Genomic DNA, 110195 nt, shown 5'->3' with positions numbered 1-110195 from the left:
GTCGAGGGCGACGACGCGGGTCTCCCCCTCCCCGTAGACCTTGTTCAGGCCGGTGGCGCGGGCGGCCGCCCGGCCGGTGCGGACGGCGGTTGCGGGCATCGTCACGGGGAAACTCCTGCGGGGACGGATTCGGATGATCGGGTTCCGTTCAATCCTCCCAATCCGCGCAGGTCGGAAGTGTCGCCCCGGGGTACGGAGGCCCCCCGCCGTCCCGGCGGGACGGCGGGGAGCGCTCTCCTCCTCAGGTATGACACCGACCCCTGAGGGCGCCGGGCCCCGAGACCATCGGGCCGGGGCCGGACCTCGGAGCGGGCTTCCCGGTCACTCGATCGCGACGCCCCAGTGCACCGCGAGGCCGGCCAGCCCGCCCGCCACCGCCTTCCCGGACGGCGCGAACGTCCAGGCACCGCCGCGCCGTTGGAACGAGCCGACCAGCATCGCGGTCTCCGGCATGCCGCCCGTCGCCGCCGCCCAGCGCTCCGGCCCGGCGGTGTGCGGCCCGTACGAGCCGGCGAGGGCCAGCCCGTGCACATAGCCGAGCGGTACGGCGGGCGGCTCCTCCTCCTCGGTCGAGACCGCGACCACCACCTCGTCCGCCCCGGCCGGCAGCCGCTCCGGATCCAGCGTCAGTTCGGCCGCCCGGACCGGCTCGCCGGGCACCGAGCGGGTGGGGTGGAGGCGCACGGCGCCGTCCGGGTCCTGCGGGTTGTTGAAGAACACGAAGTGCTCGTCGCTGACCACCCTCCCGCTCGCGCAGACGAAGGCGGAGACGTCCAGCTCCACCGCGTCCCCGCCGGCCGTCCGGCTCTGCCAGGACAGCCGCACGGTGGTGGCGGCCTCCGCGGCCTCGGCGGCCTCGGCGGCGGCGCCCGCCGCGGCGGCCCGCCGGGGAGCGGCGGAGCCCCCGCCGCCGAGCCGCCCGCGCAGGCCCTGCTCCGCCAGCAGCTCGACCAGCTCCGGCCCGCTCACCAGCGTCAGCGGCTTGTTGTGGATGTACTCGTAGGAGCCCGGCCCGAACCCGGCCGTGGTCACCAGGATGCCCTTGATGGCGCCGTGGTGGCGCACCGTCGAGTCCAGGTCGCGGACGGCGGTGGGGGAGACCGTCGAGCGGTACCGCTTGGCCTGGATGACGATCCGTCCGCCGGTCACCGGATCGAGGTCCTCCGCGACCACGTCCACCCCGGCGTCGCCGCTGCGGGCGGTGGTCATCACCCGGAACCCGCGCAGCCGGAACAGCTCGGCGATCAGCTCCTCGAACTCGATCGGGTCCATCTCGAAGAGGTCCGGCTCCTCCTCGCCGCCCTGCCCGGCCACACTGCCGCCGACCGTCTCCGGCAGCCGGTCCGGCCGCACCTCGTCCAGCCGCTCGGGCCGCGCCGACAGCTTGCCGCCGAGCCCCTGGAAGCACTCCACGGCCGCCACCCGGTCGAGCGCCAGCCCCGCGAACTCGGCCCGGTCCACCGTCACCGTGGACAGGAACCGCTCCGCCTCCCGGCCGGTCGCCGGGTCGATCCCGCGGACGAAGCCGTTCAGCACCACCGAGGCCAGCAGCCCGTCGCCGTCCGCCCGGAACAGCTCGGTCACCACCCGCAGCGCGCTCTGCGCCAGCACCTCCTTGTACAGCGCCTTGCGCTCGGTGGCAGGGCGGGCCACCTCGGCCTCCCGGTCGTCCGCCTTCACGTAGCGCACCCGCGCGCTCGACGGCACCACGTCCGCGCCCGGCAGCTCCCAGTTGACCACCAGCTGGCGGGTGGACGCCTCCCAGGCCGCGACCAGCCGGTGCGGGAAGCCCTCCGGCCAGCCCGCCGATCCGTACAGCACGGCGCTGAAGTACTCCTGCACCGCCTCCGCCTCGCCGGACCGCAGCCGCTGCAGCAACTCCCGGGTGCCGGCGGCCCGTTCCTCGTCCTGCCGGCGGTGCTGGGCCACCCACTCCAGGTACTGGCCGTGGTACTCGGCCAGCCGGCGCTGCCGGTCCGCCTCCGCGGCCTGCGCCGCGTACCAGTCCTGCTCGAACCGGGCCCGGGCCTGCGCCACGTACTGCTCGTACTGCTGCCACACCCCCGGGTTGCGCGCCTGCACCGGGTCCGGCGGCGGCACCTGGTAGCGCGCCTGGTCCGGCATCGGCACCGGCTCGCCGAGCCGGCCCGGCTCGAACGGCGGCAGCGTGCGCGGCGCCAGCAGCGCCTGCGGGCTGAACGCCGGCCGGCCCAGCCCGGCGGCCAGCAGCCCGCGCAACTCCTCGACCCGGCCGTCCAGTTCGGCCGTCCGCCGGGCCGCCTCGGCCTCCCGCGACTGCTGGTACGCCCGCAGCGCCTCGCGCTCGCCCCGCGCCGCCGCCCGCTGGGCCTCCCGGGCCTCGCGCTCGCGCCGCCGCTCCTCGGCCGCCTGGGCGCGCCAGCGGGCCTCCTCCCGGCGCTGCTGCTGCCGCTGCGCCTCCGCCCAGACCGCCAGCACCCCGTTGTTCCGCCGCCCCGCCACCGTCCACCCCTTCGCTCCGCACCCGACCGGCGCGGCGCCGGCCTCCCGGCCGCGCCGCCCACCGCGCCCGCCACAATAGAACGTGGACGGGCGAACCGGCGAAGCGCCCTGTGACCTGCGGCGGCGTCAGGGGCGGGCCGCCGTCGGCCGGCCGTGCGGATCACCACCTCGCCGACCGGCTCCCGGTCCGCGAAGGCGCGGAAGGCCTGCGGTGCCTCGTCGAAGCCGAACGCGCGCCCGGCCGCCGGCCGCAGCCCGTGCGCCGCGGCCGCGCGCAGCGCCGTCTCCTGGCCGGCAGGCGGCTGTGCGGCTGTGCGGCGGTGTGCCCGGGCGCCTGGGCGGCCCGGCGCCGTCGCGCTCGTTCCGATGCCCCCGGGGGTATCTCTGCTACAGTCGAAATCAGATACCCCGGGGGGTAAACCGTCAGAGATCGTGAGAAGGAGCGACCACGTGTTCTTCGTCGACACCCTGGAGATCGAAGGCCTCGGCAACCGCAGCTACCTCACCGGCGGCCCCGGTGGGGCGGTCGCCGTCGACCCGCCGCGCGACATCGACCAGGTGATCGCCGCGGCAGCCAGGCGCGGCGTCCGCATCGCCTACGTGGCCGAGACCCACGTCCACAACGACTACGTCACCGGTGGACTGGAACTGGCCCGGATCACCGGTGCCCACTACCTCGTCCCCGCCGGGGCCGACGTCTCCTACCGGCGCGTGCTGGTCCACGACGGCGACGACTTCGACGTGGACCCGGCCGAGGGCCTGAGCCTGCGGGCCGTCGCCACCCCCGGCCACACCCCGCACCACACCGCCTACGTCCTCAGCGAGCAGGGCCGCGACGTCGCCGCCTTCACCGGCGGCTCCCTGCTGATCGGCACCGTCGGCCGCCCCGACCTGGTCGAGCCCCGGCTCACCGAGCGGCTCGCCCGCGCCCAGCACGCCTCGGCCCACCGCCTCGCCGACCAGCTGGCCGACGAAGTCCCCGTTCTGCCCACCCACGGCTTCGGCAGCTTCTGCTCCGCCGGCCAGGCCGACACCGACGCCACCACCGTCGGCGCCGAACGCCGCCGCAACGACGCGCTCGTCAAGGACGTCGACACCTTCGTCGCCGACCTGCTCGCCGGCCTCGACGACGTCCCCGCCTACTACGCCCACATGGGCCCGGTGAACAGCGCCGGGCCGGCCCCGGTCGACCTCACCCCGGCGAGCCCCGCCGACCCCGCCGAACTCGCCCGACGCCTCGCCGCCGGCGAGTGGGTCGTCGACCTGCGCGCCCGCACCGCCTTCGCCGCCGGGCACCTGGCCGGCTCCTTCAACTTCGAGGGCGACGGCAAGCTCGCCACCTACCTGGCCTGGCTGATCCCCTGGGGCAAGCCCGTCACCCTGCTCGCCGAGAGCCCCGAGCAGCTGGCCGCCGCCCAGCGCGAACTCGTCCGGGTCGGCATCGACCGCCCCGCCGCCGCGGCCACCGGCGACCCCGCCGGCTGGCTGCGCCCCGGCGAGCAGCTGCGCTCCTTCCGGCGCGCCACCTTCGCCGACCTGGCGAAGGCGCTGACGGAGGACGAGCCACCGCTGGTCCTCGACGTCCGCCGCGACGGCGAGCGGAGCGCCGCCCGGATCGAGGGCACCCTGCACATCCCGCTGCACCAGCTGCACCGCCGCAGCGGCGAACTGCCCGAGGGCGTGCTCTGGGTCCACTGCGCCGGCGGCATGCGCGCGGCCGTCGCCGCCTCACTGCTGGACGCCGCCGGGCGGCAGATCGTCGCCGTCGACGACGGCTTCGACGCGGCGGCGGCGGCCGGGCTGCCGATCACCGCCGGCGCCGAGGGCACGGCCGGCGCCTGAGCGGCCTGGACTGCCGGCACTGCCGGCACCCAGTGCACCCCACCCACTGCACCGCCTGTACCACCGCACCACCCGGAGTCACTGCCCATGCACCGCCCCGATGACCCCCGCTGTCACGCCTCCCGACCGCCCACCGTCCGACCCTGTACCGCCCGGCCCCATGTCGCCCGGCCCCACACCGTCCGACCGCCCGGGCGCACGGCCGGCCGAACAGTCACCTGGCGCCCGCGGCCCGGCACGGCCGGGCGAATATCCCACGTCGTACCCGCTGCCGTACCCCACGCCGTACCCGGCGGTGCTCCGCCCCGGCCGCGCAGCGCCACCCGCCCGCACCCCGCCCGCCCGCACCCCCGGCGGTGCACGTGATCACCCTGGTACTGGCCCTCGCCGCCGGGGCCGTGGTCGGGCTCGTACTCGGCGGCCTCGGCGGAGGAGGCGGCATCCTGGCCGTCCCCGCCCTGATCTACCTGCTCGGACTGAGCCCGGCCGCCGCCACCACCGCCGGGCTGATGATCGTCCTGGCCACCTCGGTCTCCGCGATCGTCGCCCACACCAGGGCCGGGAACATCCGCTGGCGCGTCGCGCTCGCCTTCGCCGCCGCCGGGCTGCTCCCCGCCGCCCTCGCCGGAGCCGCCGCCGCGCGGCTGCCACAGTCGCTGCTCACAGCGGCCTTCGCCCTGGTCGCGGCAGTGGCGGCGATCCGGATGCTGCGCCCGGCCCGGCAGCGGGAGGCCGCGACGGCCGGCCCGGCGCGGGCAGCCGCCACCGGCGCCGGGCTCGGCGCCGTCACCGGACTGCTCGGAGTGGGCGGCGGCTTCCTCGCGGTGCCGGCCCTGGTGACCGCGGTCGGCCTGTCGATGGAGGCCGCCGTCGGCACCAGCCTCCCGGTGATCGCCGTGAACGCCTCGGCCTCCCTCGCCACCCGCGGCGGCGCTGGCTCGGGCCTGGACTGGGCGGTGATCGCCCCCTTCACCGCCGCGGCCGTGCTCGGCGCCTGGGACGGCAAGCGGCTGGCGGCCCGCTTCTCCGGCTCCACCCTGCGGCGGGCCTTTGCAGCCCTGCTGCTCGCCGTCGCGGCGGTCATGGGTGTCGACGCCGTCCTCTGAGCCCCCGTACCCCCACCCCCTCTTCACCACGGAAGGAAGTCTGTTGTGCCCACCCCCACCGCACTCACCCCCGAGCAGGCCCACCCCCGGCTGTCCACCCTCACCGTCGTCGACGTCCGCACCCACGGCGAGTACGCGGCCGGCCACGTCCCCGGCGCGCTGAACGTCCCGCTCGACCAGCTCGGCCGGGCCCTGCCCGCGCTGCGTGAGGCCGCCGGGCGCGGCGGGCTGCTGGTGGTCTGCGCCTCGGGCGCCCGCTCCGGCCGGGCCTGCACCGACCTCGCCGCCGCCGGCATCCCGGCCGCCACGCTCGTCGGCGGCACGTCCGCCTGGGCCGCCGCCGGGCACGCCGTTGACCGCCCCGAGGGCGCACCCGCCAAGGCGCCCTGGCCGATGGATCGTCAGATTCGCTTCGCGGCGGGCGTCTTGGTGCTGGCCGGCCTGCTCGTCGACCTGGTCCTGCCCGGCGCGCGCTGGTTCTCGGCCGCGGTCGGCGCGGGCCTGCTGTTCTCCGCCGTCACCAACACCTGCGCGATGGGCGCGATGCTGTCGCGCCTCCCGCACAACCGTCCGCGCACCGGCCACCGCCACGACCTGGCCGCCACGCTGAACGCCCTCGCCACGGGGCGCTCCGAGCCGGCCCCGCACACCGGCTCGTGACCGGCCCGCGCGCCCCCGGATCAAGGCGGCTCAGCCCCTGGTGAGCGTACCGATACCCGTCTTCTGCCCGTAGCCGGAGACGAGTTCGTTCCCCCGCGGTTCGAGATCGATCTTGCTTCCCCGTAGGCAGCGGCGCCCCGGCCGGGTGGCCGGGGCGCCGTGGGGCTTGGTGCCGGGGTGTCAGCTCTGGGTGGTGCGGCGGCGGCTGATGGCGACGAGTGCGGCGCCGGCGGCGACGGCTGCGGCGGCGCCGCCGGCCTCCAGGCCGAGGCCGTCGTTGGCGCCGGTGGCGGCGAGCTGGCCGCTGGTGGCGGTGACGGTGGTGGTGCCGCTGGTGGCCGGGGCAGGGTTGGTGACCGGGTTGGAGACGGCGGTGACGACCGCGGCGGTCTGCGCGGTCTGGTTGGCGGTCTGCTGCTGGCCGCCGGTGGTGCCCTGGGTCTGGGCCTGGGTCTGGGGCTGCTGCTTGGCGGTCTTCGCCTGCTCGGCCTTGGCGGCGGCCGCGGCGGCCTCGTCCTCGGCGCGGGCGGTGTACTGGCCCTCCTTGAGGAACTTGACGACGTCCGCGTAGGTGCCGTCGAGCGCCTTGCCGGCCGCTGCCTTCACGGCCGGGCCGCCCCGGAACATGATCTGGGAGAGCTTGACCCGGTCGTCGTCCTGCCGGGCGCTCGGCATCTCGACCGTCAGGAAGCGGCGCATGTCGGCGGCGGTGCCCTTGAGGGCCTTCTCGGCGGTCTCGCGGACGCCGGGGCCGGTCTCCTTGTCGGCGAGGATGCGCTCGATCTCCGCGCGGTCGTTGTCCTCGGCGCGGGCGGTGTACTGACCCTCCTTCAGGAAGGACAGGATGTCCGCGTAGGTGCCCCTGAGCGCCGCGCCGGCGGCCTTCTGGACCGCCGGTCCGCCCGTCTCGGCGATCTGGGCGGTCAGGACGCGGTTGTCGTCCCGCCGCTGCTCCTCCAGCTCGACCTCAAGGAAGTGGCGCATGTCGGCGGCGGTGCCCTTGAGGGCCTTCTCGGCAGCCTCGCGGACGCCGGGGCCGGACTCCTTGTCGGCGAGGATCCGCTCGATCTCGGCGCGGTCGCTCTTCTCCTGTGCGGTGCCGTGGTCGTCGGCGGCGTCGGACGCGGTGTCGGGGCCGGTGACGCCGGTGGGCTGCGGGTTGTCGGCGGCGGAGGCCGGCGACTGGAGCAGAACGGGTGCCAGCACGGCAGCGGCGATGACCGCCGAGACCTTGGGCAGCTTCATGCGCGTAAACCTGCTTTATGAGGAGAGATCGTGAACGCGGGTCAGCATAGATCGTTTTCCATGGTTGTCATACCGACATTTCCTCGCGGCAGCGGGTCCGGTGGACACGACCTTCCCGGCGGTCGCGCACGCGTCGACCGGGTCGTCGTGCAGCGGCGCCCCGGCCGGATGGCCGGGGCGTCAAGGTGTTCTGTCGGGGTGTCAGCTCTGGGTGGTGCGGCGGCGGCTGATGGCGACGAGTGCGGCGCCGGCGGCGACGGCTGCGGCGGCGCCGCCGGCCTCCAGGCCGAGGCCGTCGTTGGCGCCGGTGGCGGCGAGCTGGCCGCTGGTGGCGGTGACGGTGGTGGTGCCGCTGGTGGCCGGGGCGGGGTTGGTGACCGGGTTGGAGACGGCGGTGACGACCGCGGCGGTCTGCGCGGTCTGGTTGGCGGTCTGCTGCTGGCCGCCGGTGGTGCCCTGGGTCTGGGCCTGGGTCTGGGGCTGCTGCTTGGCGGTCTTCGCCTGCTCGGCCTTGGCGGCGGCCGCGGCGGCCTCGTCCTCGGCGCGGGCGATGTACTGGCCCTCCTTCAGGAAGTACAGGATGTCCCCGTAGGTCCCGTCGAAGGCCTTGCCGCTGGCCTTGCGGACGGCAGGGCCGCCGGCCTCGCCGATCTGGGCGGCCAGGACGCGGTTGTCGTCCTGGCGCTGCTTCTCCAGCTCCACCTGGAGGAAGTGGCGGAAGTCGGCGGCGGTGCCCTTGAGGGCCTTCTCGGCTGCCTCGCGGACGCCGGGGCCGGTCTCCTTGTCGGCGAGGATGCGCTCGATCTCCGCGCGGTCGTTGTCCTCGGCGCGGGCGGTGTACTGGCCCTCCTTCAGGAACTTGACGACGTCCTCGTAGGTGCCGCTCATCGCCGTGTTGGCCGCTGCCCGCACGGCCGGGCCGCCCCGGGACAGGATCTGCATGAGCTTGACCCGGTCGTCGCCCTCCCGGACCCTTGGCATCTTGACCGTCAGGAAGTGGTGCATGTCGGTGGCGGTGCCCTTGAGGGCCTGCTCGGCTGCCTCGCGGACGCCGGGGCCGGTCTCCTTGTCGGCGAGGATGCGCTCGATCTCCGCGCGGTCGTTGTCCTCGGCGCGGGCGGTGAACTGGCCCTCCTTCAGGAAGGCCTCGCTCTCCGCATAGGTGCCCCTGAGAGCCTTCTCGCCCGCCTTCGTGACCGCCGGGCCGGCGCCGTCGAGGACCCGAGCGATGAGGACCCGGTTGTCGGTGTGACGTGCGGGCTCCAGTTCCACCTCCAGGAAGTGGCGCAGGTCGGCGGCGGTGCCCTTGAGGGCCTTCTCGCCGACCTCACGGACCTTGGACCAGCTCTCCGTGCCCGCGATGATCCGCTCGATCTCGGCGCGGTCGCTCTTCTCCTGTGCGGTGCCGTGGTCGTCGGCGGCGTCGGAGGCCGTGTCGGGGCCGGTGACGCCGGTGGGCTGCGAGTTGTCGGCGGCGGAGGCCGGCGACTGGAGCAGAACGGGTGCCAGCACGGCAGCGGCGATGACCGCCGAGACCTTGGGCAGCTTCATGCGCGTAAACCTGCTTCATGTGGAGCGATCGTGAACGCGGGTCAGCATAGATCGTTTGGCGCGGTTGTCATACCAACGACTTCTGTGACAGGCGGGCGCCACCCGGTGTACATCGACAGGACCACCCCCGGTCCTTCGCGGGAGCGATGTGCGGCCGGGGGCGCCGCAGGCAGCCTGATCCCATGACAGAGCAGACGACGCACCGAGCACCGGCGCCGGCCGGGCGCCGACACCGCTCCTTACCCGCACGGTTGCGGACCGCCGCCGTGGGCCTCTGCCTCACCGCGCTCTCGGCCGCCGCGCTGGCGCCCGGGCCCGCGCAGGCGGCCGGCCCCGAGGAGCTCCAGGAACGCGGCGGCTACACCGCGAAGATCCGGCGGACCGAGTACGGCGTCCCGCACATCCTGGCGCGCGACTTCGGCGGCCTCGGCTACGGGTACGGGTACGCGTTCGCGCAGGACAACCTGTGCCAGCTGGCCGACCACGTGCTGACGCTGCGCGGTGAGCGGTCCCGGTACTTCGGCCCCGCCGAGGCCTCGGCCGACGACCCCCACGTCGCCAACCTGGCCAGTGACACCTACTTCCAGGGCCTGAACCGGTCCGGCACCGTGCAGCGGCTGCTGGACCGGCCGGCCCCGCTGGGCCCGACGCCCGAGCTTCGCCGGATGGTCGAGGGCTACGCGGCCGGGTACAACCGCTACCTGCGCGACACGGGCGTCGGGAGGTTGCCCGACCCGACCTGCCGGGGCAAGGAGTGGGTCGGCCCGATCAGCGCCACGGACCTCTGGACGCTGCTGCTGGACCTGAACACCGCCGGCGGCGCGTCCGCGTACAAGGGCCAGATCGGCTCGGCCGCACCGCCGGGCACCCCACGGGCCGACGCCGCACCCGCCGGAACCCCCGCACCCGCCGGAACGCCCGAACCCGCGCCGCGCCCCGTGCGCCCCGCGGGCGAGGCCGCCGACCTGGGCAGCAACGGCTGGGCCCTCGGGCGCGACGCGACCCGCGACGGCCACGGCATGCTGCTCGCCAACCCGCACCTCAAGTGGGCCGGCAGCGACCGCTTCTACCAGGTCCACCTCACCGTCCCCGGCGTCCTGGACGTCGCCGGCGGGAGCATCTACGGCACCCCGATGGTCGAGATCGGCCACAGCCGGGACCTCGCCTGGACGCACACCACCAGCTACGCCGACCACGCCTCGCTCTACCGGCTGGAGCTCGCCCCCGGCGACCCGACCGGCTACCTGGTCGACGGCCGGCGCGAGCCGATGGGGCGGCAGAGCGTCCCGGTGACCGTCCGCGCCGCCGACGGCACGCTCTCCACCGTCACCGCCACGCTCTACACCTCCCGGTACGGGCCGGTGCTGGCCGACGGCTGGTCCGCCGAGCACGCCTACACCCTCCGCGACGCCAACGCCGGCAACCTGCGCTCGATGAACGAGTGGCTGGCGATGGGCCGCGCCCGCACCCTGGACCAGCTGAAGCAGGCCCAGCGCACCTACCAGGGCATCCCCTGGACGTACACCATCGCCACCGACGCCGGCGGCACGGCCTACTTCACCGACAGCTCCGCCGTCCCGCACCTCACCGACGAGCAGCGCACCGGGTGCACCGTCGAGGCCGACGAGCTCGGCGCCACGCTGGACGGCTCCACCACGGCCTGCGACTGGGGGAGCGACCCGGACGCGCTGGTGCCCGGCGTCTACGGCCCGGCCAACCAGCCGGCGCTGACCCGGACCGACTACGTCGCCAACTCGAACAACGGCCCCTACTACACCAACGCGGACGCACCGCTGGCCGGGCTCCCCGCCGTCTACAACAGCGGCAGCCGGCTCGGGTCGCGCGCGCAGCTGGGCCTGCGGATGATCGACGACCGCCGCACCGGCGCCGACGGGCTGGGCGGCCCGGGGTTCACCCTGCCCACGCTCCAGGCGACCGCGCTCGGCGACCGGGTGTACACGGCCGAGCTGAGCCGCGACGACGCTGTGGCGATGTGCCGGGCCCACCCCGCGCCGACCGCGACCGACGGCACCGCCGTGGACGTCCGCGCCGCCTGCGACGTGCTCGCCGCCTGGGACACCCGCGCCGACGCGGACAGCCGGGGCACGGTGCTCTGGCAGGCGTTCCAGCAGGCGCTGGGCCGCAGCGGCCGGCCCACCTGGTGGCGCGTGCCGTACGACCCGGCGCAGCCGCTCACCACCCCGCGCGGGATCGATGGCGAGAACCCGGCGGCCCGGCGCGCGCTCGCCGACGCGGTGCAGCAGCTGTCGGCCCGGGGCACCCCGCCGGACGCGCCGATCGGCCTGGTCCAGCGCTGGGCGGGCATCCCGCTGCCGGGCTGCTCCGGCGGGCTGGGCTGCTTCAACGTGCTCACCGCCGGCCCGGCGTCGGGCGCGGGCGGCGCCACCCGGCCGGCCGACCTCACGACGATCCCGCACGGCTCCAGCTTCATGATGGCCGTCGAGATGACGCCGCAGGGCCCGCGGAGCCGGACGCTGCTCACCTACGGGGAGTCCGCCGATCCCGCCTCGCCGCACTACACCGACCAGACCCGCCTCTTCGCCCGCAAGGCGTGGGTGACGGAGCGGTTCACCGAGGCCGAGATCAAGGCGGCACCGGGCCTCGCGGTGACCACCCTGGTCCGCTGACACCGTCGGACCCACCAAGGGTGCCGGGGCCACCCGCCCCGGCGCCCCGCCGGTGCGATCCCTTACACCCGCGGGGGCCGTCCCCGCAGCTCGACGGCGGTCCGTCCGGGGCAGCGGGTAACCTCGCTGGTTCGGACGGAGGGGCAGGCATGGGCACAGGGCAGCAGGCGGGCGGCGGGTGGATCTCCACCGGGCTGCAGTGGCGGGACGGGCGGCCGGTGCTCAGCGCCGTGCACGGGCGCCGGGTGCACGAGCGGGTGGCGGAGCCCGGCACCGCGGTCGGCTGGCTGCTGGGCGGGCCCCGCCGCTGCACCGGCGCCTGGCTGGCCGGCGCGACCGAGCGGACGCCCTGTCCGCACCACGCCGCGATCGAGCCCGACGGCGGCGCCGTCCAGTGCGCCGCCTGCCAGAGCGTGGACCGCGGCCTCGCGCTGGCCCGGGACCAGATCCTCGACGACGGGCGCACCTACCGCCTCTACCTCGCCTGGTTCGGCGACGGCCTGCTGAAGGTGGGCCTGACCGCCGAGCAGCGCGGCACCAGCCGGCTGCTCGAACAGGGCGCGCTGGCCTGGACGTTCGCCGCCCGTGGCGCGCTGCCCGCCGTCCGCCGGGCCGAACTCACGATCGCGGCCTCGGGGCTGGCCCGGGAGCGGTTCAACGCCCGGACGAAGCCGGACCACTGGTGGTCGCCCGGCGACGCGGCGCACCGCCGGACGCTACTGCTGGACGCCCGCACCGCGGCGCACCGGCTGCTGGCCGGACACGCGGTGGAGCTGCTGGCCGACCACCCGGTCACCGACCACGTCGCGCTGTTCGGCCTGGCCGACGGCGCCCCGGCCGCCTACGGGCGGATCGAGACGCTGGCCCCGGGCGCGGTGGTCGCCGGGACGCTGCGCCCCCCGATCGGCCGCCATCTGCTGCTCGACCAGCCGGACGGCGGTGAGCCGCTGCTGCTCGACACCCGGCTGCTGACCGGGTGGACGCTCACGCAGGCCGCCGGCCGTCCGGCGTCGGGGCTGGTCGTGCGCCCGCGGGCGCGTCCCGAGGTGCCGGACACCCAGGAGGCGCTGTTCTGAGGTCTGACGTCCGACGGCGCGCGGCCGCCCGCCGCCGCCCGGGCGGCAGTCCGGCGGTCGCCCGCCGGTCCGCCGCCCGGGCGGCCGGCGGTCGAACCGCTCAGGCCAGCTTGCCGCGCACCCCGCCCGGGCCCGACCGCGCGCGGCGCGACGCCGGGGGCCGGGACGGCCGGACGTCGCTGCGGGCGGGCGGCTCGGCCTCCGCCGCCCGCCGCGCCAGTGCGGCCCGGGCGGAGGCCAGCGCCACCCGCGCGAGCAGCGGGTCCTCCCGCAGGCCCGCCGCGCGCTTGGCCGCCTGGCAGTCCGCGCACCAGACGGGCGAGGCGGGCCCGTCCGGGTACACCATGCCCTCCGGCGGTAAGTAGTGGGCGCCGCACTCGACGCACTCGAAGACCATCCTCATCCGACGATCACCGTCCCGGATCCGTGGCACCGACCGCATGGCGACCAGAAGGTGTCGACCCTCGGCACCATGCTCCCTTCCTCGTCCAGCTCGACCGAGGCTTCGGTCTTCTGGGTCCCCCCGGACCCGCCACACCCGGTGCAGGCCTGAACCTCAGGCATATGACCCTCCTTGGCGCGGGGACCCACCGTAGCGCGAATTGCCGCGCCCGGCGCCGCTCCTGACGAACGACCACCCGTGTGGGGAGCGCACGCCGCACCGGCACGCGCCGCCCGTGCGACCTGGGCCGGTGCACGACGGGCCCCGGACACGCCGGTGGGCCCCTCCCGTCCGGAAGGGGCCCACGGTGAGCTGCCGGCACGAACTCCGGGCTCAGCCCAGGGAGCTGCGGAGGAACTCGCGGTTCATCGCCGCGATGCTCGGCAGCGGGATGCCCTTCGGGCAGGCGGTGGCGCACTCGCCGGTGTTGGTGCAGCCGCCGAAGCCCTCGGCGTCCATCGCGGCGACCATGTTCCGCACCCGGGACTTCCGCTCCGGTGCGCCCTGCGGCAGGACGTTGAGGTGGACCACCTTGGCGGAGGTGAACAGCATCGCCGAGCCGTTCGGGCAGGCGGCCACGCAGGCGCCGCAGCCGATGCACTCGGCGTGCTCGAAGGCCGTGTCGGCGGCCTCCTTGGGCACCGGGGTGGCGTGCGCGTCGGGCGCGCTGCCGGTCGGGGCGGTGATGTAGCCGCCGGAGCCGATGATCCGGTCGAACGCCGAACGGTCCACCACCAGGTCCTTGACCACCGGGAAGGCCGAGGCCCGCCACGGCTCGATGTCGATGGTGTCGCCGTCCTTGAAGTGCCGCATGTGCAGCTGGCAGGTGGTGGTCCGCTCGGGGCCGTGGGCCTGGCCGTTGATGACCATGCCGCAGGCGCCGCAGATGCCCTCGCGGCAGTCGTGGTCGAAGGCGACGGGCGTGTCGCCGCGGGTGATCAGCTCCTCGTTGAGGGTGTCGAGCATCTCCAGGAAGGACATGTCGGGGCTGATCCCGGAGACCTTGTAGGTGGTCATCGAGCCGGGTGCGTCCGGGCCCGCCTGGCGCCAGATGCGCAGGGTGAGGTTCATGCGTAGCTCCGCTGGGTGGGGTGGACGTGCTCGAAGTCGAGCTCTTCGCGGTGGAGGACCGGTGCCGTGCCGGTGCCGGTGAACTCCCAGGCGGCGGCGTAGCTGTAGTCCTCGTCGCGCCGGGCGGCCTCGCCGTCCGCGGTCTGGCTCTCGGTGCGGAAGTGGCCGCCGCAGGATTCGGCCCGGTGCAGGGCGTCCAGGCACATCAGCTCGGCCAGCTCGAAGTAGTCGACCAGCCGGTTGGCCTTCTCCAGTGACTGGTTGAGCTCCTGGCCGGTGCCGGGCACCTTGATCCGGCGCCAGAACTCGTCCCGCAGCTTCGGGATCCGGTCGAGGGCGCGGCGCAGGCCGGCCGCGTCGCGGGCCATCCCGCACTCGTCCCAGAGGAGTTCGCCCAGCTCGCGGTGGAATGAGTCGGGCGTGCGGTCGCCGTCGACCGCGAGGATGAGGTTGAGCCGGTCGGCCACCTCGGCCTCGGCGGCGGCGATCTCCCCGTGGTCCGCGGGGACGGCCGGCAGCGGGTTGCGGGCCAGGTAGTCGTTCAGGGTCGGCGGGAGGACGAAGTAGCCGTCGGCCAGGCCCTGCATCAGCGCGCTGGCGCCGAGCCGGTTGGCGCCGTGGTCGGAGAAGTTGGCCTCGCCGATCGCGAACAGGCCCGGCACCGTGGTCTGCAGGTCGTAGTCGACCCAGAGTCCGCCCATGGTGTAGTGGATCGCCGGGTAGATCCGCATCGGTACCCGGTACGGGTCCTCGGCGGTGATCCGCTCGTACATCTCGAACAGGTTGCCGTACTTGGCGGCGACGGCGTCGCGGCCCATCCGGCGGATCGCGTCGGCGAAGTCCAGGTAGACGCCCTGGCCGCCGGGGCCGACGCCGCGGCCCTCGTCGCAGACGTTCTTGGCGGCCCGGGAGGCGATGTCGCGCGGCACCAGGTTGCCGAAGGAGGGGTAGATCCGCTCCAGGTAGTAGTCCCGCTCGGCCTCGGGGATCTCGGCCGGCGGCCGGGTGTCGCCCTTGGCCTTGGGCACCCAGATCCGGCCGTCGTTGCGCAGCGACTCGCTCATCAGGGTGAGCTTGGACTGGTGCTCCCCGGACCGCGGGATGCAGGTCGGGTGGATCTGGGTGAAGCACGGGTTGGCGAAGTACGCGCCGCGCCGGTGCGCCCGCCAGACGGCGGTGGCGTTGGAGTTCTTGGCGTTGGTGGAGAGGTAGAAGACGTTGCCGTAGCCGCCGGTGGCGAGCACCACGGCGTCGGCGGTGTGGGTGGAGATCTCGCCGGTCACCAGGTCGCGGGCGACGATGCCGCGGGCCCGGCCGTCCACCACCAGCAGGTCGAGCATCTCGGTGCGCGGGTGCATCTCCACGTTGCCGGCGGCGATCTGCCGCGACAGCGCCTGGTAGGCGCCGAGCAGCAGCTGCTGGCCCGTCTGGCCGCGGGCGTAGAAGGTGCGGGAGACCTGCACGCCGCCGAAGGAGCGGGTGTCGAGCAGGCCGCCGTACTCGCGGGCGAACGGGACGCCCTGCGCCACGCACTGGTCGATGATCTCCACCGAGACCTGGGCGAGGCGGTGCACGTTGGACTCGCGGGCGCGGAAGTCGCCGCCCTTGACCGTGTCGTAGAAGAGCCGGCGGATCGAGTCGCCGTCGTTGCGGTAGTTCTTGGCCGCGTTGATGCCGCCCTGCGCGGCGATCGAGTGGGCGCGCCGCGGGGAGTCCTGGAAGCAGAACTGCACCACGTGGTAGCCCTGTTCGGCCAGCGTGGCGCCGGCCGCGCCGCCCGCCAGGCCGGTGCCGACCACGATCACGGTGTGCTTGCGCCGGTTGGCCGGGTTGACCAGCTTGGCCTCGAACCGCCGCTGGTCCCAGCGCTGTTCGATCGGCCCGGCGGGGGCCTTGGCGTCGGCGATCGGAGCGCCGACGCCGTACTCGGCGTAGGGGATCGCGGTGTTCACGGCGCTCTCGCCGCTCTGCGCGCCCGGGGTGTGCCCGGTGCTGTCGGTGCTCGACGGGTTCACGGTGTTCAACTCACCACTCCGGCCATCACGGCCACGGGGACGGACAGGAAGCCCACGGTCAGCACCAGGGCGAGGCCGTTGGCGGCCAGCTTCAGCGCCTTCTCCCGGCGGGCGTTGGAGGCGCCCAGGGTCTGTGCGGCGCTCCAGAACCCGTGCCGGACGTGCAGGCCGACGGCCAGCATCGCGACGACGTAGATCACGCAGCTGTACCAGTTCGAGAAGGAGGCCACGATGTTCTGGTACGGCTTGCCGTGCTCGGCGTTGGGGTTCACGGTGAGCGTGGTCAGGTCCAGGATGTGCCAGACGATGAACAGCCCCAGGATCACCCCGCCCCAGCGCATCGTCCGGGTCGCGTAGCTCGCCCGCCGCCGCTTGTGCACGTACTTGCTCGGCCGGGCCGCGATGTCGCGCCGGCTCAGCTGGTACGCGGACACGCCGTGCAGCACCACGGCGGCCAGCAGGCCGGCGCGGGCGATCCAGAGGAACCACTCGTACCGCAGGAACGGCTCGCCGAGGGTGCGAAGCCAGTGCGCGTAGCCGTTCAGCTCGTCCGGACCGAAGAAGATCTTCAGGTTGCCCAGCATGTGGGCGACCAGGTACAGCAGCATGACCAGTCCGCTGACGGCCATGACGGCCTTCTTGCCGACGGTCGACCGCCACAGCGTCACCAGTGTGGACGGGTGCCGGGCCGTCCGAGTCGCGGTTGTCATGGCAGCAACGGTAGGGACGGGCCGTCCAGTGCGTCCAAGACATGATGCGGCTCGCCGCCATAGCCGGCACCTATCGTCCACGCCTATCCTGGCCGGGTGCAGCTCCAGCAACTCCGCTACTTCGTCGCGGTCGCCGAGACCCGCCACTTCACCCGGGCCGCCGAGGCGGCGCACGTGGCCCAGCCCTCGCTCTCCCAGCAGATCCGCGCCCTGGAGCGCGAGTTGGGCGCCGAGCTGTTCCACCGCACCCGGGGCAACATCGCCCTCACCGACGCCGGCGACGCGCTGCTGCCGCTCGCCCGGCGCATCCTCGCCGACACCGAGAGCGCCCGGCTGGCCGTCCAGGAGACGGTCCAGCTGCGCCGCGGCCGGGTCCGGCTCGGGGCGCCGCCGAGCCTGTGCACCAGCCTGGTGCCGGACGTGCTGCGGGTCTTCCGGGACCGCTACCCGGGCGTGGCGCTGCTGGTCCGCGAGGGCGGCTCGCGCGACCTGGTCCGCACGCTGGCGGCGGGCGAGCTGGACCTCGCGCTGATCATCACACCGCCGAGCGGCGAGGCGGCGCCCGCGCTGGACGTGACCGAGCTGCTGCACGAGGAGCTGGTGCTGGTCTCCCGGTCCGCCGAGGGGCGCCGCCGCAAGGTCCGGGTGGCGGAGCTGCGCGGGCGGCCGCTGGTGATGTTCCGCGAGGGCTACGACGTCCGCGAGGCGACCCTGGAGGCCTGCCGGGCTGCCGGGTTCGAGCCGGAGTTCGCGGTGGAGGGCGGCGAGATGGACGCGGTGCTCGGCTTCGTCGGCGCCGGCCTCGGCCCGGCCGTGCTGCCGGGCATGGTGGCGGCCCGCTCCGGGCTGGCCGTCACCCCGTTCGCCGGGCCCGGTCTGGGGCGGAACATCGCCGTGGCGCACGGCCGCGAGGTGCCGCTCACCCGGGCCGCGGCCGCGCTGCGCGAGACCCTGCTGGCCCACCTGCGGGACGCCGCCCGGGACGGCGAGCTGCCGCCGGGCACCCGGCTGCTGCTGGCCTGAGCGGGGCGCCGGCTCCGCGCCGCCGGGGTCCGCCGGGCCTTGCCGCCGGGTCCGCCGCACCCGACTGTTCGCGCGATTGGTTGGCAGGGTGTGCGAAGCACCCGAATCGTGATCCGGAACCGCCACCGGCCCGGAACCCCGTGTTCACGGGCGTGCGTCCCGTGCAGTGACCGCGGTGCCGTATGGTGCGTCGCCGCAGTGCCGAGCAGAGCAGTCACGGGCGAGCAGGAAATCACGGGGAGTACGACGCGATGGGCGACGGGAAGCAGCTGGACGGCAGACCGGTCGGGGGCGACAGCGCCCCCGCGGGCGGCGCGCCGGAGATCGAGGACGAGCGCCCCTGGGAGCTCCCCGACTACCTCCACGAGCGGGAGCTCGGCGCCGGCGCCAGCGGCCGGGTCGTGCTCGCCCACCACCGGGAGACCGGCACCCCGGTCGCGATCAAGTACCTGCACGGCTCCGTCGGCACCTCCGGCCTGCGCGAGGAGGCCGAGGTCCTCGCGGCCGTCGACTCCCCGCACGTCACCCGGCTCTACGAGTACGTGGAGGGCGAGCGCGGCTCGGCCATCGTGATGGAGCTGGTGGACGGCATCGCGCTGCGCGACCTGCTCCGCGCCGAGGGCGCCACCACCCCGGAGGCCGCCCTGGTGGTCCTCAAGGGCTCGCTGCTGGGCCTGGCCGCCGCCCACGAGGCCGGGGTGGTGCACCGCGACTACAAGCCCGCCAACGTCCTGGTCGACACTGCGGGCACCTCCAAGCTGGTCGACTTCGGCATCGCGGTGGCGCGCGGGGAGGAGGGCGACGTCTCCGGCACGCCCGCCTACATGCCGCCCGAGCAGTGGGCGGGGCGGCCCGCCTCGCCCGCCGGCGACGTCTACGCCGCCACCGTCACCTTCTTCGAGTGCCTGACCGGCGCCCGCCCCTACGCCGGCACCACGATCGCCGAGCTCGCCGTCCAGCACACCGAGGCCCCGATCCCGGCCGAGCAGGCGCCGGACCCGGTCCGCCCGCTGATCCTCTCCGGCCTCGCCAAGGACCCGGCGGACCGCCCCGACAGCGCGGCCGCCCTGGTCGAGGAGCTGGAGGCCGTCGCGGCGGCCGCGTACGGGCCGGACTGGGAGGAGAAGGGCTGCCTCGACCTGGTCGCGCTGGTGGCCCTGCTCGCGCTGCTGCTGCCCGGTGCCGGCGGCGCCGCGGGCGGCACCACGCTGGCCCACACCGCCCTGGGCGGCGGGGGAGCGGTCGGCACCGAGGCGGCCGGCACCGTCCTCACGGCGGGCCTGGACGCCGCCGCCGAGGCCGGCACCGCTCCGGCGGCCCCGGTCCGCGAGACGCTGGTGCGCCGCGGGGCGCGGCTCGGCAGCCGCGGCAAGGCGCTGGTCGGGGTCGTGGCCGGCACCCTGACCCTGGCCACCCTGGCGGGCATGGCGATGGCGGGGGCCGCCGACGGCGGCGCCCACACGGTCACCGGCGGGGCGGCCCCCGAGGCCACCACCACGCTCGGCACGACCGACCCGACCGGCGGACCGTCGCCCGCGGCGAGCAGCGCCACCGACACCCCGTCCGCCTCGCCGTCCGCCTCGACGGACACGCCGTCGGCCTCCGGCAGCCCGAGCGCCACCGCCACGGCCGGCTCCCCGACGGCCGGACCCTCCGGCGCTTCGCCGACCGGTGGGGCACCGACCACCAAGGGCGCCCCGCCGGCCACCGGAGCCCCCGCGCCCGGGCAGCCGACCCCGCCGCCCGCCGGCCCGGCCTCGCCGCCCCCGACGGCCCCGCCCGCCGGTCCGGCCGCCCCCACGACCGTCGTCGCTCCGACGTCGGTCGTCACCCCCACGCCGACCCCGACCGTGGCGCCGGCCACCCTCGCGGTCAGCACGGTGAACCTGGACGCGCTGACCTGCAGCGGCCGTTGGAGCCTGAGCGCGACGGTCACGGTGGTCGCCCAGGGCACCGGCAGCGGGACGCTGACGCTGAGCTGGTTCCACACCTCCGGCGGACGGTCGGTCACCGTCGCGACCGACACGGTGGCGATCCAGGGCGGTCGCGCCACCGTCACCCGGGCGCACGACTTCGGCTCGGCCGACACCTTCCCGACCTGGGGCGTGCGGATCGGCACCAGCCCGGCGGCGGGCAAGCCGGGCAAGACGTCGGACACGGTCAACGCCTTCGTCTGCGACCCGCCCCGCTGAGCCCGCGCCCCTGAGCTTGAGCCGCTGAGCCCGAGCCCCTGAGCCCGAGCCCCTGTGCCGGTGCCGTCGAGTCGGCGCCGGCACGCCTCCCCCCGATCCGGTCCGTCACCGACCGGCCCCGAACCACTCGTCCCCACCCCGCTCTCCGGAGGAGCCATGCCCACGTCCCGCCCCGACTCCGCCGCGGCCCCGGCGCCCGAACCGGACCGGACCGTCCGGCTCGGCGCGGCCCCGGAGGGCGCCGAGCAGACCGTCCGGCTCGGGTCCGGTCCGGCGACGGAGGAACTGACGGTGCGCCTCACCGGAGCCCCGGAGGACGTCGAGCAGACGGCCCGGCTCGGCTCGGAGGCGGTGGAGGAGACCGTGCGGCTGGCCGGAGGCTCGGGAGCCGTCGAGGAGACGGTCCGGCTGGCCGGAGGCTCGGGAGCCGTCGAGGAGACCGTGCGGCTGGAGTCCGGTCCGGTGACGGGGGAGCGGACCGTCGAGCAGGCCCGGACGGCCGTGGCACCGGCCGCCGCCGGGCCGGACGCCGAGGCCACCGTCCGGCTCGACGCCGACGACCCCGGGAGCGCGACCTTCCTCGACCCCCGGGTCTGGGGCGGCGCCCCGGAGGCAGGGGAGACCGGCACTCTGGTGGACACCCGGACCGGCGGCAGGACGGTGCCCGCCCCGCCGGCGGCGAACGAGGAGGACGCGACCGGCACCGTGGAGAGCAGCGCCACCAACCCGACCGGCTCCTCGCCGACCGGCGGCACGAAGTCCACCGGTGACGCGCAGGAGGAACGTTCCTTCGCCCCCGGCGAGCTGCGGCGCTTCGGCCCCGGCGTCCCGCCGCAGGCCGCCGCCGTCTGGCACGGCGCCACCCTCCCGGACCAGCAGCAGCCGGAACGCCGCCGGGCGTCCCGGTGGCTGGTGCCGCTGGCGGTGCTGCTCGCCGTCCTGGCCCTGCTGGCCTTCCTGTTCTGGCGCTTCACCTCGCCCGCCCTGGCGGTCACCGGCGTCGGCGTGACCACCGACCCGGCCGGCCCCGGCTGCGGCGGCACGGCGGTGATCACGGCGGCGGTGGAGACCAACGGCGGCGCCGGTACCATCCGCTACCGCTGGCTGCGCAGCGACGGCACCACCTCCGACGAGATCCGCCAGGACGTCGAGTCCGGCGCCCGCAAGGCCGACCTGGTGCTGCGCTGGAGCTTCGAGGGCCGCGGCGAGCTCCAGGCCACCGCGACCCTGCAGATCCTCGCCCCGGACACCCGCACCGCAGCCACCTCCTTCCCCTACCGCTGTTCCTGAGCGGCGCGTACGGAGTGCTCGGGAGGCCCGCCTCCTCCCGGCCCCGGGGCGGTGAGGGGTTTCCACCGACTCGCGGACGGACGCGAACGGGCCCGGGGCTGCTGCCCCGGGCCCGTTCGCGTCGCCGGGGTGGGTCAGGCCGGGAGGACGGCCTCGATCGCGGCGATGACCTCGTCCGACTCCGGCTCGGTGCGCGGGCGGATCCGGGCGGCCACGGTGCCGTCCGGGGAGACGAGGAACTTCTCGAAGTTCCACGCGATGTCGCCCGCCTGGCCCTCGGCGTCGGCGGTGCGGGTCAGCACCTCGTAGAGCGGGTGCCGGTCGTCGCCGTTGACGTCCGTCTTCTCGAACAGCGGGAAGGAGACACCGTAGGTGGTGGAGCAGAAGGTCTGGATCTCCTCGGCGCTGCCCGGCTCCTGCCCGGCGAACTGGTTGGACGGGAAGCCCAGCACGGTGAAGCCGCGCGCGGCGTACCGCTCCTGGAGCCGCTCCAGGCCCGCGTACTGCGGGGTCAGGCCGCACTTGGAGGCGACGTTGACGATCAGCAGCGCCTTGCCCTTGTAGTCGCCCAGCGAGGCGGCCTCGCCGGAGAGGGTGCGCAGCGGGATGTCGTACAGGCTCACGGAGATGCCCTTCGTTCGGTCGGACGGGTCGGTATCGGAACAGGGGTGTGCGGAGCGCGCCGGGGCGCGACTCACCGTGGCGCACAACTCCCGAGTGCGCCGGTCTGTTCCCGATCGTCATTCGACCAGGTCAGGCGGTCTGCCAGGGCGAATGCCGACGGAGGTGTACGACCGGCCGGCGGCCGGGTTCGGACCGTACCCGAAGTGGGGAACCCGTCGTCCCGCGGCCGCGTCGACGGCTGCGGGACGACGGGCCGAGGGGGCTGGCGATGCGGGACCGGGAGCAGGACGGCACGGGATCGGAGAGCGGCGAGTGGGAGCTGCCGGAGTACCGCCACATCCGGGAGCTCGGCGCGGGCGCGGCCGGGCGGGTGGTGCTCGCGCACCACGACCCCACCGGCACACCGGTCGCGATCAAGTACCTGCACGACGCGGCGGGCGGAGCCGGGCTGCGCCGGGAGGCCGCCGTCCTGGCCCGGGTGGACTCGCCCTACGTGACCCGGCTCTACGAGTACGTGGAGAGCGGGCCGTACGCGGCGATCGTCATGGAGCTGATCGACGGCATCTCGCTGCGCGCGCTGCTCCGGGAGGAGGGGGCGACCACCCCGGAGGCGGCGCTGGTGGTGCTCAAGGGCTCCCTGCTGGGGCTGGCCGCCGCGCACGCGGTCGGGCTGGTCCACCGCGACTACAAGCCGGCCAACGTGCTCGTCGCGGCGAACGGCACCACCAAGCTGGTCGACTTCGGCATCGCCGTGCCGAGCGGCGACGACCGGGACATCTCCGGCACCCCGGCGTACCTGGCGCCCGAGCAGTGGACCGGCGCGCCGGCCTCGCCCGCCGCCGACGTCTACGCGGCGACCGTCACCTTCTTCGAGTGCCTGACCGGCGCGCGCCCGTACACCGGCGGGACGCTGGCGGAGCTGGCGGTCCAGCACCAGGAGTCGCCGGTGCCGGACGGGCTGGTCCCGGAGGCCGTCCGGTCGCTGGTCCGCGCCGGTCTGGCGAAGCGGCCGGGGGACCGGCCGGCCGGGGCGGCGGAGTTCGTCCGGCTGCTGGAGGCCGTGGCCACGGCCGGGTACGGCCGGCGCTGGGAGGAGCGCGGCCGGTCCGACCTCGCCGCGCTGGTCGCCCTGCTGGCCATGCTGCTGCCGTGGGGCGCGGCCGTCCCGCTGCCCGGGGGGACGACGGCGCTGGCGCACACCGAGCTCGTGGCCGCCCAGGGTGCCGCGGCGAGCCGGGGTGAGCACGTGCGCGGCGGCGGCTCCACGGCGACCAGGGCCGAGCACCCGCGCGGGGGCGCCTCCGCGAGCCGGACGGTGCGGCGGTTGGGGCTGCACGGGCGGGTCCGGGCCGAGCATCCGCGACGCCGGCGCGCCAGGGCGGTCGCCGGCGCGGTGGCGAGCACACTGGCCGTGGCCACGCTGGCCGCGGTGGCGGTCGCCGGAACCGGCGACCGCGGGGAGCGGACCGGGCTGGGCAGTCCGATGCCGCAGCTCACCACCACCCTGGGCCCGGTGGGCGGCGGTGGCGGGGAGACGACGGAGGCGCCGTCCGGCCCCACGACATCCGCCGCGTCCTCCGGCGGCCGGACGCCCACCGAGCCGGCGTCCTCCGCGAAGAGCGCGCCGCCGTCCCCGTTCGAGTCCCCGTCTCCGACTCCTTCGCCGACGTCGCAGCCGCCCCGGCCCTCGCCGTCGACGCCGCCGACCACCGGTACGACGTCGGGCCGCTCGCCGAGCCCGACTCCGAGCCGTCCGCCCGGCCCGCCGCCCACCCCGGGCACCACCACGTCGTCCACGGCCAGGCTCACGGACACGCCGCGGACCACCCCGCCGACCACCTCGTCGTCCCGCCCCGTCAGCCCCCCACCACCGCCGCCGCCGACCGTCACCACCCCGCCGCCGGTGACCCGGGTGGCCTCGCTGGGCATCGACTCGCTCAACTGCCAAGCCGGCCACTGGGGGACCCAGGCCACGATCACCGTCGTGACGTCCGGGCCGTCCGGGGCCACGCTCACCCTCTACTGGCAGCACCGCTCGGGCGCGAACAGCACGCCGGTGACCGTCGCCACCGAGACCGTGCGGCTCGGCACCGGCTCCACCACCCTCACGCGGTCCCACGAGTTCGGCGAGGACGGGGCGCGCCTGTGGGGTCTCCGGGTCGTCACCGATCCGAAGCCGGACAGCACGACGACGACGGGCTACCGGGAACTGAACGCCGTCAGCTGCCAGGAGCCGGGGTGATCCGCGCCCTGGTTCCTCCGGCTCGTCCCGCCGTCCGTTCGCCTTGCACGTCTCGGAGGTTCCCATGTCCCTGCCCCGACCGGAGCCCGGCCCCGGTTCCGACTCCGACCGGACCGCCCGGCTCGGCGGCGGCCCGCTGCCCGAGCGGACCGTCCCGCTCGGCCGCGCTGCGCCCGCCGCCGAGGAGGCCGAGTGCGCCACCTACCTCGACCCGACCGTCTGGGGCACCGCGACGGCGGGCACCGCACCGGCGCCGCCGCGTCACGAGCCGCCGCAGCCCGAGCCGCCACCGCATGAGCCACCGCCGTACGAGCCACCGCGGTACGAGGTGCACCGGTTCGGCCCCGGCGTGCCGCCGGTGGCAGCGGCGGTCTGGCACGGCCCGCCGTCCGAGCCGCCGCTGCCGCCCCGGCGGCGCCGGGGCGTCCGGTGGCTGCTCCCGGCGGCCGTCCTGATCGTCCTGCTCGCGTTCCTCCTGGTCCGCTGCCGGGCCGAACCGCCGCTGGCCCTGGGCGGCGTCACCGTCGCCGCCGAACCGGCGGGCGGCCCGCCGTGCGGCGGAACGGCCGTGATCACCGCGACGGTCGTCACCGACGGCCACGCCGGCACCATCCGCTACCGCTGGCTGCGCAGCGACGGCACGTCCTCCGGCGAGCTGGTGCAGCCGGTGCAGTCGGGCGAGCGCCGGGCGGACCTGGTGCTGCGGTGGAGCTTCGACGGCCGCGGCACGATGCAGGCGACCGCGACCGTGGACATCCTCGCGCCCCGGCACCTGGGTGCGGCCACCTCGTTCACCTACGCCTGCCAGGGCTGAGCCGCCGACCGGGGCTGACCCTGCCCGGGTGGAGCCACCGGCCGGGGCCGGGTGCCGACGGAACGGCCCCGGCGGGACAACGCGAACGGCCCCGGTGGCGCCGCGGACGCGGTGCCACCGGGGCGAGGGGGACGCTCGGGCTCAGACCTTGAGGGTCTTGATCGCCGTCGGGGCGTGCTCCGGCAGCGAGGCCAGCTCCTCGAACTCGGTCACGTTGCTCATGTCGACCGTCTTGCTCATCGAGATGTTGGTGACGCGCTCCAGGATGGCCTCGACCACGACCGGGACCTGGTGCTCGACGGCGAGCTTCTTGGCCTCCTCGAAGGCGGCACCGAGCTCGTTCGGGTCGGTGACCCGGATCGCCTTGACGCCCAGGCCCTCGGCGACCTTGACGTGGTCGACGCCGTAGACGCCGATCTCCGGTGTGTTGATGTTCTCGAACTCCAGGTTGACCTGGAAGTTGATGTCCAGGTTGACCTGGGCCTGGCGGATCAGGCCCAGGTAGGCGTTGTTGACCAGGACGTGGACGTACGGGACCTTGTGCTGGGCCGCGACCGCCAGCTCCTCGATCATGAACTGGAAGTCGTAGTCGCCCGAGAGCGCGACGATCGGGGTCTCCGGGTCGGCGGTGGCGGCGCCGATCGCGGCCGGGATGGTCCAGCCGAGCGGGCCGGCCTGGCCGCAGTTGATCCAGTGGCGCGGCTTGTAGACGTGCAGGAACTGCGCGGCGGCGATCTGCGAGAGGCCGATGGTGGTGACGTAGCGGGTCTCCGGGCCGAAGGCCTTGTTCATCTCCTCGTACACGCGCTGCGGCTTGATCGGGATGTTGTCGAAGTGCGTGCGCCGCTGCAGGGTGGCCTTGCGCTCCTGGGCGGCGGCGGCCCAGTCGCCGAAGTCGGGGAGCCGGCCCGCGGCCTTGAGCTCCTTGGCGACCGTGATGAAGAGCTCCAGCGCGGCCTTGGCGTCGGAGGCGACCCCGTAGTCCGGGGCGAAGATCTTGCCGATCTGGGTCGGCTCGATGTCGACGTGGACGAACGCGCGGCCCTTGGTGTAGGCCTCCATGTTGTACCCGGTGTGACGGTTGGCCCAGCGGTTGCCGATGCCCAGGACGAAGTCCGAGGCGAGGAAGGTCTCGTTGCCGTAGCGGTGCGAGGTCTGGACGCCGACCATGCCGGCGGCCAGCTCGTGGTCGTCCGGGATGGTGCCCCAGCCCATCAGGGTGGAGATGACCGGGACGCCGGTGAGCTCGGCGAACTCGACCAGCAGGTCGGAGGCGTCGGCGTTGATGATGCCGCCGCCGGCGACGATCAGCGGACGCTCGGACTCCAGCAGGAAGCCGATGGCCTTCTCGATCTGGGCCCGGGTCGCGGACGGCTTGTAGACCGGCAGCGGCTCGTAGGTCTCCGGGTCGAACTCGATCTCGGTCAGCTGGACGTCGATCGGCAGGTCGATGAGGACCGGGCCGGGACGGCCGGAGCGCATCAGGTGGAAGGCCTGCTGGAAGACGCCGGGGACCTGCGCGGCCTCCAGGACGGTGGTGGCGGCCTTGGTGACCGGCTTGGCGATCGAGGCGATGTCGACGGCCTGGAAGTCCTCCTTGTGGAGCTTCGAGACCGGTGCCTGGCCGGTGATGCAGAGGATCGGGATGGAGTCCGCGATCGCCGAGTACAGGCCGGTGATCATGTCGGTGCCGGCGGGGCCGGACGTACCGATGCAGACACCGATGTTGCCCGCCTTGGCGCGGGTGTAGCCCTCGGCCATGTGCGAGGCGCCCTCGACGTGGCGGGCGAGCGTGTGCTTGATGCCGCCGACGTTCTTGAGCTCACGGTAGAAGGGGTTGATCGCCGCGCCGGGCACGCCGAACGCTTGCTCAACACCCTCGCGCTTGAGGATCTCCACGGCCGCGGCGGCGGCGGTCATACGAGGCATCGGGTTTCTCCTGCGTCGGCCCGCTGTGGGTCGGAGGGCTCATCTCCAGAATTCCACCATACGGAAGAACGGTTTCTGTATGCGGAAACAAGGTACGGCGGGGTCTGTCGGGGCGTCAAGGGGACTTTCAACGGAATGTAGAAGGCGGCCGGCTGCGGGGAACCCGCAGGTCGCGGGCGTGGGGCGGGGCGCAGGCGGGGCGCGGGGGTGGGGGTCCCGGCGTGCGCGGCTCGGCCGTTCGGCCAGGCTGTCACGGGGGCTGCGGTCGATCCATCGCCCGTTCCTCCAGTCCGGCGCGCCCGGGCGGGGGTGGTGCTCGTCCCTTCCTGCAAAGGCCCCGTCCGCCGGCCGGGCGGGCTCCTGTTCGTGGTTGGGCAAAGCCCGGGTGGGGGGGCGTCGCTCTTCGGATGTGCGTGTGGTGGACGAACGTGCGTACCCGCCCGAAGGGCCGATCCGGGCCCGGACGTGGGGGCGCCGTGTCATCGGGGTGGAGGAACGGTGGGCGAGGTTGGCGCCGCCGGGGCTCCTGGGTACCGTCGGTGGCACGCCGGGCCCGTCATGGTTCCCATGTTCAACTCGGGCCGCGGCTGGGGGGTTTGGGATCGACCGGGGAGCGGGGGAGCTCCGGCCGTCGAGTCCCCGCCTGGTCGTACCGCCGGGTCACCCGGCCCGGTCGTTCCGTCCGAATCTCTCCGCACGTGCGCCGCGCTGCCCGCCCGCCGCCTGCCGTGCGGCGGCCCGTCGCCCGCCTCAGTGATCCGCCTCCGCTCCCGCTTCGCGTCCGCCCCGTCGGCGGCCGCGCGGAAGGACGTACCCATGGCCCGTACCGTCCGCTCGCTCTCCGCCGCCCGCCCCCTGAACCGCCCGAGCCGGCCGAACCGCCCGAGCCGCGCCGGCCACCTCGCCGCCGCCCCCGCCGCTCCCGCCGTCCCCGCTACGCCCGTCCACGTCCCCGCTCGCCCCGCGTCCGCCCCGGCGGTGGCCGGGTGAACCCCCTGCCCCGGCGCCGGAAGAGCCCGCCGGGCGGCCCCCGGCGCAAGGCCCCGCCGGGCTGCGCCCGCCCGCCCCGCCTGCTGCGCCACCGCCGCCCCGCCCGCGCCCTGCGCGCCGTGCCGTGGCGCTTCGACCTGCCCGCCTCGCTGGTGGTCTTCCTGGTCGCGCTGCCGCTCTGCGTCGGCGTCGCGGTCGCCTCGGGCGTGCCCGCCGAGCTCGGGCTGGTCACCGGCATCGTCGGCGGCCTGGTCGTGGGCGCCCTGCCCGGCAGCAGTCTGCAGGTCAGCGGCCCGGCCGCCGGTCTGACCGTCCTGGTCTACGAGGCCGTGCAGGAGTACGGCGCCGGCGCGCTCGGCATCCTGGTCCTCGCCACCGGCCTGCTGCAGGTGGCCATGGGCGCCCTGCGGGTGGGCCGCTGGTTCCGCGCGATGTCCGCGTCGGTCGTCCACGGCATGCTGGCCGGGATCGGCCTGACGCTGCTCTTCGGCCAGCTGTACGCGCTCGCGGACCGGCGGGCGCCCGCGACCGGGCCGGAGAAGATCGCCGGCCTGCCCGCGCTGCTGCGCGACGCCCTGACCGGCGCGGCCGCCCCGAGCGCGGTCGCCCTCGGCGTCGGCACGCTGCTGGTGCTGGCGTTCTGGAAGTACCTGCCGGCGAAGGCGGCCCGCTCGGTGCCCGCGCCGCTGGCCGCGGTCGGCCTGGCCGCCGCGGTGACCGCCGCCGCGGACCTCCCGGTGGCCCGGGTCCGGGTCGCCGGCCTGCTGGAGGTGGTGCAACCGCCGGAACACGCCGCGCTCGGCGCGCTGGCCGGCACCGCCGGCGTCGGCACCATCCTCGCGTTCACCCTGATCGCCTCCGCCGAGACGCTGTTCAGCGCGGCCGCCGTGGACCGGATGCACCACGGCCCGCGCACCGACTACGACCGCGAGCTGACCGCCCAGGGCATCGGCAACACGCTCTGCGGGCTGCTCGGCGCACTGCCGATGACGGCGGTGATCGTGCGCAGCGCCACCAACGTGCAGGCCGGGGCCCGGACCAAGGCCTCGCGGGTGCTGCACGGCTTCTGGCTGCTGCTGTTCACCGCCCTGCTGCCCGGCGCGCTCGGCCTGGTCCCGCTGACCGCACTGGCCGCCGTCCTGGTGCACGCGGGTGCGAAGCTCGTCCCGGTCCGGCGGATCGCCGGGCTCTGCCGGGAGCACCGGGGCGAGGCGGCGGTGCTCGCGGTCACGGCGGTCGCGATCATCACCACGGACCTGTTCGAGGGCGTGCTGATCGGGATCGGTCTGGCGGTGGTGAAGTCGGCCTGGCAGACCTCGCACCTGCAGATCGGCGTCGAGGAGCTGCCCGGGGACGCGTCCGGACGCGGGCCCGGGTACGGGCACCGCACCGCCGGGGGCCGTGCGGAGGCCCGGGACCAGGATCCGTCGGCCGTACCCGGTGCGGGGCCGGTGCTGCGGGTCAGGCTGAGCGGCAACGCGACGTTCCTGCGGCTGCCCCGGCTGCTGGACACGCTGGAGCGGCTGCCGGCCGACCGCCCGGTGGAACTGGACTGGTCCGGTCTGCGGCACCTGGACCACGCCTGCACGGTGGCGCTCACCGCCTGGGCCGCCCAGCACCGGGCGCGCAGCTCGGCACCGCTGGCCGTCGAGCCGCCACTGCCGACGGTGGTCTGACGACCGGTCGGGGCGCGGCGCACGGAGCCCGGCGCCGCGCCCCGGCCTTATCGGGTGGCATGTGCACCACCGCCCTGAAATCATCTGCGGATGATCACACTCGCCGACGACCTCGGCCACCTCTCCTACGTCGTCTCCGGCGACGGACCGCCCGTCGTACTCGTGCACGCCGGCGTCGCCGACCACCGCATGTGGGACGCGGTCGTACCCGCCCTCGCCGAGCGCCACACGGTCGTCCGGTACGACCTGCGCGGCTTCGGCGAGTCCGCACCCCCGGCCGGGCCGTTCAGCGAGACCGACGACCTGCGCCGCCTCCTGGACCACCTCGGCCACGAACGTGTCCGGCTGGTGGGCGCGTCCTGGGGCGGCCGGGTGGCCGTGGAGTTCACGCTCAGCCACCCGGAGCGGGTGCACTCCCTCGCGCTGCTCGCCCCGCCGTGGCCGCGGTACCACTGGTCCGCGGACATGATCGCGTACGACGAGGCCGAGACCGCGGCCCTCGCCGCGGGCGACCTGGACACCGCGGTCCGGGTGAACCTGGACATGTGGCTGCGCGGGCCGGCCCGCACCTGGGACGACGTCGCCGCAGGACTGGCCGACCGGCTCCGCGGCCCGGTGCGGACGTCGCTGGTGAACCAGGCCGTGGTGGGCGAGCACTCCCAGGGCGTCACCACCCGCGACGTCGCCGCCGTCTCGGTGCCCACGCTGGTGGGGATCGGCCGGCTCGACGTCGCCGACTTCCAGGACATCGCCCGCCGGTACGCCGGCGAGATCCCCGGTGCCACCCTGGTCGAGTTCGCCACCGCCGCCCACCTCGTCGCGCTGGACGCGCCCACCGAACTCGTCGCGGCCCTGGAGCCGTTCCTCGCCGGTCGGCCCGAGTAGTGGTGCGGCCGGCGTGACGGCCACCGTGGCGGGTTGCTCGTCCGAGGGCCGAGCGGGCGGCGTCAAGTTCGATGCGGATCGACCGGTGGCGGCAAACCCGCCCGGTGGCATCGAACCCGCCGACTTCGGACGCGTCGTCCGCTCCTCTCCCGCCCACCGGGCCCCGCGCGCCCCCGGTGCACCGCCGGTCGGCGGCCGGTCGTGGGTCGGTCGGTGCCCTCCCGGATCCCCGGCCGCAGGTGGCAGGGTCCGGGAGCGGCGGCCGAGCGCGCCGGGCCGCGCCGGCGGCGGAGTTGGCAGGGATGCGAGCTTGTGGGGCGGTAACGCTCCTGGGCAGGCTGTGTCATGTCAGCGACATGCTCGGGCGGCCGTGCCACACGCCCCCGGGGGGAAGCGGGGAGCCGCCGATGCCCTACCACCACCTGGACAGTTCCGCCGTCGATCCGGGGCACCGCTTCGAGTGGTGGTGCGAGATGGTTGCCCGGGACGTCGCGCCCACCCGGATCACCACCGAGCACGCCGACGACTTCCCCGCGACCGTCGGCACTGTCGATCTCGGTCCCGGGCAACAACTCACCACGATGTCCTTCCCGTCCATCCGCTCGGAGCGTACCCCCGCTCTCATCCGGCGCTCCGACCCGGAGGTGTACGAGCTGGCGCTGATCCGGGGCAGCGCGATGTGGATCGCGCAGGGCGACAACGAGACCCGGATGCGCTCCGGCGACCTCGTACTGTGGAACACCTCCCGCCCGTTCGACGGCCGGGGGTTGCCCGGGGGCGTGTCCCGGGCCGTCATCCTGCACCTGCCGGTCGCCGAACTCCCCGTGCATCACCGCCGGTTGGACCGGTTGCTGGCCAGCTCCGCGCCGGCCCGCGGCGGGGTGGGCGGGGTGCTGGCCGCCTTCCTGCGCGGCGTCGTACGGGAGGCGCCGGCCGTCGCCGAGCACGAGGCCGTCCGGCTCGGCGTCGCGGCGCGCGAGCTGGCCGTCGCCTTCCTCGCACACCGGCTCGGCGTCGAGGACCGGCTGCCGCCGGAGCCGCGCCACCGGATGCTGCTCGCCCGCATCGACGCGTACATCGAGGAGAACCTCGGCGACCCGGAACTGTCGCCCGCCGCGATCGCGGCCCGGCACCACATCTCGCTGCGCACCCTGCACGGACTCTTCCGCCGTGAACAGCGCGGCGGTGTCGCGGCGGTGGTCCGCCGGCGCCGCCTGGAGCGGTGCCGGGCGGACCTCGCCGACCCGGGTCTCGCGGTGGTGCCGGTGCACGCGATCGCGACGCGGTGGGGCTTCCGCGCCGCCGCCGCCTTCAGCCGGGCCTTCCGCGACGAGTACGGCACCACCGCGAGCGAGTTCCGGGCCGCGGCGGGTGCGGCGGTGCTATGAACCGCAGCGGACGTTGACCGCGCTCAGCCGGTCGTTGTGCGCGGAGGCGAGGTTCCCCTGCCACCAGTGCACGACGGTGCCCATGTATCCGGAGTAGTCGGAGCCGGCGTAGATGTCGGCGGGGCCGCCGCCCCGGTTCCAGACCGAGCTGGCGGCGGCGAGCCTGGTGCGGATGTGCGACATGGGGCATCCCCAACGGGATCGGTAGCGGGCACCGCTGCGGTGCCCACCACCGACCCTGCGGCAGCGCACGGCAGGGGTCGTTGGCCGTCCGCGCAAGGCCCGTTGACGCTGCGTGCAGACCGTCGGATGCTGCCGCGCGCCCGGCGCCGCGCTGATCCGGCACGATCCGTCGGACACTCCCTAATCCGGCCGGTAGGCCGTGAGCAGCAGGGCGATGTCGTCGGAACGGTGCGGGGAGCGTCGGGCCTCGCGCAGCAGCTGGTCGGCGAGTTCCTGGAGGTCTCCGGCGCGGGCGTGGGCCAGCGAGGTCCGCAGGCCGTCGATCCCCAGATCGATGTCGCCGCCGCGCTCCTCGACGAGGCCGTCGGTGTAGAGGGCGAGGATCGACCCGGGCGGGAGGTCCAGCCGCGTCTCGGGATAGGTGCTGGTGTCGGCGACACCGAGGAGCGGGCCGCCTGCCACCGCCAGTACGTCGGTGCTGCCGTCGGGACGGCGCAGCAGGGGCGGACAGTGCCCGGCGCGGACCGCGAGGGCGTGGTCGGTGTCCGGCTCGATGCGGATGTAGCAGCAGCTGGCGAGCAGCTCGGGGTCGAGGTCGACCAGAATCCGGTTCGTTCCGGCCAGGACGTCGCTCGGTGAGTGGCCGGCCGTGGCGAAGGCCCGGACAACGCTGCGTAGCTGGCCCATGATGCCGGCCGCTGCGATGTTGTGGCCCTCGACATCCCCGACGACGAGGGCCACGCCGCTTCCGTCGGGGATCACGTCGTACCAGTCGCCGCCGATGTCCATGCCGCTGGTGCCGGGCAGGTACCGGCCGGCGGTGCGAATGCCCGGCACGACGGGCAGGCGGTGCGGCAGGAGCGCGGTCTGCAGGCCGTGGGCGAGGGCGGACTTCGCGTCGTAGAGACGGGCGCGTTCGAGGGCCTGGGCGATCAGACCGCTGAGCGCGGTCAGGATCCCGCGGTCCTTGGTGGTCAGATGGTGGGTGTCGTCGAAGCCGAGGAGGCAGGCGCCGATCGGGCGGTTGGAGGCGATGAGCGGCAGGTAGGACCAGGCTCCGACGCCTTCCGGGGAGGAGGCCGGACCGGCGCCGGTGGCGTCTCCGCGGGACTCGATGAACAGGGGGACGCCGAAGGCCGGAGCCTCGCTTCCGGGCAGCGAGGTGTCGAGCGGTCTGCCTTCCAGCCATTGCAGGAAGCGGTCGTGGCGGCCGGTGCGGAAGAGCAGGTGCAGTCGGCCCTGCTCGACCACGTAGACGGCCAGGTGCTGCCCGCCGAAGGCCGGCAGGAGCTGGTCGGCGACGACCTCGCACACCTCGTCCGTGGTGACCGCCTCGGTCAGCGCGCTCCCGAGCTGCATCATGCGGTAGATCGCGCCCAGCCGCGCGGGTGCGGTCCGGGCTGTCGGCCGGCCGGCGGCGGAACGCCCGGGCCGGGACGCCGACGGGGCACCGGCCGGTGCCGCGGACTCCGCCGGTGGCCCGGCTGCTGCCGGCGGTGGCTGGGGAGGACCGGAGGGCGTCACCCTGCCGGTCACCCCGTTCGGACTCGGGTGGAGTGAGAAGGCGAGCCACTGCTCCGGTGGGTGGCAGACCAGAAAGGTCGTGGGCTGCTGCGAGACCATCGCGGCCCGGTGCCGGTCTTCGTAGACGGGGTCGGACAGCCAGGGAAGGACGTCCCAGAGGCAGCGGCCGAGCAGCTCCCGGCCGGGCACTCCGAGGAACTGCTCCAGACCGCGATTGGTGTAGGTGACCTGTCCGTCCGGGGCGAGGGAGAACAGTCCGTCGCGAAGCCGCTCCACGGCGGTGAGCGCTGCGGCGCCGGGTCCGGCGTCGAGCACGCTCCCGACCAGGTGGGTCCGGGCTTCGCCTGCGGGTGCCTCCGGTACGCGGCCCCACAGCTCCACGGTGCGATACCCGTCTCCGGTGCGCACGCGCAGTCGCCGGGCGAGCACCCTGCCGTCCGTGATGGCCTCACGGGCGGCGGCCCGCAGCGAGAGCCGGTCGCCGGGGTGGAGCCGGGAGGCCAGGGTGTCGGCCCGCCCGTCGAACGCGTCGGGCGTGAGACCGAAGATCGCGCACACCTCCTCGTCGGCGACCACGACGCCGTCGTCGAGCCGCCAGTCGAACAGACCGACCCGCACCGCCGGTACGTCGGGAGCCGGGACCTGGAGCGGGACCGTCGTGGCGTCGCATTCGAAGCTGCCCCCGCGGACGCGTAGGTCGGCGAGGGTGGCGCCGAGCCGGTTGGCGATGGCCCGAAGGTGGCGGAGCTGGGGCCTGGACAGGCCCGCGTGCCCGTGGTCCGCCGCCCACACCACCGCCAGCGCCCCCAGGCTCTCCCGCCCGGCCCTGACCGGCACCGAGGCCGAGCCGAACGGGTACGGCAGAGCCACCGCGAGTTGGGGGTAGCGCCGCACGGTCTCGTCGGCATCGGCCAGGTGGACCGTCCGGCCCGATCGGTAGGCCACCGCCACCGGAATGGGGCTGTTGACCGGGATGCGCCACCAGCCGCCGAGCAGGGAGGGCGGTGTGCCGCAAGCGACGGCCAGCACGACCGCGCGGCCGTCCCGGGAGCGGAGGAACACGCTTCCGGCATGGGCGGCGGTCTCCCCGACGGCCTTGACCACTGCGGTCACCAGGGCGTCCTCGCACTCCGCCCTGAGACTGTCCGCCGCCGCTGCCCCGGCAGCGTCCCCGGGACGGCCGGAACCTTCCGCCGCGCCCGTGTCCGAGCGGGACGCCGTGGTCCCCTCGTGCCGTCCCGCCGGATCCGCGGGCTCGTGCCGCCTCATGCCTCCCGATCTACGTCCGGCGGGCGCCGCTGTCAAGGCGGAATCGCCGGTGACCGCCCGCGCCGGGTCAGAACTCGGAGTTGGCGAACCAGCGTGCCAGGAGCTCCTGGTCCCCGGTGCGCTCGAAGGCCTCCGCGTCGAGGGGGAGGCGGCCGTAGACGAGCAGCAGCAGATCGGCCGCGGCGCCCCGGACGGTCGCATCGGCGGCCTCCGCCCCTGCCCCGTCGGAGCCCTCGGGGTCGAGCCCGAAGCCGTCGGGCCCGAGCCGGACCAGCCAGTCGCCGTCGCCCTCGGCGGTGCGGAACCGGATGGCCTCGCCGTTGCCGCGGAGGTTGGCCACCTTGGGGGCGAAGGAGGCGGCGAACGGCAGGTTCACCAGGAACTCGTCCACGCCGTCGACCGCGAGCGCACGGTCGATCCCGGGCCGGATCCCCAGCGCCAGCTCCGCGTCGACCCGGTGCACCAGGGTCTCGAACAGCATCCGACGCGCCCAGAACCGGGCGTGGGGATCGGCGCCCCACGCCCACATCGGGGTGTCCGGGTCGGTGGCCGCGAACGCGCCCGCCGCCTCGGTCGCGCTGTCGGCCAGCCAGTCGGCCCAGCCGTCCTCCCGCGTCGGCAGCCGCAGGTCGACGTCGCGGCTCCGCGGGGGCTCCTGGATGCGCCCGCGCAGCAGGACGGAGAACCAGCGCTGGACGCTGCCGGCGTGTCGGACCAGGTCGGCCAGCGTCCAGCCCGGGCAGCCGGGTACCGCGGTCGCCGGGTCGGCGTCCCTGACCGCCGCCACGAACCGGGCGGTCTCGGCCGCGACGGCGGCGCGGTGGTCGACCGGTGACGTTCCGCGGTCGGGGCGGTCGGAGTTGCTCACCGTGAGATGCCTTTCGGGAGGTTGATGGTTGGGTACCTCAAGTAATGCGTACGACGGTAAGTCTCAATGGTTGAGACTGTCAACTAATCCCTGGCGTCCTCCGCCGGGCGGTGGGAGCGCTCAGCCGTCGGACGACGCGGCCGGGCGCCGTTCGGTCACCCAGGCCGCGATCTGGGCGCGCGAGGTGAAGCCCAGTCTGGTGAGGATGTGCTCCACATGGGTCTCGGCGGTGCGGCGGGAGAGAACCAGCCGGGCCGCGATCTCCTGGTTGGTCAGACCCAGCGTGACCAGCTCGGCGACCTCCCACTGTCGTCTGGTGAGCGGGGACCGGCCCGTCGCGGCCGTCGACACGGGCGGGGGCGGCGCCGACTCCGCCAGGGCGAGGGCGACCGCCGCGCCGACCGGCATGTCCCGGCCCGCCCGTACGGCCCGGTCGAAGGCCGTCTCGCCGAGCGCCGCGTGGGCCCGGGGCAGGTAGTCGCGCCGCGGCCGGAAGACGGGGAAGTACGACTCCGGCCCGGCGCCGATGCCGTGCCAGAGCCCCTCGGCCGCGCCGGCGAGCGCGGCTGCCCGATCGTGCTCCGCCCGGCTCCCGGCGAGCACGGCCAGCGTCTCCAGGGCGAAGGCCAGGCCCGGCCGGCTGCCGAGCCGTCGATGGCAGCGCAGCGCCTCGCGGGCCGCCGCCTCGGCCTGCTCCGGTCGGCCGCCCGCCGCTTCGAGGTGGGCGATCAGGGTGAGGCCGAGCGCCCGCCACCACACCTCGCCGCGCCGTGACAGCCAGGCGACGCACTCGTCCAGCACGTGCCGGGCCCGCGCGAGGTCGCCGGCGAGGATCAGCGCCACGCCCAGGAAGAGCCCGGTGTTCACCTCGTGCTGCCGGGCCCGTGCGGCGCGCATCCGGTTCAACGCCTCGTCGAGCAGTGCGACCGCCCGGTTCGCATCGCCCTCCAGCAGGGCGGCCATGCCCGGAAGGTGCGTGGTGTAGGCGATCTCGGCCCGGTCACCGAGCCGGGCCGCGGACCGGGCCGCCTCCGTGAGCAGGCGCAGGGCGGGCCCGACGTCACCCTGCCAGACGGCGTACGACCCGGACACCCGCAGGCCGGCCACCCGCTCGCGACTCGGTCCGGTCGAGACCGACAGCAGCCGGTCGAGCCAGCGCCGCGCCTCGCTGTGGTGGCCGCCCATCGCCCAGTACTCGTCCAGCCCGACCGCCAGGCGCAGCCCGGCCGGGGCCTCGCCGGGCTCGTCGGCGCAGAACTCCAGCGCTGCCCGGAGATTCGGGTACTCGGCGTCCAGGGTTGCGACCCAGGCGGCCTGGTCCGGCCCCATCCACTCGGCGGCGAACCGGGCGGCCGTCCGCTCGTACCAGTCCCGGTGCCGGCGCCGCACCCGCTGCCGGTCGCCCGAGGCGACGAGCAGTTCCTCGCCGTACTCGCGCAGCGTCTCCAGCATCCGGTAGCGGACCCGGCCGCGGTGCTCGTCCCGCGCGACGATCGACTTGTCGACCAGGGAGTCGAGCAGGTGGAGCGCCTCGCCGGGGTCCAGCCCGTCGCCCGAGCAGACGTGCTCGGCGGCGTCCGGGTCGACGCCGCCGTAGAACACCGAGAGCCTGGCCCACAGCAGCCGCTCGGGCCCGGTGCACAGGTCGTGGCTCCAGTCGATCAGCGCGCGCAGCGTCTGCCGGCGCGCGGGCGCGGTCCGCCTGCCGAGGCTGAGCAGCCGGTACCGCTCGTCGAGCCGGGCCTCGATCTGCTCGACGGTCAGGCTGCGCAGCCGGGCCGCCGCCAGCTCGACGGCGAGCGGGATGCCCTCCAGGCGGCGGCAGAGCCGGGCGACGGCGGCGGTGTCGGCGGTCTCCGGCGTGAAACCGGGCAGGACCGCGGCGGCCCGGTCGAAGAACAGGCGGACGGCGTCGGCCCCGGCGGCTGCGGCGGGATCCGCCGTCCCGGGCACCGGCAGCGGCGGCACGGGCACCAGGACCTCCCCGGCCGCGCCCAGCGACTGGCGGGAGGTGGCGAGCACCCGCAGCTCCGGGCAGCCACGCAGCAGCCGGTCCACCAGGGCGGCGCAGGTCTCCACCAGGTGCTCGCAGTTGTCCAGCACCAACAGCAGCCGGCGATCACGGAGCCCGCTCTCGACGGTCGCTTGCGCGGGCTGCGCGGTTGCGGTGCGCAGGCCCAGCGTGTCGGCCACCGTCTGTGCCAGCAGCGCCGGGTCGCGCAGTTCTCCGAGCTCGACCAGCCACACACCGTCCCGGTGGACGCGGCGCAGCTCGCCCGCGACCCGGAGCGCCAGCCGGGTCTTGCCCACTCCGCCGGGCCCGGTCAGCGTGACCAGCCGGGAGGTCGACAGCAGCCGCTTCACCTCGGCCACCTCGTGCCGGCGGCCGACGAAACCGGTCACCTCGGCGGGCAGCCTGCCGATCATGTCTTGAGTCTAGGACCGGGCAGGGCCCAGGGCCTGTCTTGTGGATCAGGTCGGGCCCGGGCTCGTCCACAAGACGGGCCCTGGGCCGCGGCCCCGTGGCCGCGGTGGTGCAGTTCGGTACCCGTCTACGTACTTCCCCCGATCCGGTGCGGCCGGGCACGCCGGCGCCGGCCGACGCCTGCCACGGTCGCGGGCTCCACATCGTCGCCTCGCTGGCCGCGGCATGGGGGACCGCCGTCCTGCCGCGCGGCCACCCGGTCTGGGCCGAGCTTCCCGGATGAGGCGGCCGCGGGGTGGTCGGGACGGTCGGGGGCGGGAGGCGCGCCGCCGGGCGGTTCAGACCGCCGCGCCCCGGGCCGCGCGGAGGATGTGATCGCGGGAGGCGGCGGCCTCCGCCCGCAGCGTCGGCAGGTCGACGTCGAGGACGCGGCCCGCCCATTTGCGGACCTGCCCGCCGATGAGGACGGTGTCGATGTTGCGGGCGTCGCTGCCGAGGACGACGGTGCCGGTGACGTCGTTCAGCGGCAGGTTGTTGACCTCGTCGGTGGTGATGACCAGCAGGTCGGCCTGCTTGCCCGGGGTCAGGGAGCCGGTGACCTCGCCCAGGCCGCAGGTCCGCGCGCCGTGCAGGGTGGCGAACCCCAGCACGTCGTGGGTGTCGATGCGGGTCGGCTCGCGGTCGGTGCCGTGCGCCGCGTTGACGGCCCGCATCCGCTGGACGGTGTGCAGGGCGCGCATCTGGGTGAACATGTCGCCGGCCAGGGCGACTTCGACGTCGATGCTGAGGCCGGGCCGCACTCCGACCGCCAGCGCCTCGTCGATGGCGGGTACGGCGCTCTCCAGCCCGATCTGGGCGTCCGAGGTGGGCGCGAGGGACACCGTGGTGCCGCTGTCCGCGATGGCGCGCCACGCGTCGGGGCTCAGCGCGGTGGCGTGGATCAGGGTCAGGTGCTCTCCGAGCAGCCCTTGCCGTTCCCAGGTGAGGATCGCCTCCGAGGAGGCCCGTCCGAAGACCGCGTCGACGCTCACGCCGATGCCCAGCTCCTCGGCCGTACGCGCGAGTTCCGGCCCGTAGGCCAGGTCGGGGCCCGCGACCTGGTCGGTGGCGAGGGCGGCGAGCCGGACGGTCGTCAGGCCGCCGCTGTACCGCTCGTGCAGGCGGGTCAGGTCGGCGGGCCACTGCCGGTCCCAGGCGCCGAAGTGCGGGCCCATCGCGGCGTGCACACCTCGGATGCCGCTGTCGACCAGGGCCCGGACGGCGGCATCGGAGTGGGCGGCGCTGCGCGAGTTGTGGGAGAAGTCCAGCATCGTGGTGATGCCCGCGTCGACGGCGGCCAGTGCGGCCAGCCTGGTGCCGACGTACATGTCGTGCGGCCGGTAGACGGGGGCGAACTCGGCGAGCGTGGTGGCGACGTAGCCGGCCAGGTCGTTCACGTCGGGCATGATCCGGCGCAACTGGGCCTGCCAGGCGTGGCGGTGGGTGTCCACGAAGCCGGGGGCGAGGACGGTTCCGGCGGCGTCGACCACGATCGCGTCCGCCGCGGCCCCGTGGGTGCGAAGGTCGGGGCCGACGGCGGCGATGGTGCTGCCGACCACGAGCAGGTCGCCGACGTCGAGGATCCCCAGGGCGGGGTCCATGGTGAGGACGGTGGCGCCGGTGAACAGGATGCGGCGCCCCGGGTCGCCGGCGGTTCGGCGCAGCTGCTCCAGGAGGGGAAGGCGTGCGGTGTCGGTGGGACGGTGGATCGGATCGCTTCTCATGGTCACCCAACCTGGCACCTGCCCGGAGGACCTTCCAGGCCGCGCTGTTCCTGGGTGCACCGCACCTTGGCTCAGGGCTTCGGCCCGCGGCGCGCGCATCCTAGGCTCGGGAGCATGCGCACTGACGAGACCCTGTCGCGCGGCAACCCCCTCGGGGAGTACCTGCGGGCCCGCCGTGAACAGCTGCCACCCGAGCTCGCGGGGATCACCGCCGCCGGTCACCGAAGGGTGTCCGGCCTCCGGCGGGAGGAGGTCGCCCTGCTCGCCGGGGTGAGCACCGACTACTACACGCGCCTGGAGCAGGGGCGCGAGCGCAATCCCTCCCGGCAGATGCTGCACGCCGTCGCGCGCGCACTCCAGCTCGACGAGGACGCCGTGGCGCACCTGCTCCACCTGACCGTCCCGCCCGGGCCCCGCCGCCGCAGGCGGGGCCCGGAGCAGGTGTCGCCCGCACTCCGGCAGTTGCTGGGAACGCTGGCCGCTCCCGGCCTCGTGCTCGGCCGCTCGCTGGACGTCCTGGCGCTCAACCCGCTCGCGCGCGCCCTCTACGCATCGTTCGCGCGGACGGACAACCTGCTGCGGATGACGTTCCTCGATCCGGCCGCGCGGTCCTTCCACCGCGACTGGGACGAGGCGGCCCGGGCCTCGGTCGCCGCTCTGCGCAGTGCGGCGGGCCGGGACCGCGAGGACCGCGGGCTGATCGAACTGGTCGGCGAACTCGCCCTCAGGAGCCCCGAGTTCCGGGTGCTGTGGGCACGGCACGAGGTGCACGGCAAGTCGGACGGTTCGAAGCGGTTCCGGCACCCGCAGATCGGGGACCTCGATCTGCACTACGAGACGTTCACCGTCAACAGCTCCCCGGAGCAACAGCTGGTGGTGTACCAGGCCACCCCCGACACCGCGTCCGCCGAGGGCCTGGCCCTGCTGCGCGCGCTGGCTTCCTGAGGGCGGCCCTCAGCGGCCCGGGCTCCCGGCCCGCACCGGGGGAGTCCGGTCGGACCACGGGCTCGCCTGCTCCAGCTGTCCGGCGAGGCGGAAGAGGAGCCCTTCGCGCCCGTATCCGGCGGCGAACTGCATGCCGACGGGAAGTCCCGTGCCGGCGTCGGCCGTCACCGGGACGGACATGGCGGGCGTGCCCGCCACGTTGAACGCCGCGGTGAACGGTGAGAGGTCGAAGAGCCGGCGCAGCCAGCCGAGGCCGTCCAGCGCCTCCGCGCCCCGGCCGTGGGTGCCGAGCGGCACCGGCAGGTCCGGCACGGTCGGGGTGAGCAGCACGTCGTACGCGTCGAAGTACCGCGCCAGGCTCCGGGAGACCCGGTTGCGGACCGCCAGGGCGGTCACGAAGTCGGGACCGCTGACGCGCCGCCCGTAGTGGTAGCTGGCGAGGGTCGGCGGTTCGAGGGTCGAGAAGTCGACGGGCCGGCCGGAGGCGGCGGCCAACTCGTCGATCGAGGCCGTGAGGTTCGCCGTCCACAGCCGGGCGTTGGCCAGGACGAACTGCTCCCAGTCGACTCCGAGGTCGGGGCGGGCCTCCTCCACCCGGTGGCCGAGGGATTCCAGCAGGCGCACGGTGCGGGCCAGCGCGGTGGCGACGGGTGGGGCGGTGCGGCGCCCGCCCCAGGCGTGGGCGAGGACGCCGATCCGCAGGGAGCCCGGGTGTCGGGTGACCTCCTCCGCGTACGGCCGGGGCGGCTCCGGGGCGACGTAGGGGTCACCCGGCTCCGGTCCGCGGATCTGGTCGAGCAGGACCGCGCTGTCGCGCACGGTGCGGCTGACGCTGCCGTGCACGGCCAGGCCGTTGAAGATCTCGTCGACGGCGGGGCCCACCGGTATGCGGCCGCGGGTCGGCTTCAGCCCGAACAGGCCGTTGTAGGCGGCGGGGATGCGGATCGAGCCCGCCGCGTCGGTGGCGTGCGCGATCGGGACGATCCCGGCGGCGACGGCCGCGCCCGCGCCTCCGCTGGACCCGCCGGCACTCCGCGCGAGGTCCCACGGGTTGCGGGTGACGCCGTACAGCACGGGCTCGGTCGTGGTGCTGTAGGCCATCTCCGGGGTGGTGGTGCGCCCGAAGGTCACCAGGCCCGCGCGGCGGAAGCGCGCCATCAGGGTGGAGTCGGCGCCGGCCACGTGACCGGCCGCGAGGCGGCTGCCGAGTTCCGTCCGCCGCCCGGCCATGGTGACCCCGAGGTCCTTGATCAGGAAGGGGACCCCGGCCAGCGGGGTGCTGCCGGGGCGGGGCCCGTCGTCGGACGGCCAGGTCTCCACGACGGCGTTGAGCTGTGGGCCGACCGCCCGGGCGGCCTCCCGTGCGGCCGCTTCCAGTTCGGCGGGGGTCACCTGCCTCCGGGCGACCAGGTCCGCGAGCCCGACCGCGTCGAAGCCCACGTACTCGCTGATGTCCACTTGTCACTCCTGGGATCGAGAACGGTACCGCTCAGTCCTTGGTGATACCGCTCGGTATCGTGCGGAACGGACTGGTACCGTAGCAGGAAGTGCAGGGACCGCAACCGACCGGAGGCCACGAGCAGCCATGACATCGCCCGCCAGACGACCGAGCCGGGTGGCGAAACTGCCGCCGCGTGAGCGCATCCTCGACGCCGCGGAGGAGCTCTTCCAGAGCGAGGGGATCCGGCGGGTGGGCGTCCAGGCGATCGCCGACAAGGCCGAGACCACCAAGATGGCGATCTACCGTCACTTCGAGACCAAGGACGAGCTCGTCGCGGAGTGGCTGCGGATCGTCGCCGCCGACTACCAAGCGGCGTTCGACCGGGTGGAGGCCGAGCACCCCGGGCGGCCGGGGGAGCAGATCCTGGGCGTGGCGCGCTTCATCGCCGACGGTTTGCCGGCGGTCTCGCACCGGGGCTGTCCGTTCATCAACTCCATCGCCGAGCTGCCCGACCGTTCCCACCCCGGGCGGCAGGTGATCGAACAGCACAAGGAGCGTCAGACCCGCCGGCTGGTCGGCCTGTGCGCCCAGGCCGGGCTCGCCGACCCCGAACAGGCGGCGGCCGAGATCACCTTCGTCCTCGAAGGCGCACAGGTCAGCACGCAGAACGGCAGCATCGACCGGACGGGGGAGCGCCTGATGCGGACCGTCCAGGGGATCGTGGACCGGTACCGCCCGTCCGGCGGCACGTCTGCGCAGACCACCCCCTGACGGGGGGCCGGGTGCGAGCACGTCGTCACGCACCCGGCCGGTCGGGGCGGCGCTCCGGGCGGGCCCGTCGGAGCGCCGCCCCGGCGGTCACCGCAGGCTGTCGAGGTCGATGCTGTCGGCCACGGCCCGGTAGCCGCGCGGGCCGGGGTGGAGGTGGTCGCCGCAGTGGTAGCCGTCCGGGATGCTGCCGGTGCCCTCGGGGTCGACGGCCCGGTCGAAGTCGGCCACCGCGTCGTACTCGCCGGAGGTGCGGATCCACTCGTTCAGGTCGCGGCGCAGCCGGTCGGTCTGCGGTGTCCAGAACGGTGCGCCGCCGAAGGGCATCAGGGTGGCGCCGACGGCCCTGACGCCGCGGGCGTGGGCGGCGCGGATCAGGGTGCGGTGGGCGTCGATCAGCCGCTGGAGGGTGACGGGCGGGTCGTCGCGGTCCACGCCGCAGATCCGGTCGCCGGCACGGAGGATGTCGTTCATGCCGTGGGAGACGATCACGGTGCCGACGTCCGGCCGGTCGAGCACGTCGCGCTCGAAGCGGGACAGGGCGCTGTCGCCGGCGCAGGCGGAGTCGGCGAGCATCTTGTTCGAGCCGATGCCGGCGTTGAGCACGGGCCGTGGCCGGCCGGCGGCGATGAGCCGTTCGGCGAGGAGGTCGGGGTAGCGGTCGTCCCCGTCGACGGTGGCGCCGAACCCGTCGGTGGTGGACTCGCCGAAGGCCACCACCGCCTTGCCCGGCCGGCGCCCGCCGCTGACCTCGACACCGCTCAGGTAGTACCAGGACCCGTATCCGGGGCGGACGGCGTCGCCGAACGCCGCCGCGGCGGTGTCGCCGCGGTGGTCGCCGTCGGCCCGGTAGGTGGTGGTCATGGAGAGCTGGTGATGGGTGGCCGGGCCGGTCGGGCCGTCGAAGTAGAGGGTCAGCGCCACGCGGTCGCGGGCCGCCGCCGGCAGGCTCACCGGGTCGCTGAGGACCTCGCCGCCTGCGGGGACGACGACGGAGGCCCGGTGGCCGAACTGCACCGGCCGGACCGTCCCGGGGACGACGGCCGCCCCGTCGGCGGCCCGGCCGACGCTGGCTCCGGTGAGCCGCAGGGGAGCCGTGCCGTAGGCGTTGGACAGCCGGAACCGGACGGCCGTGCCGCCCGCGCCGAGCCGCACCACCTGTCGCACCGACTGGTGGTCGAAGCCCTGCACGGCCCAGGTCGCGAACCAGGGCGCGCCGGAGGGCCGCATCATCGGCGCGGACCAGGCGGCCGACCAGTGCTGTGCGTGCGCCGGGCGGGCTGTGACGGGGGCGGTGGTTGCGGCGATCGACAGGGCGGTCAGCGCGGCGACGGTGGCGGCGCGAGTGAGCGAGGTCATGGTGGCCTTCCTCGGGGCGGCGATCGGTACCTGGTGGTGGCCGGGCGGGCCGGGTGCGGCGACCTGCGCCGCGGGCCTCCCGTCCGCTCATCACCCTGACCCCGCGCGGCGCGGGAATGTGACACGCGCTCGGTCGGTCCGGTTCTCGCGGCCCGGCCGGCCTCGGCGCGCACGGACCGGCCCGCCGCGTCGGTTCTGGGCCGGGGGCATCATCGCGGCGAGCCCGGTCGTCACGGTGGTCTCCGGCAGCCGGGTCGAGCGCCGCAATCGCGCGGAGGCCGCAGCGGCCACGCCCGCCACCGGGCCGTGAGGGCGGGCCTGGCAGTCGGCCGGGCGGCCGGTCGCGGAGGAGGACGCACCGCCTCCCCGCACGCCGCCGGCCGGCTGCTTCAGCCGAGAGTCGGGTAGTCGGTGTACCCCGTCTCGCCGCCCACGTACATCAGGTGCGCGTCCCGGATCGGGTTGAGCGGCGCCCCGGTGCGCAGCCGGGTGACCAGGTCGGGGTTGGCCAGGAAGGAACGGCCGAGGGAGACCAGGTCGGCGCCCGCCTCCAGCAGACGCTCGGCGGCGGCGCGGCCGCCGTCGGCGGGCAGGGGGCCGGGCCAGGGCAGGGCCGGGTTCGCGATCAGCGTGCCGGACCAGGCCTTGCGCAGGGTGCGGAACAGCGGCTGGTCCGGGTCGGCGAAGACGACGTGCAGGTAGGCCGGGCCCAGGTCGTCCAGCGCACTCAGGAGCGCCGGGTAGACCTCGTCGACGTCGTCCTCCGCCATCGCGTTGGCGGTGACGCCGGGGGCGATGCGCACCCCGACCCGTTCGGCACCGACCGCCTCGACGACCGCGCGGACCACCTCGACGGTGAGACGGATGCGGTTGGCGACCGCCCCGCCGTAGCCGTCGGTGCGGTGATTGGTGTGGTTGGAGAGGAACTGGTGGAGCAGGTAGCCGTTCGCGGCGTGGACCTCGACCCCCGCGAAGCCCGCGTCCACCGCCCGGCGCGCCGCGGCGGCGAAGTCGGCCACGGTGGCGCGGATCTCCTCCTCGGTCATCTCGCGCGGCACGACGTTCTCCCGGTGCCCGGACGGGGTGACGATCGTGCCGGGCAGCGGCACCGGTGACGGGGCGAGCGGGTGGTGCCCGCTGGTCTCGGGGTGCCCGACCCGGCCGCCGTGCTGCAGCTGGAGGAACATCTGCCCGCCCGCCGCCCGGACGGCGTCGGTGACGCGGCGCCACCCGGCCACGTGCGACTCGTCGTGGATCGCCGGGATGTTGGGGTAGGTCGCGCCCACCGCATTCGGTGTCGTGGCCTCCGCGATGATCAGCCCGGCCGATGCGCGCTGGGCGTAGTACGTGGCCATGATCGGTTCCGGCACACCCGCGGCGCTCGCGCGGTTGCGCGTCATCGGAGCCATCACCAGGCGGTTCGCGAGCCGCAGGGCGCCGAGCCGGGTGGGCCGGAACAGCGCGGACTCCGTGCCGGCCGCCTCGGTGTCCAGGTCCGCCGAAACCGCGGTGTTCGTGCTCATGATCGTGCTCCTTGATCGTCCGGTGGTGGTGCCGGCCGGGCTCTCCGGCCTGCTGATCCGACGATCCCGCAGCCCGCTTCGGCTCCGCTGATGCTCCGCTGACGGTCCATCGGCAGACCGGCCCGAAGAGCTGATGATCATCCTGTGTAGGGTGTTCCCATGAGGTTCGGGGTACTCGGCCCGCTGGCGGTGTGGGACGGCGACGGTGCGCCCGTACGGGTGCCCGAGACCAAGGTGCGGGCGCTGCTGGCCGACCTGCTGCTGCACGAGGGGCGACCGGTGTCGCCGGACCGTCTCGTGGACGACATCTGGGGGGACTCCGCTCCCGCCAACCCCGCCAACGCGCTCCAGGCCAAGGTCTCCCAGCTGCGCCGGGCGATCGGCCGTGACCGGGTGACCCACCAGCCGGCCGGATACCGGCTCCGCCTCGACGACGGCACCGCCCAGGTCGACGCGGCCTGCTTCCGGGCGCTGGCCGCACAGGCCCGGAGCGAGACCGACGCGCGCGCCCGGGCCGCCGTGCTCACTCGGGCGCTGGACCTGTGGCGTGGACGCCCGTACGCCGACTTCGCCGACGAGGAGTTCGTCCGCCCGGCCGCCCAGCGGCTGGCCGAGGAACGGCTCGCCGTCGTCGAGGAACTGGCGGAGGCGCGCCTGGAGTTCGACGATCCGCTGCTGCTCGGCGAGGTGGCCGAGCTGGTGGACCGTCATCCCCTGCGCGAGCGGCTGCGCGCCGTGCAGCTGCGGGCCCTGTACCGGGCCGGCCGGCAGAGCGAGGCGGTCGCCGCGTACGGTGAACTGCGGGCACTGCTCGTCGACGAGCTGGGCCTCGACCCGAGCCCCGAGCTGGCGGCGCTGCACGAGGCGATCCTGCGCCAGGACGCCGCCCTCCTGCCCGCCGCCGTGCCGCAGGCCCGGCCGGTCCCGGCCCGTGTGGCCGCCGGGTCCCCGGACGCGGCCGCCGTCCGCGCCCCGGAGCCGGGCGCGTTCCACCGCTCGAACCTGCCCGCCCCGCGGACCGGGCTCGTCGGGCGCGGCCCAGCGCTGGAGGCCCTCGCCGGTCTCGTCCGCACCGAGCGCCTGATCACCTTGACCGGCCCCGGCGGGGTGGGCAAGACCCGGCTCGCCCTGGCCCTCGCGCGCCGCCTCGCGGACGACCCCGAAGGCGGCGCACCGGACGGGGTGCAGCTCGTCGAGCTCGCGGCCCTGCCCGCCGACGCCGCCGACCTCGCCCAGGCGGTGGCCGCGGCGCTCGGCATCCGCCAGACCGCCGTACCGACCGTGCCGGCCGTGCCCCCGGCCCGTGTCCTCCCTGCGCTGGCCGCGACCCTGCGCGATCGCCGGGCCCTGCTCGTCCTCGACAACTGCGAGCACGTGATCGACTCGGCCGCCGAGCTCGTCGCCGTGCTGCTGGACACCGCGCCCGAGCTGCGCATCCTCGCCACCAGCCGGGAGTCGCTGCGGCTGGCCGGTGAAGTGGTGTTCCCCGTTGCGCCGCTGGACCCGGCCGCCGCCGCGCAGCTGTTCGCCGAACGGGCCGCCGCGGCCGCGCCCGGCTTCGCCCCTCCCGGCCCTCCCGCCCCGCCCGCCCCGGACGACGGGGCACCGGCTGACGGCACCCGGGACGACGGGACGCGGGACGACGGCACCCGGGCCGCTATCGCGGAGATCTGCCACCGCCTGGACGGCATCCCGCTCGCCCTGGAACTCGCGGCCACCCGGGTGCGGGCGATGGGCGTCCGGGAGCTGGCAGCCCGCATCGACGACCGGTTCCGCGTCCTCGGCTCCGGGCAGCGCGGCCTCCCGGCGCGGCAGCAGACCCTGCGCGCGGTGATCGACTGGAGCTGGGACCTGCTCACCGCACCCGAGCAGACCGTCCTGCGCCGGCTGGCCGTTCCCGCCGGCGGCTGCTCCCTGCCGGCCGCCGAGGCGGTGTGCGCAGGAAACGGCATCACGGATGACGCCGTTCTCGACCTGGTCGGCCGTCTGGTCGACCGCTCGCTCGTACAGGCCGCGCACACCGGTGACGGCCCGCGTTACGTCCTGCTCGAATCGATCGCCGCCTACGCCCGCGACCGGCTCCACGAGGCGGGCGAGTTCGCGGCCACCGCCGCCCGCCACGCCGTCCACTTCCGCGACCTGGCCGAACAGGCCGAAGCCCACCTGCGCGGGCCACGGCAACAGCTCCAACTCGCCCTTCTGGACGCCGAGTCCGCCAACATCCGGGCTGCGCTCGACCACCTGCTGCGCACCGGTGACCAGGCCGGCGCCGCTCGCATGGCCGCCGCCCTGTGCCCCTGGTGGCTGCTGCGCGGCCGCCTCCACGAGGCGCGACGCGCTCTTGCGGCCGTCCTGGAAGCCGGCGCCCGGCCTCCGGCCGCCGCGCCCGCGACCGCCCCCGTCACGTCGCCCGTCACGTCGCCCGCCTCGGCCGCCGCCTCCGCCGAACTCCACGTCCTGCTGGGAGCGTTCGCCATGCTCACCGGCCACCGGCCGCCCGAGCGGGACTGCCCCGAGGCGGAGATCGCCGATCCCGTGCGGCGCGGCCGGGCGCTCTGGCTGTTCGCCTACGGCCTCCACCACGCGGGCGACCCGGTGGCGGCGCAGGCGGTCGGCGCACGCTCCCTGGAACACTGCGCCGCCGCGGACGACCGCTGGGGCGCCGCGGCGGCCCGGGCCCTGCTGGCCCGGACCGCCCTGGCCACCGGCGACCTGGCGCAGGCCCGCCGAGAAGGCCGTGCCGCTGCCGAGGCCTTCCGCGAACTCCACGACGGGTGGGGGGAGTTGCAGACCGTACCGACTCTCGCCGCGCTCGCCGAGATCGAGGGCGACTACGCCGACGCCGAGTCCCGCCACGCCGTCGGGCTGCGCCTCGCCGAGCAGCTCGGCCTGGCCGTGGAAGCCTCCGCCTGCCTCGGCGGCCTGGGCCGGCTCGCGCTCCTCACCGGCGACTGGGAACGGGCCCGGCTGCTCCACGAACGGGCCCGCCGCGCGGCGGTCGAGCAGGGCCACCTGTTCGGCGAGGTGTTCGCCGTCATGGGCCTCGCCCTGGGCGCGCGCCGCGCCGGCGACCTCGACGACGCGGAACGCCACCTCACGGCGATGCGTGACGACTACCCGTCCTCGCTCGGCGGAAAGCACCTGATCGAGGTGGAACTCGGCTTCGTCGCCGAACTGCGCGGCCTGCCCGCGCAGGCCGCCGCCCACCAGGCACGCGGCCTGGCCCACGCCCGGCAGCTGGCCGATCCGCGCGCCCTCGCCCTCTCCCTGGAAGGCACCGCCGGTGCGGCTGCGGCCACCGGCGGTACCGCGGGGCACGTCCGCGCCGCGCTGCTCCTCGGCGCTGCCGACGCCGCCCGTCGGAGCGCCGGCGGCCCGCTTCCGCCCGGCGAACGCGCAGACGTGGACCGGATCACGTCCGCGGCCCGCACGGCCCTCGGCGCGGACCGGTTCGCCACCGTCTTCGACCAGGGCGCGTCCCTCGCGCTCCCGGTCGCCGTCCGCACCGCCACCGAACCCTGACCCGGAGGCTGCAGCCGGCGCGCACGGCGCCGTGGGCTCGGGTGGCGAGCTCGGGGTGCCGGGGGAGGCTGCACCTCCTCAGCTCACCCGGCCGCGTCGGCGTCGCTGCCCCGAAGGCCGGCCGGAACGGACGGGGCCGGCTGCAGGGTCTGCCCGGCGGGCGGGACGGGGCGCTCGGGGACGTCCCCCTCCGGCGTCCTGCGCATGGTGCGAAGCGGTGAGGCGGCGGTCGGGACGAAGCTCAGCGTCATGCCGACCGCCCCGATCACCATCGTGGCCCTCGCTCCCAGCGCGGCACCTGCGGCTGCGCCCAGCATCCCGCCCAGGGCCAGGCCGCAGCCGGACAGGAACCGGGTGGTGGCGCTCATCCGGCCGAGCAGGCCGACCGGGGTGAGCGCCTGTTGGACGCTCGACTGGGCGACGAGGCGGACGACGCCGCCCAGCGACAGGGCCGCGAGCCCGACGGCCGCCACGGGAACCGTCCAGCCGGGGTGGGCCATCGGCATCAGGGCTGTCGGCGGACAGGTGACGAGGGGCGCGAGCCGAATGACCGGACCGGGGCCGAACCGCGCGGACAGGCGTCCCGCACAGAGCGCACCCACCAGGGCGCCGCAGCCCATCCCCGACAGGACGAGGCCGATGCCGGCGGAGCCGAGGCACAGCTCCCTGGACAGGAGGACCAGCAGCATGGCCTGGTAGACGGCCAGGAAGAGGTTGAAGCAGGCGTCCCCCAGCACGGTCGCGCGGAGCACGGGGTGCATGAGAACGCACGCCAGGCCCTGCCCGATGCCGCGGAGCAGCGGGGGCCGGTCGGCGGGTTCCGGCCCGCGTTCGCGCTTCCGGATGCCGATCGCGAGGAGTCCGGACACCGTCATGGCCAGCGAGCTCGCCAGGAGCGCGCCGGGCGCGCCCGTCCAACCGGCCAGCGGGCCGGCCACCGCCGGACCGCCGATGCTGGTCACCGAACGCATCGCCGAGAGTTTCGAGTTCCCGTCGACGAGCTCGTCGCGCGCCACCAGGTGCGGGAGGCAGCTGACGTAGGCGGCGTCGAACACGGCGGTCAGCGCGCCGTGGACCGCGGCTGCCGCGAGCAGCCAGCCCATGGTGAGGAGACCGGCCCACCAGGCGATCGGTATCGTCGCGAGCGTGAGCGCCCGCACGAGGTCGGTGCCGATCATCACCGTCCGCTTCGGCAGCCGGTCCACCCACGCGCCGGCCGGCAGCCCGGCCAGGAGCGAGCCCGTGGTGACCATGGCGCTCAGCAGTCCGACCTGGAACTCGTCGCCGCCGAGGGCCGTCACGGCGACCAGCGGCAGTGCCAGGAACATGATGCGGTCGCCCAGTTGACCGGCCGCGGTCGCGGCGAACAGGTGCCCGAAGTCGGGGTTGCGCAGGAGTCGGGGACGCGGAGGCGACGGCATGCGGTCACCGACCCCCGGTCGTGGGCCGGCGTCCGGCCGGATCCGGCGGCGAGGGGTGGTCGGCCCCGAACTCGTAGACCACTTGGCGTCGTCCGTCCGGAATGACGATGTCGGCGGTCTCGACCGGGCGTCCGCCGGTGTCGTAGATGGTCCGCTCGATCCGGAGCACCAGATCCCCCGGGCCGATGCCCAGGAGATGCGCCTGCTCGCGAGTGGCATGAGCGGGGCGGGGGCGCTCGACCACGGTGTGGACCACCACGCCGATGGAGTGCATACGCCGGACCACGCCCGTGCCGGCGAGCGGTCCGGCCTCGGGGAGCACGACCGGTGTGCCGCCCGTGACGGCCATCGGCTCCCAGGACCGCGAGAGTTGGACGGGCCGGCCGTCGGCGAGGAACTCGTAGTGGGTGGTGACGCAGGGATCGCCGGGGCTGATGGCGAGCCGCTCGGCCACGGCTTCGGTGGCGGGGACGCGCACCAGGCTGTGAGCGTCCCAGGCGGTGGCCCGGCCCCTCTCCTCCGCCGGGTGGCGGAGCGGGGAGCCGGCCCGGTGCTCCCGGTGCCGGGAGCGGATCACCGGCAGGCGCTCGCTCGGGGCACTGACATAGGTCCCCGAACCCGCGCGCCCCTCCAACAGGCCGTCGGCGATCAGGCGTTCGACCGCTCGCTGCGTGACGTTCCGCCCGACTCCGTACTCCTCGGCCAGCCTCAGCCGCGACGGCAGGCGCGCCCCGACGTCCCACTCGCCCGCACGGATGCGGGCACGCAGCGCGTCGCTCACGGTCAGGTACGGCGCCTCCCTGGGCAATGCGGCTCCTCCGGTCGCTCTCCCGCGCAGGCTCGTCCGCCGACACGGCCGCCGGGTCTGCCGGACGGCATCCACAAGCTATTCGACGGCCCGGAAGCTGCTGGAGCAGCTTTCGGTGGCCGGACTGCGCTCCGGCGCGAGGGCGTCGAGCTCGTCGAGCATCTCGCGGGTGAAGCCGAACCAGTAGGTGGCGAGGAGGCCGGTGGTGTAGCCGGTCACCAGGCCGGCGGCGTAGACGGCTGCGCCGACCGCGAAGCCGCGGGAGCCGGTGAGCAGGGGGAAGAGCGCCCAGCCGGACGGGCCGATGGCGGTCGAGCCGACGGTGGCGCCGAGCTGGCCCAGCAGCCCGACGACGGCCCCGCCGCAGGCGCCGCCGAGACAGGCCGTGACGAACGGGCGCCCGAGGGGCAGCGAGACCCCGTAGATCAGCGGCTCGCCGATGCCGAGGAACCCCGCGGGGAGTGCGGACCTGATGGTCGCCCTGATCGAGGCGTTGCCGCGCAGCCGCAGGTAGACGGCGACGGCGCAGCCCACCTGGCCGGCCCCGGCCATGGCGAGGATCGGCAGCAGCTCGGTGGAGCCCTGCTGCTCGATCAGGGTGGTGTGGATCGGGATCAGCGCCTGGTGCAGGCCGAGCATGACCAGCGGGAGGAACAGGCCCCCGAGGACCAGCCCGGCGAGGGCACCGCCGTGGGAGAGCAGCCAGCCGGCGAGCTCGCCGATCGCCGTGGCGACCTCGCCGGCCACGAACATCAGGCCGAACAGGGTGACCAGGCCGGTGACGAGCACGGTGACCGTGGGGGTGAGCAGGACGTCGAGGGCGTCGGGCATCACCCGCCGGGTCCACCGCTCGACCTGGACCGCGAGCAGGGCGGCGGCGAGTGCGCCGATCACCCCGCCCTGGCCGGGCGCGAGGTGGTGGCCGAAGACCTCCACCTTGGCGACCCCCGCGTAGACGATCACACTGGCCACGGCCCCGCCCAGCACGGGTGTGCCGCCGAACTCCTTCGCCGTGTTGTAGCCGACGAAGACGGCGAGCAGGGACATGAACCCCGCGGAGATCGCGGTGAGGGCCGGCACGAGCCCCGGGGCCCACCCGAGGTTGGTGAGCGCGCCGTTGAGACCGGCCACGATGCCGCACCCGATCAGTGCGGGGATCAGCGGCACGAAGACGTTGGCGATCCGGCGGAGCACGAGCTTGACCGGGGTCGCGTTCCTGGCCCTGGCCTGCGCCCTGATCGCCGCGCCGCGCCGGGCCAGGTCCTCGGCGCCGACGGCGGTATCGGTGGCACCGGCGGCAGCGCCGGTGTCGGCCGGATCGGTGGCGGGGTCCGCCCGGACGGCGTCGGGCCCGGCGGGGGCGCCGTCGTGCCGCACCGGCAGCTCCGGCCGCCCGTCGAGGAGTGCCCGGAACTCGGGGGTCACCCGGGTGACGACGCCCGGGCCGAGGACGATCTGACAGGTGTCGTCGTCGACGACGCCCAGGACGGCGGGGAGCGCCCGGAGCCGCTCCGCGTCCACCCGGGAGCGGTCGTACAAACCGAGCCGGAGCCGGGTCATGCAGTGGGCGACGGAGTGGACGTTGGCGGGGCCCCCGACCAGCGGGAGGATGGCTTCGGCGGTGGCACGGTGTTTGTGGTCGGGCATGACGGGCCTTCCGTGGGCTCGGTGCGGAACGTCGGAGCCGGCGGGGCGCGTCGCGCGGGCGACCGCCGGTGCGGTGGAGCGACGCGGCGGCGGTCGGAGCGTGAGCGAGCCGGGGACCACCAGGATGGCGCCCTCGGCCTCGCAGGCACGGCGGGTGGCGTCCGAGCCGCGGTTGTGTCGTTCCCGGGCGTCCCACGCCGGGCGGCGGAACGGGCGGGGGAACGGGCAGGGAACGGGCGGGGAACAGGCGACGAGGGCTGCGGAGGCGTCGAGGTTCGGCCCCGTCCGACTATTGGTAGGTAACTTTACTTTCGATTACGCTGTCGGGCGGCGGCTTGGCGCGGCGCCTGCTCCCGACGGGGCGTGACGCGCTCAGCGAGAGCTCTGACCCGGCCGCTGCGGTGGTGCGGTCGCCGCTATCCGGTGAGTTCGTGTGCTGTGAACCGGAGTCCAGCTCTCGCCGTCTCTCAAGGTCATGGAGTCCAGGGATGCGTGTGGGTGTCTCGGCAAGGCCTGTTCGTGTCGGAGTGTTCGCCGCTGTGCTCGCGTTGCTCGGCGGCCTGTTGCTCGGCTGGTCCGGGCGGGCGGGGGCGGCGGGCGATCCGCTGATCTCGCAGGGGAAGGCCGCGACGGCCTCCTCCACCGAGGGGTCGTCGTACGCGGCGGGTAAGGCGTTCGACGGGAGTACCTCCACGCGGTGGGCGAGCGCGGAGGGGAAGGACCCGCAGTGGCTGCGGGTGGACCTCGGGGGGAACGCCACCGTCTCCCGGGTGAAGCTGAGTTGGGAGTCCGCCTATGCGAAGGCGTACCGGGTGGAGGTGTCGGCGGACGGGGTGACCTGGACGACGGCGGCGGAGGAGAAGGCCGGGAACGGCGGGACGGACGACTGGGCGGGACTGGCCGTCAAGGGCCGCTACGTCCGGATGTACGGGACGGCGCGCGGGACGTCGTACGGGTACTCGCTGTTCGAAATGCAGGTGTACGGGGTGCCGGACGGCGGCCCGTCGCCCACTGGCCCGTCGCCGACCGGTCCCTCCCCGACCGCGACCACGCCGGCCGGGGCGTTCACGGTGGTGGCGGCGGGCGACATCGCTGCGCAGTGCACCGCCTCGGACAGCGCTTGCGCCCACCCGAAGACGGCCGCGCTGGCCCAGCGGATCGACCCGCGGTTCTACCTGACGATGGGTGACAACCAGTACGACGACGCCCGGTTGGCGGACTTCCGGAACTACTACGACAAGACCTGGGGGGCGTTCAAGGCGAAGACCCACCCGGTGCCGGGCAACCACGAGACCTACGACCCGGCCGGGCCGCTCGCCGGGTACAAGGCGTACTTCGGCAGCATCGCCTACCCGCAGGGGAAGAGCTGGTACAGCTTCGACGAGGGCAACTGGCACTTCGTCGCACTGGACTCCAACGCCTTCGACCAGAGCGCCCAGATCGACTGGCTCAAGGCCGACCTGGCGGCCAACGCGAAGAAGTGCATCGCCGCCTACTGGCACCACCCGCTGTACTCCTCGGGCGGGCACGGCAACGACCCGGTCTCCCGGCCGGTGTGGAAGATCCTCTACGGGGCCCGGGCCGACCTGGTGCTGAACGGGCACGACCACCACTACGAGCGGTTCGCCCCGCAGGACCCGGACGGGAAGGCCACCGCGGACGGGATCGTCGAGATCGTCGGCGGGATGGGCGGCGCCGAGCCGTACCCGATCGAGCAGGTCCAGCCGAACAGCCAGAAGCGGATCAGCGGCGACTACGGCGTGCTGAAGCTGGACTTCACCGACTCCGGCTACGGCTGGACCTACGTCGGAACGGACGGCCGGGTCAAGGACACCGGCCCGACGTACAGCTGCCACTGATGATGTACCTGGCCACCACCGGCCGCCGAACCGACGCGCCGTCCCGCCCCACCGGGACGGGACGGCGCGTCCCCGGCACGGTCGTCGCGCTCGGCGCGGTCAGCCTGGTCACCGACGTCTCCTCGGAGATGGTCACCGCCGTGCTGCCGCTCTACCTGGTGCTGGGGCTCGGCCTCTCGCCCCTGCAGTTCGGCTTCCTCGACGGGCTGTTCAACGGCGCCACGGCGCTGGTCCGGCTGCTCGGCGGCAGGCTCGCCGACCGCGGCGGCCGGCACCGGACGGTCGCCGGGGCCGGCTACCTGCTCTCGGCGCTCTCGCGGCTCGGGCTGCTGCTGGCCGGCGGGGCGGCCGGCGGGATCGCCGCCGCGCTGGCCGCAGACCGGCTGGGCAAGGGCGTGCGGACCGCGCCGCGGGATGCGCTGATCACGCTCAGCGCACCGCCGGACGCGCTCGGCCGGGCGTTCGGCGTCCACCGGGCGATGGACACCACGGGGGCGCTGCTCGGACCGCTGGTCGCCTTCGCGGTGCTGTGGGCGACGGCGGACGCGTACGACGCGGTCTTCGTGGTCAGCTTCGCCACCGGGCTGTTCGGCGTGCTGGTGCTGGTGCTGTTCGTCCCGGCCGGTCCGGCGCCGGCGGGTCCGGCGTCGGACGTTCGGGCGACACCCGCCGTTCGGCCTGCGCCGACGGCAGGGCCGGTGCCGACGCCAGGGCCGGCGCCCGCGCCCCGACCGGCCGGGCGGCCGAGGCACCGGGCGCTCGCCGACCCGGTCTTCCGGCGGGTCGTCACGGCCGCCGCGCTGCTGGGCGCCGCGACGGTCGGCGACTCCTTCCTCTACCTGCTGCTCCAGCGCGGCCTGGACCTGCCGCCCCTGCTCTTCCCGCTGCTGCCGCTCGGCGCTGCGGCCGGCTACCTGCTGCTGGCCGTACCGGCGGGCCGGCTCGCCGACCGCACCGGGCGGCGCGTTCCGTTCCTCTGCGGCCACGGTGCGCTGCTCGCGGCCTACCTCACCCTGCTCGCCCCGCCGGGGTGGCCGGTCGCCGTGCTCGTCCTGGTGCTCCTGGGCGTCTTCTACGCCGCCACGGACGGCGTGCTGATGGCCCTCGCCGGGCCGGTCCTGCCGCGCGACGGCCGGGCGGGCGGGCTCGCGGTGCTGCAGACCGGCCAGGCGCTGGCCCGGCTGGTTGGCGCGGCCGGCTTCGGCGCGGCCTGGACGTGGTGGGGACCGCGCCCGGCCCTGGCGGTGGCCGCACTCGCGCTGGCCGCCGCCCTCGTCGCCGCATGGCGGATCCTGCCGGGGAGGGAGGTCTCGTGAGGATGCGTCAGGTGGTGCTGATCGCCGCCGCCCTGGTGCTGCTCGGCGGTTCGCTGGGCTACGTGCTGCACGCCCGGCAGCGCGGCGGAGGGCCGCGGCTCGTCGCCGCGGAGAGCTCGTTCACCCTGGACCGGCCCGGGCTCTACTACCGGGACGGCGCCACCGGGCGGGTCGCCCGCAGCCCGGGGGTGCCGGACGGGCCGTCCTGCGTCCGCTTCTACGCCGCGGGGGACCGGGCGCTGTGCCTGCGGGCGCTGCCCGGCACACCGGCCCGCACCCAGGCGGTGGTGTACGACCGGCGGTTCACCGAGCTCCAGACGGTGACCGTGCCCGGCATCCCGAACCGGGCCCGGGTGTCGGCCTCCGGGCAGCTGCTCTCCTGGACCACCTTCGCCGTGGGGGACTCCTACGCGGCGGGCACCTTCTCCACCCGGACGTCGATCCTCGACCTGCGCACCGGCTACCTGGTGAAGTCGATCGAGTCCATCCCGCTGACCGTCGACGGCAGCCGGTACCACGCCGCCGACGTCAACTACTGGGGCGTCAACTTCGCCGACGACGACAACCGCTTCTACGCCACCGTCTCGACCGGCGGCCGGACCCACCTGGTCGAGGGCGACCTCAAGGCGTGGTCGGCCCGCACACTGCGGGAGAACGTGGAGTGCCCCTCGCTCTCGCCGGACGGCACCCGGATCGCCTTCAAGAAGAAGGTCTCGGCCGACCCGGCGGCGCCCTGGCGGCTCCACGTCCTGGAACTGGACGGCATGCGCGAGCACCCGCTGGCCGAGTCGCGCAGCGTGGACGACCAGGCGGCCTGGCTCGACGGGGAGACGCTCGGCTACGCGCTGCCGGCCCGGGAGGGGAGGGGCACCGACGTCTGGAGCGTGCCGGCGGACGGCGGCGGGGCGCCGCGCCTGCTGGTGCCCGGCGGCTCGTCGCCGGTGGCCGTTGCGGCGGTGGCGTCGGGCTGACCCGGCCGGGCGGCCACCGGGTGTGCCCGGTTGGTCACGGATGGGGGCCGGCGGAGCTCCGGGTCGGGGCGCACCGGTCGGCCGGCCCTCCGTCCGTCCGGCCGGAGCCGCCGGCCGTCGCTCCCGGAGCTGTCCGGCGGCCCCGCCCGGTGCCAGACTGGTCATGAGGGCTGGAGGTCGTGATGGGGTTCTACGCCGATCAGGTCGTGCCGCGGATCGTCAACGTCGTCTGCGGGACGAAGGAGGCCGCGCACCTTCGGCGAAGGGTCTGCGAGGGCCTGGAGGGCGACGTCCTGGAGATCGGGTTCGGCTCGGGGCTGAACGTCCCGTTCTACCCGCAGGCCGTGACCCGGGTCGCCGCGGTGGACCCCTCCGACGTGGGCTGGAAGCTGGCGGCCGAGCGCGTGGCGGCGACCCCCGTCCGGGTGGAGCGCGGCGGCCTGGACGGTCAGGTGCTGCCCTTCCCGGACCACAGCTTCGACGCGGCGCTGTCGACCTGGACGCTGTGCACCGTCCCGGACGTCGAGGCCGCCCTCCGCGAGGTGCGGCGCGTCCTCAAACCCGGTGGGACGCTGCACTTCGTCGAGCACGGCCTGGCGCCGGAGCGGGACGAGGGCGTGCGTCGCTGGCAGCGGCGCCTCGACCCGCTGGAGCAGCGGCTGTTCGCCGGGTGCCACCTGACCCGTCCGGTGGCCGAGCTGCTGACGGGGGCGGGCTTCGTCATCACCGATCTCGACGTCTTCTACGAGAAGGGCGCCCCGAAGCCGATGGGGGCCGACTCCCTCGGCGTGGCCGTCTCGCCCGCCTGAACCGGCGCCGTGCGGCCTGGCGCGATCCGGTCTGCTCGATCCGGCGTGGTGCGGTTCGCCGTGGCGCGATCCGGCGTGGTGCGGCCGCCGGCCCCGTGGTGCGGCCGCCGGCCCCGTGGTGCGGCCGCCGGCCCCGTGGCGGGGCCGACGGCCGATCCGTGACCGCCGCGGGCTCAGCCCGCCGCGGTCGCCCGGGAGTTCTGCCCGGCGTGGTCGGCGTGGGCGGACCTGGCCGCGCTCTGACCGGGGAGCAGCCGGTCCAGCGCGTACGGGCCGCCACCGATCGCCGCTATGGCGAGGAACGCCCAGCAGAACATCGCCGACGGCTCACCGTTGTTCTGCAGCGGCAGCAGGGCGTGCTCCTGGTGGACCGTGAAGTACGCGTAGGCCATCGATCCGGAACAGATCAGCGCCGCGATGCGGGTGCCGAGGCCGACGACGACCAGGATTCCGCCGACGAGCTGGATCAGCGCCGCCCACCAGCCGGGCCACTGCCCGACGGGTACGGTGCCGCCGCCCTTGGCGCCGCCGAACACGCCGAACATCGACGCTGCGCCGTGGCAGGCGAAGAGCAGCCCGACGGCGACCCGGAACGCGGTGAGGACGATCGGGCGGGCGACGTCGAGCGCCTGGCTCTGGGTTCTTGCCATGAGGAGACTTGCCTCCTGTAGGGAGGGAACAGGGGGACGAGCGGCGGTAAGGCTACCCTTAGCGATCTTGAGTTGACAATACGTCAGTTCTTGACCGTATCCGAACGGATTGCTTCGGGTGCGGTTCGAGCTCGTCCTTGATTCTTGACCGATCGGTCTTGATATGACTATGGTTCAGATATGGCGCGAACCAAGGAATTCGACCCGGACGCGGCGCTCCAGTCGGCGCTGGAGCTGTTCTGGCGACGCGGCTACGAGGCGACGTCGATGGCCGACCTGGTGGAAGGACTGGGGATCGCCCGGGCCAGTATCTACGCCACCTTCGGCAGCAAGCGGGAGCTCTACCTGCGTGCGCTGGAGCGGTACGGCGAGCAGTGTGATCCGGGGCTGCTCGCCGAGCTGTCCCAGCCCGGCCCGGTGCTGCCGGCCGTCCGCGCGGTGGTTCGGCGGTATGCCCGGGAATCCTGCGAGGATGCCGAAAGCGGCGTCCGGCGCGGGTGTTTCGTCACCAATGCGGCGGTCGAACTCGCCCCGCACGACCCGGACGCGGCCCGCCGGGTCGCGGCCAGTCTCGGCCATCTGGAGACGGTGCTCACCGCCGCGCTGGTCCGCGCCGAGGCGCAGCGCGAGCTGCCCGAGGGGCGCGACCCGCGTGCGCTGGCGCGGATGCTGCTGGTGCTGCTGCAGGGTATGCGTGTGATCGGCAAGGCCGGCGACGGGTCGGCCCGCCTGCGTGACGCCGCCGAGCAGGCGCTCGCCCTGCTGGAGTGAGCCGGGCCGCCCGCCCGCCCGGGCGTCGGCGGTCGCCCGGGGTCGGCGCACTCTGCTGCCCTCTTTCTGGATCGAACGGTCAATATAGGCGGCGATCGCCGAGAGGTGGCGTCAATTCGATCCGTTCACGACCGGAATCCGCCCTGGCCGCAGCCGCGGTCGCTCCACCCCGGACACAGATCCACCCCCCGCACAGATCCACCCCCAGACACAGACTCAGCCCCTGAGGCAGACCGCACAGAGGAGTGCTCCGCATGACCACGCGTTTCGCCGACCGTTCCGTCCTCGTCACCGGCGCCGGCAGCGGCATCGGCCGCGCCACCGCCCTGGCCTTCGCCCGCGAGGGCGCCCGGGTCGCCGTGGCCGGCCGCACCGGGTCCTCGCTCGCCGAGACCGTCCGGCTGATCGAGGAGGAGGGCGGCAAGGCCCTGGCCGTCGTCGGGGACGTCGCCGACGGCGAGGATGCCGCCCGGCTGGTCCGCACGACCGTCGAGCAGTTCGGCGGCCTCGACGTCGCCGTCAACAACGCCGGCATCCTGGGCACACCCGGCCCGATCGCCGACACCGACGAGCAGGACTGGCAGCGCCTGATCGACACCAACCTCACCGGCACCTGGCTCGCCATGAAGCACCAGATCACCCACATGCGGGCGAACGGCGGGGGCGCCATCGTCAACATCTCCTCCAACCTCGGCACCCATCTGCGCCTGGCCGACCTGGGCGCCTACGCCGTCACCAAGGCGGCGGTCGCCACCCTCACCCGCGCCGCCGCCCGCGACCACATCGCCGACGGCGTCCGGATCAACTCGGTCAGCCCCGGTCCGGTCGACACCACCATGTCCAGCCGCCCCGGCGAGAACGCCGCGGAGAAGGCCGACCGCATGAGGGCACAGGTCCCGGCCGGCCGCGCCGGCACGGTCGAGGAGATCGCCGCCGCCGTGCTCCACCTCGCCTCCCCGGAGTCGGCCTTCACCGTCGGCGCCGATCTCGTCCTCGACGGCGGCGTCACGGCCTGAAGACAGGCCCTGGCGGCGGCGGTGCCGTGCGGCCGGTTCGGGGATCCGGCCGCACGGTCCCCGGCCGCGGGACCGCCGGGCCGCGGCCCCGCCGCTGCACCCGCGCTGCGGCGCCTGCCCGTTCACGGCCGTCGCCCCCGTTCACGGCCGTCGCCCCCGTTCACGGCCGATGCCCCCGTTCACGGCCGCCCCGTCCGGCGGCCCTCCGGGGACGTCCGGGTGCCGCCCGGGCGCCTCGCCCACGGGGAGGCGGGGCAGGGCATGGGGGTGGTGGTCACGCAGGTGCGCGACGAGGTGCTCGCGCAGCCGGCAGCGGAGTTCGAACGCGTCGTCGGCGTTGGCCGCCGTGGCCAGCGCCCGGACGACGATGGTGGTGGGGGTGGTGTCGACCACCTGGAGTGCGCTGCCCTCACCGTCCCACAGCTCGCTCTTGGCGAGGAAGTCCTCGAACTCCTCCCGCAGCAGCCCGACCGGGGCGTGGTGGTCGAGGTGGAGCAGCGCCGTGCCGGTGATCCGGCTGGTCCGGCGGGACCAGTTCTCGAACGGGCGGCCGACGAAGTACGACATCGGCATCACCAGCCGCCGCTGGTCCCAGGTCGCGATCACCACGGCCGTCAGGGTGATCTCCTCCACCGTCCCCCACTCGCCGGCCACCACGACGACGTCACCGATCCGGGCCAGATCGCCGAAGGCCATCTGCACCCCGGCGAAGACGTTGGCGAGCGTGCTCTGGGCCGCCACGCCCGCCGCCACGCCGACCAGCCCGGCGGAGGCCAGCAGGCTCGTCCCGACGCCGCGGACCGCCGGGAAGGTCATCAGGACGGCCCCCAGGGTCGCCACGGCGACGAACGCCTGGCCGATCCGGCCGAGCAGGCTCGCCTGGGTCCGGGCACGGCCGGCCCACGCCGGTTCGCGGCGGTGCACGGCGAGCCGGACGGCGCCGTCCACGAGCAGCGCCACCAGGCGGGCGCACAGCCAGCCGCCGGAGGCGATGGCGAGGATCACGGCCAGGTGCCGCAGGCCGTCGCGGGCGGCGGGCGGCGCGTCGACCCACGGCTGCGCGGCGGCGAGCAGGAGGCACGCCGTCAGCGCCAGGACCGGGCGGCGGCACCGGTGGACCAGGTCCGGGATGCCGGTGCCGCTGCCGGGGGCCGCCAGCCGCCGCGCCACCACCTGCGCCGTCCGGTCGAGGCCGTAGGTGAAGAGGGCGGCTGCGGCGCCCACGGTGGCGAGGCGGAGCAGACTCCACCACATGTCCGGCTCTCCTCTCCGGGGTCAGGCGGCCAGCAGGTCCTTCAGTCCCTGGTCCCAGTCGATCCGGGTGTGTTCGAGGCCGGGCGGGACGAGGCGGGTGGTACCGGCCAGGAACCGGGCGACCGCTTCGGCGGAGGCGGCGAGCAGGGCGATGCCGTCGGTACCGCCGAGGGCGATCAGCATCCGGGTCTCGTCGAAGAGCTCGATGTGGACGTCTCCTTCGCCCGCGGGCGCGTCCAGTCCGGCGATGAGCAGGTCCCGCGAGAGCGTCCAGACCGCATCCGCCTGGTAGGAGTCGAAGTCCAGGGTGATCGCGTGGGGATCGTCGGTCCGGTAGGACCAGTCGACCTGCAGGTCCCGGCTGTCCTCGTCGCCGGTCACCAGGCGCATGGTGATCCGGGTGGTGAGATGTTCCATGGTGGGGGTTCCCCTTTCCCGGGTTGTTCGGTCGGGCTCTTCGGTCGGGTTGTTCGGTCCGGTTCTTCGGTCGGGCTCTTCGGGCCGGTTCTCGGGCCGGCGTTTCGGCCGGGCGGAAGCCCGTTCAGGCGGCGGCCGGTCCGTCGTCCTGCTCGACGTGGCGCTTGAAGTCGTTCAGGTCGTCGATGACACGGCGGTCCACGAAGCCGAGCACCTCGGCGAGGTGCTCCCAGAGCCCCTGCGGTTCGGTCTCCAGCTGGAGCATCACCCGGGTCGTCCGGTCGTCCACGGAGTGGAAGGTGACCACGCCGCTGTGGCGCACCGGGCCGCCTCCGCCGTCCCAGGCCACCCGTTCGCCTTCGACGACTTCCGTCGTCACGGCCTCGAAGTGCCGCCGGCCGCCCGCGGTTTCGATCACCCAGCTGCTGCCCTCGGGCCCGGACACGTCGACGCTCACCACGCCGCGCATGAAGCGCGGGAAGTCCTCGCACCGGACCCACTGCCGGTAGACCTCGCCGAGCGGCGCCGCCACCTCGACCGACTCCTCGATCCGTCCCATCGTCTCCTCCTCGACCTCCGGTAGCTGCTTCCGATGCCCCGCTGTCCCGCGCTGTCCCTCGATGCCGCCGCCCGTGCGGCGGCCCGGCTGTCCGCGTGCCCCGATCCCCGCCGGGCATGCACGGCGAGTTCCGCCCACGTCCGCCCCGCACCCCGCGGCGTACGTCCGGCCGACCGCCCGTGCGGCCGTTCACACAACCCTCACAGCGGGAGGGGACATGGAGCCGGCCTCCGGGGGTACCCGGGGACGGACCGTACGCCGAGGGGAAAGGACCGACATGGCCACGACCAGTGACGAACTCCTCCACCGCGCGACAGCCCCGGCCCCGGACGAGGCCTCGGCGGTCGACTCGCCGGGCACCCTCCATGCCCTCGCCCCGGAGCTCGACGGCATCCAGGACTCGCGGCAGGTCGCGCCCGGTGACGCGCGCGAGCTGACCCGCGTCCTGCTGGCCCGGCTCGCGACGCTGGAGGAGGGCACCCGCGAGTACTCCTACGTGCGGGCCACGCTCATCGAGCTCAACCTGTCCCTGGTGCGGTTCGTGATCCGCCGGGTGGGCAACCGTCAGGAGCCCGAGGAGGACTTGATACAGGTCGGCTCGCTCGGCCTGATCAAGGCGATCGACCGTTTCGACCCCGGCCACGGGGTGGAGTTCACCACCTTCGCCGTGCCGACCATCCTCGGCGAGATCCGCCGCCACTTCCGCGACACCACCTGGGCCGTCCATGTGCCGCGCCGGCTCCAGGAGCTGCGCATCACCCTCGCCAGGGCCCGTGACGTGCTGTTCCAGCGTCTCGGCCGCTCGCCGACCGTCGCCGAGCTCGCCGGACACCTCGACCTGCCGGAGGAGGAGGTGGTCGAGGGGCTGGCGGCCGCCAACGGCCACACCGCCGGATCCCTGGACGCCCCGTCGGCCGACGGCCAGGACGACGACCCGAGCCCGCTCGCCCAGCGCCTCGGCCGGGAGGACCCGAGGTTCGCCGCGATCGAGAACCTGATCGCCCTCAAGCCCCTCATCGCCGAGCTGCCCGAACGGGACCGGCTCATCCTTTCCATGCGCTTCGGCGAGGATCTGACCCAGTCCCAGATCGGCGACCGCCTCGGGCTGTCCCAGATGCACGTCTCCCGTCTCCTCAGCCGCACGCTGAAGAAGCTGCGCGCGGGGCTCAGCGCCACCTGAACCGGCAGTACGGCACCGGAGTTCACGCGACGCGGCCGCCCGGAACGGACGCGGCGCCCCGGCGCCGGGCCGCGTCGACCGAACCGACGCGCCCCGGCGCCGGGCCGGGACCACATACGACGCCACGCACGCCACCCGAGGTCTGGCCGCACCCCGGGCGGCGTGCGTAGGCTCGTGGAGCAGACCCGTGGAGGGGAACACGACGACGATGCCAGCCGAGAAGACGATGCCCGCTGAGAACGAGCCCGCCACCGTGCCGCCGGCCACCGGCCCCGACGAGCCCTCCTGGCCGGCGAGCGCCCGGTCCGCGCCCGACCTGGTCGTCCACACCCGGCACACCGACACCCGGGCGGCCGTCTGCACGCTGGCGGGCGACCTCGACATCGAGACCCTGGAACCCGCCAGGAACACGCTCGACGACCTGGTGGAGCAGCATCCGCCGCTGCTCGTCGTCGACCTCGGACGCGTCGCCTTCTGCGACTCCTCCGGCCTGAACCTGCTGCTGCAGACCAGGATGGCGGCCGCCGCGGCGGACGTGGGGTTCCGCCTCGCGGCGCCCTCCGCCACGGTGCAGCGCCTGCTGGAACTGACCTGCGCCGACACCGTGTTCTCGGTCCACCCGTCGCTGGACGCCGCGCTCGCCGCACCGCTCTGACCACCCGCCCCCGGGCGGCGGTCACGAGTGGGCACGCATGATCCGGCGACGGCCGGGCAACCGAGCAGGCGAAGCGGAACCAGAGCTGCCGAATCCGAAGGGGAACCCGCTCATGACGACCAGCCGGGCAACCCTGGACGACGACCGGCCGGGCACCGGTCCCACGCTGCCGCCCGGCGGACAGCGCCGGCGCCTGCACCTGGCCGGGCTGCCGAAGCCCGTCGCCCGTGCCCGGGCGTACACCGTGCAGGCCGTCGCCGACTGGTCGTGGCCGGTGAGCGCCGCCGGCGCCGACGACATCGTGCTCCTCGTCGCCGAACTGGTCGCCAATGCCATGCTGCACGCCGGCGGCCCCGTGGACCTGGTCCTCGACGCCTCGCAGGCGCGCCTGCGGATCGAGGTCAGCGACCGGTCGACCGCCCTGCCCGAGCCGCGCCGGCCGCACCGCCCGGGACTGCCCGGCGGGCACGGGCTCTTCATCGTCCAGCGGGCGGCGACCCGTTGGGGCGCGCTGTCCGACGGCGACGGCAAGACGGTCTGGGCCGAGATCGACACACTGCCCGCACGCCCGGGCAGCTGACGCGCGAGGCCCCGACCGCCGCCACGGGGCCCGTCGCACCTGCTACGGGGCCGGTGCTGCCGCACCCGTCACGGGCTCCAGCCGCAGGCGCCGGCTCGGCCACGGCGGCGGCGTGGCCGGACCGAACCAGACCCGGACGTCCTCGCCCGTGCGGACGGGCAGCAGCGGGTAGTCGTTCTCCGCGTGCTCGGTCCGGTGCAGCGCATGGCCCGGGCCCAGGTGCCGGGCGGCGTACGCGTCGAAGGCGGCCGCGTCGGACGGCCGGCAGATCGTCACGACCACCTCGCGGGCGCCCGGCTCCGGTGCGAAGCCCGGGCCGCGCAGCAGCAGGACGTCGTCACTGTCGACCATGGTCGCGTTGGCCGTGTCGCGGTGCCGCCGCCAGAGCGGGCCGGTGTAGAACGCCTCCAGCGCACGCCGGCGGTGCACCATGTCGGGGAACGCGCGCAGCCAGACGAAGCGGTCGGGGTCGTCGAGGTCGCGGAACCGGCCGCCGACCGTGATGCCGACCGCCTGCTGGCCGGCGACGAACTCGCGCTCGAACAGCTCGACCAGCGTCTCCCGGGCACCGGGGTGCAGGGTGTACTGCCGCAGTTCGACGATGCTCATGCGCCGGCCTCCCCGGCGCGGGTCGGGTCCGTGGTCCGGTGGGGGACCGGCGGTGGGGTGAGAGGGCGGCCGGCCGCGTCGCAGGGGCCGTGCAGGAAGTCGAAGTCGTCCATGCGACGCAGGTTAGGGGCGCTCCACTGACATCCCCTGTCAGTGGATACTGGGCGGCATGCGCGCGAGCCGGCTGGTCACCCTGCTTCTGCTGCTCCAGAACCGGGGCCGGATGACGGCCCGGGAGCTGGCCGGGGAGCTGGAGGTCTCCGTCCGGACGGTCTACCGGGACGTCGACGCGCTCGCCGCCGCCGGCATCCCGCTCTACGGCGCCGCCGGACACGCAGGCGGCTACCGGTTGGTCGCCGGCTACCGGACCCGCCTCACCGGGCTGACCGCGGACGAGGCGCAGGCCGCGTTCCTCGCCGCGCTCCCCGGGGCCGCCGCCGAGCTCGGCCTCGGTGAGGCGCTCGCCACCGCCCAGCTCAAGCTCCGGGCGGCCCTCCCGGCGGAGCTGCGCGAGCATTCCGGCCGGATCCAGGAGCGCTTCCTGCTCGACGCCCCCGGCTGGTACGGCGACGCCGGCCGGACGCCGCACCTCGCCGCCGTCGCCGCCGCAGTGTGGTCACGGCGGGCGGTGGTGCTGCAGTACCGGCGCTGGCGCGCGCCGGAGGAGATCGAGCGGCGGGTCGAGCCGTACGGGCTCGTGCTCAAGGCCGGCCGCTGGTACCTGGTCGCCGGCGGCCCGTCCGGAATCCGCACCTACCGGGTCGACCAGATCATCGAACTCCACTCCCTGGAAGAGGAGTTCACCGTCCCGGAGGGCTTCGGGCTGGCCGCGCACTGGCGCCGCCACCTGGCCGACTTCCGGGCCCGGCTGCACACCGGGGAGGCCCTGGTCCGGCTCACCCCGGAGGGCGCCCGCCGCCTCGGCGTCACACCCCGGGGCGACGGATGGACGGAGGCCCGGGTGCCCATCGAATCGATCGACCACGCCCACGGCGAGTTCCTGCGGCTGGGCACCGACATCGAGGTCGTCGCACCGCCGGAACTCCGCCACCGCATCGCCGAGACGACCCGCACCCTCGCCGCCCGCTACGGCAGCTGACGCCCCCGGCCGGACAGGACCTAGGCGGACAGGGCCTCGTCGTCGTTCGGCTCCGCGCAGGTGGCGGCCAGCTCGTCGAGGGAGAGGTCGAGGGCGTAGGCGAGGGCGGCGATCGTGAAGAAGGAGGGCGTGGGGGCGCGGCCGGTCTCGATCTTGCGGAGGGTCTCGGAGGAGATGCCGGCCGCGGCGGCGATCTCGACCATCGAGCGCGTACCGCGCGCCTCGCGCAGTAGCGCGCCGAAGCGCTCGCCGCGCTCGCGCTCCCAGGGGGTCAGCGGGGTCCTCACCATGTCGTCGATCCTAATGCCGGCGCGCCCGCTTCCGCCGCCCCTCCGCCCGCGCACGTGACCGCTCGCGCCGAGCCCTCCGTGCGCCCGCCCCGCTGCGCCCCCGCTCAAGCCTCCTCGACCGTGATACAAATACCGGTATAAGAATTGGTTCCGGGCTCGGAAGGGGAGCGGCATGGTGGAGCTGAAGTCGGAGTCGGCGCTTGCGGCGATGCGTGAGGCGGGGAGGGTGGTCGCGGACGCCCTGGCCGCCGTGCGGGGGGCGGCCGCGGTCGGGGTGAGCCTGCTGGAGCTGGACGAGGTGGCGCGCGAGGTGCTGCGGAAGGCCGGGGCGAGCTCGCCGTTCCTCGGCTACCGGCCGGCCTTCGCGCCGGTGCCGTTCCCGGCGGTGATCTGCGCCTCCGTCAACGACGCCGTGGTGCACGGCATCCCGGACGGTCACCGGCTGCGCGACGGGGACCTGGTGAGCATCGACTGCGGTGCAGTGCTGGACGGCTGGGCCGGTGACGCGGCGGTCAGCTTCACGGTGGGGGCGCCGGCGGAGGCGGACGTGCGACTGATCGAGACCGCCGAGCGGGCGCTGGAGGCCGGGATCGCCGCGGCCGTGGTCGGCAACCGGCTCGGTGACATCGGGCACGCCGTCGCCCGCGTGGCGCGCGGGGCCCGGTACGGGCTGCTGGCGGGGTTCGGTGGCCACGGCATCGGGCGGCGGATGCACGAGGACCCACACGTCCCCAACGAGGGCCGCCCGGGCCGGGGTTACCCGCTGCGGCCGGGGCTGGTGCTGGCGATCGAGCCGATGCTCATCGCCGGCGGCCGGGACGACCACCGCACCGACCCGGACGGCTGGACCCTGCGCACCGCCGACGGCGCCCGGGCGGCACACGTCGAGCACACGGTGGCGATCACCGAGGACGGTCCGCGCATCCTCACCCTGCCGTAGCCGATTCCCCTCCTCCGCACCCGGGGTCTCCCGGGGAGACCGTGACCGGTGCCACGAGCGGTTCGTCGGTCGCCGGGAGTAGCGTGCGAGCCATGGACAAGGACTTCGCGGTGCGTGTCACCGTCCGCGGCTACGAGACCGACGCGCAGGGCCACCTCAACCAGGCGGTGTACCTCCAGTACGCCGAGCACGCCCGGTGGGAGCTGCTCCAGGCGGCCGGCGTGCGTCAGGCGGATCTGCTGGCCAAGGGGGTCGGACCGGTGGTGCTGGAGACCACCGTCAAGTACCTGCGGGAGCTGCGCGCGGGTGACGAGGTGGACGTGAGCTGCCGGTTCGTCTGGGCCGAGGGCAAGACCTTCCGGGTCGCGCAGACCATCACCCGGGCCGACGGCGTCCGTGCCGCCGAGGTGACCTGCGTGGGCGGGTTCCTGGACCTGGCGCAGCGGCGGCTGGTCGCGGACGCGCGGGAGCCGATGACCGCGCTGGCGTCGGACCCGGGGCTGCTCGGGCTCTGAGCCTCCGGGCGCCCTCGCCGACGGCCCTGCCCGGAAGCCGCCGCCCGGACGCCGCCGCCCGCCGCCCCCGGCGCGGTGCCGTCCGGGCGGGTGACCCGGCGGGTGGGTACCGCCCGATCGGCCGACGCGTGCGAGAGCATGCGTCTCGGCGGGCCGGTGCGCGGCGACGGGAGGCGGGCGAGGTGATCGGTGGGGTCCACCTGGAGGCGCAGTGGCGCCGGGAGGCACTGCGGACCAACCTGTGGGTGGTGCCGATGCTGGAGGTGCTGCTCGCCGGGCTGCTGTTCCTGGTCACCTGGTCCGTGGACCGCGCGGCCCACCGCGGAGAGCTGGTGCTGCCGGGCTGGGTGATCAGCGGCACCGCCGACGCCGCCCGCCAGATCCTCGCCGCCATCGCGGCGGCGCTGATCACCGTGGTCGGCGTGGTGTTCTCGATCATGATCGTGACGCTGACGCTGGCCTCCACCCAGTTCGGCCCGCGGATGCTGCGGACCTTCATCCGCGACCGCACCACCCAGCTGACCCTGGGCACCTTCGTGGGGACCTTCTTCTACGCCGTCCTGGCCCTGGTGGTGATCGGCCCCTCGTCGGTCGGCGAGTTCGTCCCGCACCTGTCCATCACGGTCTGCATGGTCCTGGTGCTGGCCGACCTCGGGGTGCTGATCTACTTCATCCACCACATCGCGACCTCGATCCAGCTGCCCCGGGTCATCGCGAGCATCGCCGCGGAGCTGTCGGCGGCGATCGAGGCGGGTGCGGGCGAGCCCGTGCCGGTCGGCGGGGTCGAGCGGGGGCCCACGGCGGCCGAGCTGCACGCCCGGCTCGACGCGTCCGGGGCGGCTGTCCCCGCGCCGGCCAGCGGCTACCTGCAGTTCGTCCGGCACCGGACGCTGGTCCGGATGGCGACCGAGCTCGACGCCGTCATCCGGCTGGACCACCGGCCGGGGCACTTCCTGGTGCAGGGGCACCAGCTCGCCACGGTCTGGCCCGCCACGGCGGCGGCGGAGGTGACCAGGAGCTTCGCCCGCGCCCACATCACCGGCCCGACCAGGACGCTCGCCCAGGACATCGCCTTCGCGGTGGACCAGCTGGTGGAGATCGCGATCCGGGCGCTGTCCACCGCGGTGAACGACACCTTCACCACCCTGACCTGCATCGACTGGCTGGGTGAGGGGCTGTGCCGGATCGCCTCCCGCTGGCATCCGGACCCGGTGCACCGGGACGCGGCCGGCCACATCCGGGTGATCGCCGCCCCGGTGAGCTACGAACGGCTGGTGGAGCGCGCGTTCGAGAAGATCCGGCAGACCGCCCAGGGCATGCCCGCCGTGCTGATCCGCCAGCTCGACGCGCTGGCGGAGATCATGGTGGAGACCACGACCGAGGCGCAGCGCGAGGTGCTGCTCCGCCAGGCGGCGATGATCGACCGGCTGGGCGCGGAGTCGGTGCCCGAGCCGGCCGACCGGGAGGACGTCCACCGCCGCTACCTGGCGGTCCTCGCCGTCCACGCGAGCCGGGCCGCCGGGCGGCCCTGACGTCGCGTCCGGCGTGGCGGCGCCGGACGCGACGTCAGGACCCCGGCATGGAGGCCTGAGGCAGGCCCTAGGAGAGCAGGCCGTCGTAGTCGGGGAGCTTGAAGGTCCGCTCGGCGTGGCCGCCCGTCAGGTCGGTGGTGTTGTTGCCGACGTTGGCGATGACGGTGTAGCCCTCCAGCTCGACCTCGGCGCGCTGGGCGGTCTTGAACTCCTGCACCGGCTGGAAGAGGTCGCCGAAGTCGCGGCCGTGCAGGCCGTCCACCGGGTAGCCGGCGCGCTGGAGCGCGCAGCGGGTCAGCGAGTCGATGAAGTCCGGGCGGGCGGTGACGAAGATGACCGCGACGCCGCGCGAGTGCGCGTAGGTGGCCAGGTCGAGGGACGGGCCGACCGCGGGCTGGCTGAAGGGGTGGAAGTGCGTCTGGAGCGTCGTGTTGTCGATGTCGAACACGATGGCCGGGCGGACGGCCGCGTTGGCACCGGAGGTGCGCTGCTCGACGTAGCTGCGGGCCCCGGCGAGGGACGTCCCGACGTCGGCCAGCCACTGGCTCTCCGTCACGGTGGCGGCGGCGCGGGCGGCGGCGGCCTGCGCGACGGCGGCCTGTGCGACGGCGGGCGCCGGCCGGGCGGGGGCGGCGGTCGCGGGGGAGGCCAGGCCCGCGACGAACACGCCGGCCAGGGCCACGGGGAGCGCTGCTCTGCCGGCCTTGCTGATTCCTGCCATCGGGAGCCCTTCTGTCGTGGTGTCGGGAGCCCGCGCGCATGTTCGACGACGCGGACATGGCGAATGTGACACACCGCGGGGAAGGACAACAGGGCCGTGCTGCTTACCAGCAGGTAACAATCTTCTGTGCATCCGGCGTGTGAACACCGGGAGCGGCTCCGCACCCCTCCGGGCGGAGGATCGCGGTGGGCCGGAGCTCAGCCCATCAGCCGGAGCCGGGTGGCCGAGACGCCCACGCGGACGGTCTGACCCCAGCTGAGCTCCAGCGCGTCGCTCTCGATGCCGTCGCCGAAGGCGACCAGGTGGTCGGACTCGACGGTGAGGACCAACTGCTGCTCGGCGTCGAGCAGTCCGTGGACCCGGCTGGTGCCGGTGGCGGGCGAGGGCCAGGCCTCCCGGACGAACCAGGCGAGGGCGGGCGCGGTCGACCCGGGCAGGGGGAGCGGGCTGCCGCGCTCCAGCCAGGCGGAGCGGCACCAGCCGGTGGCCCCGGTCCCGGTGCCGATCAGCACGCCGGAGGAGGCCTGCGCCTCGTCCGCCGGGCCGCCGGCGCCTGCCGGGCCGCCGGCGCCCGGCCCTTGGGGCGTGCTGCCCGCCACCGAGAGCCGGTACCGCGCCGTCTGGTGCCCCGGCCGGCCGACGTACACCTCGTTGAGCGCCAGCAGCCGCTGGGTGTCGTCCGCCACCGCCTCGACCATGGTCCGCTCCTCCACGTGCCGGTCGGCGCCGCGGTGCGCGGCGGCCGGCAGGAGGGCCGGCAGCGCGTCGGCCCGGTGGCGGACCAGCACGCCGGGGTTGCGGCCCGGGTCGGCGTCCACGCCGATCACCGGCTGGCCGTCGAGGTACTTGGCGACGTTCGCGACCAGGCCGTCCTGGCCGACCACGACCACCACGTCCCCCGGCTCGAAGAGGAACCGCGGCAGGTCCGCGCGCTCGACCCGGGTGCGCCGCCAGTCCAGCGGGACGGCGGCGGCGGCCCGGGCCAGGGCCTCGGCCTGGCGCCGGTGGCGCTGCTCGACCTCCGCGACGGAGCGTCCGCGCGAGGAGAGGAAGAAGGCGGCCTGCCCCGGAGTGCCGTGGTGGGCGATCAACTCCTCGTACTCGGTGCGGCGGTGGACGAGGACGGCCCGCGGTGCGAGGCTCACCGCTCGCCCCCGCCGCCGGCGAGCTTGGCGAGCAGTCCGGTGACGACGTCCGGGGAGAGGGTGACGCTGTCGATCCGGGGGAGGTGCTCGGCCAGCCGCATCAGCGCGAGCGCCCGCAACACGGCCGGGTCGGCCTGCTGGTGGGCGGTCAGCCAGGCTCCCTCGGCGGCGGCCTTGGCGTCGCCGAGGGCGCGTGCGGCGTCGGCCTCGGCGGTGGCGAGCCGGGTGCGGCGCTCCGCCTCGGCCTCGGTGCGGACCCGGTCGGCGACCGCCTCGTCCTCGGCCCGGAGCCGGGCGTTGGCGCCCCGCTGGGTGATCAACTCCTTTTCCCGGCGGGCGAGTTCGATCTGGTTGGCGAGCTCGTTCTCGGCGATGCCGCGCTCGTGCTCGACGGCCACCGCCCGCCGCTCGAAGGTCGCCCGGTCGGCCTCCTGCTGGACCAGCTCGCGGGCGGGGGTGCGCAGCGCCCGCTCCACCTCGGGCTCGGGGCGCAGTGCGACGACGCGGACGGCGATGACGGCGAGTCCGGTCTCGGTGATCCGCGGTTCGGCGGCGAGCCCGGCGGCCATCCGGTCGCGGACGGTGCTGACGCCGTCGACCAGGGCGGCGGCCAGCGGGGTGCGGGCGAGCAGGCCGAGCGCGTGCTGCTGGGCGGTCTCGGTGAGCAGGGTGGCGATCTGGTCGAGCGGGGCGGCGCGCCAGGCGCCGGTGTCGGGGTCGATCCCGAAGTCGACGCGGACCGCGGCGGTGGCGGGCTCGGTGATCCGGTAGGTCAGCGTGGCCTGGACGGTGACGTCCTGGAAGTCGGAGGTCCGGGCGTGGAAGAGCATCGCCAGTTCGCGGTCGTCCACCGGCACCTCGGAGAGCGCGGCGCTGAGCGGGCGGAACCAGAACGCCAGGCCGGTGCCGTCGTGGGCGACCTTGCCGCGGTTCAGGTGGCGGATGTGGGCGGTGGGGGCGGCACGCAGATGGCGCAGTCCGAAGCGGCGGGTGATGTCGGCCATGGGAGGCACCTCTTTTCGTCAGTCAGACGATATTGGGCGGCCGCCACTATCGTCAAGATGACGAAAAGTGCTGGCCGGTACAGCGGGCCCCAGCCCCCCGCCGGGTGCGCCCGCGTGGGCGGACGCCGCCGTGGGAGGATCGGCGGGTGCTGAGGATGCGAACGAACACGCGGCGGAAGCGGAGCCCCGGGCCGGCGCGCCCCTCGGCGGCCCTGGCCGCGGCCGCCCTGACCGCAGCCGCCGCCCTCGGGCCCCTCGCCGCCGCCCCGCCCGCCCGGGCGGCCGACGGTGCCGGACAGGCGTTCACCATCACCGACCCGCGGATCACCGAGTCCAGCGGGCTCGCGGCCAGCATCGCCCACCCCGGCGTCTACTGGACGCACAACGACAGCGACGACGGCCCGTACGTCTACGCCGTCGACTCCAAGGGGCGGACCGTCGCCACCGTCACCCTGCGCGGCATCGAGCCGCGGGACGTCGAGGCGATCTCGGTCGGGCCGGACGGGCGCGTCTACGTCGGGGACATCGGCGACAACCTCGGCGGCAAGTGGTCCGAGGTCTGGATCTACTCCTTCGCCGAGCCGGCCGAGCTGCGCGACCAGTCGGTGGACGTGATCCGCTACCGGGTGCGCTACGAGGACGGGCCGCGCGACGCCGAGGCGCTGATGGTCCACCCGGTCACCGGCCGGGCCTACATCGCCAGCAAGAAGCAGAGCGGGGGCGCCCTCTACCAGGGCCCGGAGAAGCTCGCGCCCACCGGCATCAACACCTTCCGCCGGATCGCCGACGCGCCCTGGGTCACCGACGGCGCCTTCTCGCCGGACGGCACCCGGCTGGTGCTGCGCGGCTACTTCTTCGCCACCCTCTACCGCTGGAAGGACGGCGCGCCGGCCGAGCTCGGTGCGCTCTCCGCCCCCTGGCAGAAGCAGGGGGAGTCGGTCACCTTCACGGCCGACGGCCGGGCGGTGCTCTACGGGAGCGAGGGCAAGGACAGCCCGGTCTGGCGGGCGCCGCTGGACGACGACGAACTCCCCGACACCGTCAAGCCGTTGCCCAAGTCCTCGCCGTCGGCCGCGGCCGGTGCGGGGGCGCCGCCGGCCGGCTCGTCGGCCGACCCGGCTGCCGGCGCCTCCGCCGGGGCGGCCGCCGCCGGCTCCTCCGACGGGCCGTCGGACCGGGCGCTCGGCGTGGTGTTCGTCCTCGCCGTGGTCGGCGCCGTCCTCGGCCTGCGCAAGAAGCGCAAAGCGTCCTGACCGGCGCAGGCGCGCGGGCCTGGTCCACGACACCGGGGCCGAAACCCGTTCCGGCGCGGCCCTGTCAAGTGGCCGGGACCGAACGGCCGTGGGCGAACGGTCCCTTCACTGCCGGGGCGCGCCGCCGGCCAGGTTTCCGGCTGGTCCCGATGAGGTGAATCTGTCGCCGATTTGTGACAAAGCTTGGCCAACACCCGCCCCGCGCGGGGTTTTCGTGGACGTAGTGTTCCGGCTATGTCACGGAAGAGTCGCCGCACCTCCACCCCCGACCCGGGCGACACCTGGGTCGCACGCCCCCGCCGCCGCGAGACACCGCTCGGCCTGCTGGGCCACGGAGTGAAGTTCCTCGGCTACAGCACGCTCGCCGGCGTGCTGCTCGCCGGGGTGGCCCTGCCGGCCGCGGGGGCGCTCGGGCTGACCGCCAAGAGCACCGCCGACAGCTTCGACAGCATCCCGGACGACTTCAAGACCCCGCCGCTGAACCAGGCCTCGCAGATCTACGACGCCAACGGCGGCCTGATAGCCAAGGTCTACGAGCGCGACCGCACGGTGATACCCGCCGACCAGATGTCGCCGCTGATCCGCACGGCACAGGTGGACATCGAGGACGCCCGCTTCTACGAGCACGGCGCCGTCGACCTCAAGGGCGTGCTGCGCGCGATCACCAAGAACGCCGAGAGCGGTGCCACCGTCCAGGGCGCCTCGACGCTGACCCAGCAGTACGTGAAGAACGTCAACGTGGAGAAGGCCGGCGACGACCAGGCCGCCGTCCTGGAGGCCCAGCGCAAGACCCTGGGCCGCAAGATCCAGGAGCTCAAGTACGCCATCAAGCTGGAAGAGGACCTGACCAAGGACCAGATCCTCACCAACTACCTGAACATCACGTTCTACGGGCACCAGGCCTACGGCATCCAGGCCGCCGCCCAGCGCTACTTCAGCAAGGACGCCAAGGACCTCACGCTCCCCGAGGCCGCGATGCTCGCCGGCCTGGTGCAGAACCCGTCGCAGTACGACCCGAAGCTGCACCCGGTGGCCGCCCAGAAGCGCCGCGACACCGTCATCGACAAGATGGTCGAGAACAAGCACATCACCGCCGCCCAGGCACAGGAGGCCAAGGCCGCGCCGCTGGGCCTCAGGTACAAGGAGCCGCAGAACGGCTGCATCACCGCCAACGCGGGCATGGGCTTCTTCTGCGACTACGTCCGCCACGTGGTGAAGCAGGACCCGGTCTTCGGCAAGACCGCCGCCGAGCGGAAGAAGCTCTGGGCCGAGGGCGGCCTGAACATCTACACCACGCTCGACCCGGTGAAGCAGGCCGCCGCCCAGAACGCCGTGACCAAGCGCGTCAACGTCACCGACCCGGTCTCCGCGGCCATGACGATGGTCGAGCCGGGCACCGGCAAGATCCTGGCGATGGCCCAGACCCGCCCCTACGGCCTGGACCCGAACAAGAACCAGACCGTCGTCAACTACAACGTCGACGCGTCGATGGGCGGCGGCAACGGCTTCCAGCCGGGCTCCAACTTCAAGCCGATCGTGGCCGCCGCGGCGCTGGAGGCCGGCCTCCCGCCGACCCAGCAGTACTCCGCGCCGAACCGGATGGACTGGCCGACGATGTCCACCTGCTCGGGCAACTGGAAGAACCTGAAGAAGGGCACCAAGGAGGGCAGCGTCCCCAACGAGTCCGCCAGTGAGGTCGGCCCCTACGACCTGAAGAAGGCGATGGCCCTCTCGGTCAACACCTACTTCGTGCAGATGGAGCAGGAGATCGGCCTCTGCGCGGTCAAGCAGATGGCCAACAAGCTGGGCATCGCCACCACGGCCAGCGGCGAGCAGCTCAAGGAGCTGCCCGCGATGGGCCTCGGCACCCAGGAGGTCAGCCCGCTGGTGATGGCGAACGTCTACGCCACCTTCGCCGCCCGGGGCACCTACTGCGCACCGGTCGCGATCAGCAAGATCTCCACCGTGGACGGCCGCGACGTGCCGGTCACCCCGGTCAAGTGCAACCAGGCGATCGCCCAGACCACCGCGGACGTGATCAACACCGTGCTGCTCGGCGTCACCGAGAAGGGCACCGCGCGCGACCTCGACCTCGACGACGGCCGGCAGATCGCCGCGAAGACCGGTACCGCGGACGAGAAGAAGGCCGCCTGGTTCAGCGGCTACACCGCCAACCTGGCCGCCTCGGTCTGGCTCGGCGGCCCCGCCAAGGGCGTCCCGATGAAGGACATCCGGATCGGCGGCAAGTACTACGACGAGGTCTTCGGCGCCACCGGGCCGGGCCCGATCTGGCGCCTGGGCATGAACCAGGCCGTCAAGAACATGCCGGAGGAGACCTTCCCGACCGTCTACATCCCGGACCCGCCCAAGCGCGAGCCCACCCCCAGCCCCGGCGCGAGCGGCAGCTCCGGATGGCCGACCTTCGGGCCGGGCTCCAACCGCCCGGAGACCGCGCCCGGTTGGCCCGGCGGCGGCCGCACGCCCAACCCCCGGCCCGGCAACCCGCGCACCACCCCGACCACCGGCGGCCAGGACGACGAGGGCTGACGCTGCGCGGCCCGGCCTGCCGACAGCCGTGCCCCGGACCGTCCGACGGTCCGGGGCACGGCTCGTTCCGTTGCCGGAAAGGTCAGTTGACGCCCTTGGCGGCCCAGAAGTCCTGGCGGGCCAGGATCGAGGTGTCGGACTGGTCGGTGAAGAAGCCGTCCACCCCCAGCTCGAACAGGTACCGGGCCCAGCCGATCGCGTCGCCGTAGGCGTTCGGGTCGGTGCCGCGCCGGTAGTCCACCGGCAGGAAGGCGTTCTCGTTGCGCACCGTGTACGGGTGCAGCAGCAGCCTGGCCGCGTGGGCGTCGCGCACCAGCGTGGTCGGCGGCTGGAGCTTGCCGTCGGCGTCCACCGGGGCGATCAGCTGGGTGGTCGGGCCGATGCCGTGCGCGAAGGACGCGATCCAGCGCAGCCCCTCCGGCTTCACCAGGTCGGCCACCGTCCGCGGGTCCCCGGCGAGCACGAAGTCGTACGGCCGGCTGGTCGCGCCGCTGAGCAGCTGGATCCGCGGGTTGTCGACCAGCTTGGCCAGCCGCTGCAGGCTGCTCGGCTCGAACGACTGCAGGATCGCCCGACCGTTCCGGCCGGCCAGACCGGTGCGGCGCAGCTCGTCGGCGAGCCGCTCCTCCAGCGGCAGGCCGATCGAGCGGAAGTAGCTCGGGTGCTTGGTCTCCGGGTAGAGCCATACCTCACGGCCGAGCTCGCGCCCGCGCTTGCGCGCGAAGTCCGCCAGCTCGCGGAAGGTCAGGATCTGCCAGCGGCCGTCGTAGAGGGTGTTGCGCTGGCGCTGCTGCGGCAGGCGCTCCTTGGCGCGCAGCGTCTTCAGCTCGGCCAGGGTGAAGTCCTCGGTGAACCAGCCGGTGAGCGGCTGGCCGTCGATGGTCTTGGTGGCCTTGCGGCCCTCGAACTCGCGGTGGTCGGCGACGTCCGTGGTCTCCGCGATGTTGTTCTCGTGCCGGATCACCAGGTGGCCGTCCTTGGTCGGCACCAGGTCCGGCTCGATGACGTCCGCGCCCAGCTCCAGCGCCAGCTCGTACGAGCCGAGGGTCTCCTCCGGGCGGTAGCCGGGGGCGCCGCGGTGGCCGATGACCAGCGGGTGCGGCAGCCGGTCCAGCCCGGTGCCGGTGCGCACCGGCGGGCGGGTCCCGGTCGGGCGGGCGGCGGCACCGCGCTCGTCGTCGCCGGCCGGGCGACCGGAGTCCGGCTGGTCCTCGCCGCCCGCCGCGAACGCGTCCCCGGCTCCGGCGGCGAAAGCGGCCGCGCCCAGGCCGGCGGCGCCGGTCGCCCGCAGGAACCGGCGGCGCGAGGACTCGGCGCCCGGCGCGGATTCCGCCGGGCTGTTGCCGTCGAGCGGACGGTACGTCATGGAGGCTCCTTGCTCGCACAGTTGGCGTGGCGTGGTGGTCTTCGCCCGCAGACTAGGAGCCGTGACGCCCGGCCGGGTGGCCGTTCGGCGAACTGCGGGAGAAGATCCGCCACCCGTCCACCCACCGGCGGGCGCCCGGACGTAGGGCCTGTCGTGCGGATCGGCCCGGCCCGACCTGATCCACAGGGCAGGCCCCGTCCAGGGTCCGACCTGATCCACAGGGCAGGCCCTGGACGGGCGCCCCGGGGCGGCGCGGGCGGCCCCGGGCGGGGAGCGGTCACGCGTGGGGCGAGGCCTCCTCGGCGAGGCGGGCCTGGCCGTAGTCCCAGACGGTGACCACGCTGCGGTCACCGCCGGTGTTGGCCCGGACCTCGACGTTGACGTCCGACAGGAAGGACGTCAGGTACGGCTGGCGGCCGGACCACCGCTGCGCGAACCAGTCGCCGGTGTCCGGGCGGAGCAGCAGCTCCGCCATCGGGCGCCCGGCGACCACCACCACGTCGCCCGGGACGGTGGGGAAGCGGGACCAGGACAGGGCCGTGGGCGCGGCCGGGAGCCGGTGGGTGCGCAGCGAGCGCTCGGGTTCGAAGACGGCCGTCCACCGCGGCCCCGAGCCCTCGTCGCGCAGTCGCAGCACCGCGCCGTCCCCGACGCCGAAGGCGATGTGCTGGCGGACGCCGTCCCGCTCCCGGTCGTCGAGTTCGGAGAGCACGGCGAACAGGGACGTGGCGGCGGTCCGCCCGCGCTGCGCGTCCCGGCCGCCGAGGAGGGCGGTGGCACCGTCGGCGACGAGCTGCACCGAGCGGGCGACGCCGGCGAGGGTGACGCCGAGCATGCCGGAGACCTCCGGGTCGTACCCGGCGCCGAACAACTTGCCGCGCAACCGCGGCGCGTAGTCCGCGAGTTGCTGGGTCAGCGCGCGGCAGGCCGCGGTCGCGGCGGTCTGGCTGAGGGGCTCCCCGGGGGCGCCGGAGGCGACCGAACCGAGCAGGACGGGCGAGCCGAAGCCGTCGATCCTGCTGAGCAGCACCGCGTCCCGGCGGTGCTCCTTGCCGCGGCGGTTGCTCTCCCCGCGGACCGAGGCGGCGCGCACCACCAGCGGGCCGAGGTCGGCGCCGTCGACCACGCTGTCCGCCACGGCGTCGCGCCCGAGCGGCAGTTCGCGCGGTACGGCGGGCGACGGTGCCTCGACGGGCTCGGCCCGGGCGGCGGCCAGCTCGTCGAGCTTGGCGCCGAGCGCGCGGGCGTCCTCCTCGGCCCGGGCCCGCCCGCTGCTCTCCGCGGCGAGTTCGGCGCTGAGCGCGCGGATCCGGTCCTCCGCCGTCGCCCGCCCGGACGCCTCCGCGTCGAGCTGGGAGTGCAGCAGGCCGACCCGGTCGGACAGGCTCTGCCGTGCCGCCTCGGTCTCGGCGCTGCCGGACCGGCCGGCGGTGAGCTGGGTGATCAGGTGGGACCGCTCGGCGTCCAGCAGACGGAGGTCGTTCTGCAGCCGGGCGATGTGGTTCTGTGCCGACTCGTCGGTGAGGCGGTGCTGTTCGTCGCTGCGGGACTGGCGGACGGCCTGCCAGATGTTGGCCCCGACGCTGAGCATCAGGAGCACGAGCAGGAACACGGTCACGGTCTCTCCTCTCGGGTGCCGCGGTCGTGCGTGCCGCGGTGGGCGGAGTGGTCGTCGGGGGTGGGACGGTCGTCGGGGTTGGGGTGGTTGTCGGGGTTGGGGTGGTTGTCGGGGGTGGGCCGCGGGGTGCTGGGTGGAGCGGGGTGCGGGCGGCCGGCGGCGCGGTCGGGCCGGTCCCGGCCGGTGCGCGCGGCGGTTCGCAGCCGGTGGGCGGCGCGGCGGGCCGGCGGCGCGGCGGTGTAGACGTCCAGGCGGTGCCAGAGCTCGGCCCGCCGGGTGAGGTCGGGTGCCGCGCCGGACCCCGGAGGGCGGGGCAGCCCGTGCGCGTCCAGCGCCCAGCCGAGGGCCGCCGCCTCTGCCCGCCCCTCCAGCCGCACCTCCTGGAAGGCCGAGGTGAGCCGGGCCAGGGTGAGCGCGGTGACCATCCCCTGCGCACCGTCGACGGCGGGTCGGACGACCTGCTTCAGCAGACCATCCAGGCCCGAGTGGGCCCGGTCCCGGGCCCACCAGTCGGGGACGACGGCGTACACCGGGAGGGTGGCCGCCGCCGGACCCCACCACTCGTGCCGCCAGCGCCGGTGCCAGCCGGCGACGGCCGACAGGCCGACCCCGTGCCAGTCGTGTGCGGCGGTCACCACCATCACCGCCTGCGGCGCCCCGGGCCCGGCGAGGGCGGCCGTCGCCGGCTCGGCGGCCCGGCGCTCCGGGGCGTCCGGCGGGCCGGAGCGGTCGGCGACGGCGAACAGCAGCAGGTGGCTCCCGGCCGGATCCGCCGAGCAGTCCGGCACGGACGGGTCGGCGGGGTCGCCGGCGCCGGGGCCGCCAGGGGTGGTGAGTTCACCCTCCAGCCAGGCCCGGACCGGTCCGGCGGCCGGCCCGGCGACCGCGATCCGCAGCCGGGGCACGCTGCCGGCGGCGAGCAGCGCGGCGTCACGGGCGAGGCCGGGGTCCAGCCCGCAGGCCCGGCCGAGCGGCAGGCCGGAGAGCAGGCCGGCGGCGCGGGCCACCACGGGATCGACCAGCGGCGGGCCGGTCGGGCGGAGCGCGGCGTCGGGGCGGCTCCCGGGCCGGTCGTCTCCGGCCCGGGGCCGGTGGTCGCCGCTCACCGGCCGGTCGGGGCGTGGCCCAGCAGCAGGCGGCCGCGTTCCGAGGCGTCGGTGGGCGGCGCCAGCGGTGTGGTGAGCACCCAGAGCACCGTCCGCGCCTGGTCGCTGCGGTGCAGCGCGTTGCCCGTACACCACTTCGTCCAGTACTCCATGTTCCAGTCGGCGATCTCCTCGGGCGACGCGGCCCGCCGGCCGAGTGCGGCGGCCGGGGCTTCGAGCAGGGCCGACACCCTGGAGCGCCACTCCCACCACCAGCTGCCCCGCTGGGCCGGGTCCTCGTGGCAGAGCCGGCCCAGGGTGGCGTCCAGCTTCTGGGCGGACCGCGCGACGGTGGCGGCGCCGCGGGCCTTGCTGAGGCTGCTCAGCTTCGCGGTCCAGGCCTGCGGCAGGCGTTCGGCCTGCGCACGCGACCACGGCACGTTGTTCTCGGCGTACCCGCCGAGCGTGCGGTCGACGGCGAGCAGCCGCCTCGCCTGCGCGATCCGCACGGCCCACGGCAGGACGCGCGCCTCCTCCGCCTCCGGGACGTCCGCGTCGTCGAGCACCGCGCGCACCTCCACGCGGTCGGCCCCGGCCGGCTCCCCGGACTCCGGGACGTCCAGCGGGACGACGAACGCCTCCTCGAACAACCCCGGCAGGGCCGGGACGAGGACGTCCTGGCCGGCTTCGACGACCACGTCGAGCAGCAGGGCGGCCTCGGCCAGTTCGGCGCGCCGTGCGGCCACCCGCTCGGCCGGGATCTTCAGCACCGAGAGGTGCAACCGGAGCCAGAGCCCCGCCGGGTCGGTGGTGTCGGCGTCGTTCCGGAGATCGGGGTCGTGCCGGTGGTCGGGGTGGGCGGCGGAGATCGCGGCCAGCCTTGCGGTGAAGGCGGCGAGCGGTTCCTCCTCGGAGGCGGGCGCGGGCCCGGCCGGCCCGTCCTGCTCCGCGGGCGGCTCGTCGGTCGGCTCGGTCCGCTCGGTGGACTCGGTCCGCTCGGTGGGCTCGGCGGTCTTGGTGGCCTCGGCAGGCGGTTCGGCGTACACCGGGTCCGTGGAGTCCGCCTCGTCCGCGGCCGGCGGGGCTTTGGGCGGACCACCGTCGGTGCCGTCGCCGCCCGGCCCGCCGCCCGGCGCCCGGTCCGTGGGGGTGCCCTCCCCGCCCGGCCGCACCTCGGCGGAAAGCGCAGCCGGAGCGGAAACCGTGGGCGAGCCCGTCCCGGGCCCGGCCGCCGGAACCCGCCCGGCCGCCGTTCCCGCCCGCACGGCGGTCCCCACCGCTCGCCACAGCTGCCAGGCCAGCGCGGCGAGCAGCTGTTCGGCCTCCCGCTCGGCCGCCGCCTCCGCCACCGTCCCTTCCGCCGCCGCGGGCCCGCCGGACGGTGCCACCGCCTCCACGGCGCGGCGGCTGAGGCCCGCCATGAACCCGTGCAGCTCCTCCAGGAACGCCGTTCGGGCGGCGGACGGCAGCAGCAGCAGCTCGTGGGCCAGCTCCGCGGCGTCGTGGAGCAGCAGGTCCAGCCCGTCGGCGGACGCCTCCTCGGGCCCGGGGCCCGCGTCCGGTGCGTTCGTCGTCTCCATCAGTGCCTCCCGCTGGTCGGGTCCCAGTAGCTGTTGAACTCCCGCAGGCCCGGCTCCATCTCGGCCCGGTACACCCACCCCGGCCGCTGCTCGATGTGCGCGAAGGAGCCGGCGTCCGGGTACGGCACGTGGCCGCGGTGCACCCGCAGCCAGCCGTGGGCGTCGAGGGTGAAGCGCAGGTCGTCGGCCGCGGCCTCGCTGTTGGCCGGCGGCACGGCGAGCCGGCCGAGCCGGACCGGCTCCCCCTGCGCGGGCTTCAGGAGCACGTTGAGGTGGGTGGCCGCGCCGGCGGGGCTGCGCAGCCGGGCGCTCCGGCCGGGCACCGGCGGGATCTGCGGGTCCGGCCGGGCCGAGGTGTGGAAGAGCAGGTCGAGGTAGTCGCGCGGGTCGGCGCCCTCGGGGTGGGCGGGGAAGACCTCGGTCAGCGCGCCGGGCTTCCCGTCGGGCCGGGCGGGGGAGACGCAGATCGCACCCGGGACGGCGAGCCGGCCGAGGTAGTGGTCGAACACGAGGGCGCCGTCCGCCGCCTCGTGGAGGTCGAGCCCGAACTCGCCGCTCCCGGCCTCCGCGGCGCCGACGTGGTAGTGCGGGTCGCCGTGGCAGAGGAGGGCGAAGAGCCGCAGCCGGTTGTCGACCTCCGCCTGGAACCTGATCTCGGGCGTTCCCTCGAAGTCCCAGACCGCGCGGGTGGCGTGGCGCTTGTACTCGGGGATGCGCTCGATGTCGAGGAGGCCCCACTGGATGGCGTCGCTCCCCGCGCGGGGGCGTTGGACGTCGATCCGGCGCACCACCCGCCGCCAGTTCGAGCGCAGGCCGAGCCGCCCGTCGGGGGTGAGCTCCTCGTAGGGCGTGCCGGAGCGGAACAGGCTGTAGAGCACCCCGCTCTGGCCCAGCAGACCGAAGTCGCACGGCAGGCAGGCGAACAGCCCCTTGGTCTCGACGGCCAGCTCGGAGGCCTGGACCTCGCTGTTCCCGGCGTCGTTCGCGTGGAGGCCGGCGGCGTGGCCCTGGAAGCCGCGGATGGTGTGCAGCCACGCGGCACCGATGGAGGTGGCCTGCTTGGCGAGGTAGCCGGTCTCGGTGTGGATCCGACTGGGGTTCCAGACGGCGGTGCGGCGGGTACCGTCGCCCTGGTCGGAGAGCAGCCGGGCGGCGAGCCTGCTCTCCAGTGCCCGGCGCACGCCCTTCATGGCGCTGGTGCGGCCCGAGAGCACGACCTGGTCGAGGACGGGTTCGGCCCGCCCGTTCCCCGGCTCCGCCCGGGCGAAGGCGTCGGCCACCAGGGAGGCCGCCATGGTCGCGGCCTGCTCCAGCACGGGCTGGACGAGCATCCGGAACTCGGCGACCGGCAGCTCCACCGCCGCGGACGGGTGGGACAGCAGGACACCGCCCCCCTCGGTGAGCTCGATGATGTCGGCGGGGTCGATCAGGTACGCCTGGTCCTCCTGCCCGAGCACCCGCTTGGCCTGCTCCGCGATCCGCCACAGCCGGTGGAAGCGCTCCTTGCGGACGGCCACCTCGTCGGGGTCCTCCGGCGCGGCCGCCCCGGACCAGTCGGTGGGCAGCACCCGCTGCAGCTCGGCCCGGACCGGGCGGGAGACCAGCTCCTTGCGGTGCTCGCCGGTCTGCTCGGCGACCTGGACGGACAGCGGCTTGCCGCCGTGCCCCTCCATCGTGCGGCCGGGCCCCAGGGCGTCCACCAGCCGGGCCTTGATCCAGTACAGGACGTGCAGCGTGAGCAGGTCGCCGCCGAGCTGGCCGTGCCCGATGGTGCCCAGGATCCGCGGGCTCAGCTTGTAGTGGCGGCCCGCGACGAAGGCCCTGGCCGGGTCGGCCAGCCGGGTGTCGTCGGTGAGCGTCATCTCCAGCAGGGCGATGTCGCTGGTGCCGCCGCCGATGTCGACCACCAGCATGATCCGCTGCCACTGGTCGGTGCGGCCGGGCACCGGGCGGGCGGAGGCGCGCAGCGACTCCAGGCCCAGTTCCAGGTTGGCGGTCAGGTCCCGCATCAGGAAGTACAGTCCGGCGGCCAGGCCCTCGTCGATGCGCAGATCCACGGTGTCGATCGACAGGCCCTCCTGGACCAGCCGGCCCAGCTTCTCGCGGTCCTGCGGCAGCGCCGAGGTCGGGTAGGTGAGCAGCGCGGTGCCCATCCGCGGCGGCTCGCCCTCCTCGCCGTCGTCCACGTGGCGTTCGGCGCCCTCGACCAGCAGCCGCAGGAGGTGCTGGATGAGGTGGACCGGGGCCGGCAGCCCGTCCCGGGGGCCGGCGCCGCGGTGCTCGAAGAAGGTCCGCTTGAGGCCGGTCACGCCGTCGGCGTCCTCCGCGCAGAGCTCCCAGCCGGCGTCGTCGTACCAGGAGACGCCCGGGCGGTCGAGCGGCTCGGCGGCCCGGCGGATCGCGGTCGCCGGGGCGAAGGTCTCCCCGCCGTGGCCGTCGGGGTAGGGCACCGGGCGCAGTGAGTGGATGTCCAGCGGCGGGGTCGCCACGGTGGCGGTGACCAGCCGGTGCAGGCGGTCCGCCAGCCACGTCTGCAGCTGCTCGTCGGCCACCGCGCCGGCCCGGATCGCCTCGACGCGCAGCAGGACGGCGGTGGCGACGTCCAGCTCGCCGAGGCGGCCGAGCGCCTCGGCGCCGGTGAGCGTGCGGTGCTGCTGCCGGTCGAGCTCCAGGTGCTCGGCCCGCAGGCCCTCCAGGGCCCGGCGCCAGGACTCCGGGGCGTCCGGCGGCGGGGCGGTCAGCGCGGCGAGCTCCCGCCCGAGGGTCCGCTGCTGGGTCGCGTCCACCGCGCGGTCGGAGATCACCGAGGTGTCGACCACCGTCGCCGTGGACGCGGTGGTGCCGAAGTCCACCGCGACCACCCGGCCCTGCTCGCCCCGCGGCCGGCGCCCCCGGGCGCGGGAGTCGCGCAGGACCAGCAGCGGCGGCTCCACGTCCGGTGCCGCCGAGGGGCTCACCCCGGGCGGCAGGAAGGTGAGTTGGACGGCCGCGTGGGCGGCCCCGGGAGCCACCGCCCCCGAGTAGCCGACCTTCCAGGAGACCACCACGACGAGCGGTTCGCCGGGCGGGTCCGCCGGGTCCCACGGGCCCGGGTGGACCACCTCCAGCGGCAGGCTCGCGCCGGAGACCAGCACCCGGCGGCCGGTCACGGTCAGCCGGGTCGGGTCCGCCGGGGCCCAGACCGCGCGCAGGGCGGCGGCCAGCGCCGCCGGGCAGGGCGCCCCCTCCTCGTCGGCGACCTCCAGCCCGGCCGGCAGGTGGGCGGTCAGATTGCCCTGGTACCCCTCCGGTTCGAGGACCACGGTGGGCAGCAGGTAGCCGTTCTCGACCGCGAGGAGCGAGAACTGGCGGGCACCCTCGGGGACGACGGCGTCGCCGCGCAGCCCGCCCTGCTCCGGAGCGGTGAAGCCGATGGTCAGTGCGGAGGTCATGCGTCGCCCTCGTTCCACTCGCGGAGGATGTCGTCGATGTCGCGGACCGCCTGCGGCAGCGGACGCTCCTCGCCGCCGTCCGGTGCCCCCAGCGGTGCCCGGAAGTCCGCCGGGCTGAGCAGGGACCTGGACGCGTCGCCGAACACCCGCGTCAGCTCGGCCAGCGCGTAGTCCATCAGCCGGTCGAGTTCGTCGCCGACCCGGGCGGCGGCGGCCTCGGCCATGGCGCCCCGCAGCTGCGCCAGCGCCAACGGGTGGCGCCGGCGCCGGTCGTCGGCGTCGGAGGGCACCTTCATGCTGTGGTGCCACGGCAGGGCGTGGCGGGACTGCGCGGGGAAGTCCGCCGCCCAGTCGGCGGCCTTCGGCATGGCGTCCTCGGCCAGCGCCGCCTTCAGCTGCTCGGCGACCTCGGCCACGTCCAGCGCGAAGTCCACGTAGTCCAGCAGCCCCACGTCGTGCCGGCGCCGCTGGTAGACCTCGGTCAGCAGCCGGGCGGACTCGTCGTCCTCGTCGCGCAGCCATCGCAGCAACGGCCCGCAGTCGCTCTGCCAGTACGCGCCCCAGGCGTCCAGCCACTCCTGGACGGCCGCCAGGTTCCGGGCCACCGCGTCGTCGATGGTGGCCCGGAAGGTCTCCTGGTAGACGACGGTGACGTCCGGCGAGATCGAGTCGTCCTGGCGCTGGTCGCGCTTGGCCCCGGGCCCGATCCGGCTGCGCCGGGGCGGCTCGCTGCGCGACACCAGCAACTCGGGGTTGTCGGAGGCGCGTTCCATCAGGTGGTTCCACGGCTCCCAGCGGTAGACCTCGTTGCGGACCTGCCGGCTGACCTCGGCGAAGGACGGCGGCAGCGGTCCCTCGGGCGTCTCGTCCTGCGGGTCGCGCAGCTGCCGGAGCTGGCGGGTGGCGCGGTGGAACACCGCCCGGATCTGCTCGAACCGCGTCGCGGCGCTGACGTACTCCTCGGAGGGCGCCACCAGGTCGAGGCAGAGGCGCCGCCGCAGGTCGCGCAGGGCGGCCTCCAGCTTCTCCTTGGACTGCTGGGCCCGCTCGGCCTTCTGGCCGACGCCGTGCTCGCGCACGTGCGCCTCCAGCAGGTCGCGCAGCGCCTTGAGCCCGCCGTCCTGGTCGTAGCGGTGCAGCCGGGCCGCCCAGTCGTCGCCGGGGTGCTGGGCCTCCAGCCGGGCCACCGTCTCCTGCCAGTGCGGAAGCGGATCGGTGCGCAGCCCGGCCAGCACCCGGTCCAGGACTGCCCTGGTCTCGGGCGAGGCGCCCTCGTAGCCCAGCCCGTACGCCTCGATGGCGGCCACGGCGGACACCGCGACGATACGGTCGGCGCGCCGGCCGACGTACTTGCCGCCCTGGATCCGGATGCCGTTGAGGGCGTCGGTGAGCGGGGCGCTGCCCTCCCCGGCCGGGGGCGCGCCGACCCGGTCGAAGAGGTTGGCCGCGACCAGCGCGGCGTCGGCGAGCGCGGCGGGCGTGCGGTCGTCGTCGGTGAGCATGTCCCAGAACGACAACGCCTCGCGGGAGTAAGGACGTTGGGCGTGCAGGACGACCAGGATGGTGTGCATGTCGGCGAGCACCCGGCGGCTGAGGTTGCGGTCGCGCCCGTACGAGCCGACGGCGCCGATCCCCGGGAAGTCCAGCACCTGCACCTCGTGCTCGTGCATCAGCCCGCCGATCTCCCACTCCTCCGGGGAGACGAACACGGTCTGCTCCACCCGCTCGATCAGCGGGAAGCTCGCCCGCAGCGCCTGGCCGTCCTCGGCCACCTTGGCCCGGGTGAAGTGCACGGACTCCACCCGCGGCGCCTCGTCCGGGGTGGCCTCGACCGGCGGCAGCAGCAGGGCGGCGCGGACGGCGGCGGAGTCGATGTCCAGCGCACCGCTGTCCACCAGGTCGCGCTGGCCGCGCAGCGCGTCGCGGATGCGGCACAGCTCGACCACCGCGTCCCGGTGGGTGGCGGCGATGGTCAGCGGGTTCACCGTGACCACCCCCTGCCCCGGGCGGCCCCACAGGCACGGGTACCAGCTGTTGAACGCGCCCCAGCCGCGTTCGTCGAGCACCGGGTTGTGACCGCCGATCAGCTCCCGGGCCCGCAGCTCGGGGTGGCGGGCCTCGATGCCCTCGACCAGTTCGGTGAGGATGTCCCCGACGCAGGAACCGAGTTGGGCGGTGCTCATGTAGCGGATCAGGGTGCGCGGGGCGACCTCGGTCCGGCTTCCCGGCTCGCCGCGCACGAGCCGCAGCACGGTGATGTTGCCGGTGGCGGGACGCTCCTCCACCGCGAGCAGGTCGGGGCGGCCCAGCAGGGTGCCCACCAGCAGTGACTTGCCGACGCTGTACTCGCCGACCACGGCGATCGAGACCGGGGCCTCGGCCCGGGCCCGGAGCTCGCCCGCGAGGTCGAGCACCTGCTCGCGCAGGGCGGCCTCCTCCGGGCCCTCCGGAGGGTCGAACCCGGCCAGCAGTGCCTCGACGGCCTGGGCGAGATCGCTCAGCGCCGAGAAGTCCATCGAACGCGACAACGGTCAACTCCTTGGAATGCGAGGGGCTCCGGCCGTAGGCGGGCCCGGGGGCCGGTCAGGTCGAAGTGGACGAGTGCCGGGCGCCGAGGGGGAAGGGGCGGACGGGGCGGGGCGCGCGTGAGGGTCGGGGGTGCCGGGCGGGCGGGGGTGCGGGGCGGGCAGGTGCCCGGGTGCTCAGGTTCGGATGAAGAACAGCTCCAGGCGGACCGTGCCGGGGCGGCCCTGACCGTCCAGGTACGGGCGGATCAGCCGGCGGTCGTCCGCCGGGAAGAACCCGGGCGCGACCGCGTGCACCAGCGGCGCGGCGGCGTCCGCCAGGTCCTGGCTGCGGCCGAGGTCGGCCGCGCAGTGCGTGCAGCCGGCCGCCGTGCCCCAGACGAACACCAGCGCGGCGCTGCGCCCGGTGTACGGGCCGATCTCGCCCTTCAGCCGGTTCGCGAAGGCCGTGCGGGCGGCGGGGTCGCCGCCGATCAGCCCGTCGGCGTCCACCTCGACCACCACCGACGTGCTGTTCGGGTCCAGCCCGGGCGGCGGGGCCGGGGCCGTGGCGGTGGGCTTCGGCGCCGGCTTGGCCGGCGATGCGGACGACGACGTGGACGGCGAGGACGGGGCCGACGGGGAGCCCGTCGCGGAGGGCGAGGCCGAGGGTGCGGCGACGGGGAGCGGAGTGCTCTGGCCGCCCAGCACCACCAGCACCATGACCACCATCAGGTCGGCGAAGAGCCAACCGGCACCGGCCAGCAGCCACGTGCCGCCGCGCCGGGTCATCCGGCGGCCTCGCCGTCGCGGCGGTCGGGGCGACCGTGGTCGGTGGGGCCCGCGGGGGTGGCGTCCCGAGGCACCGAGTCCTGCGGAACCGAGTCGTGCGGAACTGCGGCTGGTGGTACCGCGGCGGGCGGCGCTGCGGCGGGCGGTGACGGTACGGGCCGTGTCGGGACGGGCGGCACCGCGTCGCGCGGTGCGGGCGCCCGGTCCGCCGGAGGCTCCTCCGGGCGGCGGTCGGTGACCGCCGCCCCGTAGGCGCCCAACCGCGGGTCCGGGAGCTTCGCGGGTGCTGGGGATGCCGGGGGCACCGGGGGCGCAGGGTGCGCCGCGGATGCCGCGACCCGGTGCGCCGCCGTACCCGCCAGCCCCGACGGATCGGCCGCCGCCGGGGGACGGTCCGCGTACCCCCGCCAGGACTCCCCGAGCCGCTCCAACTGCGCCCCGGTCTGCGTGAGCGCCTTCTGCAGCCCGTCCGCCGAGTCCACCAACTCGTCACGGTGCACGGCCAGTTCGTCCCGGCCGGTGCGCAGCTCCGCCTCCTGCCGGGCCAGCGCGTCCCCCAGCCGGGCCAGCCGCTCGCCCAGGGACTCGCCCTGCCCGCCGAGCGCCTCCACCCGGCCGGCGAGCCCGTCCACCACCGCACGCGCGGCTTCCACCGCTGCCAGCAGCTCGGCCTGCGCCGCGGCGGCGTCCAGCCGGCCCGAGGCGCGCCGCTCGCCGTCCTCCCGGATCAGCTCGCCGAGGGCGGCGACCCGGTCGCCGATCACGGCTGCGGCCTCCTCCACCTCGCCGCGCAGCGAGGCGGCCAGCGCGGCCACGGCCAACTCGTACGCCGTGCCGATCCGTTCGGCTCCCTCCTCGGCGGCCTCGCCGAGGGCGTGGGGCAGCCCGGAGACCGCGCCGTCCAGGCCGGCCACGACGCCGACGAGGTCCCGGGCGCCGGCGGTCAGGGTGTCGGTCGCGGTGGTGAGCAGTTGTTCGGCCGCCCGGCTGCGCTGTTCCAGCGCCTCGGCGTGCAGGACGGCCTGCCGCGCCTGGGTGTCGACGGCGCCGACGAGCACCTCGTCGAAGCGCCCGGCAGCGGACTCGGCGGCCGCCGCGATCCGGTCCGCGGTGCTCGCGGCGCTGCGCTCCATCCCGGCGGCCAGCTCGGCCATCGCGCCGGCGACCCGGTCGCCGAACAGCTCGCTGCCGCGCGTCAGTCCGGCCGCGGCGGCCGCCGCCCGGTCCGAGGCCTCGGAGACCCGTTCGGTGCCCTGCCGCAGCGCGGTGGTCGCCTCCTCGATGGACCGCACCGCCGCCACCGTCGTGCGGGCGGCCTCGGTCGCCTGCTTCAGGACCTTGCGGGACTGGTCCCCGGCGCCCGTGGAGAGATCGATCAGCTCGCGCAGCCCCTCGGCCGCCGACTGGAGCTCGGTGGCGAAGCGGCGGGGCTCGGTGTGTGCGGCGGCCGCCGCCATCGCCTCGGTCTGGGCCAGTGCGAAGGCCAGCCGGCGCACCAGCTCCCGTCCCTGGGACTCCTCCTGATGTGCCAGCAGCTGCCGCACGATCCCGGCGGCCACCAGGCCGATCAGCAGCAGCACGGTGTAGCCGACCAGCCAGTCGAACCTGGCCGGTCCGGCGAGGTGCCCGCCGAAGCCCTGCTGCCACAGTTCCAGGAACGACGCGCTGTCCGGTCCGGCCGTGATCCGGCCGGCGGCGCGGTCGTCCAGGTAGTCCTGGTAGGCGGAGACCGCGAGCCCGAGGCCGCCCCAGGTCAGCAGCAGCGGGAGGAGCACCATCGCCGAGGATGCGAGGTGCAGGGCGGTGGCCGCCGTGCCGCGCCGTCCGCCGCGCGGCCCCAGCGCCGTCGCGGTCCCGTACGCGGCGACCAGGCTGCCGCCGGCCCACGGTGCGAGGCCCTTCCCGGTCCGGACCGCCGTCGCCAGATCGCGCAGGACGTCGCCGAACGCCTCCACCCGCGGTTCGGTGGCCAGTGATTCGAGTTCCCGCGCCAGCCCGGCCGGGTCCGAGGCCCGCGGCGCCGGCCTCGCCCGCGATTTCCCCCCAGCCGGACTGTTCGCTCCCGCACCATTCGGCAGGACCATGTCCCCCAGCCTCTCCGTCCACCCCGTACGGATCATGCGCGCGCCAAAGTGCCAAGATCCTCAAGTGAGTTGATGATCAGTCGGCGACGCCGTGACGACCATCGTAGGGCTACCGCGTAATGGGGCGGTCCGCTTTTCCTTTCATTTATGTAATCGACATCACTTCTCATGGAATGGCATGCCCATTACTTCCCGTACGTGCCGCCGGTCGCGGGACGGGCCCGGGCCGCCGCCGTGGCCGGCGGGAGTGTCGGTGGGGTGTGGCAGGCTCTGCCCCGGCGCGGCGCTCAGGGCGTGCCGGACGGTTCGGTGACGGCGGGCAGGGTGGGGCAGGACGGTATGGCGGGGAATCAGCTGGCGGACGAGGCCTGGCGGCCCGCGACGCCGCCGGAGCGGCTGCGCGAGCTGGCCGCCGATCCCGCGCTCGCGCGGATCGTGGCCGCCCTGCGCGCCGCCCGGGAGATCCTGGTGCCCGAGGTGTACGACGGCGGAGCCGAGCGGGCCCGCAGGGGCAAGCAGCCGAAGCTCGACCGGCCGAGCTACCGGCTGGTCTGCGGCCGCCTGCACGCGGGCGAGCCGCTCTTCCGCGCCACGGGCTGACAGGCCGCGGCACCGACCTCCCGGGCACGGCTGGGGGGCGTGAGCGGGCCCTCGACGGCGCGTGATGCGCGACCCCGGCGTGCGGGGGCGCGTATGCGCCGCTGTGTGACCGGTGCGCCCTGTTGCGGGGCGGCGCCCGGTGCGGGAGGTTGGTCGCGGCTCGCGCCGATCGCCACCTGGGCCGGCGCGCAGCATGCCTGACGACCGATCATGTGGAGGGATGTCACGTTGACTTCGAAGATCCTGCTGGTCACCGGTGACGCCGCGGAGTCGCTGGAGGTGTTCTACCCCTACCAGCGGCTGCGCGAGGAGGGCTACCAGGTCGACATCGCGGCGCCGGCCAAGAAGCGGCTGCAGTTCGTGGTCCACGACTTCGTCGACGGTTTCGACACCTACACCGAGAAGCCCGGCTACACCTGGCCCGCCGACATCGCCTTCGCGGACGTGGACCCCGCCGACTACGTCGCTCTGGTCGTCCCCGGCGGCAGGGCGCCCGAGTACCTGCGCAACAACCCCGACGTGCAGCGGATCGTCCGGCACTTCTTCGAGGGCGACAAGCCGGTCGCGCAGATCTGCCACGGCCCGCTGGTCTCCGCGGCGGCCGGGGTGCTGTCCGGGCGCCGCAGCGCCGCCTACCCGGCGCTGGAGCCGGACGTGACCGCCGCCGGTGCGCAGTACGTCGACGGCGAGGCCGTCGTGGACGGCGTGGTCGTCTCGGCCCGGGCGTGGCCGGACCACCCGGCGTGGATCCGCGCGTTCGTCGAGGTGCTGCGGGTGAAGGCGCCGCTGTCCTGACCCCGCCCCGCCGCGCGCGGCCGTCCCCGCGCGTGGCCCCTCCGCCCCCTGGCTCCTCGGCCCGGGGGCGGAGGCGTTCCCCCGGGGATCATCGGGGTCGGGTACGACCTGAGGGGTAGCGACGCGCGGGCGGGGATCGGACCTGGGGCGGACACGGTCCGGACCTGGGGCTGACGACCGTCGGCCGGCCGACTGCCAGAGTGTCAGCTGTCGGTATCCGGGCGGCTGTTGAGCGTATCCGCCCGTTCGATCGAGCGAGGGCGGCGGCATGGTGGAAGCGGCGTACGGACGGCCGGAGCAGGCCGGCGGGGCGTCACGTCAGGGGAGCGAGGCACGGGCGGTGCGGCGGCGCGGAGCGGCCGTCCGCGCGGTGGCCGTGGTCCTCGCGGGCGCGGGGCTGGTGGGCGCGCTGGCCCCGGTCGCCGCGGCGACCGGGGCGCGCGGTGCCCGGCCGGCCGTGGACGGCGGAGCGGTGACGGTCGCCGGGTCGGAGCCGGTGGCCGAGGTCGCCGGGCGGGCCGACCGGGCGGCCCTGGACGCCGCCGTGCGCGCCATGGTGAGCCCCGGCGGCTCCACCGCCGCCCTCGGCCTGGTCACCGAACGCGGCCGCCCGGTCTGGAAGGGCGCGGCCGGCGCGGCGGACCTCGCCACCGGCGCCCCGGCCGCCCCCGACGGGCGGTTCCGGATCGGCAGCGTGACCAAGACCTTCGTGGCGACGGTCGTCCTGCAACTCGTCGCCGAGCACCGGGTCGGCCTGGACGACCCGGTGGAGCGCCACCTTCCCGGCCTGGTGCCCAACGGCGCGCAGATCACCGTCCGCCAGCTGCTCGGCCACACCAGCGGCATCTTCAACTACACCGAGGACGCCTCCTTCTCGTTCGAGGAGAGCGACGGCACGCTTCAGCAGTGGCTCGCCACCGGCCGCTGGCGCTCGTACCAGCCCCGGGAGCTGGTCGCGTTGGCGGCGGCCCACCCGGCGTACTTCGCGCCGGGGCAGGGCTGGCACTACTCCAACACCAACTACATCATCGCGGGGATGCTGATCGAGCGGCTCACCGGCCGGAGTTGGGCCCAGGAGGTGGAGCGGCGGATCATCCGGCCGCTCGGCCTCTCCGCCACCTCCATGCCGGTCGACTCGCCGTTCGTCCCGGGTCCGCACGCCCACGGCTACTACAAGCTGGCCGACGGCCCGGCGGACACCACCCTGCTCAACCCGAGCATGGCCGGCTCGGCCGGCGCCGGGATCTCCACCACGGCCGACCTCACCCGGTTCATCTCCGCACTCCTCGGCGGACGCCTGCTGGGCCCGGCCGAACTGGCCGAGATGAAGCGGGTCAGCCCCGAGAGCGGGCAGGCCGAGTACGGCCTGGGCCTGCAGCGGACGCCGACCGCGTGCGGCGAGTACTGGGGCCACGGCGGCGGCATCCCGGGCTACACCACCCTGCTGTACGGCGCGCCCGACGGGAAGCGGCAGTTCGCCGCCTCGGTCAACGCCTACGACCTGTCCGACCCGGCGGCCACCAACACCGCGTTCGAGAACCTGGTCGCCACCGGCGTCTGCGGCGGCCGTCCCCCGGCCGCGGCAGCCCCGGCCGGCACGCCGCTCGCCCCCGAGGGCATCCGCGCCGGCACCGGCCCGCTCGCCTGACCGGAGCTGCGCCGGCAGGGGCCCCGGGGCAGCCGGGGCCCCGCCCGGCCCAGGGCCTGTCTTCAAACTCCCGCCTGCCGAGCGGCGACCGGGGTGCGATCATGGCCGCCACACGATGGCAGATCGTCACCAGGAGGACCAGAGATGGCAGAGCCGCTGATCGCCGCAGTCGGGGGCCGGGTGCCCTCGGTCGACCCGACGGCCTTCCTCGCGCCCAACGCCGTGGTGGTGGGGGACGTGACGGTGGCCGCGGGGGCGAGCGTCTGGTACGGCGCGGTGATCCGCGGCGACGCGGAGTCGATCACGGTCGGCGCGGGCAGCAACATCCAGGACAACTGCACCCTCCACGCCGACCTCGGGTTCCCGCTGGTGATCGGGGAGCGGATCTCGGTCGGGCACAACGCCGTGCTGCACGGCTGCGTGATCGAGGACGACGTGCTGGTCGGGATGAACTCCACGGTGCTGAACGGCGCCCGGATCGGAGCGGGCTCGCTGGTCGCGGCGGGCGCCGTCGTCCCGCAGGGCATGCAGGTGCCCGCGGGTTCGCTGGTGGCGGGCGTGCCGGCCAAGGTCCGCCGCGAGCTGACCGAGGAGGAGCGGGCCTCGATCAAGTTCAACGGCGAGGGCTACCGCCTGCTGGCGGACGGCCACCGGGAGATCGTGCCGGTGGAGCGCCCGGCCGAGTAGGCGCCCGGCTCCGACCGGGTGGACGGAGCGGCCGGGCCCGGCGGCGCGGCCCCGCTCAGGCGGGCGTGCTCGCCGGGGCCGGCTCGGTCCGGCCCACCGCCGGGGCAGTCTCCGGCCCGGCCGCCGCCCCCTCGGCGCCCCCGGCCGCCCGGTCCGGGCCCCGGCGGTCGGCCGCCCAGGCGGCCAGCGCGATCGCCGCGCCCGAGGCGGCCAGCCCCGAGCCGACCAGGGTGGGCGAGGTCCAGCCCAGCCCGGCGTCCAGGGCGAGGCCGCCGAAGTAGGCGCCCTGGGCGTTGGCCAGGTTGAACGCGCCCTGCACCGTCGCGGAGGCCAGCGTGGGGGCGCTGCGCGCCTGCTGCATCACCAGGGTCTGCACGGCCGGCACGATCGCGAAGCCGCACAGGCCGACCAGCACCACCGTCAGCGCCGCCGACCACCGGGCGTGGGCGGTCACAGCGAGCAGCGCCAGCGAGGCGGAGGAGAGCACGAAGGCGGCACAGACGGTCGGGCGCAGCGCGCGGTCGGCGGCGAAGCCGCCGAGCAGGTTGCCGATCGTCATGCCCACCCCGAACAGCGCCAGCACCAGGGTGACCGATCCGGTGGCGTAGCCGGAGACCTCGGTGAGCAGCGGGGTGATGTAGCTGTAGCAGGCGAAGAAGCCGCCGCACCCGAACACGACGGTGGCCAGCGCGAGCCAGAGCTGTCCGTTGCGGAACGCGCCCAGCTCGTTCCGGAGCCCGCCCCGGGCGGGCGCGGGCAGCTCGGGCACCAGACGGACGATGGCGGCGGTGCCGGCCGCGGCGATCGCGACCACCACCAGCATCGTGGCCCGCCAGCCCAGGTGCTGGCCGAGCAGGGTGGCGGCGGGCACGCCGACGATGTTGGCCACGGTCAGGCCGGAGAACATCACGGCGACGGCCCGGGCACGCAGGTGCGGGGCGGCCAGTTCGGCGGCGGCCACCGCCCCCGCACCGAAGAAGGCCCCGTGCGGGAGTCCGGTGACCACCCGGGCGGCGGCCAGCGACCAGAACTCGGGCGCCACCGCGCAGAGCAGGTTGCCGGTCGCGAACAGGGCCGCCAGGCCGACCAGGACGGCCTTGCGCGGCCGCCCGGCGGCCAGCGCGGTGAGCAGCGGCGCGCCGATCACCACGCCGACCGCGTAGGCGGAGATCAGCCACCCGGCCTGCGGGATCGACACGCCGAGGTCGTCGGCGACCTGGGGGAGCAGCCCCATGGCGGCGAATTCGGTGGTTCCGATGGCGAACGCGGTGACGGCCAGGGCGACCAGCGCGAGTGGCAAGGCGGGACTCCGGGGTGACGACCGCACGAGGGGCAGGGCGGAGCGGGGGGAACGGGGGCAGGCGGGGGCGGAAACCGATTGGTTCACGCGGAATCCTAATCCGGCTGGATGGCGTCCCGGCGTGGTGCCCGTGACGCGCGGGTGACGGCGGGGGGTCGCCAGCCGTGGCCGCGCGCGCGAAACTGGGGGCATGTGCCGCAGTATCAAGACGCTCCGCCCGCCGGTGACGCCCGATGCCACCGAGGAGGACTTCCACGCCGCCGCCCTGCAGTACGTGCGGAAGGTGTCCGGCTTCCGGGCCCCGGCGGCGCACAACCGGGAGGCCTTCGACCGTGCCGTGGAGGCCGTCACGGAGGCTACGGCCACGCTGCTCGCCGAGCTGGAGGTGCGCGGCCAGTCCGCCCGTGCCGCCAGGGTCGGCGCCTGACCGGACGCGCGTGCGACGACCGGCCGGACCCGGCCGCGACCACCAGCAGGAGGAGATCGGCGATGAACCCCGCGGACCGTTACGCACTCACCTTCCCGGGCACCCCCGGCACGCAGGCTCCGCAGGACGTCGTGGTGGTCACCCGCACGAGTGCGACCGGTCCCGGCGGGCACCCGGTGTACGAGGACGCCAGCGGCATCGTCCGGGCCGAGATCAGCGACGCGGGCGAGGTCCGGATGCTGGCCAGCGGCGGCCACCAGTCCCCGCACTTCCCCGTCCACGCCGAGCCACTGCCGTAGGGCCCGCCCCTCTCTGCCGGTACGGCCGCGGCGAATCCGGCCCGGGCGGCCGGGCCGTCCGGCAGAATCGGCGCATGACCACAGCGAGCTGGCAGGGCACGGTCATCGCCGAGAGCGATGACACCACCGTCGTCGAGGGCAACCACTACTTCCCGGCCGAGTCCGTGCGCGCCGAGTACCTGCGGCCGTCCGACACCACCACGGTCTGTGGCTGGAAGGGCACCGCGGAGTACTACACCGTCCACGTCGGCGGTGCGACCAACCCCGACGCGGCCTGGTACTACGCCGATCCGAAGCCCGAGGCGGAGCACGTCCGGGGCCGGATCGCCTTCTGGCGCGGGGTGGAGATCATCGAGTAGGGCGTGTTCGACCCGCCCCGGGGCGTACCGCGCGGCGCCACCGGGTACCGGCAGAGCATGGCCATCTTCAGGAGACCGGGGCGGTCCGGCGAGCCGGAGCCGACCCCCGACCTCATCGCCGGTGAGATCGCCGAACTGGTCGAGGAGCTCGAACGCACGCCCGCCGAGGACGCCGGGGCCGGCCCGGGCGCACCGACCGCCGAGGAGCGGGCCGCGCGCGGCCGGCGCCTGGGAGCGGCCCTCGTCGACTCCGTCGCCCGCGCGCTCGCCCGGGGAGCCAAGGGCGGCCGGGCCGCCGCCAAGGGTGCCGCGTACGGCGGGCGGACCATGGCCGACCAGCTGATCCACGCGGCGCCGCGGATCCCGGTCCGGAACCTCGCGACGCTGCGGGCCCAGCACCCGAGGGCGCTCGACGCCGATCAGCTGGCCGACCTGCTGATCACCGGGGCGTCCCGGGCCTCCAGCACCCTCGGCGCCGGGGTCGGCGCGGCAGCGATGCTGCCCGTGCCGCCCGCGATGCCGGTGGAGATCGTCGCCGAGACCCTCGCGGTGGCGGCCGTCGAGATCAAGCTGATCGCCGAGCTGCACGAGGTCTACGGCTTCCCGGCGCAGGGGACCACCGTCCAGCGGGCCGGTGCCTACGTCGGGGCGTGGGCCAACCGGCGGGGGATCGACGCGACCTCGCTGGTGAAGCCGGCCGGGTTCGCCGCGATGGCGCTCGGGGGCGAGGTGCGCCAGCAGGTCCGCAAGCGGCTCACCCGGAGCACCCTGCGCCGGCTGCCCACGCTGATCCCGATGCTGGTCGGCGCGGGCATCGGGGCCGCCATCAACCGGCGCGACACCCGGAAGCTGGCCCGCGCCGTCCGGCGCGACCTGAGCTCCCGCCGACCGCTCGACGCCGGCTACTGGGCCGCCGCGGCCCCGCCCGCGCGGGGTGGGAAGGGCTCCTGAGCGGCGGGCCCGCCGCGACCGTCAGTGCGCCGCCACCGCCCGCCCGCCGGGCCGATCCCGGGCACGGCCGGGACCCGCGCACGCCCGGCCCGCACCGACGGCCCGCTCCCGGCCCGCACCGACGGCCCGCTCCTGGCCCACAGGGTCCGGACGGGCGGGCCGCCGGGGGAGCGGGTCACATACCGGGCGCCGACGGAGCGCCCGCCCCCCTCCCGGCCTTCACGGCGTTCACCATGGCCTGGTGGATCGCCCGGGCGGTGATCTCGTCCCCCGCCGGTACCGGGCTGCCGGCCACGGTGTACCAGTCCAGGGCCCCGGTGTACTGCACGGTCAGCCGGGTCTCGCCGTCCACCCAGGTGGTGTGGACGGTGAGGTCGCCGGAGATCGGTCCGACCTCGGCGGTGGTGACGCCGCCGGGTCCGCTGATGATCGACTGGGTGGTCCAGGTGGCCCACGATGCCCGTGGGTCCGCGGGCGGCTCGGTCGGCCGGCCGCCGGGTGCCGCTGCTGCGCCCTGCTGCTGCTCGCTCATGCGCCCATCCTCCCCCGCGGGGCCGCCGCCGACGCGGCAACGACACCCGCGGTCGCGGAGGCCGCCCGCTGCCGGGCGGCCTCGTGGAAATTCGTCCGTCGCGGACGGTCAGCTACGGCTCTCGGGTTCCTCCAGGGGTTCGCCCTCCGCCTGCGAGGTGTCCTGCGCGTGCAGGTTCTGCATCGAGGTGATGCCCTCCTCGGGGTCGGCGGCGCGGACGTCCTCCTCGCGGTCGACGCTCACCTCGGACCGTGCGCTCATATCGGTCATCGCGGGCTCCGTCTCCTCGGCCGGCCGGGGGCACGCGCCGGCGTCGCCGCGGTGTGCGCGCGATGGCGCCGCACGGTCCGCCGGACCGGGTCATCTGTTTCGCCCTTCCAGCCTGCCCCCGCGCCCGCCCCGGAGCCAACGGAACCCGGGGGCCGGACAGGACCTAGCGGGGCCGACCCGGTTCACCAGGTGACCGGGAGCTCCTTCAGGCCGTGGATGAGGGAGTCGAAGCGGAAGGCGGGCTCGCGCTCCGGTGCGGCCAGGTGCAGCCCGGGGAGCCGGCGGAACAGCGTGGCCAGGGCGATCTGCAGCTCCAGCCGGGCGAGCGGCTGGCCGAGGCACTGGTGCACGCCGAAGCCGAAGGCGAGGTGGCGCCGGGCGTCCCGGGCCAGGTCCAGCTCGCCGGCCGGCCGGGTGCCGGGCGCGCCGAACAGCGCCTCGTCCTGGTTGGCGGTGGAGAGCATCGCGACCACGCCCTCGCCGGCCCGGATCAGGGTGCCGCCGAGCTCGACGTCCTCGAGGGCGACCCGCGGCAGGCCGGTGTGGACGATGGTGAGGTGGCGCAGCAGCTCCTCCACCGCGCCGGGCAGGGCCGCCGGGTCGGCGAGCCGGGCGGCCTGCCCGGGGTCGCGGAGCAGCAGGAGCGTGGAGAGCCCGATCATGTTGGCGGTCGTCTCGTGCCCGGCGACCAGCAGGAGCAGGCCGGTGGCGGCGATCTCCCGGAGGCTGAGGTCGTCGCGGGCGACGAGCCGGCTGAGGATGTCGTCGCCGGGCCTGATCCGCTTCTGTGCGGCGAGTCCGCCGAGGTAGTCCATCAGTTCCCGCTGGGCCACGACCACCTGCGCCTCGTCGGCCGTGGTGCTGACGAGCACCCGGCTGAGGTCCTGGAACAGCTGCCGGTCCTCGTACGGGACGCCGAGCATGAGGCAGATGACCAGCGAGGGGACCGGCAGCGCGAAGGCGGCGACCAGGTCGGCGGAGGGGCCGGCGGCGGTCATCCGGTCGAGCGCCTCGTCGACGATCTGCTGGATGTCGGGGCGCATCCCGTCCACCCGCCTGACCAGGAAGTCCTCGGTGACCATGCGGCGTAGCCGGGAGTGTTCGGGGTCGTCGAGGCGGACGAAGGTGGGGTTGGCGGCGGCGAGTTCGCGCCGGCCGGGGAGGAAGCCGGGGAAGCCGGGCCGGCCGGCGTCGGCGCTGAACCGGCGGTCGGAGAGCACGGTGCGGACCTCCTGGTAGCCGGTGACCAGCCAGCCGGAGGAGCCGTCGCGCATCTCGGCGCGGGTGACCGTGCCCGCCCGGGCGGCCTCGGTGTAGGCGGGCGGCGGGCTGAACGGGCAGCGGCGGTCGTGGGGCGCCGGAAGCAGCGGCGCGGCCGCGGGAGCGGTGGGTGTGCTCGTCAAGGTGGCATCTCCTTGCGTGGCAGCGTGCGCGGCCGCAGCGTCGGCTGCGGCGGCGCGGGTGGGGGAGTGGACAAGTCCCGCCCGGCGGAGGCGAATCCGGCGCGGCCGGCGGCGCAGCCGTGGCCGTGGCGGGCGGCGGGTCGTGGGTGGTGGACAGCGGTTGGTGGCAGGTGGTGGCAGGTGGTGGCTAGCGGCGGGGGGCGTCCGGGAGGCTGCCGCGGGCCTACGCGGCGTCGCCCATCGCGTCGCCCACCGCGCCGCCCGCTCCGCCGCCCGCCGGCTCGGCGACGGTGATCGCGCCGCCGGGGCAGAGCTCGGCGGCGAGCCGCACGTCGGCGAACTGCCCCGGCGCCGGGGCGGCGGCGCGGAGTCTGACCAGGCCGTCGCGGTCGTCCTGGTCGAAGACGTCGGGCGCGGTCCGGACGCACTGGCCGGAGCTGCAGCAGCGGTCCCGATCGACGCTCACCTGCATGTACGGACACCTCTCAGTGGTGTGGCACCGGATCGTCCGGGCCGGCCGCCCCCCGCTGTCGTTGTCAACCTAACCGCCGCTCTGTCGCACACGAAGGGTGTGTCGCCGCTTCTGCGGAGAATGGCCGATTTCGTGCCGGTACGGGAAACTACTGGGGCGGAGGAGGTTTGAGCGGCCGTCACGGCAGTGGGCCGACCGTCAGAGCCCCTCCGCAGCGGCGATCTCCCGCACGGTGCCCACGGTGTCGGCCTCGGCGGCGCTCTTGTCGGGCCGGTAGCGGACCACCCGGGCGAACCGCAGCGCCAGCCCTGCGGGGTAGCGGGGGCTGCGCTGCACGCCGTCGAAGGCGATCTCCACCACCAGTTCCGGCCGGACCCGGACGGTGTAGGCGTCGCGTTCGACCTCCCGTGCGAGGAGTTCCGTGGTCTGCCACGCGAGCGTCTCGTCGGTCAGGCCCTTGAAGGTCTTGCCGAGCATCACCCAGGGGCCGAGCCCGGGTTCGCCGCCGGAGCGGGCGCCGAGGTGCAGATTGCTGAGGAAGCCGCGGCGCCGGCCGCTGCCCCACTCGGCGGCCAGCACGACGAGGTCGAGGGTGTGCCGGGGCTTCACCTTGATCCACCCGGCTCCGCGCCGGCCGGCCGCGTACGGCGCCGCCGGGTCCTTCGCCAGGACGCCCTCGTGGCCGAGCGCCAGGGTGTCGCGGAAGAACGTCAGCGCCTGCTCCCGGTCGGCGGCCTCGCTGCGGGCAACCCGCAGATCGGCGGGGACCGATTCGGCCAGCCCGGACCAGCGTTCCCGGCCCGGCCGGTCGACGAGGTCCTCGCCGTCCCGGTGCAGCAGGTCGAAGAAGTAGGCGTTCAGCGGGACTTCGGCCCGGAGCCGGGCGGGGTCCTGCCGGGAGGCGGTCCGGGCGGCGGTGTCCTGGAACGGGCGCGGGCGGCCGTCCGGGCCGAGGGCGATCGCCTCGCCGTCCAGGACGGCCGCGTCGAGCGGCAGTGCGAGGGCCGCCTCCGCCACCTCGGGCACCCGGGCGGTGATGTCGTCCAGGCTGCGGGTGAACACGGCGACGTCCCGGCCGTCCCGGTGGACCTGGACCCGGATGCCGTCCAGCTTCCACTCCAGCGCGGCCTCGCCGATCCGGTCCAGGGCGGATCCGACGTCCGGCGCAGAGGCGGCCAGCATCGGCCGGACCGGACGGCCGACCTCCAGCCGGAAGGCGTCCAGCGCGGGCCGGCCGCCGGTGAGTGCGGCCGACGCGACCGCACGCGCCGAGCCGCGGAACATCAGCGCCCGCCGCACCGCCGCTGCGGGCACGCCCGCGGCCTGGGCCACGGAGTCCGCCACCACCGCGTCCAGCGCGCCCTGACGCAGATCGCCGACCAGGACGGCCCGCAGGAAGGCCTGCTCGACGTCGGTGGCCCGCTCGAAGAGCCCGCCGAGCAGCCGGCGCCGCTCGGCCTGCGCCCCGGCGCCGTGCACGGCGGCGATGCCCTCCAGCGCCTGCTCGGTCTCCCGTACGCCCAGCGACGGCTCGGCGGCCGGCGGCGGCAGGTCCCGCAGGGCGGCCGGGCCGATGCCGGTGCGCAGCCGGTGCGACTCGCCGGAGAGCAGTGCCACCGCGGACGGCGCCTCGGCCGGGCCGAGCTCGCGCAGGCAGTCGGCGAGCAGGGCGGTCTTCGCCCGGCGGCCGGGTTCACCGGCGACGGCGCGGGAGGTCAGGGCCAGGTGCCGGAGCTGCATGGTGGGCTCCTCGGGGAGGGCGTGCAGCACCAGCATCGGCGACCGGCCCGGCCCGTGGCGGCAGGACACGCGCCCGCGGGCCGGCACGGGCGCTGCGCGGCGTCCGGTACGGGGCGCTGCGCGGGCCCGGCCTGCGGACCGCCGCTGGCGGTGTCCTGACCACCGCCGCTCCGGAGCGAATCCGTGCCGGACTTGTCCACGGCGTCGATCCGGCCCGGAGTCGACGGACCGTCATGCTGGCGCAACGCCGGGTGCGCCGGGTGCGCCGCACCGCCGCACCGCCGCATCCGGCCGTGACCGTGCTGACGTCCGACGACCGGAGACCGAGAGATGACGCCCGTGACCCCGACCCCAGCCCCCGCCGCCCCCGCCGCCTCTGCTGTCACCGCCGCCGCCCCCGCCCCCGCCGCCCCCGCCGCCCCCGCCGCCCCCGCCGCGGCCCGCTGGACCGTCGACGAGCCCGGGGCCGGCGACTTCGCCGTCTGGCGCGAGCTGTTCCGGGGCTACTGCGACTTCTACCGGGTGCCGATGCCGCCGGAGAAGGCCGAGCTGGTCTGGTTCTGGCTGACCGACCCGGCGCACGAACTGGACGGCCTGCTGGTCCGTGACACCGACGGCACGCCGGTCGGCCTGGCGCACTACCGGCCGTTCTCCCGGCCGCTGCACGGCGCGGTCGGCGGCTACCTGGACGATCTGTTCGTCCGTCCGGACGTGCGCGGCGGCGGTGCGGTGGACGCCCTGCTCGCCCGCCTGCGCGCGATCGCCGCCGAGCGCGGCTGGAACGTGGTGCGGTGGATCACCGCCGACGACAACCACCGGGCGCGCAGCAAGTACGACCAGGTGGCCGCCCGGACGATGTTCGTCACCTACGACATGGCGCCGGACGAGGGCTGAGCGGGCCCTGGGCGGCATCGCCCACGCCGGTCGCCCCGGTCGGCCCGGCCGTCCCCGGTTTCGCCGAGCCCGGGACGTCGCCGGGCGGCCCGGGTAGAGTGCGCCGACCGGAGTGCACCGGCCGGTCATCGGATCATCGGAAATTCGTTCGTACTTTCTGTTATCCGCACCCGGGCCGGGTGGTCTCCCATGTGTCGGCACCCGTACCGGCCGATCGGACGCCCCGAACACAGGAAGTGTGCCCAGGTGAACAGCGAAGACAGGACGACCATCCTCCCCGCGTCCGGCCGCGGTGCCGCGGACGGCGGACGAGTCGCGAGCCGCGCTGCCGACCGGCGCAGTGGCCGGGGTCGGCGCGGGCGCCGGCGCGGCGGGGTCGGGCCGGTCGTGGCCGTGGTCGCCGCGGTGGCCGGCACGGGCGTGGTCGCGGCGCTCGCCGGCGCCGGGTTCGGCGTTTACACCAGCGCCACCGGGGACCGCGACGAGCGGGCGGCCGTGGCGTTCGAACCGCAGATCGCCGCCGAGGCCGGCGACCACGACGGGATCCAGGTCCCCGGCGCCGGCGGCGGGGACCCGACCATGGCCGGCACCCCGGGCGGAACCGACCAGGCGCACGCCGCCACCGGCGACCCCGCGTCCCCGGGCGCCACCGCGACCGCCACCGGCTCGCCGACCGCGACCGCGACCGCCTCGACGAAGGCCTCCGCCACCCCGTCGGCGACCGGCCCGACGGCGTCCGCCTCGGGCAAGGCGAGCACCGCCCCGAAGGCCTCCGCGACCACCGCGACGGCGGGCCGCACCACCCAGGCCGCTCCGCCGCCCGCCGGAAGCGGTGGCGGCGCCGGTGGCGGCGGGACGTCGGACCAGTACGCCCAGCAGGTGGTGGACCTGGTCAACGCCGAGCGGGCCAAGGCGGGCTGCGGGCCGCTCACCGCCGAGTCCCGGCTGGCCACCGCGGCCCAGAACCACAGCGAGGACATGGCCAACCGGAACTACTTCGACCACGCCAGCCCCGAGGGGTTCCACGCCGACCACCGGATCGAGGCCACCGGCTACAAGTGGAGCAGCTGGGGCGAGAACATCGCCCGCGGCCAGAAGGACCCGGCCGCCGTCATGAACGCGTGGATGAACAGCTCCGGCCACCGCGCCAACATCCTCAACTGCTCGTTCAAGCAGATCGGCGTCGGTGTGCGGACCGGCTCAGGCGGCCCCTGGTGGACCCAGGTCTTCGCCGCCCCGGCCTGATCCCGGCCCCCACCGACCACCCTCGTCGTCCCGTCCACCCCCGCCGCCCCTGCCCGTGCCGATCGCCGTCGCCGTTCGACCGGGGCCACCCCACCCCCTTCCGTCGCTCTGTCACCACGCACCCTCCATCCGTCCGCCACGATCCCTGCACCATCCCGACCCGCCCGGCGGGCCCGTCCGGAGGCTTCCGGCGGGCCCGTTGGCGGCCCGTTTTCCGAATCCGCGCAAATTGTTGTTATCTGAGCACTCCCCGGAGGTCTCCGAGGAGGCAGCGGCGGACGGAACACGGCAAGACGGAGTGCGGACCCATGAACGTTGACGTGCAGAACCGGACCGGGACGACCCTTGTGCTGGCGGCCCAGGCGGGCGACCGGCAGGCCAAGGAGGCGCTGGTCGCCACCTGGCTGCCCCTCGTCTACAACGTCGCCGGACGTGCGCTGGACGGGCACGCCGACGTCGACGACGTCGCGCAGGAGACCATGATCCGCGCGCTCGACGGCCTCGGCGGGCTGCGCGACCCGGAGTCGTTCCGCTCCTGGCTGGTCGCCATCACCATGAACCAGGTCCGCCGCCGCTTCACGGGCCAGCAGCAGAGCCCCGTCGGCGGCCTGGACGAGAGCTGGGAGGTCGTCGACCCGCGCGCCGACTTCACCGACCTCACCATCCTGCGGCTCGGCCTGTCCGGGCAGCGGCGGGAGACCGCCGAGGCCACCCGCTGGCTGGACCCGGACGACCGCGAGCTGCTCGCCCTCTGGTGGCTGGAGGCGTCCGGCGAGCTCACCCGGGCCGAGCTGGCCGAGGCGCTCGACCTGACGCCGCAGCACGCGGCCGTCCGGGTCCAGCGGATGAAGAAGCAGCTGGAGGCGGGCCGGGTCGTGGTCCGGGCGCTGACGGCCTACCCGCGCTGCCCCGAGCTGGCCGAGGTGACGACCGGGTGGGACGGCACGCCCAACTCGGTCTGGCGCAAGCGGATAGCCCGGCACATCCGCGGCTGCGCCCGCTGTGACCGGCTGGGCCGCGACCTCTTCCCCGCCGAGGGGCTGCTGGCCGGCCTCGCGCTGGTGCCCGTGCCGACGGACATGCCCATCACCCTGCCCTTCCAGCCCACGGCCGGCGCGGGGAACGCCGCGGGCTCGCACGGGGGCGGCTCGGACTCCGGGGCGTCCAACGCCGGCGGCCCGGGTGACGGCGGCCCGGGTGACGGCGGTGCCGGCGCCGGGAGCGCGGGCCACGGCGGCGGGCAGGCGGCCGGTGCGCAGGCCGGTGCTCCGGCCGACCCGGGCGGTGGCGGGATCTGGGGCGGTCTGGCGCGGCGGAAGGCCGCCGTCGCGGGCGGCACGGCGACGGTCCTCGCCGTCGCGACCCTCGCCCTGGTCTGGCCGAGCAGCCCGCAGCCCGAGCAGGCCGTGCCCGAACCCAGTGCGCCCGCGACGGTGCCGGACGCCGTGCCGACCGCCACGCTCGCCGCGCTGCCGGCCCCGGAGCCGACCGTGACCGAGACGCCGACGCCGCCACCGGCCCCGGTGGTCACCCCGCCGCCGGTCACCGTCACACCCACCGTCACGCCCACTCCCACGGCCACGCGCTCGACCCCGCCCACCCCGGAGCGGCAGCTCGTCGACCTGGTCAACGCCGAGCGGGCCAAGGCGGGCTGCGGCCCGCTGCGGATCGACCCGAAGCTGCACACGGCCGCCCAGAAGCACGCGGACGACATGGTGGCGCGCGGCTTCTTCGACCACGTGAACCCGGACGGCGCCCGCGCCGACGCCCGGATCACCGCCGCCGGCTACAAGTGGTCGCAGTGGGGCGAGAACATCGACCGGGGACCGAGCGCGCCGTCCACGGTGTTCTCCCGCTGGATGGACGGCGGGATCCACCAGTCCAACATGCTGGACTGCGCCTTCAAGGACGTCGGCATCGGCGTGGCCTCCGGCCCGGCCGGCCTCCTGTGGACCCAGGACCTGGGCAGCCAGCTCGGCTAGCGGTGCACGGCCGGTCCGGCCGGCGGGGTGAGCCCCGGTCGGACCCCGGTCAGACCGGCAGGCCGACCAGGCCGTCCGCCTGGCCCGTGACGTGGCTGGTCGCGTCGCCGACCACGCCGCCGGCGTCGCCGACCTGCCCCTGGACGGCGTCCGGGGCCGAGGTGACCGTCCCGCCCTGCTGGAGCGGGCCGGTCAGGTCGCCCTGCCCGCCGACCGCGCTCGCGTGCGCGCTGGGAGCGGTCAGGGAGGCCACGACGCCCACGGCGAGCGAGGCGACGGCGAGCATGCTGCGCTTCTTCATGCCCCGTCCAACGACGCTGCGCCACCCGGGTCACGGGTGCCGATCGGGCGGGTGACGGCGGGTTTCCGGTGGCGGGTGGCATGGGAGGGCGGTGGGATGGGGAAGGGTCGGGGGGCAAATCCGGCAAACCATGGCACTTCGCCGGAGTGACCCGGGTGCACGGGCGCTTCCCCGCTCCGCGCCCGCTGAGGCAACCGCGACAAGAAGGGCATCCGAATGTACGCAGCCGAGCTCACGCCGACCGTCCTCGCCGAGCTGCGCCGCCCCCGGCGCTACCCGGCCGTCTCCGTCCTGCTGCCCACCCACCGCAGGGAGCCCGACAACGCCCAGGACCCGGTGCGTCTGCGGAACCTGGTCGCCGAGGCCAAGAACCGGCTGCACGCCGACGAGGCCGTCTCCCGGGCCGACCGGCTCGACGTGGTCGACCAGCTGGACCGGGCCCTGCGCGAGGTGGACCTGGTGCACGCGGAGGACGGCCTGGCGATCTTCGCGGCGCCCGGCGAGTTCCAGGTGTGGTCGCTGCCGCGCAACGTGCCCGCCCGCGTGGTGCTCTCCGAGACCTTCCTGACCCGCAACCTGGTCTCCGCGTACATCGCCGGCGCGCCCTACTGGGTGCTCACGGTGGCCGCCGACCGGGTCGCGCTGTTCGGCGGGACCGGGCCGCGGCTGGTCGAGCACACGTCGGGCCGGTTCCCGCTCGACCAGGTCCTGCCGGACTGGGACGTCGAGCGCCAGGAGCAGATCGGCGACGTGCCCAGCACCTTCCGCGACGAGGAGACCCGCCGCTTCCTGCGCGAGGCGGACACCGCCCTCACGGCCGTGCTGGAGGCCGACCAGCGCCCGCTGTACGTGCTCGGCGAGGCCGCCGCGCTGGCGCTGCTGGACGAGGTGGGCTCCGGAGTGAAGCGCGCCACCGCCCAGGTGCCGCGCGGCGGCCTCGGGCACGCCGCGGCCGCCGCCGTCGCCGAGGCCGTCCGGTCGACGGTGGCCCAGCAGGGGGAGCGCGCCGTCGCCGAGGTGCACAAGCGCCTCGACCAGGCGCGCAGCGACAAGGCGCTGGCCAGCGGCATCGACGAGGTCTGGCAGAGCGTCACCCTGGGCCGGGTGGCGCTGCTGGCGGTCGAGGAGGACTACTGGGAGCCCGTCAACGTGGCGGACAACCACCTGGTGCCCGCCGGCGCCGGCGAGCCCGACGTCCGCGAGGACATGGTCGACGAGATCGTGGAGCGGGCCCTGGACACCGGTGCCACGGTGCGGTTCGTGCCCGCCGGCGAGCTCGCGGACGGCGGCCGGATCGCCGCCGTCCTGCGCTACTGACCGCCGCCTGATCCCATCGGGCCGCGGCCGGGCCCCCACCCGCTCGTCAGCGGTAGAACGTCCGCCCGGCCGCGCCCGAGGAGACCGACCAGACCTCGCTGATCCGGCCCGCCGTGATCCGCAGGGTGTCCGTCCCGCTGCGGGCGACCGTCCCGCCCTGCTCGTCCGTGAACTCGGCCAGGTACGGCCGCGCCACCACTCCGGACGGCAGGCCGTCGACCAGTGCGAGGTCCACCACCGCCACCCCCTCGGACCGGAACCGCAGACCGGAACGACGGCCGTGCCACCCGGCTATCAGCCCGGCGAGCTGCTCCGGCTCCCGTGCCTCGTCGAAGGCCTCGGTGCCCGCCTGGGCGTACCGCAGCGTGAACTCCGGGGCCATGATCTCCGCCGCGAGCCCCGTCTCGCCGTTCCACATCGCCGTCCAGCGCTCGTAGGCCTCCACCCCGAACCGCCGCAGCTCCTCGTTCATCCCCGTCCCCCAGCTTTCGATCGTGCTCGATTCCGACAACTGAGACCGTAGCAAGGGGTACTGACAATCCGTCCGGCCGGAGCCGGTGCCCCGCCGTCCGCCGCTCCCCGCCCCGCCGTCCGCCGCCGCCCGACCGGCCCCGTCCTGCGACGTTGCCTGGCGGGAAGCGCCGCGGACGCCCTAGGGTGCTGGTCGGAGCACCGGCCGTGCGGGCCGGGGGAGTCGGCGGAGAGCCTGGGGGCGGCATGCGGTTCCTGTTCGTGCACGGCACCGGGGTGCGGCGCGAGGGGTACGACCCGCTGTTCGAGCTGGTGGCCCGTGAACTGACGGAGCGTTTCCCGGCGGCGGACGTGGTGCCCTGCTACTGGGGGGACGACCACGGCGTGACGCTGGCCGCCGGGGGCGCATCCATCCCGGGCTTCGCCGGCCTCCCGGCGCCCTCGGCCGACCCTGGCGGCGCGGTGCCGGCGGAGGCGCTGGTCGACCGGGCGGACGGCGGGTGGACGCTGCTGCTGGTCGACCCGCTCTGCGAGCTGCGGGTGCTGGCCGAACTGCCGGCCGAGGACGAGGCGTTCGGCGCGCCGGGGGTCCGCACCCCGGGCGAGGTGGTGGCCGGGCTGCTGGCCGAGCTCGCGGACTCCCCGGCGGCCGGCGGCGCGGCCGGTCCCGGCGAGCTGGAGGAGCTGCTGGCCGCCACCGTGCTCGCCCCCCACCTCGCCGCCGCGCTCGACCGGCTGGCCGGCGCCGAGGAGTTCGCGCAGGCCTGCGACCGGGCCTTCGAACCGGCGGCCGGGGCCGAACTGACCGCCGCCACCGCCCGCGCGCTCACCGCCGAACTGCTCACCCTGGCCGGCCCGGCCGCCCTCTGCACCGCGGACGAGCGGGACCGGCTGGTCCTCCTCCTCACCGACCGCCTCGGCGGCGCCGCGCGCGGTCCGCTGGGCCGGGCGGCCGGGGTGCTCGGCCGGCTCGGGATGCGGCTC

The 110195-nt window shown here is 75.2% G+C and carries 90 protein-coding genes and 1 pseudogene (1 of these 91 running past the window's edge); 45 read left to right on the top strand and 46 right to left on the bottom strand.

What is annotated here, in order from left to right; translation table 11 throughout:
- A pseudogene (locus ACIPSC_RS23915) lies at positions 1–99 on the bottom strand (ABC transporter ATP-binding protein); the annotation flags it as partial.
- 222 nt (positions 100–321) lie between these two features.
- Positions 322–2481 carry a restriction endonuclease gene (locus tag ACIPSC_RS23910; protein WP_400828125.1) on the bottom strand — a complete coding sequence of 720 codons (2160 nt, stop codon included), beginning with the start codon at positions 2479–2481 and terminating at the stop codon, positions 322–324.
- Between the two features lie 450 nt (positions 2482–2931).
- Between ACIPSC_RS23910 and ACIPSC_RS23905 the strand changes: the two genes are divergently transcribed.
- From ACIPSC_RS23905 to ACIPSC_RS23895, 3 genes are all read left to right on the top strand, one after another.
- Positions 2932–4323 carry a rhodanese-like domain-containing protein gene (locus tag ACIPSC_RS23905; RefSeq protein ID WP_400828124.1) on the top strand — a complete coding sequence of 464 codons (1392 nt, stop codon included), beginning with the start codon at positions 2932–2934 and terminating at the stop codon, positions 4321–4323.
- 362 nt (positions 4324–4685) lie between these two features.
- On the top strand, positions 4686–5429 hold the full coding sequence (locus tag ACIPSC_RS23900) for a TSUP family transporter (RefSeq protein ID WP_400828123.1): 744 nt from the start codon (positions 4686–4688) through the stop codon (positions 5427–5429).
- 45 nt (positions 5430–5474) lie between these two features.
- A complete protein-coding gene (locus ACIPSC_RS23895) occupies positions 5475–6089 on the top strand; it encodes a rhodanese-like domain-containing protein (RefSeq protein ID WP_400828122.1) in 615 nt (204 codons plus the stop codon).
- Positions 6090–6269: 180 nt separating this feature from the next.
- Here ACIPSC_RS23895 and ACIPSC_RS23890 read toward each other — a convergent pair whose 3' ends face one another.
- The gene (locus ACIPSC_RS23890; protein WP_400828121.1) at positions 6270–7334 is read right to left on the bottom strand and encodes an ALF repeat-containing protein; all 1065 of its coding nucleotides are present in this window, start codon (positions 7332–7334) and stop codon (positions 6270–6272) included.
- Positions 7335–7535: 201 nt separating this feature from the next.
- The gene (locus ACIPSC_RS23885; protein ID WP_400828120.1) at positions 7536–8885 is read right to left on the bottom strand and encodes an ALF repeat-containing protein; all 1350 of its coding nucleotides are present in this window, start codon (positions 8883–8885) and stop codon (positions 7536–7538) included.
- 182 nt (positions 8886–9067) lie between these two features.
- On the opposite strand from ACIPSC_RS23885, the gene ACIPSC_RS23880 reads away from it, so the two are divergent.
- Together ACIPSC_RS23880 and ACIPSC_RS23875 are read left to right on the top strand one after the other, a co-directional pair.
- Positions 9068–11533 (top strand): penicillin acylase family protein, encoded by a 2466-nt coding sequence (locus ACIPSC_RS23880; RefSeq protein WP_400828119.1) that lies wholly within the window; start codon positions 9068–9070, stop codon positions 11531–11533.
- A 149-nt stretch (positions 11534–11682) separates the two neighbouring features.
- A complete protein-coding gene (locus ACIPSC_RS23875; RefSeq protein WP_400828118.1) occupies positions 11683–12609 on the top strand; it encodes a DUF2797 domain-containing protein in 927 nt (308 codons plus the stop codon).
- Positions 12610–12709: 100 nt separating this feature from the next.
- Here the strand turns inward: ACIPSC_RS23875 and ACIPSC_RS23870 are convergent, their stop codons facing one another.
- The 4 genes from ACIPSC_RS23870 to ACIPSC_RS23855 form a co-directional block, all read right to left on the bottom strand.
- Positions 12710–13012, bottom strand: a complete 303-nt coding sequence (locus ACIPSC_RS23870; RefSeq protein WP_400828117.1) for a hypothetical protein — start codon at positions 13010–13012, stop codon at positions 12710–12712.
- A gap of 372 nt (positions 13013–13384) precedes the next feature.
- The gene (locus ACIPSC_RS23865) at positions 13385–14122 is read right to left on the bottom strand and encodes a succinate dehydrogenase/fumarate reductase iron-sulfur subunit (RefSeq protein ID WP_313762130.1); all 738 of its coding nucleotides are present in this window, start codon (positions 14120–14122) and stop codon (positions 13385–13387) included.
- Complete coding sequence (locus ACIPSC_RS23860) at positions 14119–16074, bottom strand: fumarate reductase/succinate dehydrogenase flavoprotein subunit (RefSeq protein ID WP_400828133.1); 1956 nt, start codon at positions 16072–16074, stop codon at positions 14119–14121. Before ACIPSC_RS23860 ends, ACIPSC_RS23865 begins: the two co-directional genes overlap by 4 nt.
- A 68-nt stretch (positions 16075–16142) precedes the next feature.
- The gene (locus ACIPSC_RS23855; RefSeq protein WP_400828116.1) at positions 16143–16847 is read right to left on the bottom strand and encodes a succinate dehydrogenase cytochrome b subunit; all 705 of its coding nucleotides are present in this window, start codon (positions 16845–16847) and stop codon (positions 16143–16145) included.
- Positions 16848–16943: 96 nt separating this feature from the next.
- Here ACIPSC_RS23855 and ACIPSC_RS23850 point away from each other — a divergent pair, with 96 nt between their 5' ends.
- The 3 genes from ACIPSC_RS23850 to ACIPSC_RS23840 all read left to right on the top strand — a co-directional run bounded on the left by ACIPSC_RS23850 (position 16944) and on the right by ACIPSC_RS23840 (position 21352).
- The gene (locus ACIPSC_RS23850; protein ID WP_400828115.1) at positions 16944–17870 is read left to right on the top strand and encodes a LysR family transcriptional regulator; all 927 of its coding nucleotides are present in this window, start codon (positions 16944–16946) and stop codon (positions 17868–17870) included.
- Between the two features lie 251 nt (positions 17871–18121).
- Complete coding sequence (locus ACIPSC_RS23845; RefSeq protein ID WP_400828114.1) at positions 18122–20062, top strand: protein kinase; 1941 nt, start codon at positions 18122–18124, stop codon at positions 20060–20062.
- Between the two features lie 156 nt (positions 20063–20218).
- Positions 20219–21352, top strand: a complete 1134-nt coding sequence (locus tag ACIPSC_RS23840) for a hypothetical protein (RefSeq protein WP_400828113.1) — start codon at positions 20219–20221, stop codon at positions 21350–21352.
- Between the two features lie 134 nt (positions 21353–21486).
- On the opposite strand, the gene ACIPSC_RS23835 is transcribed toward ACIPSC_RS23840, so the two are convergent.
- Positions 21487–21975 carry a glutathione peroxidase gene (locus tag ACIPSC_RS23835; RefSeq protein ID WP_400828112.1) on the bottom strand — a complete coding sequence of 163 codons (489 nt, stop codon included), beginning with the start codon at positions 21973–21975 and terminating at the stop codon, positions 21487–21489.
- 269 nt (positions 21976–22244) lie between these two features.
- On the opposite strand from ACIPSC_RS23835, the gene ACIPSC_RS23830 reads away from it, so the two are divergent.
- Both ACIPSC_RS23830 and ACIPSC_RS23825 read left to right on the top strand, forming a co-directional pair.
- The gene (locus ACIPSC_RS23830; RefSeq protein ID WP_400828111.1) at positions 22245–24218 is read left to right on the top strand and encodes a serine/threonine-protein kinase; all 1974 of its coding nucleotides are present in this window, start codon (positions 22245–22247) and stop codon (positions 24216–24218) included.
- Positions 24219–24282: 64 nt separating this feature from the next.
- Complete coding sequence (locus ACIPSC_RS23825; RefSeq protein WP_400828110.1) at positions 24283–25032, top strand: hypothetical protein; 750 nt, start codon at positions 24283–24285, stop codon at positions 25030–25032.
- A gap of 141 nt (positions 25033–25173) precedes the next feature.
- Here ACIPSC_RS23825 and gcl read toward each other — a convergent pair whose 3' ends face one another.
- On the bottom strand, positions 25174–26961 hold the full coding sequence (gcl, locus tag ACIPSC_RS23820; RefSeq protein ID WP_400828109.1) for a glyoxylate carboligase: 1788 nt from the start codon (positions 26959–26961) through the stop codon (positions 25174–25176).
- A gap of 816 nt (positions 26962–27777) precedes the next feature.
- On the opposite strand from gcl, the gene ACIPSC_RS23815 reads away from it, so the two are divergent.
- From ACIPSC_RS23815 to ACIPSC_RS23800, 4 genes are all read left to right on the top strand, one after another.
- Positions 27778–27951, top strand: coding sequence for a hypothetical protein (locus ACIPSC_RS23815; protein WP_400828108.1), 174 nt, complete (start codon positions 27778–27780; stop codon positions 27949–27951).
- 80 nt (positions 27952–28031) lie between these two features.
- Entirely contained in the window at positions 28032–29627 is a 1596-nt protein-coding gene (locus tag ACIPSC_RS23810; protein ID WP_400828132.1) for a SulP family inorganic anion transporter, read from the top strand.
- A 90-nt stretch (positions 29628–29717) separates the two neighbouring features.
- Positions 29718–30512, top strand: a complete 795-nt coding sequence (locus ACIPSC_RS23805) for an alpha/beta fold hydrolase (RefSeq protein ID WP_400828107.1) — start codon at positions 29718–29720, stop codon at positions 30510–30512.
- Positions 30513–30919: 407 nt separating this feature from the next.
- On the top strand, positions 30920–31900 hold the full coding sequence (locus tag ACIPSC_RS23800) for a helix-turn-helix domain-containing protein (RefSeq protein WP_400828106.1): 981 nt from the start codon (positions 30920–30922) through the stop codon (positions 31898–31900).
- On the opposite strand, the gene ACIPSC_RS23795 is transcribed toward ACIPSC_RS23800, so the two are convergent.
- From ACIPSC_RS23795 to ACIPSC_RS23775, 5 genes are all read right to left on the bottom strand, one after another.
- On the bottom strand, positions 31895–32083 hold the full coding sequence (locus tag ACIPSC_RS23795) for a hypothetical protein (RefSeq protein WP_400828105.1): 189 nt from the start codon (positions 32081–32083) through the stop codon (positions 31895–31897). The two genes, ACIPSC_RS23800 and ACIPSC_RS23795, sit on opposite strands and share 6 nt — an antisense overlap.
- Positions 32084–32263: 180 nt before the next feature.
- Complete coding sequence (locus tag ACIPSC_RS23790; protein ID WP_400828104.1) at positions 32264–34720, bottom strand: SpoIIE family protein phosphatase; 2457 nt, start codon at positions 34718–34720, stop codon at positions 32264–32266.
- A 223-nt stretch (positions 34721–34943) separates the two neighbouring features.
- Positions 34944–35744, bottom strand: coding sequence for a maleylpyruvate isomerase family mycothiol-dependent enzyme (locus ACIPSC_RS23785; RefSeq protein WP_400828103.1), 801 nt, complete (start codon positions 35742–35744; stop codon positions 34944–34946).
- Between the two features lie 120 nt (positions 35745–35864).
- Complete coding sequence (locus tag ACIPSC_RS23780; protein ID WP_400828102.1) at positions 35865–38171, bottom strand: ATP-binding protein; 2307 nt, start codon at positions 38169–38171, stop codon at positions 35865–35867.
- A 336-nt stretch (positions 38172–38507) separates the two neighbouring features.
- A complete protein-coding gene (locus ACIPSC_RS23775; protein WP_400828101.1) occupies positions 38508–39932 on the bottom strand; it encodes an amidohydrolase family protein in 1425 nt (474 codons plus the stop codon).
- A 114-nt stretch (positions 39933–40046) separates the two neighbouring features.
- On the opposite strand from ACIPSC_RS23775, the gene ACIPSC_RS23770 reads away from it, so the two are divergent.
- Positions 40047–40877, top strand: a complete 831-nt coding sequence (locus ACIPSC_RS23770) for a helix-turn-helix transcriptional regulator (protein WP_400828100.1) — start codon at positions 40047–40049, stop codon at positions 40875–40877.
- A 9-nt stretch (positions 40878–40886) separates the two neighbouring features.
- On the opposite strand, the gene ACIPSC_RS23765 is transcribed toward ACIPSC_RS23770, so the two are convergent.
- Positions 40887–42335 (bottom strand): amidase, encoded by a 1449-nt coding sequence (locus tag ACIPSC_RS23765; protein WP_400828099.1) that lies wholly within the window; start codon positions 42333–42335, stop codon positions 40887–40889.
- A 127-nt stretch (positions 42336–42462) separates the two neighbouring features.
- On the opposite strand from ACIPSC_RS23765, the gene ACIPSC_RS23760 reads away from it, so the two are divergent.
- Positions 42463–43089 carry a TetR/AcrR family transcriptional regulator gene (locus ACIPSC_RS23760; RefSeq protein ID WP_400828098.1) on the top strand — a complete coding sequence of 209 codons (627 nt, stop codon included), beginning with the start codon at positions 42463–42465 and terminating at the stop codon, positions 43087–43089.
- Positions 43090–43176: 87 nt separating this feature from the next.
- Here the strand turns inward: ACIPSC_RS23760 and ACIPSC_RS23755 are convergent, their stop codons facing one another.
- Both ACIPSC_RS23755 and ACIPSC_RS23750 read right to left on the bottom strand, forming a co-directional pair.
- The gene (locus ACIPSC_RS23755) at positions 43177–44445 is read right to left on the bottom strand and encodes a GDSL-type esterase/lipase family protein (RefSeq protein ID WP_400828097.1); all 1269 of its coding nucleotides are present in this window, start codon (positions 44443–44445) and stop codon (positions 43177–43179) included.
- Between the two features lie 389 nt (positions 44446–44834).
- Positions 44835–45968 carry an alkene reductase gene (locus tag ACIPSC_RS23750; protein ID WP_400828096.1) on the bottom strand — a complete coding sequence of 378 codons (1134 nt, stop codon included), beginning with the start codon at positions 45966–45968 and terminating at the stop codon, positions 44835–44837.
- Between the two features lie 159 nt (positions 45969–46127).
- Here ACIPSC_RS23750 and ACIPSC_RS23745 point away from each other — a divergent pair, with 159 nt between their 5' ends.
- The gene (locus ACIPSC_RS23745; protein ID WP_400828095.1) at positions 46128–49490 is read left to right on the top strand and encodes an AfsR/SARP family transcriptional regulator; all 3363 of its coding nucleotides are present in this window, start codon (positions 46128–46130) and stop codon (positions 49488–49490) included.
- 83 nt (positions 49491–49573) lie between these two features.
- Here ACIPSC_RS23745 and ACIPSC_RS23740 read toward each other — a convergent pair whose 3' ends face one another.
- From ACIPSC_RS23740 to ACIPSC_RS23730, 3 genes are all read right to left on the bottom strand, one after another.
- On the bottom strand, positions 49574–50911 hold the full coding sequence (locus ACIPSC_RS23740; RefSeq protein WP_400828094.1) for an MFS transporter: 1338 nt from the start codon (positions 50909–50911) through the stop codon (positions 49574–49576).
- A 4-nt stretch (positions 50912–50915) separates the two neighbouring features.
- Positions 50916–51719 (bottom strand): GntR family transcriptional regulator, encoded by an 804-nt coding sequence (locus ACIPSC_RS23735; RefSeq protein ID WP_400828093.1) that lies wholly within the window; start codon positions 51717–51719, stop codon positions 50916–50918.
- 78 nt (positions 51720–51797) lie between these two features.
- Positions 51798–53366, bottom strand: a complete 1569-nt coding sequence (locus tag ACIPSC_RS23730; protein ID WP_400828092.1) for a PTS transporter subunit EIIC — start codon at positions 53364–53366, stop codon at positions 51798–51800.
- Positions 53367–53893: 527 nt separating this feature from the next.
- On the opposite strand from ACIPSC_RS23730, the gene ACIPSC_RS23725 reads away from it, so the two are divergent.
- From ACIPSC_RS23725 to ACIPSC_RS23710, 4 genes are all read left to right on the top strand, one after another.
- Positions 53894–55225 carry a discoidin domain-containing protein gene (locus tag ACIPSC_RS23725; protein WP_400828091.1) on the top strand — a complete coding sequence of 444 codons (1332 nt, stop codon included), beginning with the start codon at positions 53894–53896 and terminating at the stop codon, positions 55223–55225.
- A 2-nt stretch (positions 55226–55227) separates the two neighbouring features.
- Complete coding sequence (locus ACIPSC_RS23720) at positions 55228–56541, top strand: MFS transporter (RefSeq protein ID WP_400828131.1); 1314 nt, start codon at positions 55228–55230, stop codon at positions 56539–56541.
- A 2-nt stretch (positions 56542–56543) separates the two neighbouring features.
- Positions 56544–57512: a TolB family protein gene (locus ACIPSC_RS23715; RefSeq protein WP_400828130.1), complete on the top strand. Its 969-nt coding sequence runs from the start codon at positions 56544–56546 to the stop codon at positions 57510–57512.
- Positions 57513–57694: 182 nt separating this feature from the next.
- A complete protein-coding gene (locus tag ACIPSC_RS23710; RefSeq protein ID WP_400828090.1) occupies positions 57695–58321 on the top strand; it encodes a class I SAM-dependent methyltransferase in 627 nt (208 codons plus the stop codon).
- A 173-nt stretch (positions 58322–58494) separates the two neighbouring features.
- On the opposite strand, the gene ACIPSC_RS23705 is transcribed toward ACIPSC_RS23710, so the two are convergent.
- The gene (locus ACIPSC_RS23705; protein WP_400828089.1) at positions 58495–58971 is read right to left on the bottom strand and encodes a DoxX family protein; all 477 of its coding nucleotides are present in this window, start codon (positions 58969–58971) and stop codon (positions 58495–58497) included.
- Positions 58972–59151: 180 nt separating this feature from the next.
- Between ACIPSC_RS23705 and ACIPSC_RS23700 the strand changes: the two genes are divergently transcribed.
- Complete coding sequence (locus ACIPSC_RS23700; protein WP_400828088.1) at positions 59152–59742, top strand: TetR/AcrR family transcriptional regulator; 591 nt, start codon at positions 59152–59154, stop codon at positions 59740–59742.
- 254 nt (positions 59743–59996) lie between these two features.
- Positions 59997–60758: an SDR family NAD(P)-dependent oxidoreductase gene (locus ACIPSC_RS23695; protein WP_400828087.1), complete on the top strand. Its 762-nt coding sequence runs from the start codon at positions 59997–59999 to the stop codon at positions 60756–60758.
- 141 nt (positions 60759–60899) lie between these two features.
- On the opposite strand, the gene ACIPSC_RS23690 is transcribed toward ACIPSC_RS23695, so the two are convergent.
- The 3 genes from ACIPSC_RS23690 to ACIPSC_RS23680 form a co-directional block, all read right to left on the bottom strand.
- A complete protein-coding gene (locus ACIPSC_RS23690) occupies positions 60900–62012 on the bottom strand; it encodes a mechanosensitive ion channel family protein (protein ID WP_400828086.1) in 1113 nt (370 codons plus the stop codon).
- Positions 62013–62033: 21 nt separating this feature from the next.
- The gene (locus tag ACIPSC_RS23685; protein ID WP_400828085.1) at positions 62034–62429 is read right to left on the bottom strand and encodes an SsgA family sporulation/cell division regulator; all 396 of its coding nucleotides are present in this window, start codon (positions 62427–62429) and stop codon (positions 62034–62036) included.
- 124 nt (positions 62430–62553) lie between these two features.
- Positions 62554–62988 carry an SRPBCC family protein gene (locus ACIPSC_RS23680; protein ID WP_400828084.1) on the bottom strand — a complete coding sequence of 145 codons (435 nt, stop codon included), beginning with the start codon at positions 62986–62988 and terminating at the stop codon, positions 62554–62556.
- A gap of 277 nt (positions 62989–63265) precedes the next feature.
- Between ACIPSC_RS23680 and ACIPSC_RS23675 the strand changes: the two genes are divergently transcribed.
- The 3 genes from ACIPSC_RS23675 to ACIPSC_RS23665 all read left to right on the top strand — a co-directional run bounded on the left by ACIPSC_RS23675 (position 63266) and on the right by ACIPSC_RS23665 (position 65403).
- Positions 63266–64168 (top strand): RNA polymerase sigma factor SigF, encoded by a 903-nt coding sequence (locus ACIPSC_RS23675; RefSeq protein WP_400828083.1) that lies wholly within the window; start codon positions 63266–63268, stop codon positions 64166–64168.
- Positions 64169–64376: 208 nt separating this feature from the next.
- Positions 64377–64823 (top strand): STAS domain-containing protein, encoded by a 447-nt coding sequence (locus ACIPSC_RS23670; RefSeq protein WP_400828082.1) that lies wholly within the window; start codon positions 64377–64379, stop codon positions 64821–64823.
- A gap of 112 nt (positions 64824–64935) precedes the next feature.
- The gene (locus ACIPSC_RS23665) at positions 64936–65403 is read left to right on the top strand and encodes an ATP-binding protein (protein WP_400828080.1); all 468 of its coding nucleotides are present in this window, start codon (positions 64936–64938) and stop codon (positions 65401–65403) included.
- Positions 65404–65445: 42 nt separating this feature from the next.
- Here the strand turns inward: ACIPSC_RS23665 and ACIPSC_RS23660 are convergent, their stop codons facing one another.
- Positions 65446–66012, bottom strand: a complete 567-nt coding sequence (locus ACIPSC_RS23660) for an NIPSNAP family protein (protein WP_400828079.1) — start codon at positions 66010–66012, stop codon at positions 65446–65448.
- Between the two features lie 169 nt (positions 66013–66181).
- Here ACIPSC_RS23660 and ACIPSC_RS23655 point away from each other — a divergent pair, with 169 nt between their 5' ends.
- Complete coding sequence (locus ACIPSC_RS23655; protein WP_400828078.1) at positions 66182–67111, top strand: helix-turn-helix transcriptional regulator; 930 nt, start codon at positions 66182–66184, stop codon at positions 67109–67111.
- Between the two features lie 20 nt (positions 67112–67131).
- Here the strand turns inward: ACIPSC_RS23655 and ACIPSC_RS23650 are convergent, their stop codons facing one another.
- Complete coding sequence (locus tag ACIPSC_RS23650) at positions 67132–67401, bottom strand: helix-turn-helix domain-containing protein (protein WP_400828077.1); 270 nt, start codon at positions 67399–67401, stop codon at positions 67132–67134.
- A gap of 172 nt (positions 67402–67573) precedes the next feature.
- Here ACIPSC_RS23650 and map point away from each other — a divergent pair, with 172 nt between their 5' ends.
- From map to ACIPSC_RS23635, 3 genes are all read left to right on the top strand, one after another.
- Complete coding sequence (gene map / locus ACIPSC_RS23645) at positions 67574–68341, top strand: type I methionyl aminopeptidase (RefSeq protein WP_400828076.1); 768 nt, start codon at positions 67574–67576, stop codon at positions 68339–68341.
- 92 nt (positions 68342–68433) lie between these two features.
- Entirely contained in the window at positions 68434–68856 is a 423-nt protein-coding gene (locus ACIPSC_RS23640) for an acyl-CoA thioesterase (RefSeq protein WP_400828075.1), read from the top strand.
- 182 nt (positions 68857–69038) lie between these two features.
- Entirely contained in the window at positions 69039–70388 is a 1350-nt protein-coding gene (locus tag ACIPSC_RS23635; protein ID WP_400828074.1) for a DUF2254 domain-containing protein, read from the top strand.
- A 67-nt stretch (positions 70389–70455) separates the two neighbouring features.
- On the opposite strand, the gene ACIPSC_RS23630 is transcribed toward ACIPSC_RS23635, so the two are convergent.
- The 3 genes from ACIPSC_RS23630 to ACIPSC_RS23620 all read right to left on the bottom strand — a co-directional run bounded on the left by ACIPSC_RS23630 (position 70456) and on the right by ACIPSC_RS23620 (position 73258).
- Positions 70456–71109: an HAD family acid phosphatase gene (locus ACIPSC_RS23630; protein ID WP_400828073.1), complete on the bottom strand. Its 654-nt coding sequence runs from the start codon at positions 71107–71109 to the stop codon at positions 70456–70458.
- 197 nt (positions 71110–71306) lie between these two features.
- On the bottom strand, positions 71307–72254 hold the full coding sequence (locus ACIPSC_RS23625) for a hypothetical protein (protein ID WP_400828072.1): 948 nt from the start codon (positions 72252–72254) through the stop codon (positions 71307–71309).
- Positions 72251–73258, bottom strand: coding sequence for an SPFH domain-containing protein (locus ACIPSC_RS23620; protein ID WP_400828071.1), 1008 nt, complete (start codon positions 73256–73258; stop codon positions 72251–72253). Before ACIPSC_RS23620 ends, ACIPSC_RS23625 begins: the two co-directional genes overlap by 4 nt.
- Before the next feature lie 155 nt (positions 73259–73413).
- Between ACIPSC_RS23620 and ACIPSC_RS23615 the strand changes: the two genes are divergently transcribed.
- Positions 73414–74511, top strand: a complete 1098-nt coding sequence (locus ACIPSC_RS23615; RefSeq protein ID WP_400828070.1) for a hypothetical protein — start codon at positions 73414–73416, stop codon at positions 74509–74511.
- A 234-nt stretch (positions 74512–74745) separates the two neighbouring features.
- Complete coding sequence (locus tag ACIPSC_RS23610) at positions 74746–77058, top strand: transglycosylase domain-containing protein (RefSeq protein WP_400828069.1); 2313 nt, start codon at positions 74746–74748, stop codon at positions 77056–77058.
- Between the two features lie 82 nt (positions 77059–77140).
- Here the strand turns inward: ACIPSC_RS23610 and ACIPSC_RS23605 are convergent, their stop codons facing one another.
- From ACIPSC_RS23605 to ACIPSC_RS23570, 8 genes are all read right to left on the bottom strand, one after another.
- Positions 77141–78424: a glycerophosphodiester phosphodiesterase gene (locus ACIPSC_RS23605; RefSeq protein ID WP_400828068.1), complete on the bottom strand. Its 1284-nt coding sequence runs from the start codon at positions 78422–78424 to the stop codon at positions 77141–77143.
- Between the two features lie 277 nt (positions 78425–78701).
- On the bottom strand, positions 78702–80042 hold the full coding sequence (locus ACIPSC_RS23600; RefSeq protein WP_400828067.1) for a protein phosphatase 2C domain-containing protein: 1341 nt from the start codon (positions 80040–80042) through the stop codon (positions 78702–78704).
- Entirely contained in the window at positions 80039–81148 is a 1110-nt protein-coding gene (locus tag ACIPSC_RS23595) for a hypothetical protein (protein ID WP_400828066.1), read from the bottom strand. Before ACIPSC_RS23595 ends, ACIPSC_RS23600 begins: the two co-directional genes overlap by 4 nt.
- Complete coding sequence (locus tag ACIPSC_RS23590) at positions 81145–82707, bottom strand: hypothetical protein (protein ID WP_400828065.1); 1563 nt, start codon at positions 82705–82707, stop codon at positions 81145–81147. Before ACIPSC_RS23590 ends, ACIPSC_RS23595 begins: the two co-directional genes overlap by 4 nt.
- A complete protein-coding gene (locus ACIPSC_RS23585; RefSeq protein ID WP_400828064.1) occupies positions 82707–86138 on the bottom strand; it encodes a hypothetical protein in 3432 nt (1143 codons plus the stop codon). Before ACIPSC_RS23585 ends, ACIPSC_RS23590 begins: the two co-directional genes overlap by 1 nt.
- Entirely contained in the window at positions 86135–88666 is a 2532-nt protein-coding gene (locus ACIPSC_RS23580) for a hypothetical protein (protein WP_400828063.1), read from the bottom strand. The genes ACIPSC_RS23585 and ACIPSC_RS23580 overlap by 4 nt, the downstream gene beginning before the upstream one ends.
- Before the next feature lie 174 nt (positions 88667–88840).
- Positions 88841–89434, bottom strand: coding sequence for a hypothetical protein (locus ACIPSC_RS23575; RefSeq protein WP_400828062.1), 594 nt, complete (start codon positions 89432–89434; stop codon positions 88841–88843).
- On the bottom strand, positions 89431–91389 hold the full coding sequence (locus tag ACIPSC_RS23570; RefSeq protein WP_400828061.1) for a hypothetical protein: 1959 nt from the start codon (positions 91387–91389) through the stop codon (positions 89431–89433). The genes ACIPSC_RS23575 and ACIPSC_RS23570 overlap by 4 nt, the downstream gene beginning before the upstream one ends.
- 468 nt (positions 91390–91857) lie before the next feature.
- Here ACIPSC_RS23570 and ACIPSC_RS23565 point away from each other — a divergent pair, with 468 nt between their 5' ends.
- From ACIPSC_RS23565 to ACIPSC_RS23550, 4 genes are all read left to right on the top strand, one after another.
- Positions 91858–92118: a hypothetical protein gene (locus ACIPSC_RS23565; RefSeq protein ID WP_400828060.1), complete on the top strand. Its 261-nt coding sequence runs from the start codon at positions 91858–91860 to the stop codon at positions 92116–92118.
- Positions 92119–92346: 228 nt separating this feature from the next.
- On the top strand, positions 92347–92913 hold the full coding sequence (locus ACIPSC_RS23560; RefSeq protein ID WP_400828059.1) for a DJ-1/PfpI family protein: 567 nt from the start codon (positions 92347–92349) through the stop codon (positions 92911–92913).
- A 268-nt stretch (positions 92914–93181) separates the two neighbouring features.
- Positions 93182–94561, top strand: coding sequence for a serine hydrolase domain-containing protein (locus ACIPSC_RS23555; protein ID WP_400828058.1), 1380 nt, complete (start codon positions 93182–93184; stop codon positions 94559–94561).
- Between the two features lie 144 nt (positions 94562–94705).
- Positions 94706–95248 carry a gamma carbonic anhydrase family protein gene (locus ACIPSC_RS23550; protein WP_400828057.1) on the top strand — a complete coding sequence of 181 codons (543 nt, stop codon included), beginning with the start codon at positions 94706–94708 and terminating at the stop codon, positions 95246–95248.
- 55 nt (positions 95249–95303) lie between these two features.
- On the opposite strand, the gene ACIPSC_RS23545 is transcribed toward ACIPSC_RS23550, so the two are convergent.
- Positions 95304–96548: an MFS transporter gene (locus tag ACIPSC_RS23545; RefSeq protein ID WP_400828056.1), complete on the bottom strand. Its 1245-nt coding sequence runs from the start codon at positions 96546–96548 to the stop codon at positions 95304–95306.
- A 190-nt stretch (positions 96549–96738) separates the two neighbouring features.
- On the opposite strand from ACIPSC_RS23545, the gene ACIPSC_RS23540 reads away from it, so the two are divergent.
- The 4 genes from ACIPSC_RS23540 to ACIPSC_RS23525 all read left to right on the top strand — a co-directional run bounded on the left by ACIPSC_RS23540 (position 96739) and on the right by ACIPSC_RS23525 (position 98584).
- Entirely contained in the window at positions 96739–96975 is a 237-nt protein-coding gene (locus ACIPSC_RS23540) for a DUF2277 domain-containing protein (protein ID WP_400828055.1), read from the top strand.
- A gap of 62 nt (positions 96976–97037) precedes the next feature.
- Positions 97038–97274: a DUF6296 family protein gene (locus tag ACIPSC_RS23535; protein ID WP_238859131.1), complete on the top strand. Its 237-nt coding sequence runs from the start codon at positions 97038–97040 to the stop codon at positions 97272–97274.
- Between the two features lie 74 nt (positions 97275–97348).
- Positions 97349–97633, top strand: a complete 285-nt coding sequence (locus tag ACIPSC_RS23530) for a DUF427 domain-containing protein (protein ID WP_400828054.1) — start codon at positions 97349–97351, stop codon at positions 97631–97633.
- A 57-nt stretch (positions 97634–97690) separates the two neighbouring features.
- Positions 97691–98584 (top strand): hypothetical protein, encoded by an 894-nt coding sequence (locus ACIPSC_RS23525; protein ID WP_400828053.1) that lies wholly within the window; start codon positions 97691–97693, stop codon positions 98582–98584.
- Between the two features lie 175 nt (positions 98585–98759).
- Here ACIPSC_RS23525 and ACIPSC_RS23520 read toward each other — a convergent pair whose 3' ends face one another.
- The 5 genes from ACIPSC_RS23520 to ACIPSC_RS23500 all read right to left on the bottom strand — a co-directional run bounded on the left by ACIPSC_RS23520 (position 98760) and on the right by ACIPSC_RS23500 (position 103001).
- Positions 98760–99116 (bottom strand): hypothetical protein, encoded by a 357-nt coding sequence (locus tag ACIPSC_RS23520; protein WP_395297842.1) that lies wholly within the window; start codon positions 99114–99116, stop codon positions 98760–98762.
- A 108-nt stretch (positions 99117–99224) separates the two neighbouring features.
- Positions 99225–99386: a hypothetical protein gene (locus ACIPSC_RS23515; RefSeq protein ID WP_400828052.1), complete on the bottom strand. Its 162-nt coding sequence runs from the start codon at positions 99384–99386 to the stop codon at positions 99225–99227.
- A gap of 182 nt (positions 99387–99568) precedes the next feature.
- Positions 99569–100789 (bottom strand): cytochrome P450, encoded by a 1221-nt coding sequence (locus ACIPSC_RS23510; RefSeq protein ID WP_400828051.1) that lies wholly within the window; start codon positions 100787–100789, stop codon positions 99569–99571.
- 223 nt (positions 100790–101012) lie between these two features.
- Positions 101013–101261, bottom strand: a complete 249-nt coding sequence (locus ACIPSC_RS23505; protein ID WP_400828050.1) for a ferredoxin — start codon at positions 101259–101261, stop codon at positions 101013–101015.
- Positions 101262–101459: 198 nt separating this feature from the next.
- Complete coding sequence (locus ACIPSC_RS23500; protein ID WP_400828049.1) at positions 101460–103001, bottom strand: ATP-dependent DNA ligase; 1542 nt, start codon at positions 102999–103001, stop codon at positions 101460–101462.
- A gap of 339 nt (positions 103002–103340) precedes the next feature.
- Here ACIPSC_RS23500 and ACIPSC_RS23495 point away from each other — a divergent pair, with 339 nt between their 5' ends.
- The 3 genes from ACIPSC_RS23495 to ACIPSC_RS23485 all read left to right on the top strand — a co-directional run bounded on the left by ACIPSC_RS23495 (position 103341) and on the right by ACIPSC_RS23485 (position 107122).
- The gene (locus tag ACIPSC_RS23495; RefSeq protein WP_400828048.1) at positions 103341–103895 is read left to right on the top strand and encodes a GNAT family N-acetyltransferase; all 555 of its coding nucleotides are present in this window, start codon (positions 103341–103343) and stop codon (positions 103893–103895) included.
- 387 nt (positions 103896–104282) lie between these two features.
- Entirely contained in the window at positions 104283–105140 is an 858-nt protein-coding gene (locus ACIPSC_RS23490; RefSeq protein WP_400828047.1) for a CAP domain-containing protein, read from the top strand.
- 308 nt (positions 105141–105448) lie between these two features.
- Entirely contained in the window at positions 105449–107122 is a 1674-nt protein-coding gene (locus tag ACIPSC_RS23485) for a sigma-70 family RNA polymerase sigma factor (RefSeq protein WP_400828046.1), read from the top strand.
- Between the two features lie 49 nt (positions 107123–107171).
- Here the strand turns inward: ACIPSC_RS23485 and ACIPSC_RS23480 are convergent, their stop codons facing one another.
- Entirely contained in the window at positions 107172–107423 is a 252-nt protein-coding gene (locus tag ACIPSC_RS23480) for a hypothetical protein (RefSeq protein WP_400828045.1), read from the bottom strand.
- A gap of 216 nt (positions 107424–107639) precedes the next feature.
- Here ACIPSC_RS23480 and ACIPSC_RS23475 point away from each other — a divergent pair, with 216 nt between their 5' ends.
- Positions 107640–108740, top strand: a complete 1101-nt coding sequence (locus ACIPSC_RS23475; RefSeq protein ID WP_400828044.1) for a chemotaxis protein — start codon at positions 107640–107642, stop codon at positions 108738–108740.
- A gap of 46 nt (positions 108741–108786) precedes the next feature.
- On the opposite strand, the gene ACIPSC_RS23470 is transcribed toward ACIPSC_RS23475, so the two are convergent.
- Positions 108787–109212: a hypothetical protein gene (locus ACIPSC_RS23470; protein ID WP_400828043.1), complete on the bottom strand. Its 426-nt coding sequence runs from the start codon at positions 109210–109212 to the stop codon at positions 108787–108789.
- A gap of 245 nt (positions 109213–109457) precedes the next feature.
- Here ACIPSC_RS23470 and ACIPSC_RS23465 point away from each other — a divergent pair, with 245 nt between their 5' ends.
- A protein-coding gene (locus tag ACIPSC_RS23465) for a hypothetical protein (RefSeq protein ID WP_400828042.1) crosses the window boundary here: on the top strand, positions 109458–110195 show its 5' portion. The gene runs 609 nt beyond the window's last position; 738 of the gene's 1347 nt are visible here — the first part of the coding sequence; the start codon lies at positions 109458–109460; the stop codon falls past the right edge of the window.

It is taken from the genome of Kitasatospora sp. NPDC090091 (assembly GCF_044747365.1).
In the GTDB taxonomy this organism is placed as follows: Bacteria; Actinomycetota; Actinomycetes; order Streptomycetales; family Streptomycetaceae; genus Kitasatospora.
Note: the sequence above shows the minus strand (reverse complement) of the source record. Positions and strands in the feature narration are given on the sequence as shown.

What these genes read in the sequence shown, in the direction of transcription:
- ACIPSC_RS23890 (WP_400828121.1), bottom strand. Translation starts at nt 7,334, where the DNA reads ATGAAGCTGCCCAAGGTCTCGGCGGTCATCGCCGCTGCCGTGCTGGCA.
- ACIPSC_RS23885 (WP_400828120.1), bottom strand. Translation starts at nt 8,885, where the DNA reads ATGAAGCTGCCCAAGGTCTCGGCGGTCATCGCCGCTGCCGTGCTGGCA.
- ACIPSC_RS23880 (WP_400828119.1), top strand. Translation starts at nt 9,068, where the DNA reads ATGACAGAGCAGACGACGCACCGAGCACCGGCGCCGGCCGGGCGCCGA.
- ACIPSC_RS23875 (WP_400828118.1), top strand. Translation starts at nt 11,683, where the DNA reads ATGGGCACAGGGCAGCAGGCGGGCGGCGGGTGGATCTCCACCGGGCTG.
- ACIPSC_RS23870 (WP_400828117.1), bottom strand. Translation starts at nt 13,012, where the DNA reads ATGAGGATGGTCTTCGAGTGCGTCGAGTGCGGCGCCCACTACTTACCG.
- ACIPSC_RS23865 (WP_313762130.1), bottom strand. Translation starts at nt 14,122, where the DNA reads ATGAACCTCACCCTGCGCATCTGGCGCCAGGCGGGCCCGGACGCACCC.
- ACIPSC_RS23855 (WP_400828116.1), bottom strand. Translation starts at nt 16,847, where the DNA reads ATGACAACCGCGACTCGGACGGCCCGGCACCCGTCCACACTGGTGACG.
- ACIPSC_RS23845 (WP_400828114.1), top strand. Translation starts at nt 18,122, where the DNA reads ATGGGCGACGGGAAGCAGCTGGACGGCAGACCGGTCGGGGGCGACAGC.
- ACIPSC_RS23840 (WP_400828113.1), top strand. Translation starts at nt 20,219, where the DNA reads ATGCCCACGTCCCGCCCCGACTCCGCCGCGGCCCCGGCGCCCGAACCG.
- ACIPSC_RS23830 (WP_400828111.1), top strand. Translation starts at nt 22,245, where the DNA reads ATGCGGGACCGGGAGCAGGACGGCACGGGATCGGAGAGCGGCGAGTGG.
- ACIPSC_RS23825 (WP_400828110.1), top strand. Translation starts at nt 24,283, where the DNA reads ATGTCCCTGCCCCGACCGGAGCCCGGCCCCGGTTCCGACTCCGACCGG.
- gcl (WP_400828109.1), bottom strand. Translation starts at nt 26,961, where the DNA reads ATGCCTCGTATGACCGCCGCCGCCGCGGCCGTGGAGATCCTCAAGCGC.
- ACIPSC_RS23815 (WP_400828108.1), top strand. Translation starts at nt 27,778, where the DNA reads ATGGCCCGTACCGTCCGCTCGCTCTCCGCCGCCCGCCCCCTGAACCGC.
- ACIPSC_RS23805 (WP_400828107.1), top strand. Translation starts at nt 29,718, where the DNA reads ATGATCACACTCGCCGACGACCTCGGCCACCTCTCCTACGTCGTCTCC.
- ACIPSC_RS23800 (WP_400828106.1), top strand. Translation starts at nt 30,920, where the DNA reads ATGCCCTACCACCACCTGGACAGTTCCGCCGTCGATCCGGGGCACCGC.
- ACIPSC_RS23795 (WP_400828105.1), bottom strand. Translation starts at nt 32,083, where the DNA reads ATGTCGCACATCCGCACCAGGCTCGCCGCCGCCAGCTCGGTCTGGAAC.
- ACIPSC_RS23780 (WP_400828102.1), bottom strand. Translation starts at nt 38,171, where the DNA reads ATGATCGGCAGGCTGCCCGCCGAGGTGACCGGTTTCGTCGGCCGCCGG.
- ACIPSC_RS23775 (WP_400828101.1), bottom strand. Translation starts at nt 39,932, where the DNA reads ATGAGAAGCGATCCGATCCACCGTCCCACCGACACCGCACGCCTTCCC.
- ACIPSC_RS23770 (WP_400828100.1), top strand. Translation starts at nt 40,047, where the DNA reads ATGCGCACTGACGAGACCCTGTCGCGCGGCAACCCCCTCGGGGAGTAC.
- ACIPSC_RS23760 (WP_400828098.1), top strand. Translation starts at nt 42,463, where the DNA reads ATGACATCGCCCGCCAGACGACCGAGCCGGGTGGCGAAACTGCCGCCG.
- ACIPSC_RS23755 (WP_400828097.1), bottom strand. Translation starts at nt 44,445, where the DNA reads ATGACCTCGCTCACTCGCGCCGCCACCGTCGCCGCGCTGACCGCCCTG.
- ACIPSC_RS23750 (WP_400828096.1), bottom strand. Translation starts at nt 45,968, where the DNA reads ATGAGCACGAACACCGCGGTTTCGGCGGACCTGGACACCGAGGCGGCC.
- ACIPSC_RS23745 (WP_400828095.1), top strand. Translation starts at nt 46,128, where the DNA reads ATGAGGTTCGGGGTACTCGGCCCGCTGGCGGTGTGGGACGGCGACGGT.
- ACIPSC_RS23740 (WP_400828094.1), bottom strand. Translation starts at nt 50,911, where the DNA reads ATGCCGTCGCCTCCGCGTCCCCGACTCCTGCGCAACCCCGACTTCGGG.
- ACIPSC_RS23730 (WP_400828092.1), bottom strand. Translation starts at nt 53,366, where the DNA reads ATGCCCGACCACAAACACCGTGCCACCGCCGAAGCCATCCTCCCGCTG.
- ACIPSC_RS23720 (WP_400828131.1), top strand. Translation starts at nt 55,228, where the DNA reads ATGTACCTGGCCACCACCGGCCGCCGAACCGACGCGCCGTCCCGCCCC.
- ACIPSC_RS23715 (WP_400828130.1), top strand. Translation starts at nt 56,544, where the DNA reads ATGCGTCAGGTGGTGCTGATCGCCGCCGCCCTGGTGCTGCTCGGCGGT.
- ACIPSC_RS23710 (WP_400828090.1), top strand. Translation starts at nt 57,695, where the DNA reads ATGGGGTTCTACGCCGATCAGGTCGTGCCGCGGATCGTCAACGTCGTC.
- ACIPSC_RS23705 (WP_400828089.1), bottom strand. Translation starts at nt 58,971, where the DNA reads ATGGCAAGAACCCAGAGCCAGGCGCTCGACGTCGCCCGCCCGATCGTC.
- ACIPSC_RS23700 (WP_400828088.1), top strand. Translation starts at nt 59,152, where the DNA reads ATGGCGCGAACCAAGGAATTCGACCCGGACGCGGCGCTCCAGTCGGCG.
- ACIPSC_RS23695 (WP_400828087.1), top strand. Translation starts at nt 59,997, where the DNA reads ATGACCACGCGTTTCGCCGACCGTTCCGTCCTCGTCACCGGCGCCGGC.
- ACIPSC_RS23690 (WP_400828086.1), bottom strand. Translation starts at nt 62,012, where the DNA reads ATGTGGTGGAGTCTGCTCCGCCTCGCCACCGTGGGCGCCGCAGCCGCC.
- ACIPSC_RS23685 (WP_400828085.1), bottom strand. Translation starts at nt 62,429, where the DNA reads ATGGAACATCTCACCACCCGGATCACCATGCGCCTGGTGACCGGCGAC.
- ACIPSC_RS23680 (WP_400828084.1), bottom strand. Translation starts at nt 62,988, where the DNA reads ATGGGACGGATCGAGGAGTCGGTCGAGGTGGCGGCGCCGCTCGGCGAG.
- ACIPSC_RS23675 (WP_400828083.1), top strand. Translation starts at nt 63,266, where the DNA reads ATGGCCACGACCAGTGACGAACTCCTCCACCGCGCGACAGCCCCGGCC.
- ACIPSC_RS23670 (WP_400828082.1), top strand. Translation starts at nt 64,377, where the DNA reads ATGCCAGCCGAGAAGACGATGCCCGCTGAGAACGAGCCCGCCACCGTG.
- ACIPSC_RS23665 (WP_400828080.1), top strand. Translation starts at nt 64,936, where the DNA reads ATGACGACCAGCCGGGCAACCCTGGACGACGACCGGCCGGGCACCGGT.
- ACIPSC_RS23660 (WP_400828079.1), bottom strand. Translation starts at nt 66,012, where the DNA reads ATGAGCATCGTCGAACTGCGGCAGTACACCCTGCACCCCGGTGCCCGG.
- ACIPSC_RS23655 (WP_400828078.1), top strand. Translation starts at nt 66,182, where the DNA reads ATGCGCGCGAGCCGGCTGGTCACCCTGCTTCTGCTGCTCCAGAACCGG.
- ACIPSC_RS23650 (WP_400828077.1), bottom strand. Translation starts at nt 67,401, where the DNA reads ATGGTGAGGACCCCGCTGACCCCCTGGGAGCGCGAGCGCGGCGAGCGC.
- map (WP_400828076.1), top strand. Translation starts at nt 67,574, where the DNA reads ATGGTGGAGCTGAAGTCGGAGTCGGCGCTTGCGGCGATGCGTGAGGCG.
- ACIPSC_RS23640 (WP_400828075.1), top strand. Translation starts at nt 68,434, where the DNA reads ATGGACAAGGACTTCGCGGTGCGTGTCACCGTCCGCGGCTACGAGACC.
- ACIPSC_RS23630 (WP_400828073.1), bottom strand. Translation starts at nt 71,109, where the DNA reads ATGGCAGGAATCAGCAAGGCCGGCAGAGCAGCGCTCCCCGTGGCCCTG.
- ACIPSC_RS23620 (WP_400828071.1), bottom strand. Translation starts at nt 73,258, where the DNA reads ATGGCCGACATCACCCGCCGCTTCGGACTGCGCCATCTGCGTGCCGCC.
- ACIPSC_RS23615 (WP_400828070.1), top strand. Translation starts at nt 73,414, where the DNA reads ATGCGAACGAACACGCGGCGGAAGCGGAGCCCCGGGCCGGCGCGCCCC.
- ACIPSC_RS23610 (WP_400828069.1), top strand. Translation starts at nt 74,746, where the DNA reads ATGTCACGGAAGAGTCGCCGCACCTCCACCCCCGACCCGGGCGACACC.
- ACIPSC_RS23605 (WP_400828068.1), bottom strand. Translation starts at nt 78,424, where the DNA reads ATGACGTACCGTCCGCTCGACGGCAACAGCCCGGCGGAATCCGCGCCG.
- ACIPSC_RS23590 (WP_400828065.1), bottom strand. Translation starts at nt 82,707, where the DNA reads ATGGAGACGACGAACGCACCGGACGCGGGCCCCGGGCCCGAGGAGGCG.
- ACIPSC_RS23585 (WP_400828064.1), bottom strand. Translation starts at nt 86,138, where the DNA reads ATGACCTCCGCACTGACCATCGGCTTCACCGCTCCGGAGCAGGGCGGG.
- ACIPSC_RS23575 (WP_400828062.1), bottom strand. Translation starts at nt 89,434, where the DNA reads ATGACCCGGCGCGGCGGCACGTGGCTGCTGGCCGGTGCCGGTTGGCTC.
- ACIPSC_RS23565 (WP_400828060.1), top strand. Translation starts at nt 91,858, where the DNA reads ATGGCGGGGAATCAGCTGGCGGACGAGGCCTGGCGGCCCGCGACGCCG.
- ACIPSC_RS23555 (WP_400828058.1), top strand. Translation starts at nt 93,182, where the DNA reads ATGGTGGAAGCGGCGTACGGACGGCCGGAGCAGGCCGGCGGGGCGTCA.
- ACIPSC_RS23550 (WP_400828057.1), top strand. Translation starts at nt 94,706, where the DNA reads ATGGCAGAGCCGCTGATCGCCGCAGTCGGGGGCCGGGTGCCCTCGGTC.
- ACIPSC_RS23540 (WP_400828055.1), top strand. Translation starts at nt 96,739, where the DNA reads ATGTGCCGCAGTATCAAGACGCTCCGCCCGCCGGTGACGCCCGATGCC.
- ACIPSC_RS23535 (WP_238859131.1), top strand. Translation starts at nt 97,038, where the DNA reads ATGAACCCCGCGGACCGTTACGCACTCACCTTCCCGGGCACCCCCGGC.
- ACIPSC_RS23530 (WP_400828054.1), top strand. Translation starts at nt 97,349, where the DNA reads ATGACCACAGCGAGCTGGCAGGGCACGGTCATCGCCGAGAGCGATGAC.
- ACIPSC_RS23525 (WP_400828053.1), top strand. Translation starts at nt 97,691, where the DNA reads ATGGCCATCTTCAGGAGACCGGGGCGGTCCGGCGAGCCGGAGCCGACC.
- ACIPSC_RS23520 (WP_395297842.1), bottom strand. Translation starts at nt 99,116, where the DNA reads ATGAGCGAGCAGCAGCAGGGCGCAGCAGCGGCACCCGGCGGCCGGCCG.
- ACIPSC_RS23515 (WP_400828052.1), bottom strand. Translation starts at nt 99,386, where the DNA reads ATGACCGATATGAGCGCACGGTCCGAGGTGAGCGTCGACCGCGAGGAG.
- ACIPSC_RS23505 (WP_400828050.1), bottom strand. Translation starts at nt 101,261, where the DNA reads ATGCAGGTGAGCGTCGATCGGGACCGCTGCTGCAGCTCCGGCCAGTGC.
- ACIPSC_RS23500 (WP_400828049.1), bottom strand. Translation starts at nt 103,001, where the DNA reads ATGCAGCTCCGGCACCTGGCCCTGACCTCCCGCGCCGTCGCCGGTGAA.
- ACIPSC_RS23485 (WP_400828046.1), top strand. Translation starts at nt 105,449, where the DNA reads ATGAACGTTGACGTGCAGAACCGGACCGGGACGACCCTTGTGCTGGCG.
- ACIPSC_RS23480 (WP_400828045.1), bottom strand. Translation starts at nt 107,423, where the DNA reads ATGAAGAAGCGCAGCATGCTCGCCGTCGCCTCGCTCGCCGTGGGCGTC.
- ACIPSC_RS23475 (WP_400828044.1), top strand. Translation starts at nt 107,640, where the DNA reads ATGTACGCAGCCGAGCTCACGCCGACCGTCCTCGCCGAGCTGCGCCGC.
- ACIPSC_RS23470 (WP_400828043.1), bottom strand. Translation starts at nt 109,212, where the DNA reads ATGAACGAGGAGCTGCGGCGGTTCGGGGTGGAGGCCTACGAGCGCTGG.